This is a genomic window from Mesorhizobium sp. M0621, from assembly GCF_040320745.1.
Lineage (GTDB): Bacteria > Pseudomonadota > Alphaproteobacteria > Rhizobiales > Rhizobiaceae > Mesorhizobium.
This window is the reverse complement of the sequence record NZ_JAMYQF010000013.1, coordinates 1-115,343: the sequence shown is the minus strand read 5'-3', so window position 1 is coordinate 115,343 and position 115,343 is coordinate 1. Positions and strand designations below refer to the sequence as shown.

Here is a 115,343-nt window from a genome sequence, read left to right as displayed (position 1 = left end):
CATGGCCCGACTCCCGGCTACACGGTCGAGCAATATCGCGAGCGGTTGAATTTCGAGCTCGGCATCATCACCAAGATGAAGTTTCCCGGCTATTTCCTGATCGTTGCCGACTTCATCAAATGGGCCAAGGCACAGGGCATCCCGGTCGGGCCGGGCCGTGGTTCGGGCGCAGGTTCCCTGGTCGCTTATTCGACGACCATCACCGACATCGATCCGCTGCGCTTCTCGCTGCTGTTCGAGCGCTTCCTCAATCCCGACCGCGTGTCGATGCCCGACTTCGACATCGACTTCTGCCAGGATCGCCGCGAGGAGGTCATCCGCTACGTCCAGCAGAAATACGGCCGCGACCAGGTCGGACAGATCATCACTTTCGGTACGCTGCAGGCTCGCGCCGTGCTGCGCGACGTCGGCCGCGTGCTGCAGATGCCTTATGGCCAGGTCGACAAGCTCTCCAAGATGGTGCCGCAGAACCCAGCCAATCCGGTCAAGCTCGCGGACGCCATCGCCAACGAGCCGCGCTTTGCCGAAGAGGCCGAAAGGGAGCCGATCGTCCAGACGCTGCTCGACATGGCGCAGAAGCTGGAAGGCCTCTATCGGCACGCTTCGACACACGCCGCCGGCATCGTCATCGGCGACCGGCCGCTGTCGGAGCTGGTGCCGATGTACCGCGATCCGCGCTCGGACATGCCGGTCACCCAGTTCAACATGAAATATGTCGAGCAGGCCGGGCTGGTGAAGTTCGACTTCCTCGGCCTGAAGACCCTGACGGTGCTCGAAACGGCGGTGAAATTGATCCGCCGGCGCGGCATCGAGATCGACCTGGCGACGATCCCGCTCGATGATCCCGAGACCTACGCCATGCTGTCGCGCGGCGAAGTGGTCGGCGTGTTCCAGGTGGAAAGTGCGGGCATGCGCAAGGCGCTGATCGGCATGCGGCCCGACTGCATCGAGGACATTATCGCGCTGGTCGCGCTCTACCGGCCGGGGCCGATGGAGAACATCCCGACCTACAATGCCAGAAAGCATGGCGAGGAGGAGATGGCGTCGATCCATCCCAAGATCGACCATCTGGTGAAGGAGACGCAAGGCGTCATCGTCTACCAGGAACAGGTGATGCAGATCGCGCAGGAGCTTGCCGGCTACTCGCTCGGCGAAGCCGATCTGCTGCGCCGTGCCATGGGCAAGAAGATCCGCGCCGAGATGGACAAGCAGCGCGAGCGCTTCGTCACCGGCGCGGTGGAGCGCGGTGTCGGCAAGCCGCAAGCCGACTTCATTTTCGACCTGCTGGCCAAGTTCGCCGACTATGGTTTCAACAAGTCGCACGCCGCGGCTTACGCGGTCGTCTCGTACCAGACCGCCTATCTCAAGGCGCATTATCCGGTCGAGTTCCTGGCGGCGTCGATGACGCTCGACATGGGCAACACCGACAAGCTCGCCGACTTCCGCCAGGATGCGCTGCGCCTGGGCATCGAGGTGCTGGCGCCGTCGGTGATATCGAGCTTTCGTCCCTTCGAGGTCGGTGAGAACCGCATCTACTATTCGCTGGCCGCGCTCAAGGGCGTCGGCGACGCGGCGGTCGAGCACATCGTTGCCCAGCGTGGCGAAAAACCGTTCAAGAACCTCGCCGATTTTTGCGAGCGGGTCGATCCGAAGATCGTTGGCAAGCGCGTTTTCGAAAGCCTGATCATGGCCGGCGCGCTCGACTGCTTCGGCCATGATCGTGCGTCGATGCTGGCGGGCGTGGAACGCATGATGGGGCTGGCGTCGCTGGCGCAGCAGAACGCGGTCTCCGGCCAGCACGACATCTTCGGCACCTCGCTCGGCGCCCAGTCGCAGGCGCTCAATCTGCCGGCGACGGAACCGTGGCTCGCCGCCGACCGGCTGCACCGCGAATTCCAGGTGGTCGGCTTCTACCTCTCGGCGCATCCACTCGACGAGTACAAGGCAGCGCTGCAGAAGATGCGGGTGCAGACGTGGGCCGAGTTTTCGGCGGCCGTCAAGCGCGGTGCCGCCGCCGGGCGTCTGGCCGGCACGGTGACATCCAAGCAGGAGCGCAAGACGCGCACCGGCAACAAGATGGGCGTCATTGCCTTTTCCGATACATCCGGACAGTACGAAGCCGTGCTGTTTTCGGAAGGGCTGGCGCAGTATCGCGACCTGCTCGAAGCCGGCCGCTCCGTCGTCATCACGGTCGCGGCCGAGGACAGGCCCGAAGGCGTCAATCTGCGCATCAACTCGGTACAGTCGCTGGAGGACGAGGCAAGCCGCATCCAGAAGGCACTGCGCATTTTCGTGCGCAACGCCGCGCCGATCAGCACACTGGCTGGGCAGCTTGCCGTCAGGGGCGAGGGCCAGGTGAGCTTCGTGCTGATCAAGGAAGAAGGCGAGGGGGAAATCGAGATCGAGCTGCCGAACCGCTACCGGATCTCCCCACAGATCGCCTCGGCGATGCGAGCGGTGCCGGGCGTGGTCGAAGTGGAATTGGTGTGACCACCGCTCTTCCGGGCTGGCTGCATTCCGCCGGGCGGTTCCTGCAGCGAACGCCACCGCAATCGTCATGAAAGCGGCAGGCACGGGCGGATCACAGGCGGTTTCAACCCTGGCGCGGCTGCACGACCGGCTGCGCAAGCTCTATCACGGGCGCACACCCGCCGCTTTCCGGTTCCAGCTGGTGGCTGTCATCATCGACTTCGCCATCATCGCTTTCTTCATCGCGACGCCGGTTCTCCAGGATAAGCCGTCATTCCTCTGGCTCGACTATTCGGCGGCCGCTCTGGTCGCTGCGGACCTGGTTGCCCGGCTGCTGGCTTCCAACGACATGCTGCGGCTGATGAAGCAGCCGACATCGTGGGTCGATGTCTTCATCCTGCTGACACTGCTGATGCCGACGGCGTTGGCCAATCTCGCTTTCCTGCGCATCCTGCGGCTGTGGTCGCTGTCGCGCAGCGGTTCGCTCTGGCGGCATCTGGAGATGCGCGGCTTGCGGCCCTGGCGCGAGGCGAGCCAGGCGGTCATCAACCTTTTGACGTTTCTGTTCGTCGTCACCGGCTTCGTCTACACCTTCTTCTTCCGCACTGGCGCCGGCCTCGAAAACTATATCGACGCGCTTTACTTCACCGTCGCCACGGTAACGACGACCGGCTTCGGCGACATCGTGCTGCCCGGCATAGCCGGCAAGCTGACGGCAATCGTCACCATGATCATCGGCATATCGCTGTTCGTCAGGCTGGCGCAGGCGATTTTCCGGCCGGCCAAGGTGGTCTTTCCCTGTCCGCAATGCGGCTTGCAACGGCATGAGCCGGATGCCGTGCATTGCAAGGCTTGCGGCCATCTTCTGAACATTCCCGATGAGGGAAACTGACCAGCTGGGTGTTACGACGCCGCCGCGTCGGCCGGCCTTATCGTCCTTCGCTGAAGATTGAGCAGATTGCCCATCAGGATCAGCAGCGCGCCGCCGGCGGTAAAGGCGTCGATCTGCTCGCTATAGAGCAGCCAGCCGATCAGCGCCGACAGCGGCACACGCAGGAAATCCATCGGCGAAATGACGGTCGCGTCGGCATAGCCAAGCGCACGGGCCATGCAGAAATGCGACGACATGCCGGTGAAGGCAATCAGCACGATCCATGGCCACAGTTCCAGGGGCGGGTTGCGCCACGTATAGAGCGCCGGAACGAGGCCGACCACCGACTGGATGATCAGCATCCAGAAGATGATGCGCACGACGCTGTCCGTTCGCGTCAGCGATTTGACCGTGACCACCGAGATGCCGAAGCAGACGGCGGCACCGAGCACGACGAGATGTCCGGGATCGACCGAGCCGACACCGGGGCGCACGATGATCACCACGCCGATCAGCCCCAGGACGATCGCCGCAAGCTTTGGCCGGGAGAGCCTTTCGCCGAGAAAAATCACCGCCAGGATAGCCGTCCAGATCGGTGTGGTGAATTCGATCGAGATCAGCACGGCCAGTGGGATCAGCGTCAGCGCGTAGAGCCAGGCTGCCTGGCCGGTATAGTGGATGACGTTGCGGGCGATATGGGCGACGGGGCGCTGCGTGCGCATTGCCGCAAAGCCGCCGCTCATCATCACCAGCGGCAGAAGGATGAAAAAGCCGATCACCGAGCGCAGTTCCAGCACCTGGAAGACGTTGAGTTCGGCTGTCGTGGCGCGGCCGGCGACCGACATCGCCAGGAACGAGGCGATCGACAACGCCATCCAGAACGCTGCCTTTGGAATCGAAGGGGTAGGTGTCATGCCGGCTGTGTCGCAGGACGGAGCTTTTGCCGCAATCGCTAGCCGCTGCATTCTTCTGGGCCAGTCGCCAAGGCTGGATGTTGCAAAACAGTCATGCCGTGGGCGGAACCTGAAACGGCAAGGGGCGTTGAGCCCGCGTAGCCAGCCGTGCCTGCGTTGTGAACTGTCCCACCTTTTTCGAGATCGACAAGGAGAGTTTCGATGAGATTATTCGCACAATTCGGCCTTGCTGGATGTCTGTTGGTTGCGGCAGGCACCGCGCATGCCGACGAGGCCAAATTTCTCCAGTCGTTCAGGGGCGATTTCGCCGGCAAGGGTATCGTCAAGGTGACCACAGACGCGCCAACGGTGAACGTGTCTTGTAACTTCAAGTCGAACGCGACGTCGAGCTCATTGTCGCTCGACGGCAATTGCCGCGGACTGATTGTGGTGACGCGCGTCATCAGCGCGGATCTGAAAGCCAGCGGTGCCAAATATAGCGGCACCTATGTCGGTTCTCGTACCGGGCCGGCGCAACTCAACGGCAGTCGCTCCGGCAACGCGATCAATCTCGGCATCCGCTGGGCCAAGGAGGTCAATGGCGACCGAAGGGCACAGATGAGGGTCGAGAAACGCGGCGAGAACGGCATGCGGCTGACTGTCGTCGACACCGATCCGAAAACCGGCAAGAGCGTGGTGACGAGCAGGATAGACCTGCAGCGCAGTTGAATCTCAACGCAGCGATATGCGGCGTCACTCCTCGAGTGGTTCCGGCGGGTGAGCGTCGCGGCCCTTGCCGAAGGTATAGCCGGTTTCAACCGCCTTGCGGCCGAACTTGTCGCGCAGGGCATCGATGGCGCCTTCGGCCATGGCGCGCTTGCGCGACTGGACGTCGACCAGATCGGGCGGGTCGGCCTTGTCGTCGTCCGAGAGGTCGCTGACGCCGATGCCGAGCAGTCGGTATTTCGTGCCATCGGTTTCCTTGCGCAGAAGCTCCACCCCGGTCTGAAAGATGCGGTCGGCGAGCCGGGTCGGGTCGCCGAGTTGGCGGTTGCGCGTGCGCAGCTTGAAATCCTGGGTCTTCAGCTTCAGCACCACGGTGCGCCCGGCAATGCCCGATTTCTTCAGTCGTGCCGAGACCTTTTCCGAAAGGCCCCTCAGCACCGCAACCAGCTCATCCAGCGAAGCGATGTCGGTGTCGAAGGTGGTTTCGGCCGATACGCTCTTGGCGTCCTGGTCGGGGTCGACGCGGCGGACGTCCTCGCCGCGCGAAAGGCGGTAGAGCCGGTCGCCCATGGTGCCGTAACGCCGCATCAGGTCGCCACGGTCCATCTGCTGCAATTGGCCGATGGTGCGGATGCCGTCCCGCTCCAGCGTGGCGTTGAACGCCTTGCCAACGCCCCAGATCATGGTCACCGGCTGCTCCGCCAGGAAGCCGACCGCCTCGGCTTCGCCGATGACCGAGAAGCCGCGCGGCTTGCGGAAGTCCGACGCTATCTTGGCGAGGAACTTGCAATAGGACAGGCCGGCCGAAACGGTGATGCCGATCTCCTTCTCGACCGCCAGCGCGAAGCGCGCCAGAACCACCGCCGGTGGCAGGCCGTGCAGCCGTTCGGTGCCAGCGAGGTCGAGAAACGCCTCGTCGATCGACAGCGGCTCGACCAGCGGCGTCAGCGCCTGCATCATGGCGCGCACCTCGCGGCCGACGCGCACGTATTTTTCCATGTTGGGGCTGATGACGACTGCCTCGGGGCAGGCTTCGAGCGCCTTGAACATCGGCATTGCCGAGCGCACGCCCTGGATGCGGGCGATGTAGCAGGCGGTGGAGACAACACCGCGCTTGCCGCCGCCGATGATCAGCGGCTTGTCCTTGAGCGCCGGATTGTCGCGCTTTTCGATCGCCGCATAGAAGGCATCGCAATCGATATGGGCCAGATGCAGCCGGTAAAGCTCGGGATGACGCGCAAGCCTTGGACTGCCGCAGCGCTCGCAACGGCGCGTTTCGCTGCGCTGAAATGTCAGGCAGTCGCGGCAAAAACCGTGGTGGGGATGGTTGACAGGAGCCGCCATTTGTGGGAACATAAAGAGAACAAACGCAATAGTACGACAGCGCAAGACCAGCGACAAGGGTGGTCTGGGGAGAACGCATGAGCACGACCATAGCGCCATTGACGCCCGCGCTATGGGCGGATTTCGAGGATCTCTTCGGCAAGCAGGGTGCCTGTTACGGTTGCTGGTGCACGCATTTCCGTATGGCGCCGGCGGTGCGCCGCGAAAGCAGCCGGGAGCGCAACAAGGACCACATCAAGGCGCGCATCGAAGCCGGCCCGCCGCCGGGTCTGCTGGCTTTCGAGGATGGCCAGGCGGTCGGCTGGATGCAGATCGGACCGCGCTCCGACGTGCCCGAATGGAACAATCAGGGCAGGGGGTCGGCACCGATCGATCCCGCCGACGCCGCGGATCCGGCCGTCTGGGCAATCTCCTGCTTCTTCATCCGCAGCAAGGCGCGCGGTAGGGGCATCACGCATCGCCTGGTCGACGGCGGCATCGATTTCGCCCGCAAGAATGGCGCACGGCTGGTCGAGGCCTGCCCGATAGACCTGTCTCGCGATTCGCGCTCGATCGGCCTGTTCGTGGGCTCGTCGCGGGTCTTCGAGAAGGCCGGCTTCGAAAGGCTCGTGGAACGCAAGGCGGGCCGGCCGCTGATGCGGCTCGTGCTTTGATCGAGGCGTTCCGCCCTGATAGCGTTGTTGATGCCGCCTTGCGGTTGCGGCGGTAATTTCATACCAGACGAACGAAGCGTTCCTTCTAAAGCGCATGCGCTTCAGGTTTTTTTGTTTATGCATGTCGTTCTCCCAAAACCGGGACCCACTTTTGGGCGACATGCATTAGGTCAAACGGAGAATTCGCGTGAACCGTACCCTGCCATTCGTTTTCCTCCTTGCGTTGAGTGCACCTGCTTTCGGTCAGACTGTCGACAGTCAGGGTGCGAAGCAATTGTCCGACGACTTGTCCCGCTATGTCGGCAAGCAGGCGATCGACAAAGGCATCCTGAAGGTTTCGCTCGAGGGCAACGCCTACAAGATCTTGTTTGATTTCAAGGCACTTGCCGCATCATTCCCGGAGCAGAAGCTGCTGAAGTTCGACTTCGCTCCCTATGCGCTGATGGTCAAGCCGCGCAGCGATGGATCCTGGGATGTCTCGATGGATTTCTCGCAAAGCGCTTCCTTCGAGTTCAACGGACCCGAGGGGCTGCAAAGCACGCAGTTTTCGATCAAGGACGGCAAGGGCTCGGGCGTCTACGACCCCAGTCTGGCGGCCTTCACCAGCGGTACCAGTTCGATGGCCGGCATGACGATGGCATCGAAAGATGCCAAGCAGCGCATGGAAGCCAGCACTGGCGCCGGCACCGCGACCATTGCCGCGACCAAGTCCGCGTCCGGCGGCGTCGATTTCACGACCTCGCAAAAGGTGTCGAGTTTTGTCGAAGCGATTAATTTCGACGATCCAGAGAGCGGGCTGAAATTCCCGGTCACCGTCAGGTCGCCGAAGCTGTCGGTCGAAGCCAGCGGCAAGGGCGTGCGGACAAAGCCGTTGCTCGATCTCCTGGCATTTGCGGTGGCCAATGAGGATGAGGCGACGCTGAAGGCCAACCAGGCGCAGCTCAAATCGCTTCTGCTCGCCGCCTTGCCACTTTGGGAGCGTGTCGAGGGAACCTACGGCTTCAAGGATTTCGCCGTGGAAAGCCCGGTGGGCAATTTCGGCGCCACCCAGCTCAGCACTGCATTCGGAAGCGACGGCGTCGCCCAGAACGGCACGGTCACCTATGGCATCAAGGCATCGGGGCTGACGGTGCCGCAGCAGCTTCTGCCGAGCTGGAGCGTGGGGCTGCTGCCCACCGATATCGACCTGAACTTCGGCGGCGCCAACATCGATCTCGACAGCATGGCGAAGAAGGCGATCGAGGCCTTTGATCTCAATCAGGATCCGCCGCTGTCGGCTGATTTCGGCGAGCAGCTCAAAGCCGACTTCATGGCCAAGACGCCGAAGGTCGTGCTCGGCCACAGCACGGTGAAGAACAAGGACACGGAGATCGCGCTGCAAGGCGAGATGACGTTCCCCGGCGAAAAGCCCGAAGGTAGCGTGACCGTCGATGTCGCCGGCTTCGACAAGATGGTCGAAGGCCTGCAAGAGGCGGCAAAGTCGGAGCCAGAAGTGGCGCAATACGTGCCCGTCGCCCTCATGGCGAAAGGGTTCGGCAAGACGCTGCCCGATGGCCGGCTGGAATGGGTCGTCAACGCGAAAGCGGACGGCTCGGTCAGCGTCAACGGCGTCATGCTGAAACCCGCCGATCCGGCCGTGGACGACAGTGTCGATGATGATGACAGCGGGGACGATAGCGGTGACGACAGCGGCGGGGCAGGAGCGAACTGAACCCTTGAGAGCGGGGCTTTAGAGCCCCAGCGCGCTCGCGATCTTCGGCGCGGCCTCATGCCAGTCCTGGACGACGACGACGTTGTCCGGCACCGGCGGCAGGAATGCGCGCAGCGAATTGTCGGCCATCAAGTGGAACAGCTCTGCATCGGCGACCGCATCCTGCACAGACGCCAGATTGCGCGGCTGGTCGTCGACGAAGACGACCGGCCGGCCGGCCTTGCCGCGAAGCTTGGCCACCGCCGGCCCCTTGGCCATTTCAGTGGTCAGAAGCGGGTAGCTCACGCCGAGGGCATCGAGATGGGCGCGGCGCACGGCCCGGTGTCGATGCGGCATAGCCGTAAGCAAGATGATTTCAGCGCGGTCGCCGAGCCCTGCCAAGGCTTCCGCAGCACCTTCCGTGATATTCTGCCAGTCGGCCTGCGCGTCGAAGAAATCGCCCAGAAGTGCGGTGACTTCGGGCTGTTCGATCAGGCGGCCGCTCGCCGTCTCGGCGATGTTTCCGGTCAGCTGAAAGGAGGCCAGCGTAAGATCATAGCCGCGCGCCCTGAGAAAATTCGGAAACGGGCGGATGAATTCGAGCAGGACGTCGTCGACGTCGAGCACCAGCAGCGGGCGGTCGTCAGCGATCAGTTCCTCGATTTGGCGCGCGGTTTCGGGATCGTCGCTCATATGGAATGCTCGTGGTTGTCGTCGCCCAGCGGCAGTGCCCGCAAGGCCTTGCCGACAGCAGCCGGCGGCGTGCCGGTTTCCTCGGCAAAGCGCATCAGCGTCGGCTCGTGGGCGAGAATGAACTGCAGGACACCGGCCAGGAATCCCGGCTCGCTGGCAGCCTGACGGATCGAATGCGCCTCGATGCCGGTGATCGCCAGAAAGCGCGGCAGCAGCTCCGGATCGGAGGCGACGAAGCCCAGGGCCTTCACTGCAATCGATTCCGCCTCTTCGCGCATTGACGCTGCGTTTGCCATCACTACCTTCGGTGTGGAATGAGTCTCTCCCGCAGTAATGGCAAGAGTTGCTTGCGGCAAGCCATTAGAGCGTGGCGCGCCCTTTGGACGCGCAAGGACGGGGTGGAATTTGCGCAGTTTTCCAGCCGCGGATTTCCGTTTCGTCAATGATATTGCCGTAAAGTGAAGCAGGGTTTGGTGCGTCTAGACATGGGCGCATGACGGTCGCCTTCGGGCGGAAGGACGACCGGGACGGGATATCGATGCCGAAGAAGGTCATGATCGTCGAGGACAATGAGCTCAACATGAAGCTCTTTCGGGACCTCATCGAGGCAAGCGGTTACGAGACCGTGCGCACCCGCAATGGTCTGGAAGCGCTGGATCTGGCGCGCCAGCACCGGCCGGATCTCATCTTGATGGATATCCAGCTGCCTGAAGTATCGGGGCTGGAGGTGACCAAATGGCTGAAGGAGGATGACGAGCTGCATGTCATCCCGGTCATCGCGGTGACCGCCTTCGCGATGAAGGGCGACGAGGAGCGTATCCGCCAGGGTGGCTGCGAGGCCTATATTTCGAAACCGATCTCGGTGCCGCGTTTTATCGAAACCATCAAATCCTATTTGGGCGATGCGTAATGTATCCTTCCAGCCGAGCCGGAGCCTTGTGACATGACTGCGCGGATCCTCGTCGTCGACGACATCCCTGCCAATGTGCGGCTGCTGGAAGTCCGCCTGCTGGCCGAATATTTCGAGGTGCTGACCGCTACAAACGGGCCGGACGCGATCGAGACCTGCGAGAACGGCAAGGTCGATGTCGTGCTGCTCGACGTGATGATGCCCGACATGGACGGGTTCGAGGTCTGTCGGCGGCTGAAGAGTGATCCGGCGACATCGCACATTCCGGTGGTGATGATCACCGCGCTCGACCAGGTTTCCGACCGCGTGCGCGGGCTCGAGGCCGGCGCCGACGATTTCCTGACCAAGCCGGTCAACGATCTGCAGCTGATGACGCGCGTCAAAAGCCTGGTCCGCTTGAAGTCGCTGACCGACGAGTTGCGGCTGCGCGCCTCGACGACGCGCAACATCGGCATCGAAGAGTTGCTCAGCCGCAATTTCGCGTCCGAGGACACAATGCCGAAAGTGCTTTTGATCGACGAGCGCAAATCATCCGTCGAGCGCATCCAGAAGATGCTGCGCGACCGCGCCGATCTCGATATCTCCAGCGATCCGCATGCCGGCTTCTTCCAGGCTGCCGAGACGTCCTATGAATGCGTGATGATCTCGACGGCCTTCGCCGATTTCGATCCGCTCAGGCTCTGTTCGCAGTTGCGCTCACTGGATCGCACCCGCTTCGTGCCGATCATTCTTTTGGCGGAGGAGGGCGAGGAGGAACGCATCATCCGCGGCCTCGAACTCGGCATCAACGACTATCTGATGCGGCCGATCGACCAGCAGGAACTGACGGCACGGCTGCGTACCCAGGTGCGCCGCAAGCGCTACAACGACCAGTTGCGCGCCAGCGTCACCCAGACCATCGAAATGGCGGTGACCGACGGCCTGACCGGGCTGCACAACCGCCGCTATCTCGACAGCCACTTGCAGACGCTGTTCGATCGCGCCGTGGCACGGCGCCGGCCGCTGTCGGTGATGATCACCGACCTCGACCGTTTCAAGGCGATCAACGACGCGCACGGCCATGATGGCGGCGACGAGGTGTTGCGGGAATTTGCGCGACGGCTGCGCAAGAATGTCAGGGGCATCGATCTTGCCTGCCGTTTTGGCGGCGAGGAGTTCGTCGTGGTGATGCCGGATACCGAGGGCGCGGTGGCCGAGAAGGTGGCCGAACGCATTCGCGCCGAAATTGCCCAGGCGCCCTTTGCCATCGGCCAGGACGGCAAGACGATCGAAGTCACGGTCAGCGTCGGTGTGTCGTCGGTGCTGAAGGGCGTGGATACGGTGGCGGCGCTGATGAAGCGTGCCGACCTCGCGCTCTACGAAGCCAAGAGCGGCGGCCGCAACCGCGTCGTTGCCAAGGCGGCTTAATCGGTTCAGCCCCAATTTTCCAGTCAACCCCGACAGGGTTACCCGTTTACCTTAATCCAAGCGATTCGCGAGCCTTGGTTAAGAAACTGTTGATTTTCATAAGCTCTTGCGCAAGTGTGAAGGCCAAGACGAAGCCGGCACGAGGATAGACAGCCGGCTCCGATCTCCAGGAATACCCCATGATGCTCAGGTCCGCCGCATCTCCTGGGTCCGTGGGGTCGGCCGGCCGGCGCTGGCACTTAGTGGCCTCCTCGTACCGCTGCCAAACGCCGACCGGCCCCCTTCTTTCCAAAAGAACATCAGAGTTCCGTGCCAAGGCACGGAACTCTGCGTTTTTGCGGTGAAAATCCGGATATCGTCCTCAGGAACCGCCACAGCATATCGTCTTGTGCGACAAGCTTGTTGCGTGGCAACCGACAGCGGGAAGAATACCGATCCTTTCCATTTCATACATATGGCGCACAAGGGGCTTGCGGCAAGACCCAGCTCCTCCCGTAAGACAGCGGCCCAAACCAAGGTACGCAAACGGGAGTGACGATCATGATTTCAGATCATGCGGTGGTGATAGCTGGGGGCGGTCCGACGGGATTGATGCTGGCAGGCGAACTGGCGTTGGCGGGCGTCGACGTCGCTATTGTCGAACGACGGCCGGATCAGAAACTCGCGGGCCTGCGCGCCGGCGGCCTGCATGCCCGAACCATCGAGGTGCTCGATCAGCGCGGGATTGCCGATCGGTTCCTCGCGCAGGGCCAGATAGGCCAGGCCGTGGGCTTTCACATGATCCGCCTGGACATCAGCGACTTCCCAACCCGGCACAATTATCTGTTGGCGCTGCGGCAAAACCACATCGAGCGGATCCTGGCCGATTGGGTCAGCGAGCTGAAGGTGCCGATCTATCATGGACACGAGGTGGCGGGGTTTGCCCAGGACGCCAGCGGCGTCGATGTCAAACTGTCCAACGGCCACCGGCTGAAGACGACATATCTGGTTGGTTGCGACGGAGGCCGCAGCACCGTTCGCAAATCAGCCGGTATTGAGTTCGCCGGATGGGAGCCGACGATGAGCTGGATGATTGCCGAAGTCGAGATGTCGGAAGAGCCGGAATGGGGTTTTCGCAGCAACGCCTTCGGAATTCATGCCCTGGGTAAGATCGAGGACGGCAAAAAAGTTGGCGTCGTGCTGACGGAACCGGACCTGGAGGCCCGCGGCGAACCGTCCCTGTGCGAGCTCAGCGAGGCGCTGATTGCCATCTACGGCACCGATTACGGGGTCCACAGTCCGACCTGGCTCTCGCGGTTCACCGACATGACGCGGCAGGCCGCGAAATACCGCGACAGACGCGTCCTGCTGGCCGGCGACGCAGCGCACGTCCACCCGCCGATGGGCGGACAGGGCCTCAACATCGGCGTGCAGGACGCGGTGAACCTGGGATGGAAGCTCGCCCAGGTGGTCAAGCGGATATCACCGGAAAGCCTGCTCGACAGCTATCACACCGAACGTCATCCGGTCGCTGCCCGCGTGTTGCGCAACACGATGGCACAGGTCGCTCTTCGTCGTACGGATGACCGTACCAGGGCATTGAACGACATCTTTGCCGAGTTGCTCGGCATGGATGAGCCCCGCAAACGGATCGCCGCTGAGATGTCCGGCCTGGGCGTTCATTACGACCTCGGCGAGGGGCATCCGCTGCTTGGGCGGCGAATGCCCGACCTTGATCTGGCCACCGCTGACGGACCGTTGCGGGTCTTCACCTTGCTGCACGAGGCGCGGCCCGTGCTGCTTAACCTCGGTGAGACCGGCAGGCCAGACATCGCACTCTGGGCTGATCGGGTCCGGCTGATCGACGCAAAATATGCCGGTGCTTGGGAGCTTCCGGTCTTTGGTGAGGTTGCGGCGCCAACCGCAGTTTTGGTCCGGCCCGATGGCTATGTGGCTTGGGTTGGAGTGGGAACCCAACAGGGACTGCCGGACGCGCTGACGACCTGGTTCGGACCGTCTGCTGCGGATTAGCAGATGCGGTCGAAGCTGGCCGGCACGATTTCCTGATACGCGTTGTCGCCATCATCAACAGCATGAAAAAGGATCGGTCTCCTGACAAGCAATTGACAGCATCTTTCATCTGTGCAGAAATTGGTTGGACCATTGGACCACTTGGAGCAGATGTGGACCAGAACAGCCTGCCACCCATTCAGACGACGGCGCGAGATGACGCCGTGCTGAAGGCGTTGGTAGGGTTTGTTCGCGCCGAGGCGTTGCAGCCCGGCGAGAGGCTTCCAACCGAGCGTATTCTGGCCGAGCGGCTGAAGGTGAGCCGCAACACGGTGCGCGAGGCACTGACACGCTGGGAAGGGCTTGGCCTTGTCGAGCGCCGGCAAGGCAGCGGCACCTATCTCAAGGCGGCTGTTTCACCCGACATGCTGCACATGCCGCTGACGCTGGCAGGCGGCAATGATTTCACCTCACTCATGCAGACGCTGGAAATCCGCCGTGCGCTGGAGGCGGAGGCTGCGGCGCTTTGCGCCGAGCGCGCCAGCCAGGCCGACATCGCCGAGATCGCGCGCAAGCTCGACGTCATGGAGCAGGCGTTCCGCACGCGCGACGGCATGTCGTCGGAAGAGGACTGGGAGTTCCACCAGGCGGTCTACCGGGTCTCGGGCAATCCGCTGTTCGAGCAGATCATCGCCGCCATGCATGAGCTATTCCATCGCTTCTGGGAGCATCCGCTCGGCGTGCGCGACTTCGGCCATGCCAGCTTTCCCTACCACCGCACCATCTACGAACGCATAGCCGCCCGCGACCCGCAGGGCGCCCGCGCCGAAGCGCTCAAGCTGATCGCCACCGTAGAGGACGATCTGAAGCGCGGTGCCGCCAAACTCAAACTTTCGAGCCAGACATGAACGAGCATCCATCGGGTTTCGATCACGATTATCTTGCCGAGGCGGCAACACTGCTGGCGCATGACGAACCTTTCCCCGGCGGTGCGGTGGTGCCGCCGATCTACCAGACCTCGCTGTTCACCTTTGCCACCTATGCCGAGATGGCCGATACCTTTGCCGGCAAACGAAAGCAGCCGATCTATTCGCGCGGCGACAATCCGACAGTGATGGAATTCGAGGCGCGTGTGGCCGCGCTCGAGGGTGCCGAGGCAGCGCGCGGCTTTTCCAGCGGCATGGCGGCGATCAGCGCCACCGTGCTTGCCTTTGTCGGCGCCGGCGAGCGCATCGTCGCCGTGCGCAATTGTTATGGCGATGCCTACCGGCTGTTCGAGCGGCTTTTGCCCCGGCTCAACATCAAGGTCGACTACGTCGACGGTTCCGACCCCGATGCGGTCGCGGCGGCGCTTCCCGGTGCCAAGCTGCTCTACCTGGAAAGCCCGACCTCGATGATGTTCGAGCTGCAGGACATCGCGCATCTGACGCGGCTGGCCAAGGAGCAGGGCATCGTCACCACCATCGACAATTCCTGGGCGACGCCGGTGTTCCAGAAGCCGATCACGCATGGCGTCGATCTGGTGCTGCACTCGGCCTCGAAATACCTTGGCGGCCACAGCGATACCGTAGCTGGTGTGGTGGCGGGTTCCGCCGCCCATATCAAGCACATCAATGAACAGACCTATTCCTATCTCGGCGGCAAGCTGTCGCCGTTCGAGGCCTGGCTGCTGCTGCGCGGCCTGCGCACACTGCCGCTGCGCTTGCCGCACCACATGAAGAGCGGCCTGACCATCGCCGAACGGCTGAAAGCGCATGGCAACGTTGAGCGGGTCAACCACCCCGTCTATTCGAACCATCCGGGCAAGGCGACGCTGGCCGGCTATGCCGGATTGTTCTCCTTCGAGGTGACGGACGATATCGACATCCCGGTCTTCGTCGACGCGCTGAAATATTTCCGCATCGGCGTCAGCTGGGGCGGGCATGAAAGCCTGGTCGTGCCGGCCAAGGCGTCGCTGGAGCAGACGCCGGGCCTGAATTCGATGGCGCGCTTCGGCGTCAGCCCTCGAACCATCCGCTTCAATGTCGGATTGGAGAGTGTCGAAGACCTGTGGGCGGATGTCGCCCAGGCCTTCGAAAAAGCCAGAAAATAACAAGCGGGTTCAAAATGGGAGTCTTGAACATGAAAAAACTGACCGTCATGCTTGCCACCGTTGCGGGGCTGGCGATTTCCGCCGGAGGCGCGCTGGCCGATTCGACCCTGAAAATGGTCGAAGTCATCACCAGCCCGCCGCGCACCGAATTCCTGAAGAAACAGATCGCCGAGTTCGAAACAGCAAATCCGGGCATCAAGGTCGAGCTGATCTCGCTGCCCTGGGGCCAGGCCTTCGAGAAATTTCTGACCATGGTGCAGGCCGGCGATACGCCCGATATCGTCGAGATGCCGGAACGTTGGATGGGCCTCTATGCCAACAATGCCCAGCTTGAGGATCTCGGCCCCTACATGGCCAAGTGGGACGACGCCAAGACGCTCGGCGACCGTGCCAAGCAGTTCGGCTCGACCGTCAACAGCACCCAGTTCATGATCCCCTACGGCTACTATGTGAACGCGCTGTTCTGGAACAAGAAATTGTTCAAGCAGGCCGGCCTCGATGGCCCGCCGGCGACGCTTGACGAGTTCATTGCTGATGCCAAGAAGATTTCCGCGATCCCCGGCAAGTACGGTTACTGCCTGCGCGGCGGGCCGGGCGCCTTCAACGGCATGCACATGTTCATGAACATCGCCGCCGGCAAGGGCGGCTACTTCAACGAGGACGGCACTTCGACGATCAACGAAGAAGGCTCGGTCAAGGGCTTGCAGATGCTGGCCGACATGTACAAGGACGGCCTGGCGCCGAAGGATGCGGTGAGCTGGGGCTTCAACGAGACGGTCACGGGCTTCTATTCCGGCACCTGCGCCATGCTCAACCAGGATCCGGACGCGCTGCTTGGCATCGCCGACAAGATGAGCGCCGACGACTTCGCCGTGGCGCCATTGCCGGTCGGACCGAGCGGCAAGTCCTATCCGACCCTTGGCTATGCCGGCTGGGCGATGTTCGCCAACTCGCAGCACAAGGACGACGCGTGGAAGCTGATGGCGACGCTGCTGTCGCCGAAGGACAATCTGGAATGGGCCAAGGAAGTCGGCGTCGTCCCGATCCACAACGGCGCCGACCAGGATCCCCATTTCAAGACCGAGCAGTTCAAGGGCTGGTTCACGGAGCTGAGCGACAGCTCCAAATATGAAATGGTGACCCCGCCGACGCATCTGGAGAACCTCGGCAACTTCGTCGATCAGGTGGCGATCAAGAACTTCCAGGAAGTGCTGCTCGGCCAGAAGACGGCCAAGGAAGTCGCCGACCAATGGGCTGCCTTCCTGACCAAGGAACAGCAGGACTGGCTGGCGAAGAACAAGAAGTAAGCGCCTTTTCTTCCTTCTCCCCGTTCACGGGGAGAAGGTGTCACGAAGTGACGGATGAGGGGCGGCGCCACGCCTCGATAGGTTTGCGCTGCCCCTCATCTGCCTGCCGGCATCTTCTCCCCGTATAGTGACGGGGAGAAGGACGCTGTCCCCGACGCCGCTCCAGGGAGCCAGATCCTCAGCCCATGACCTACGCCGTGTCCGAAATACGATCCGCCGGCAAGCCGCGTCGCAAGCAGCTATCCCACGCCGCAATCGAGCCATGGCTCTATCTCAGCCCGGCGATCCTCCTTCTGGTCGTGGTGCTTCTGGTGCCGCTGGTCATCGGCATCAGCTACTCCTTCCGCAAATTCTCGGCGTTCAAGTCCGAATATGTCGGGCTCGGGCAGTATCAGGCTATGCTGTCGGATCAGGTTCTGGGGCAGGCGCTGGTCAACACGTTGTGGTGGACCGTCGCCAGCCTGTTCTTCCAGTTCTTCCTCGGCCTCGGCCTGGCGCTGCTGCTCGACAAGCCATTCCGGGGCCGCAAGGTGGTGCAAGCCCTGGTGTTCCTGCCCTGGGCGGTGCCGTCCTTCCTGTCGGGCCTGACCTGGGCCTGGCTGTTCAACCCGATCATCGGCCCGTTGCCGCACTGGCTGTTTGCACTGGGGTTGAAGGCGGAGCCGACCAATGTTCTGTCCGATCCTTCAACCGCCATGTGGGGGCCGATCGTCGCCAATGTCTGGTTCGGCATCCCGTTCTTCGCCATCACCCTTTTGGCGGCGCTGAAATCCATTCCATCGGAACTGCATGAGGCGGCGGCCATCGACGGTGCTTCGCCCTGGCAGCGCTTCACCAAGGTGACGCTGCCGTTCCTGGCGCCGACCATCGCCATCACTGTCATGCTACGCACCATCTGGATCGCCACCTTCGCCGACCTGATCTTCGTCATGACCGAGGGCGGACCCGCCGGCTCGACCAACACGGTGCCTGTCTACATCTATGTCAGCGCCTTCAAATCGCTGGACAAGGGCTATGCCTCGGCGGTGGCCGTGCTGCTGCTGGTCCTGCTTATTGCTTATGCGATCGCGCTGATCGGCATCCGTCGCACGCTGGTGAGGCACGTCTGATGATCGCAGGGCGTTCAACCTCGCAGCGCTTCTTCGGCGGCATCGGTCTCTACGCCGCAATCGCGGCATACGTGCTCTTTGCCCTGTTTCCGATCTACTGGACGCTGAAGATCTCGGTCACGCCGGAGCGGCTTCTGTATTCCGAAGGCATCACCTTCTGGCCGTCGCAAATGACGCTGCAGAATTTCGTCACCGTGCTCGAGGCCACAGATTTCCCGCGCTATTTCCTCAACAGCGTCATCGTCTCGGTGTCGACGGCGGCGCTGGTGACGGTCATTGCGACGCTCGCCGGTTATGCCATGTCGCGCTTCACCTTTCGCGGCAAGGCAGCACTTGCGCTGATGTTGCTGCTGACCCAGACCTTTCCGCTGGTGATGGTCATTCCGCCGATCTACCGCGTGATGGGTCAGATCGGGCTGATCAACAGCCTGACCGGGCTGATCATCATCTACACCGCCTTCAATACGGCGTTTGCCACCTTCCTGATGCAGTCCTTCTTCGACGGCATTCCGAAGGACCTGGAAGAGGCGGCGATGATCGACGGCTGCACCCGCGCGCAAGCGATGCGCAAGGTGATCGTGCCGCTGACGCTGCCCGGTATGGGCGCGACGCTCGGCTTCGTCTTCACGGCCGCGTGGAGCGAGCTTTTGTTCGCGCTGATGCTGATTTCCAGCGACGACCAGAAGACCTTCGCGGTCGGCCTGCTTACCTTCATCGGCAAGTTCGCCGTCGACTGGGGACAGATGATGGCGGCGTCCATCCTGGCGCTGATCCCGGTCTGCATCTTTTTCGCCTTCCTGCAACGCTATCTCGTCACCGGCCTGACCGCCGGCGCCGTCAAAGGATAGATCGATGGCCTCTGTTACGCTCGAAAAGGTCCGCAAGGATTATGGCGCCGTCCGTGTCCTGCACGCCGTCGACCTTGAAATCGCCGATGGCGAATTCGTCGTCCTGGTCGGGCCATCAGGCTGCGGCAAGTCCACGCTTTTGCGCATGATCGCCGGGCTGGAGGAGGCTTCCGGCGGCGAGATCCGGATCGGCGAGCGGTTGGTCAACGACGTCGCGCCGAAGGACCGCGACATCGCCATGGTGTTCCAGTCCTATGCGCTCTATCCGCATATGGACGTGTCGAAGAACATGGGCTTCAGCCTGCTCTTGAAGAAAGCGGAGAAGACGACGATCGACGCGAGGGTGGACGGCGCGGCCAAACGGCTCGGGCTCGACACTTTCCTGCAACGCCTGCCACGGCAATTGTCCGGCGGCCAGCGCCAGCGCGTCGCCATGGGCCGTGCCATCGTGCGCGATCCCAAGGTCTTCCTGTTCGACGAGCCGCTGTCGAACCTCGACGCAAAACTGCGCGTCCATATGCGCGCCGAGATCAAGGCGCTGCACCAGCAGTTGAAAACCACCTCCGTCTACGTCACCCACGACCAGATCGAGGCGATGACCATGGCCGACCGGATCGTCGTCATGCATGACGGGCTGATCCAGCAGGTCGGCGCGCCGCTCGATCTCTACGACCGGCCGGCCAACATGTTCGTCGCCGGTTTCATCGGTTCACCCGGCATGAATTTCCTGCCGGCGACAGTCCGCAAGGGCGGTGCCTCGGAGGCCGTGCTGGCCGATGGCCAGGCGCTGCGCCTGCCGGATGGCCTGCCGCTGAAGGACGGTGACGCCATCACCGTCGGCCTGCGGCCCGAGCATATCCGGCTGGCGGATGACGGTGCGTTGAAGGGCGAGGTGGTGGTGGTGGAGCCGCTCGGGCTTTCGACGCAGTTCTACGTCAAGCTGGCCAGCCAGCAGCTTTGCGTCTTTGCCATGGGCCGTGCCGGCGTGAAGCCCGGCGACGTGGTACGGTTGGCGGCCGATCCGGCGTCGCTGCACCTGTTCGACCCGAAAAGCGGTGATCGCATCGGCTGAGGAAACTCAGCCCGGGCATTTGGGACGCGATCGACCGGTTGCACGGCGATCTGCACAGGCGCTGAACCTGCTGAACGACGGGCCTGCGGATTACGAACGGTCGCATCAGGCGCCGAATGTCGGGCAGGAAATATAAGGGGATACTACATCTCAATTAACTAAAGTAACGGAACGTCCAACAGACATTTCCGGAACCTAACAGGACCCCTCAGACCTTTGCGTGTAGAGTACAAGACTTTAGTCCTGCCGTCTTTTAAGAAGAACGGAAGCCATTTCGTCACGAATTAGAGCCGCCGTGCGAGAGGTCAATACCGCCGGCTGCATCTGCAAGTATGGGCTAGTCGATGATGTGTGGTTATGGTGCGATCGCGGAAGGCGGCTGTAGCGTCTAACCGCGAGGGCTTCTTTTGGGCAGCGGCGAACTGTCCATTGGGTTCTCAGCCGACTTGGCTGATCGCCGCTCTTTTAGCCACAGGGACTTCTTTCTTCTTGCCAGAATCTCGTCTCGAACGCTGTCTTCGGCGGTCACTCCGCCATGCGTCGCGGCAATCGCGTAGTCGGCTCTGTTGGTTCGATAGTCACCTTTTTGAATGGACATCGTTTTCTCCCAGGTCGAGGCATTTCCCCCTTTAGCCTGACGCAGAAACTAACTGCCTATCCATCGTGCGAGTCTACCAATTGGCGATTGTATTAAAACGATACACTCCGCAGGCGTGGTGATGACGCGAGGGCGTGCGGTGCGTGGAAACGTGCGCGGTGCGCGACCTCATGATTTTAGGCGAAGCGTTCCTGCGGGCCTGACCACTTCATCGCACACACGAGAAGCCCGCTCGTGCAGGCGGCTTTTTTATTGACCCTGTTGGGACCCTTGCTGCGGTTCCGCGGCAGGCGGGCTCGGAGCCTGCGGCGCAGGTTCCGTGGAAGGCGCAGAGGGGCTATCAGGCGCAGGCTGAGGCGCAGGCGAGGCTGCCTCCTCGGTCAAAACCTGGTCAGTTCTGGCTTTGATCTCGTCGGCCGTCTGCTGGCTAATCAGCCCGTTGCTAACGGCGATGCCGGCAACCAGGGCAACAAGGGCTGCAATGATTGCAGCTTTCAACTTCTTCGACATCCGTAGGGGCCTTGTTCAGCGCCCCCTGCCAGCCCACGACCCAAGGGTGCCGCAACCCTGGCGAACGGTCAATCCTTTTGGCTGATGCCTTTGCGCGGATGCAATGAAATCAAGTGGTTACAAACGAAAACGCCGCCCATTGGGCGGCGTTTCGGCATTGCAGAGGAAGAACCCAGATTACTTGATCTTGGTTTCCTTGAACTCGACGTGCTTCTTGGCGACCGGGTCGTACTTGCGAAACGACAGCTTGTCCGTCTTGGTGCGGCTGTTCTTGCTGGTCACGTAGAAGAAACCGGTGTCGGCGGTCGACAGAAGCTTGATCTTGATGTTTGCGGCTTTGGCCATGATATCAGTCCGTTTGTTCGTGGAGTTTTGGCCGCTGGAGCACGGGGAGAACACCCGGACGCGGGAAACTTGGCGCGACACATAAAGAACGCGCCCGGAAAGTCAAGCCCGCCAGGCCTGTACAACCCGTCGGAGGCGGCTGGTGAGCGGAAATCATGCGGTTTGCGTAGCAGGTGCCGAAACCTTCTTCCAGTCCCCGGTCGTGTTCCACCAGCGATTCGGATTGGCGCGGTCGTCCAGTCCCTTGGAGCGGCTGGCCAGGATCGGCTGAATGCGGATCACCGGTTCCTGGTAGGAGTGCGCCTGGAAAATCGCCTCGACGACGCGGGCCGCCAACGCCTGATCGTCCGGCAATTCGAAGGAAACCTCGACGGTGCCGGGGCGCCGCCGCAATTCGGTTTCGGCGCCGGCGGCCGCACCGTCAAGCGGCCTGTAGCGCTCGATGCCATGCGCCGACTGATAGGCGTTGCGGTCATATTTGCCCATGGCCAGCGGCGCTATCGCCACCACTGCGTCCATGATGCGGTCGACGTCGGCGGCCGGAGCCTGGAAGGTTACAAGCAGAAGCAGTGTCATTCGCAACGATGTGGTTTCAAAGCCGCTATCGATCATGGAAGTGTCCTCATGTGTTTTAGGACACCCTTTTAGCCCTGGGCTCCTGACACGGTTCTGTCAGCAGCTTGTCGCCATGCCACGCCAATTCAGAGTTGGCGGCAGTTGGCGCTACAGGAGAATCTTGCGGATAAGCCTGACGCAAACCAGGCCGATATAGGCGGCGAAGAACAGGCCGAGCGACCAACCGAAGCCGGACGGACCGAATGCATCCATGCCGATGCCGATCGCTTGCGGGCCGAGCACCATGCCGACGCCGTAGCACAGCACAAAGGCGGCGTTGGCCGACGCCAATTCGTGGCCGGAAAGCTGCGAGCCGAGATGGGCAAGGCCGATCGTGTACATGGCCGCGACAACGCCGCCCCAGACGAATAGAAGGGCCGCCATCAAATGCCAATTCTGCGCGAAGAAGGGCATGAAGACCGTGCCAGCAAGGCCGACGGCGGCGCAGGCAATCAGCAGATAGCGGCGGTCGCTGACGCGGTCGCTGATCATGCCGATCGGGATCTGCAACAGCACGTTGCCGAGGCCGATCATGGTCAGGAGCAGGGCTGCGTCGGCTTCGGAATAGCCGATGCGGCTGCCGTAGATCGGGAACAGTGCAAAGCCGCCGGTTTCCACCGCGCCGAACACCAGCACGGCGGCGGTCGCCGACGGCACCAGCCAGATGTAGCGCAGGAAATTGCTGGTCTCGCCGTCGGAGACGATGGTCGGGCTCTCGTTGCGCGCCGCCAGCACCGGTATGGCTGCCAGCGCCACCAATCCGATGATGACGCCGAACGGCCTGAAGCCGGAGCTGCCGAGATGGGCGAACAGCCACGGCCCGGCGGCAAAGCCGAGCGACAGAACCGTGGCGTAGATGCCGAGGACAAGGCCGCGCCGGTGCGGCGGCGCCGAGGTGCTGATCCAGAATTCAGACAGGATGAACAGCACCGTCAGCGCGATGTGCAACACGATGCGCAATGGGAACCACATCCAGAAATCCGGCGCGAAATGGAAGCCGACAAAGGCCAGCGCGCCGGTGGCGATCATGGCAATCATGGTCCAGGCGACACCGAAGCGCATGGCGAGCGGTGTGGCGAGCGGCGCTCCGGCGATCGAGGCAAGACCGGCGACGGCGGTGTTGAGGCCGATCATCGAGGCCGAATGGCCGCGTGTTTCGAGGATGACGCTGAGCAATGGCATGCCAAGGCCGATGGCGATGCCGACGACGCTGATCGACGAGATCGCCGCCACCATAGGCAGCCAGTGTACGCGTTCGTCGCCCTGTTGTTGGGTATCGACCGTCATGGGGATGCTGAATACTCTGTCTTTTTGATCTTACGCAATTCCGGACGGAAAACCGCGTCACACTTTTCCTGGAATTGCTCTAGAGAAGTTCGCGGATGAAGCGGTTGCGGACAAGCCGGTAGAAGGGCACGGGGCCGCCTGGACGCAGCAGTGGATCATGGGCGAGGCGCTTTTGTAGCTCGTCCAGGATCATTCGGGTGATGTCGGGTATGTCGGCTTCCCGGGCCTTGGCAAGTGGCAGCCAGATCAGCTCTTCGAGTTCGTTGGTCGGGCCGCCACCCGGCAGTTCGACTGCGACATCGTCGCGCCAGGCGCTGAAGAAGCGTGTGTCGAAGCGGCGCACCCGGTTGGGCGGCGTGATCGCGCGCGCAACGAAGCGCAGCATGTCCAGGGAGGGCCGCACGCCATGTTCGGCGAAGCCTTGCCAATCGGCCCTGGCGGTTGCGAAAGCGCCTTTGCGGCCGATCAGCAATCCGGCTTCCTCATAGGTCTCGCGGATGGCCGACAAGGCGATGGCGCGGGCTCGTGCGGGGCTTGTGCGCCCCGGCCCGGCGATCAGCCTGGCTTCCTGCTCAGGGTGCAATGCGGCGGCGACCGGGATGCGGCTGTCGGCCGGGTCGGTGCGGCCGCCGGGAAAGACGAACTTGCCTGGCATGAAGGCGTGACCGGCATGGCGGCGGCCCATCAGAACCAGCACGTCATCGCCCTTGCGGTCGAGCAGGATCAGGGTCGCCGCGTCGCGCGGGCGAATTGGCTGGTCGCTATGGGCGATCATGCTCCGCTCGATCTTGTCGACTTCCGCCTTGGTCATACCGTCCATGCGCAGGACCTAGCGGAAACTTCTGGCAAGCGAAAGTGGCCTTTCACGGTCGGGATGTTGCGCCAGGCCGCAATCTTGGCTGCGGCTCAGGCTCCAGGATGCGGCTCGATCACGTCGTGTTCGCCGCCGAAGCCGTGCATATAGAAGGCCCATTGCAGTCCGATGACGGCACCCTTGACCGGCTGCAGCAGCGCGACCGACAGAAGGATGGTCAGCGGCACCCAGATGGCAATGTGCTGCCACGTGGACAGGGTGGACGTCGCCTCCACACCCATGAAAGCGCCGAGCACGATGTGGCCGACGATGACGATGACGAGATAGGCGGGCAGGTCGTCGGCGCGGTGGTGATGCAGTTCCTCGCCGCAGACACTGCATGTGTCGACGGTCTTGGTGAAAGCGCGAAACAGCTTGCCTTCGCCGCAATGCGGGCAGCGGCCGAGCAGGCCGCGCTTCATCGCCGTCCATAGCGGGCGGGCAGCCCGGCCCGAGTGATGTTCTCCGCCGAAAACCTGTTCTTCCGTGGCTGTTGTCATCAACGTCTCCTGCCGCGCGAACCCGGTCGCGATTGCGACGCGCGGGCGCGGCCCTTGGCCTTGTGAAACGACCGCTTGGAGCCCGGCAAAGGCTTCGGGTCGGTCAACATCTCGAAGCGCATCGCGCCGGCCATCGGCGCCACCTCGACGAGCCGGACCTCGACGCGGTCCGCGAGCTGGTAGCCTTTGCCCGAGCGTTCTCCGAACAGGGAGCGGGCCGTTTCGTCGTATATGTAGTAATCGCCGTTCAATGTTGACACCGGGATGAAACCATCCGCGCCGTACTGCGGCAATTGGACAAATAGTCCTGATTTGGTGACGCCGGAGATGCGGGCGTCGAAACGGTCGTCGATGCGCTCGGCGAGATAGGCGGCGACCAGACGGTCGACCGTGTCCCGCTCTGCCGCCATTGCACGGCGTTCCGTGCCTGAGATCAGCACCGCAACATCTTCGAGCCGTGCCGCTTCGTCCTGTGTCAGCCCGCCCGGACCAAGGCCGAGTGCGGCAATAAGTCCGCGATGCACGATCAAATCGGCATAGCGGCGGATCGGCGAGGTGAAATGGGCGTAGCGCCTGAGGTTGAGACCGAAATGGCCGATGTTCTTGGGCGAGTATTCGGCCTGGCTCTGCGAGCGCAGCACCACTTCGTTGACCAGGCCTTCATTGTCGGCGCCGCGCACACGCTCGAGGATGCCGTTGAACTGGCTCGGCTGCATCTGCGCGCCGCGCGCCAGCGACAGGCCAAGCGTCTGCAGGAACTCGCGCAGCGATTCCTGTTTGGCGAGCGATGGCGCGTCATGCACGCGGTAGACCAGTTCCTGCTTCTTCGCCTCCAGCGTCTCGGCTGCCGCGACATTGGCCTGGATCATGAATTCTTCGATGAGCTTATGGGCATCGAGCCGCTCCGGCACGATGACGCGATCGACGGTGCCGTCCGGCTTGAGCAGGATCTTGCGCTCCGGCAGGTCGAGTTCGAGCGGCTGTCGGCCATCGCGACCACGCTTGAGGGTCGCATAGGCGTCCCACAGCGGCTTCAGCACCGTATCGAGGATCGGGGCGGTCTTCTCGTCCGGCACGCCGTCGATCGCCGCCTGAGCCTGGCTGTAGGCGAGTTTTGCTGCCGACTTCATCATGACGCGGTGGAAGGAGTGCCTGAGCTTGCGGCCCTGCGCCGAAAAAACCATGCGCACCGCCAGCGCCGGACGGTCCTGGCCCTCGCGCAGCGAGCAGAGATCGTTGGAGATGCGCTCGGGCAGCATCGGCACCACGCGATCCGGGAAATAGACCGAATTGCCGCGCTTCAGCGCCTCGCGGTCGAGCGCGGTGCCATGGCGCACATAGGCCGCGACATCGGCGATCGCCACCGTGGCGACTACGCCGCCGGGGTTCTTCTCGTCGAGATCCGGCGTGGCGAAAACGGCATCGTCATGGTCCTTGGCGTCAGCCGGATCGATGGTGACCAGCGGCAGGTCGCGCCAGTCCTCGCGGTGAGCAAGCGTCGCCGGCTTGACGGCTTCGGATTCGGCGATGACGTCGGCCGGAAAGATATGCGGAATGTCGTGCGCGTGGATGGCGATCATCGAGACCGCCTTTTCGCTGGTCAGCGAACCCAGCACGTTGAGCACTTTGGCTCTCGGCAGGCCATAGCGGGAGGCGCGCGCGGGCTCGACCTCGACCAGGTCGCCGTTTTTGGCGCCGTTCTGGAATTCCTTGTCGACGATCAGTTCGGGCTGGCGCCGTTCCACCGGTTCGATGCGGAAGGTGCCATCCTGCAGAATGCGAAAGACACCGAGCACGGCATCGGTGCGTTTTTCGAAAATCTTCACGACCCGTCCGGTGTATGCCGGGCCACCCAAGGCGACATTCGTCTCGTCGGCGGGAAAGGTCTTGGCCAGCACGCGGTCGCCAATGCCGGGTGCCGGTCCACCACCACTGCGCGAAAGGCGGATGGAAACGATGGGTGGCGGTCCATTGACTGTGTGTTCGGTGGGACGCGCCAACAGCACGCCATCGGCGTCACGGTCAAAAATATCGAGGACTGTGACGTGGGGCAGGGCACCGACGCGAGCCAACCCCTTGCGCTCCTTGGTCAGGAAACCTTCGTCCTGCAGGTCGCGCAGCAGATCCTTCAGCCAGATGCGGTCGTCGCCGCGCAGCGCGAACGCCTTGGCGATGTCGCGTTTTCCGGCGCGATCGGGATTTTCGGCGATGTAGCGCAGGATTTCGTCGCGCGATGGCCGATAGTCGTCCTTGACCTTGGCCCTGGTATCGGCGGTGCGCGGATCGCCGTGGGTTCTACCGGTGATCTTGCGCGCCACGCCGTCCTATCCTTTTTTCTTCGCGGCCGGCTTTTTAGCCGCCGTTTTCTTGGTTGTGGTTTTCTTGGTTGTCGGGGCCTTGGCCGCCGCCGCCCTGCGGAACGGCTTCTTGCCGCCGCCACCCTTGGCTTCCTTCTCGGCAATCAGCGCCAGCGCGTCCTCGATGGTCACCGATTGCGGATCCCTGCCCTTGGGCAGGGTGGCGTTGACCTTGCCGAAATTCACGTAGGGTCCGTATTTGCCGTCGCGTACGACGATCTTGCCGCCGCCATCGGGATGCTCGCCAAGCTCCTTGAGCGCAGCGGCAGTGCCGCCATTGCGGCCGCCTTTGCCCTTCAACTGCTTCTCGGCGATCACCGACACGGCGCGGTTCAGCCCGATCGAGAACACGTCCTCGATGCTGTCGAGATTGGCGTAGGTGCCGTCATGCAGGACGAACGGGCCGTAGCGGCCGAGCCCGGCCGAGATCATCTTGGCCGTTTCCGGATGCTGGCCGACATCGCGCGGTAGCGACAGCAGCGCCAGCGCCTTCTCGTGATCGATCGATTCTGCCGTCCAGCCCTTGGGCAGGCTGGAGCGCTTGGCTTCCTTGCCGTCGCCGCGCTGCAGATAGGGGCCGAAGCGGCCGCTCCGCAGCGTGATTTCCTCGGACGTGTACGGATCCTTGCCGATGACCTTGGTGCCGTCTTCGCCGCCGCCATTCTCGCCGTTCGGATTGGCGGCGTCGCCGAGCTGGCGGGTGAAGGAGCATTCGGGATAGTTCGAGCAGCCGACGAAGGCGCCGAACTTGCCGAGTTTCAGCGACAGATTGCCGGTGCCGCATTTCGGGCAGATGCGCGGATTGGAGCCATCCTCGCGCGCGGGAAACACCAGCGGCGCCAGTTCCTCGTTGAGCGCGTCGAGCACGTCGGTGACGCGCAGCTCCTTGATGTCGCCGACGGCGCCCGAAAAATCCTTCCAGAAATCGCGCAGCACATCCTTCCAGGCGAGCTTGCCGTCGGAAATCTCGTCGAGCTTTTCCTCAAGGGACGCGGTGAAGTCGTACTCGACGTAGCGCTTGAAGAAGCTTTCGAGAAAGGCAGACAGCAGCCGGCCCTTGGCCTGCGGCACGAGCCGGCGCTTGTCGATGGTGACGTAGTCGCGATCCTCGAGCGTCTTCAGGATCGCCGTGTAGGTAGAAGGCCGGCCGATGCCGAGCTCTTCCAGCTTCTTGATCAGCGAAGCCTCCGAATAACGCGGCGGCGGCTCGGTGGTGTGCTGGGTCGCGTTGATCGCCTGGCGGGCAAGCTGCTCGCCGGCGCGGATTTCGGGCAGACGACGGTTTTCCTCGTCCTCCGAATCGTCGTCCTTCTGGTCGGTGTAGGCGGCGATGAAGCCGTCGAAGCGAACGACCGAACCGACGGCGCGAAGCTCGGCTGTGCGCGCACCGTTGACCGCCTCGATTTCGGCGGTGGTGCGCTCGATCTCAGCCGGCTGCATCTGGCTGGCGATGGCGCGCTTCCAGATCAACTCATAGAGGCGCATCTGGTCGGAATCGAGATATTGCCTGACCGATGCCGGAGTGCGCATGAAATCCGTCGGGCGGATCGCTTCGTGCGCTTCCTGGGCATTCTTGGCCTTGGTCGTGTAAAGGCGTGGCTTTTCCGGCAGGTATTTCGGGCCGAATTCCTTGGCGATTGCATCGCGTGCGGCGTCGATCGCCTCGGGAGCCATCTGCACGCCGTCGGTTCGCATATAGGTGATCAGGCCGGTGGTCTCGCCGCCGATCTCCATGCCTTCATAGAGCCGCTGCGCCACCTGCATGGTGCGGCTGGCCGAGAAGCCAAGGCCGGATGAGGCGGCCTGCTGCAGCGTCGAGGTGGTAAAGGGCGGGCCGGGATTGCGCTTGGTCGGCTTGGCTTCGACCGACACCGCCTTGAAGGTCGCGCCTTCGAGCATCGACTTGATATCGTCGGCCTGCGCCTTGTTGGAAATATCGAGCTTTTGCAGCTTCTTGCGATCGAAGGCGGTCAGCCGCGCTTCGAAATTCTCGTTGCGCGGCGTGCCGAGCAAAGCTGATACCTGCCAGTATTCCTCTCGGATGAAGCGCTCGATCTCGGATTCGCGATCGCAGACCAGACGCAGTGCAACCGACTGGACGCGTCCGGCCGAACGGGCGCCCGGCAGCTTGCGCCACAGCACCGGAGACAGCGTGAAGCCAACGAGATAATCCAGCGCCCGACGGGCGAGATAGGCATCGACCAGCGGCGCATCGATCTGGCGCGGATTGGCCATCGCTTCCAGCACTGACGATTTGGTGATGGCGTTGAAGACGACGCGGCTGACCGGCTTGTCCTTCAGCGCACGCTTCTGCTTCAGCACCTCCAGCACATGCCAGGAGATGGCTTCACCCTCGCGATCCGGATCAGTGGCGAGGATCAGGCCGTCGGCATCCTTGACCGCCTTGGCGATATCGGCAAGCCGCTTGCCCGAAGCGGTGTCGACCGCCCAGGACATGGCGAAATCCTCGTCCGGACGCACCGAGCCATCCTTGGCCGGCAAATCGCGGACATGGCCGAACGAGGCCAGAACCTTGTAGTTCTTGCCGAGGTATTTGTTGATGGTCTTTGCTTTGGCCGGCGATTCGACGACGACGACGTCCATGAGGTCTCATATCAGCTGTGGTGCGGCAGAAGAATTCCGCTGCGCGCGACGAAATCTCGTTCTATTTGTCGCTCACATGGCCGCGCTTTTGCATCCGGTCAAGGGGAAGCGCCCAAATTGCAGGGCTCTCCGCAGCAATACACTCTTAGAGTGTATGGAGAAAATCACAGAATTTGGATTGGGGCGATGGCGGGCCCGAGTCGTCGGAAAACGATGCGATTCATTTTTCCGCCGAGTCGCAGAAACGCCGGCTGGGATATCGCACGAGGGGCGGCGCGGCGCTATGACAGGTCGTTTTGGTGCTGGCCGCCGGGTTTGGAGGGACACCCGGCAGCCGACCGAAGTTCCGCCAGCGGCAGAACCCGGATTGAGAAGCTAGTCGGCCTTGACGATATGCCAGACCTCGCCGACACCATCTCCGGTCACATCGCCAGGCTTCTTGTCCTTGATGAAGGTGTAGACCGGCTTGCCGTCATAGGCCCACATCTTGGTGCCGTCGGTGCGGTCGACAACGCTCCATTCGTCGTCCGCCTTGGCGCCGGCTTCGGCCTTCAGCGGCGGCCAGTTGGTGGCGCATTTGTCGTAGCAGTTGCTCTTGCCCTTCTCGTCCTTGTCATAGGTATAAAGCGTCATGCCGTTGGCGTCGGTGTAGATCTTGGTGCCATTGACCTCGGCTTCCTTCCACGCATCGGCGGCGAAGGAGGCAGCGGTGCTGAGCAGAAGCGCTGCCAGCCCTACGGTTATGGTTTTCATGAAAATCTCCCTGACTGACATCTGGAGACGCGCGGGAAATCGCGGCCTCACTGTATCAACGCCCGCGGGCCGTCGTTTCTTCCCCGGCAGAGCGTCGGCCAGGGATGATCAAGGGATGATCTTGCCAACACAATGGTGATTGGTGGACAAGGCTGCGCGTCGCTATATCAGCCACGGCACTGGAGTTCTTGGAAATGGCATTGGACATCGGCTATGTCAGCGCGGTCGGGGCGGGAGCGATCTCGTTCCTGTCGCCTTGCGTGCTGCCGCTGGTGCCGCCCTATCTCTGCTATATGGCAGGCGTCTCGGTCGACGATTTTCGCGGCAATGCGGGTGCGGCGGCGCGCGAAGGCGCGCGCGGCGCGCTGCTCTACTCCTCGATCGCCTTCGTGCTTGGCTTCTCGACCGTCTTTGTCGCGCTGGGCGCCGGCGCCTCGACCATCGGCCGGCTGCTGCGTGTCTGGCAGGAACAGCTGGCGATGGGCGCCGGCGTGCTGATCATCCTGATGGGCCTGAACTTCCTCGGCATCCTGCGCATCCCGCTTTTGTCGCGCGAGGCGCGCTTCCAGTCGCAAGGCAAGCCGGCGAGTGCGATCGCCGCCTATGTGATGGGGCTGGCTTTCGCCTTCGGCTGGACGCCATGCATCGGCCCGGTGCTGGGACCGATCCTGACGCTGGCCGGCGGCCGTGAGACGGTGGGCGAGGGCGCGCTGCTGCTTGCGGCCTATTCGCTCGGCCTGGGCATTCCGTTCCTGATCGCGGCGCTGTTTTCCGGCGCCTTCATGCGCTTCCTCGGCAAATTCCGCGTCCATCTCGGCCGCGTCGAAAAGGCGATCGGCGCGCTGCTGGTTGTCGCCGGCGTGTTTTTCCTCACCGGGGGCGTGCAGACGGTGTCCTATTGGTTGCTGGAGAATTTTCCGGTGTTGGGGCGGCTGGGGTAGGCACACCGGCATGAGAGCTGCACTCTGGACCCGCTGATTAAGAGTCAGCTGCTCTATCACCTCACCGGAATTTAACCGCATTGGTGCAGCATGGCGCCACTGTTAGCATGATTTGATTCCCAATCCTTCTCATATGGTTGTCCTTCCATGAGCCAGAGATCCTGCCTGTCCGTCATCCTCGCCGCTGGCGAAGGCACGCGCATGAAAAGCACGCTGCCGAAGGTGCTGCACCAGATTGCAGGGCTGCCGATGGTCGCCCATGTGGTGAAGGCTGCCGAGGCCGCAGGCGCCGGCAGCCAGGCGCTGGTGATTGGCCATGGCGCGGAAGAGATGCGCAAGGCGGCGGCAAAATTCGCTCCGAAAGCCGAGACCTTTGTGCAGGAAAAGCGCCTCGGCACCGCGCATGCCGTTCTTGCTGCTCGCGAAGCGATATCAAAGGGTTATGACGATATCCTTGTGATGTTTGGTGACACGCCGCTGATCGACGCGGATGCGCTCACCGTGGCGCGGCTGAAACTGGCGGAAGGTGCTGCCGTCGTCGTCATCGGTTTCCGTCCGCCCAATCCGATCGGCTATGGCAGGCTGATCGAAAAAGACGGCAAGCTGATTGCCATCCGCGAGGAGAAGGATTGCTCGGAGGAGGAGAAGAAAATCACCTTCTGCAATGCCGGGATGATGGCAGTGGCCGGTGCCCACGCGCTGAAGCTGCTCGACGCGGTTGGCAACAAGAATGCCAAGGGTGAGTATTACCTGACCGACATTGTCGAGATCGCCGGCGCGCGGGGGCTGGACGTCGTCGCCACCGAAGCCAGTTTCGAAAGCGCGCTCGGCATCAACAACCGCGCCGAACTGGCGCAAGCCGAGGGCATCTGGCAGGCGCGCCGCCGCCATGAGGCAATGCTGTCGGGCGTGACGCTGATTGCGCCCGAGACCGTGTACTTTTCGCACGATACCGAAATCGGCGCTGACACGATCATCGAGCCCAATGTCTGGTTTGGTCGAGGCGTGAAAATTGCGACGGGTGCTAAAATCCATGCCTTCAGCCATATCGAAGGCGCCACCATCGCTTCGAATTGCGATGTCGGGCCGTTCGCGCGGCTGCGGCCGGGTGCCGATCTAAGGCAAAAGGCCAAGGTCGGCAATTTCTGCGAGGTCAAGCAGGCTGTCATCGAGGAGGGCGCCAAGGTCAATCACCTGACCTATATCGGCGATGCGCGGGTCGGCGCGGGAGCCAATATCGGCGCCGGCACCATCACCTGCAACTATGACGGCTATTCGAAGTTCTTCACCGACATCGGCGAGGGCGCCTTTGTCGGCTCGAATTCCTCATTGGTGGCGCCTGTCACCATAGGCAAGGGCGGCTATATCGCCTCGGGCAGCGTGATCACAGAAAGCGTGCCCGACGATGCGCTGGCCTTCGGCCGCGCCCGCCAGAAGACGATCCCCGGCAAGGGCAAGGAGCTGCGCGAGCGGTTTGCTTCGGCCGCTGCTGCGAAGAAAAAGTAAGCCCGGCCTCGCAAAAACGCGAACGAATGCAGTAACCGGATTGCAAGAGCGGTCTGTCATAGTGCATCGACAGGAATAAGCGTTCCGTTACACGGGACGAAATGCAATGTGACTTTCACGGTAGGCCGGCCATCCCTAAATAGCGCTGGTTTTCCATGGGGAATCGGGGACTGTCCGGATGTGCGGTATCGTTGGAATCGTCGGCCACTCGCAGGTTGCGCCGCTCATCGTCGATGCGCTGAAGCGGCTCGAATATCGCGGCTATGACTCGGCCGGCGTCGCCACCATCGAGCACGGCCAGCTTGGCCGCCGCCGCGCCGAAGGCAAGCTGATCAATCTCGAGCGCTTGCTGAAAAACGAGCCGCTCGACGGCACGATCGGCATCGGCCATACCCGCTGGGCGACGCACGGCGTGCCCAACGAGACCAATGCGCACCCGCATTTTTCCGAAGGCGTCGCCATCGTCCACAATGGCATCATCGAGAATTTCGCCGAACTACGCGAGGAGCTGATCCGCGACGGCTATTCTTTCTCGTCGCAGACCGACACCGAGGTCGTGGCGCATCTGGTAGCGTGCGAACTCGCCAAGGGGCTGAAGCCGGTTGATGCCGCGCACCAGGCGCTGAAGCGGCTGGAAGGCGCTTTCGCGCTGGCGATCATGTTCAAGGGCGATGAAGACCTGATCGTCGGCGCCCGCAACGGTCCGCCGCTGGCTGTCGGCCATGGCGATGGCGAGATGTTTTTAGGGTCCGACGCCATAGCGCTCGCCCCGTTCACCAATTCGATCACCTATCTGGAAGACGGCGATTGGGCGGTGGTGCGCCGCGACGGCGTCACCATCTTCGACATCGACGGCACAAAGGTCGACCGCAAGCGCCAGCAGTCGCTCTCGACCAGTTTCATGGTCGACAAGGGCAATAGGCGCCATTTCATGGAGAAGGAAATCCATGAACAGCCGGAGGTGATCTCGCACACGCTGGCGAATTATCTCGATTTTGTCGGTGGCGTCTCCAAGCCGCTCGACCTGCCTTTCGATTTCGCCAAAATCGACCGACTGGCTATTTCGGCCTGCGGCACCGCCTATCTGGCCGGCCTGATTGGCAAATACTGGTTCGAGCGCTACGCGCGGCTACCGGTCGACATCGATGTCGCCTCCGAATTCCGCTACCGCGAAATGCCGCTGTCGAAGAACGATGCCGCTTTCTTCATCTCGCAGTCGGGCGAGACCGCCGACACGCTGGCCTCGCTGCGCTACTGCCGCAAGGCGGGGATGAAGATCGGCGCCGTCGTCAATGTGCGCGAATCGACCATGGCGCGCGAATCCGACGTCGTGCTGCCGACGCTGGCCGGGCCGGAGATCGGCGTCGCCTCGACCAAGGCGTTCACCTGCCAGCTTTCGGTACTGGCATCGCTGGCCGTGCGCGCCGGCGTGGCGCGCGGAACGATTTCGAAGGAGCAGGAAAAGATCTTCGTGCGCGAACTGTCGGAAGCGCCGCGCTTTGCCAACCAGGTGCTGAAACTCGATCATCAGATCGAAAAGATCGCGCGCGAGCTCGCGCACTACAAGAACGTGCTCTATCTCGGCCGCGACACCAACTTCCCGCTGGCCATGGAAGGCGCGCTGAAGCTCAAGGAAATCTCCTACATCCATGCCGAGGGCTATGCCGCGGGCGAACTGAAGCATGGCCCGATCGCGCTGATCGACGAGAACATGCCGGTCATCGTCATCGCGCCGCATGACCGCATTTTCGAGAAAACCGTGTCGAACATGCAGGAGGTGGCGGCGCGGGGCGGCAAGATCATCCTGATCACCGACAGCAAGGGTGCGGCACTGACGAGCGTGAAGACGATGGAGACGATCGTGCTGCCCGACGTGCCGGAAATCATCTCGCCGATCATCTACGCATTGCCGATCCAGATGCTGGCCTATTTCACCGCCGTGTTCATGGGCACCGATGTCGACCAGCCGCGCAATCTGGCGAAGTCGGTGACGGTGGAGTAAGCGCTTTTAAACAGGCGCCTTTAAAAACTTCGCAGTTCCAATACGCCCTCTGGTTCACTATGTTGCGCTGCAACCCGCGTCCCCGGTGAACCATGTCCGACGCTCCCAAGACCTCCGGCATGACCCGGCTGAGGAACTATTTCCTCACAGGCTTCGTCGTCTGTGCGCCACTGGCGATCACCGCCTATATCGCCTGGTCGTTCATCGGCTGGGTCGATTCCTGGGTGAAGCCCTACATTCCGGCTCGTTACAGCCCCGATACCTACCTGTCGTTTCCGGTGCCGGGGTTCGGGCTGATCGTCGCGTTGATCCTGATCACGCTGATAGGCTTCCTGACGGCCAACATAGTCGGCCGCGCCATCGTCAATTTCGGCGAGCGGCTGCTCGGACGCATGCCGCTGGTGCGCGGCATCTACGGTTCGCTGAAGCAAATTTTCGAGACCGTGCTGTCGAACAAGGGCGATATGTTCCGGCAGGTCGGGCTGGTCGAATATCCGCGCAAGGGGGTTTGGTCGCTGGTGTTCGTCGCCAGCGAGAAGGAGACCGAGATCAACCAGAAGCTCGACCAGGCAGGCGATCCGCTGATTGCCGTGTTTATGCCCTGCACACCGAACCCGACCACTGGGTTCCTGATGTATGTGCCGAAGTCGGACATCGTGCTGCTCGACATGACGATCGAGGACGGCGCCAAGCTGATCGTCTCGGCCGGGCTGGTGGCGCCCGAGGTCAAGCAGATGGTTGTCGTGAACGGCGAGCCGATCGAGGGAATGCTTGCCAATCCGTCGATTGCCGCATTGGCTCAGCCGGCGCGCAAGAGCCGCACAGCCTCGTCACGGCCAAACAAATAGAGCAACAGGCGCAACGCCTCGCCTCGGTCTGATTGCAGTTCCGGGTCGCGGGACAGGATCAGCCTGGCGTCGTCACGGGCGGCCTCAAGAAGGTCGGCATGGGCCTCGATGCGCGCCACCTGAAAGCCTGGTGTGCCGGACTGGCGGGTGCCCAGCAATTCGCCTTCGCCGCGCAACTTCAGGTCTTCCTCGGCGATCAGGAAGCCGTCCTCGGTTTCGCGCATCACCGACAGCCGGCGCTTCGCGGTTTCGCCGAGCGGGTCCTTGTAGAGCAGTACGCAGGAAGATGGTTTGTCACCACGCCCGACCCGGCCGCGCAACTGGTGCAGTTGCGCCAAGCCAAAGCGCTCGGCATGTTCGATGACCATGACGGTGGCGTCGGGCACATCGACGCCAACCTCGATCACCGTGGTGGCAATCAGGATGCGTGTCTCGCCCTGCTTGAAGGCGCGCATCGCCTCGTCCTTCTCGGTGCCCTTCATGCGGCCATGGACAAGGCCGATGCGGTCGCCGAACAGCGGCTTCAGCGAGGCAAAACGGTCCTCGGCCGACATCAGCTTGATCTCTTCGGATTCCTCGACCAGCGGACAGATCCAGTAGATCTTCTGGCCGCCGGCGACGGCGTCGACCATGCGGCCGACCAGTTCGTCCAGCCTTTCCAGCGGCAAGGTGACGGTGCGGATCGGCTGGCGGCCGGCCGGCTTTTCCGTCAGCTTCGACACGTCCATGTCGCCGAAGGCGGTCAGCACCAGCGTGCGCGGGATTGGTGTCGCCGTCATCACCAGCATGTCTGGTGCATCGCCCTTGGCGGTGATGGCAAGGCGCTGATGGACGCCGAAGCGGTGCTGCTCGTCAATGACGGCGAAGACCAGGTCGTGGAAGGTCACGGTCTCCTGGAACAGCGCGTGGGTACCGACGACGATGTCGATCTCGCCGCCGGCCAGACCGGCCAGCGTGTCGGTGCGCTCGCGGCCCTTTTCGCGGCCGGTGAGAATGGCGATGCGCAGTCCGACCTTGGCGGCAAGCGGCGCGATCGTCGCCAGATGCTGGCGCGCCAGGATCTCGGTCGGCGCCATCAGGGCGGCCTGGCCGCCGGCCTCGACGGCACGCGCCATGGCGAGCAGCGCGACGACCGTCTTGCCGGAGCCAACGTCGCCCTGCAAAAGCCGCAGCATGCGTTCGGGATCGGCGAGGTCGGCATTGATTTCGGCCAGCGCAAACTCCTGGCTTGATGTCAGCGAATAGGGCAGTGCGGCGCGCAGTTTCTCGGCGATGCGACCATCGCCGACCAGGGGACGCCCGGACAGGCGGCGGACTTTTGCCCGCACCAGCGCCAGCGATACCTGGCCCGCCAGCAACTCGTCATAGGCGAGCCGCCGCCATGCGGCGCCGTCGATGGAGACGTCGATCGGATCTGCCGGATTGTGGATGCGTGCGAGCGCATCGCCAAAGGCCGCAAATGTGTGCCGGCGCATGAAGGCGCCGTCCTGCCATTCGGGAAATTCAGGCACGCGCGCAAGCGCCTGGCCGATTGCCCGGCGCAGCACCTTGCCTGAGAGCCCCGCGGTGAGCGGATAGACCGGTTCGACCAGCGGCAGGTTTTCCGCTTCGCTGGCCAGCGCAATATGGTCGGGGTGGACCATGCTCGGGCGGCCGTTAAACCATTCCATGCGGCCGGAGACCACGACATGCTCGCCCTCGGGCATTGCCTTTTCGAGATAGGAAGCGTGGGCATGGAAGAAGGTCAGCGCGATCTCGCCGGTGTCGTCATGGGCGTAGACCCGGTAGGGCACCGACCTGTTGCCGCGCGGCGGCGGCTGGTGGCGGTCGATGCGCACGTCGAGAGTGACGATCTGGCCTTCGGCCGAACCGGCAATACCCGGACGGCTGCGGCGGTCGATGACGGTGTGCGGCAGCACGAACAGAAGGTCGCCGGCGCGCGCGGCGCGATCACCGAGATCGGCGGCGACGACCTTCTCGATCAGGGCGCCAACCTTCGGCCCGACGCCGGCAAGCGAGGTGATCGGAACAAACAGCGGATCGAGGATGGTGGGGCGCATGATGTCAGCTTATGTCGCGGCGGTTACAGCGCAAGGCTGACAGCACCTTCTATCCACGCTATATGCGCCGCAGCAAGTGAGGATGCGGCACAATGACTGGAACGACGAGATCAAGCGAGGGGCTGGACGCCTGCCGCCGCAAGCTTCTGTTTCGCTCCTGGCATCGCGGCATGCGCGAGATGGATCTGATCCTCGGCACTTTCGCCGACGCTGAGATCGGCGCCTTGACCGGCGAGGAAATCGACCAATATGAGAAGCTTCTCGACATTCCCGACACCGAATTCCTGCCCATGGTCACTGGCGAACGCCCGGTCCCGGCGGATATCGATTGTGCCGTCCTGCAAAAGATCCTGGCTTTCCGCCACCCAATGACATTCTGAACACAAGCAATTCCAGGAAAAGTGCGAAGCGGTTTTCCGTTTGGAATTGCGATAAAACAAGACCGTGATTTCATGAGCCTCATTCCCACAATCGGTCTGCCGAAAGGCCGCGCCGGCCAATTCATCGTCGACGGCGTCGCCGATGGCTACGAAGCTTTCGCGCTGGTACAGGCGGCACTCGAGATCGCGCCGGACAAGCCGGTGCTGTTCGTGGCGCGCGACGGCCAGCGGCTGCCGGCGATCATCGAGGCGCTGTCCTTCGCGGCCCCCGGCCTTCCCGTGCTGGAACTGCCGGCCTGGGATTGTTTGCCCTACGACCGCGTCTCGCCCGGTTCGGACGCCGCCGCCAAGCGCCTGGATGCGCTGACCGCCATGATCGCGCTGGCGAAAAAACCGCATCGCGCCGTCATCCTCACCACCGCCAATGCGCTGCTGCAGCGTATTCCGCCGGCCGAACTGGTCGAGGCACAGACTTTTCATGCCAAGCCGGGCAACCAGATCGACATGAACGCGCTGGTATCGCGGCTGGAAACGTCCGGCTTCGAGCGCGTACCAACGGTACGCGGCATCGGCGAGTTCGCAGTGCGCGGCGGCATTCTCGACCTGTTCGCACCAGGCTGGACCGAGGCGCTCAGGCTCGACTTCTTCGGCGACACGCTGGAATCGATCCGCGTCTTCGATGCCGCCACCCAGCGCACCACCGGCCAGCGCAAGTCGATGGCGCTGCAGGCGATGAGCGAAGTGGCGCTGACGCCGGAAACCATTAGCCGCTTCCGCCGCTCCTATATCGAAGCCTTTGGCGCGCCACAACGCGACGACGGGCTTTATGCAGCGGTCAGCGAAGGACGACGCTTCGCCGGCATGGAGCACTGGCTGCCGTTCTTCTACGAGCGGTTGGAGACGGTGTTCGACTATCTGCCTGATACACCTGTCGTCTTCGACCATCTGGCGCACGAGGCACTGGCCGAACGCCACACGCTGATCCTCGATCACTACGAAGCGCGCAGGAAGCAGGCCGATGGTGCCTTGAAGGACGCCGTGCCCTACAAGCCGGTGCCGCCGGACATGCTCTATCTCTCGCCGGAAAACCTGATCGCCGCGCTCGGGCCGCGTGAAGCGATCGATTTCACGCCCTTCGATGCTCCCGATGCCGGCGCGAAGAAAGTCTACCACGCCGGTTCGCGCCACAGCCGCAGCTTCGTCGAGGAACGCGCCGACCCGAGCATCAATGTGTTCGACGTCGTCGTCAAACACATCGCCGATGAGCGAGCGGCGCGCCGCCGCGTCGTCATTGCGGGCTGGACCGAAGGCTCGCTCGACCGGCTTGGCCAGATCCTTGGCGAGCACCACCTCGGCAACCTCAAGCAGGTCGCAACTCTGGCGGAAGCCGAAAAGCTTGAGCCGGGGCAGGCGGCGCTCGCCGTGCTGCCGCTCGAATCCGGATTCGAGACCGAAAAACTGGTCGTCGTCGCCGAACAGGATATTCTCGGCGACCGGCTGATCCGGCGCTCGAAGCGGAAGAAGCGTCCCTCGGATTTCATTGCCGAAGCCTCGGCGCTGTCGGCGGGCGACGTCGTCGTCCATGCCGACCACGGCATCGGCCGTTTCATCGGCTTGCGCACCATCGAAGCGGTCGGTGCGCCGCATGATTGCCTGGAAATCCATTATGCTGGCGACGACCGGCTGTTCCTGCCGGTCGAAAACATCGAGCTTCTGTCACGCTACGGTTCTGACACAGCCGAGGCGACGTTGGACAAGCTCGGCGGCGGCGCCTGGCAGTCGCGCAAGGCGCGGCTGAAGAAACGCCTGCTCGACATGGCCGGGCAATTGATCCGCATCGCCGCCGAACGGCAGATGCGCGCCGCACCGGCGCTGGTGCCGGCCGAAGGTCTCTATGGCGAGTTCTCCGCCCGCTTCCCCTATGAGGAGACCGACGACCAGCAGACGGCGATCGACTCCGTGCGCGACGACCTTGGCGCCGGCAAGCCGATGGACCGGCTGATCTGCGGCGATGTCGGCTTCGGCAAGACGGAAGTGGCACTTCGCGCGGCCTTCATCGCGGCGATGGAAGGCTTTCAAGTGGCGGTGGTGGTGCCGACGACACTGTTGTCGCGGCAGCATTTCAAGACATTTTCACAGCGCTTTTCCGGCCTGCCGATCCGCGTCGCCCAGGCTTCGCGACTGGTCGGCGCCAAGGAACTGGCTGAAACCAAGAAAGGCATCGCCGAGGGCCAGGTTGACATCGTCATCGGCACCCATGCGCTGCTTGGGTCCGCGATCTCGTTCAAGAATCTTGGCCTGCTGATCATCGACGAGGAGCAGCACTTTGGCGTCAAGCACAAGGAACGGCTGAAGGACCTGAAGACCGATGTGCATGTGCTGACGCTGTCGGCGACGCCGATCCCGCGCACGCTGCAACTCGCGTTGACCGGGGTGCGCGAACTGTCGCTCATCGCCACGCCGCCGGTCGACCGCCTGGCGGTGCGCACCTTCATCTCGCCCTTCGATCCGCTGGTGATCCGCGAAACGCTGCTGCGCGAACGCTATCGCGGCGGGCACTCCTTCTACGTGGTGCCGCGCATCAGCGATCTCTCAGAAATCCATGATTTTCTGAAGGAATCCGTGCCCGAGCTGAAAGTGGCGGTGGCCCATGGCCAGATGCCGCCGGGCGAACTCGACGACATCATGAATGCCTTCTATGACGGCCAGTACGATGTGCTGTTGTCGACGACCATCGTCGAATCCGGCCTCGACATTCCGACCGCTAACACGCTGATCATCCACCGCGCCGACATGTTCGGCCTTTCGCAGCTCTACCAGCTGCGCGGCCGCGTCGGCCGCTCGAAGGTGCGCGCCTATGCACTGTTCACGCTGCCAGCCAACCGCAAGCTGACCGACACCGCCGAGCGCCGGCTGAAGGTGCTGCAATCGCTGGATACGCTGGGCGCCGGCTTTCAGCTCGCCAGCCACGACCTTGATATCAGAGGCGCCGGCAATCTTCTGGGCGAAGAGCAGTCCGGCCACATCAAGGAGGTCGGCTTCGAACTCTACCAGCAGATGCTGGAAGAGGCGGTCGCCGAGGTGAAGGATTCCGGCGAGGTACAGGATGGCGGCTGGTCGCCGCAGATTGCCGTCGGCACGGCGGTGATGATCCCGGAAGGCTATGTGCCGGACCTGCAGCTCAGGCTGGCGCTCTATCGCCGCCTCGGCGATCTCGAAAACACCGAGGAAATTGACGCTTTCGGCGCCGAGCTGATCGACCGCTTCGGCGCGCTGCCGGAGGAGGTCAAGCACCTCCTCAAGATCGTCTTCATCAAGGCGCTGTGCCGCAAGGCCAATGTCGAAAAGCTCGATGCCGGGCCGAAGGGCGTCGTCATCCATTTCCGCAAGCGTGAATTCTCAAACCCGGTCGGGCTGGTCCGGTTCATCGGCGAGCAGGGGTCGCTGGCCAAGATCCGGCCGGATCACAGCGTCGTCTTCGTGCGCGACTGGCCAACGCCCGAGAAGCGGCTGGCGGGCTCCGCGGTCGTCATGACACAACTGGCGCGGCTGGTGGAGAAGGCGGCGGCGTAGGGCAGGGATAGGACACCGCCTCGCCAGGCGGGCATTCGCCACGCAGCCAAATCCGGTCTAGAATAGGAAATCGGCTTCGTGTATGGAGCCGCGATCCCTTTATGGGGCGGGTTGGCGGGCGATGGCGCCCATTTGTTTGTTAGACGCAATTCCGGGCGGAAAACCGCTTCACACTTTTCCTGGAATTGCTCGGAAAGAGCGTTGGGTGCAGCGATGACGAAATGGTCGCCGAATTCTTGGAGAGCAAAACCGATCAAGCAGGTTCCTGCTTATCCGGACCTTGCCGCGCTGAAGACCACGGAAGCCCAGCTCGCGACCTTTCCGCCGCTGGTCTTTGCAGGTGAGGCACGCAAGCTGAAGAAGCAGCTTGCGGCCGTCGCTGCCGGTGACGCATTCCTTCTCCAGGGTGGCGATTGCGCCGAGAGCTTCGCCGAGCATGGCGCGGATAACATCCGCGACTTCTTCCGCGTATTCCTGCAGATGTCGGTAGTGCTGACCTTCGCCGGCGCACAGCCGGTGGTGAAGGTCGGCCGCGTAGCCGGCCAGTTCGCCAAGCCGCGTTCGTCCGACAACGAGACCAAGGGCGGGGTGACGCTGCCCAGCTATCGCGGCGATATCATCAACGGCATCGAATTCGACGCCAAGTCGCGCATTCCCGATCCTGCCCGCCAGGAGATGGCCTACCGCCAGTCGGCGGCGACGCTCAACCTTCTGCGCGCCTTCGCGCAGGGCGGTTATGCCAGCCTGGAGAATGTGCATAGCTGGATGCTCGGCTTCGTGTCCGACAGCCCGCAGGGCGAAAAGTATGAGTCGCTCGCCAACCGCATCACCGAGACGATGGACTTCATGAAGGCCGTCGGCATCACCTCGGAAACTAACTACGCCCTGCGCGAAACCGATTTCTACACCAGCCACGAGGCGTTGCTGCTCGGTTATGAGGAGGCGCTGACCCGCGTCGATTCGACCTCCGGCGACTGGTATGCCACCTCGGGCCATATGATCTGGATCGGCGACCGTACCCGCCAGCCCGACCATGCGCATGTCGAATATTGCCGGGGCATCAAGAACCCGCTCGGGCTGAAATGCGGCCCGTCGCTGACGCCGGACGGCTTGCTGGAGCTGATCGACCTGCTCAATCCCGAGAACGAGCCCGGCCGGCTGACACTGATCGCGCGCTTCGGTTCCGACAAGGTCGCCGACCATCTGCCGAAGCTGGTGCGCGCGGTGCAGAAGGAAGGCCGCAGCGTGGTGTGGTCTTCGGACCCGATGCACGGCAACACGATCGAGGCCGCCGGCTACAAGACGCGGCCGTTCGACCGCATCCTGAAGGAGGTGCAGACCTTCTTCGAGGTGCACCGCGCCGAAGGCACGCATCCGGGCGGTATCCATGTCGAGATGACCGGCAAGAACGTCACCGAATGTACCGGTGGCGCGCGCGCCATCACCGCCGAGGAGTTGCAGGACCGCTACCACACCCATTGCGACCCGCGCCTCAACGCCGACCAGGCGATCGAACTTGCCTTCCTGGTCTCGGATCTCTTGAAGAAGAGCCACCCGGTGCAGCACAAGCAGGCCGTCAACGGCTGAGCTTGATTTCGGCATGAATGGTTGACGGAAGAAGCGCTGGAGAAATCCGGCGCTTTTCTTTTGGTTGGTTCAGTGCCCGCGTTCCCACCGCAAGTTGGCGAGACGGTGGTCGGCAAAGGCGGTTCTGGAAAACTCGATCCGCTTTTCCGGAAATTCGCAGATCGCCTGAACGCCGAACGCGCCGAGGCGAATGCGCCATGTCCGCGGCTCCATCGGCTTGGCCTTGGCAAAGCCGCGGCAGGTCAGTAGCGCAATGTTGGCACCTTTGGGGTCGCGCGCCGAGCGGTAGCGGATCGCTTCCAGCCCGGCCTCGCGGGCGACATCGGCAATGGCTTGGCAGGCCGCGTAGTCGGTCGGATGTATCCATGTAGCCGCGTCGCGATCAAGCGGCTTCCGGGTGAGATCGATTGCCCCAGCGCATTTAATCGCGGCGGCAAAGGCCGTGTATTCGGCGGCATCGCTCGGCCAGGGTGTTTCGGGCGACTCGGCAAAGAACAGCAGCCGGTAGAAGGCCATTTCGGCCACCGCGGTCATCATGGTCTCGGCCGCATAGTAGACGCCCTTGGTCCTGCCGGCGCGGCGGAAGCGTGAGCCATGCGGATAGACCGAGCCGTAGCGGAAGGGCGTCGTCAGGAGATAGTGGAGATGGCGGCATTCGACGGGAATCTGTGGTTTGGTTTCCTCGATCAGGTCTTCCAGCATCTCCTGCTCGTCGAGTGTGTCGACGATTTTCAGCGTCGAGACATGGTGCTGAGCCTCGACCATGCGCCAGTATTTGCCGTCGATGCCGACGGCCTCAGACGAGAGCGCGTCGGGAGTCCAGATAGGCGATGACATCGACAAGTCCGGTGATGGTGAGGATTTTTTCAAGCGGAGCGGCGTCGAACGCCGTGTTGGCGTTCTTCAGCCATGCCCGGGCGACAGCCGCGTCGCCGCCGACAATGGCGTCGAGCGAGCGGAATAGCCTGACGAACAACACGGCGAGCTCGAATGGCTTGGTGCCGCGCTCGAGCAGGAATTCGTCCCTGCGCATGCGCGAAACCGTGGCCTCCGAAACGCCGATCACGGAAGCCAGCATCCTGGCAGTGATGTCCAGCAGATCGGCCGCGCGCAGCGTTGCCTTGGTCAGGACTGCATTCTCGGCTGTCTTGGCAGCGGTTTGAGGTTGCATCGCGTCGTTTTCCTATTTCTATAGAAAATATAGCCCACAGAAATTCACATGGAAAGGGGTGCGCGCAAAACAATCCGCAGAGGCGATCGACGGGAGGCTCAGTCCTTCTTGTAGAGCAGCCAGCTTTTGCCGGCCCGGCCGGCCATCGTCGAGTGCTTGGTGACGCGGTTGCGGCCGCTGACCTTCGAGCGATAGAGCGCCCGATCGGCCTTGGTGTAGAGATCTTCCGGCCCCTCGGCCTCGGATGCCATGCAGATGCCCATCGAGACGGTGACGGTGCCGTAGTTGGTGCCGGTCTGGCTGCTGGTGAACGCCGTCTGCTCGATGAGGGCGCGAATGCGCTCGGCGATCTCGTAGGTGGCGTCCTCGCTGGCGCCCTCGATGATCAGCGCGAACTCCTCGCCGCCGGTGCGGGCAACGAACATGTCGCCGCGAATGCTGGTCTGGAAAATGTCGGCGATGATCTGAATGATCTTGTCGCCGACCGGGTGGCCGTAGCGATCGTTGATGTCCTTGAAGCGGTCGATGTCGGCAAGGACCAGGGCGTTGAACAAGATACCCTTGTTGCTGTTGTAGATCCTGGTGATTTCCTTGTCGAAGGCGCGGCGATTCCAGATATGGGTCAAGGGATCGGTATCGGCCAGCCGCTTGTACTCTTCGAGCTTCGACTTGACGCTCTCGAGTTCGGCCGTCTTGTCGCTGAGCATCGATGCCACCTGCCGGCCGTGATCGATCGTCGAATTGGTGGCAGTCGCCATGGCGCTGGCGATCTTTTGCAAAAGATCCTGGGACAGGAGGCTGCGGCCGCTGAGCCCGCTCGATGTCTCATCGAGGATCCTGCCGTATTTCTCGATGTGGCTGCGCTCGCTCCGCAACAGCGAAGCGACCGCCTCAAGCTCCCTTGCAATGACGTCTCTGGCATGCTCGACGATGCCGGGACCATGGTTATGGGCAAAGAAAGTGCGCCCGATCTGGTCCAGTTCATCCTGTGTAGGCCGGTTGCTCAGCGAAACGACGGCGAGGCTGAGTTCGCGATTGGTGCCGCTCAGTGCCTCGTAGAAGATCTCGTAGTTGCGCGGCAGGCCGAGCACGCCCAATTGGCGCATTGTGGCGACAACCGTGGCTGCGATGTCGGTGCTTCGTTCCGTCGGGGCTGCTGCCGGCTGCATGTTTTGATCACTCTTCCCCTCGGATCCCGCCGCAGAATTTGCAGGTTCCGTGTGTCGCCGACCTGGGGAATGCTACCCGATAGTCCAGAGCAATTTGCGAAGAGACGCGTCCCCACCTACGGCCTTCGCTTGCCGTGACTATAAATGCGCCCGCGCTAAAGTTTCCTTAATTTAAAAAACCGGAGAGGTGACAACGCCAGTTTGATGGCGCTGAATCCGGAATTCGCGCTTTGCGCTCTCAAAAATGAAACTGAATTTCGGATTCGCCGCGCCAGTACATGTCGCATTTTCTTGCGCGTGACCGCCGCAAAGCTGGAATCCTGATGGCGATGCTCGGGCCAGGCAGAGTTTTCTTCAAGAAGGGGTCGACATGAGTGACAGTCATCGAGGATCGTGTCTGTGCGGAGCGATCCGCTTCAGAACGCACGGACCGTTGCGTGGCGTCGTCTATTGTCATTGCTCGCAATGCCGCAAGCAGAGCGGACATTTCTACGCCGCGACCAATGTCGCCAACGCCGACATCGTGATCGAAGGCACGGAAAGCATCACCTGGTACGAGGCGTCCGCCTTCGCCAGGCGCGGTTTTTGCAAGGCGTGCGGGTCGGTGCTGTTCTGGAAGCCGCGAGACCAGGACTACATTTCAGTCATGGCGGGATCGTTCGACAGGCCGACAGGCCTTGAGGGCGAATGTCATATCTTCGTCGGCGACAAGGGCGACTATTATTCGATCGACGACGGGCTGCAGCAGTTTGAAAAATCGACACCGTCCATACCGGTCGCTGAATGAATCTTGGACAAGTCGCCTTATTCCATTGATCTGGCCAGCCATTGCATTATCCCGTGCCGGTGATTCGGAAAGGGGTTTGGCATGCAGCGGCTGATCGACGCTTTTTTCAATTCGGTGCGGGCGTTTCGCAAACTGGCCGTCAGCGAGAAGGCTTTCCAGCTGGAGCTGATGCTGCTTGCGCTTGCCTTGCCGCTCGGCTGGTTCGTTTCGATCTCATGGCGCGGCTATGCCTTGTTGATCGGCGCGGTGCTGCTGCTGATAATGGTCGAAGTGCTGAACACCGGCATCGAGGCGGCATGCGACGCCTTCAGCCGCGAGTTCAATGTCGACATCCAGCTGGCCAAGGACTGCGGTTCGCTGGCGGTGCTGATTTCTGTGCTCATCGTCGCCGGCGTCTGGGGCATCGCCATCATCGAGCGGATGACGGGTCTACCGATCTAACACTTCGGCTCCTATATGACGGTTACCCCGACCTGATCCGCCCCAGATTCATTCCGAAAAGTGGTGTCGACTTTTCGGGATCATGGTCTGAGGAAATGTCATGTATGAGGCCACAAAAACTCTGCTTCTCGAACGATCTGGACTGCCAGACGATCTGCGCTGGCTGGCGCAAAAATACCCGCGTGAAAACTGGCAAGGCCATGCCAACATCCACGGCATCGCCAATATGTGGCTGCAGCGGCACGACATGTTCCGCGAACTCGGCGGCATGCTGACCAACGGCATTGGCGACTACCGCGAGGGCAGGCTGACCGCCCCCGACTTCGCGCGCTGGTTCGCGCCGCGCCTCAATCATTTTCTCGGCAATCTCGACGGTCACCACAACGTTGAGGATTACCAATATTTCCCGGTCTTCGCCAAGGCCGAGCCCCGGCTGAAGCGCGGCTTCGAGATACTCGATGCCGACCATCACACGATCCACGAAGGGCTGGAGCGCAATGCCGAGGCGGCCAACGCCTTCATCAAGACGCTTCAGGAAAGGGAGGACAGACAGCGCTTCGCCGCCGACGCCTATGCTGATGAAAACAGCCGGCTGATCGCCATGCTGAGCCGGCATCTAGCCGACGAGGAAGACCTCATCATTCCGCTGATCCTCGATCGGGGCGATGTGGCGCTCGGCGTTGATTGACGTCAGCTCTCCTTGGCACGCTCCCTCTTGGCGACGTGACGGGCGACGAACCAAGCAAGGATCGCCACTCCCAGGCCGATGCCAAGCCCGACCAGCAACCGTTCGTGACGCATGAACGCCTGGCCGATGAAGTGCTCGGCCCCCAGTCCAAAGACATAACCGATCGTGCCGAACAGCACCGCCCAGATCGCCGATGAAATGGCGTTGAGGATGACGAAGCGCGGCGCCGCGATGGTGGAAAGGCCGGCCGCGATGCCGCCGACCAGGCGCATGCCGTAGACATAACGGTTCGACAGCACGAAGATGTTGGGGTGCGTGTTAAGCAGGCGATAGGCGCGGCGGAAACCGGGCCGCTTGCGCAATCTGACGACATAGGGATGGTCGGCAAAGCTTCGTCCAAGGATGAAGAAGAACGTGTCGCCGGCAAAGGCGCCAAGGGCTGCCGCGACAAAGGCGTGCCACAGCACGAAGACGTGCTGGTGGGCGAAGAAGCCGCCGAGGATGGCGGCACTTTCACCTTCGGCGACGCAGCCCAGAAAGACCGCGAGCAGCCCGTATTGTTCGATGAAATGATGGATCGCGTCGGTCATGAAGTCGACTGCGAAGACAGCCTTTCGTCGATCCGCTTGACGAGATCGGCCAGTCGCACGATCTCGTCGCGCATGCCGAGGATCTGGCCGTGGCGGAGTTCATCCAGTTTTTCATGCAGCGCCATGATCTCGATCTCGGCCTTGAGGTTGACCTCGTAGTCGTGGGCGGCGTCGATGCGGTCGCGCGCCGCCTGACGGTTCTGCGACATCATGATCACCGGTGCCTGCAAGGCGGCGATCATCGAGAGGACGAGGTTGAGGAAGATGAAAGGGTAGGGGTCGAACGACTCTCGCCCCAGCAGCCACCAATTGGCGCCGATCCAGAGGATCAGGAAGGCGATGAAGGAGAGGATGAACGTCCACGAGCCGCCGACGCGCGCTATGGCGTCGGCGATACGGTCGCCCGCACCCTGAAGACCGGCAAGATTGTCGTTGATGTCCTGCGCTACGGGCTTGCGGTCGACGGTGCTTTGCAGCACCCGCCTCTCAAGCTCGCTCAAATTCTCCGGGTTTCGCCTCAGCCAGCGATTGGCCAGTTCGGGCACGGTCTTGTTCATGGATGTCTCCATACAAAGCATCGGCTTGGCAGCCTGGTTTCCATATAGGAAGATGCCGGTTCGTCAAAAGCAGGACGTGAGGATGCAAGCAGAATGCCCAATTTCGCAAAAATCCGCGCACGCGCTGCAAAACGCAAAGGTGGCGAAGCGGAGCTTGCGTCGCTGCTGGGCCCGGCGCCTGACAATGCCGCGGTGGCAGAGATCGCTGACGATCGCATTCTGTCTGTTATGGCCGAGCGCGTGTTTGCCGCCGGTTTCGTCTGGCGCGTCATCGAACAGAAATGGCCGGGCTTCGAAGAGGCGTTTCTCCACTTCGAGCCGAAACGGCTGTTGTTTCAGCCCGATGATTTCTGGCACGATCTGGCTTCCGACCAGCGCATCGTGCGCAATCCGCAGAAGATCAAATCCGTTCGCGACAACGCTGCCTTCGTCGAGCGCGTGTCGAAGGAGCATGGTGGCTTCGGCGAATTCCTCGCCAACTGGCCGGCCGACGACCAAGTCGGGCTGATGGCCGATCTCAGCAAACATGGCAGCCGGCTCGGCGGCAACACCGGTCAGTATTTCCTGCGCTGGCTAGGCTGGGATGCCTTCGTCATTTCGGGCGATATGGCGGCGGCATTGCGCGACTCGGGGCTCGAAATCGCCGAAAGCCCGACCTCGAAGAGAGATCTCGACAAGATCCAGGCCCAGATCAACCAGTGGGCGGCGCAGACACGTCTGCCGCGCCGCCACATATCGCGCATCCTGGCGATGTCGATCGGCGAGAACCATTCTCCGCAAGCGTTGCGCGAATATATGGGCGACGACTGATCGTCCTCCGTCCAGCCAAGATCGGCATTCGTCAAACGGCCGGAGTGGTCCAAACGAACGCCATTGCCCGGTGAAATTTGCCGCGCTAAGTCAGCAGGCATGACCAAGCCCCTCGACATCCTGCGCATCGCGATCGCCCAGCTTAATCCGACAGTCGGCGACATTGCCGGCAATCTCGCCAAGGCCCGCGAGGCGAGGGCGGATGCCGCCCGCCAGGGCGCCGATCTCGTTCTCTATACCGAGCTTTTCCTCGCCGGCTATCCGCCGGAAGATCTGGTGCTGAAGCCGGCCTTTCTGAAAGCCTGCGAAAAGGCGGCTGAAGACTTCGCTGGGGATACCGCCGATGGCGGCCCGGGCGTCATCATCGGTACGCCGCTGAAGCGCAAGAGCGGCACGCACAACTCCATCATCTTCGCCGATGGCGGCAAGATCATCGCTGAGCGCTACAAGCTCGATCTGCCGAACTACGGCGAATTCGACGAGAAGCGCGTTTTCCAGGCCGGGCCTGAGATCCAGGGACCGGTCAATTTCCGCGGCGTGCGCATCGGAATTCCGATCTGTGAGGACATCTGGGGCGATGTTGACATCTGCGAGACGCTGGCTGAGAGCGGGGCGGAAATCCTGCTGGTGCCCAACGGCTCGCCCTATTATCGCGCCAAGATCGATGTCCGGCACCAGGTCGTCATCCGCCAAGTCATCGAGTGCGGACTGCCGATGATCTACGCCAACCAGCTTGGCGGCCAGGACGAGCTGATCTTTGATGGCGCGTCGTTTGCCATTGGCGCCGACAAGACACTGGCCTTCCAGATGAGCCAGTTCGAGGAAGCGGTCGACGTCACCACCTGGAAGCGTCAAGGCGATCACTGGGTTTGCTCGGAAGGGCCGATGTCGAAGATCCCGGACCGCGAGGAGGCGGATTATCGCGCCTGCATGCTGGGCCTGCGCGACTACGTCAACAAGAACGGCTTCAAGAACGTCGTGCTCGGTCTCTCGGGCGGCATCGATTCGGCGATCTGCGCCGCCCTTGCCGTCGATGCGCTCGGCGAAGAACGCCTGCGCGCGGTGATGATGCCTTACCGCTATACCTCGAAGGACTCGCTGAAGGACGCCGAGGATTGCGCCCGTGCGCTCGGCTGCCGCTATGACATCGTGCCGATCTTCGAGCCGGTCGAGGGCTTTCTGCATACGTTGACGCAGATGTTCGAAGGCACCAAGGAAGGCATCACCGAGGAGAATTTGCAGAGCCGCGCGCGCGGCACCATCCTGATGGCGATCTCCAACAAATTTGGCTCGATGGTCGTCACCACCGGCAACAAGAGCGAGATGTCGGTCGGCTACGCCACGCTCTACGGTGACATGAACGGTGGCTTCAATCCGATCAAGGACCTCTACAAGATGCAGGTCTACGCGCTGTCGCGCTGGCGCAACAGCCATGTGCCGCCGGGCGCGCTCGGACCTTCGGGCGAGGTGATCCCGAAGAACATCATCGACAAGGCGCCATCGGCGGAATTGCGCGAGAACCAGACCGACCAGGACTCTCTGCCGCCCTATCCTGTACTGGACGACATTCTCGAATGCCTGGTCGAAAACGAGATGGGCGTCGACGACATCGTTGCGCGCGGCCATGACCGGGCAACGGTGACGCGCATCGAGCACTTGCTCTACATAGCTGAATACAAGCGCCGGCAGGCGGCTCCGGGCGTGAAGATCACCAAAAAGAACTTCGGCCGTGACCGCCGCTATCCCATCACCAACCGTTTCAGGGATCGCGCCTAGACACTGAAAGCGCGCGGCGGCCGCGGCCGGAGATAGCCATGCCCGACTGTGAAATCAGCTTCGACCTGTCCCGGATCGATTTCCGGGCGACATCCGACCTGTTGGTGGCAAGCTATTGGGGTACCGGGCGCAGTGACGAAGTCCATCGCCGCGCCTTTGCCAATTCGCTTTGCGTCGGCGCTTACATCGATGGCAAGCAAGTCGGCTTCGGCCGCGCAATCACCGATCGCACGGTGTTCGCGTATCTCGCCGACATCATCATCTGGCCGGAGAACCGCGGGCAGGGCATAGGTGGACGCCTCGTCCAGGCCCTGATCGATCATCCTGAAGTCAGGACTGTTTTCCATTGGAGCCTGTCGACCAGCGACGCCCATGGTTTGTATGAAAAGCTTGGGTTCAAGCCATCGACCGATGGCCGCTACATGCGCCTGGATCGCATTCCTGGGTGAGACACGCGGCGCCGCCATTGTTGCAAAATAATCGCAGTGGTTGGACCAGATACGCTTTTGGCGTGTGCTGATCTTGGCGATGCATCTGCGCGTCTCTATAAGGACCTCTCCGCGATTCATTGCGGGAGGTCCGAATGGCAGTATTTCAAATGGTAATGCGAGGCCGCGAAGCCTAGGTCTCATCCGGCGTTCCGCGAGGGTTTCCCTTCGCTCTGATGCCGGATCGAGCACAGGCTTATGCCGATGCCGGTCGCCGCCCGATTACGGGCGAGACGCCAAATATGCCACTCCGCTTTCCGGGCGCTCATTGGCCCCTTGCGCGGCTTCTTCAATTTTCGACTTTACTGGGATCGGGCTCGTTAGCGCCCGAATGACATCATGGCTCGTTTTCGAATCGATTTGCGGGCGAGCGCCTTTCGCAGCGTTCTTGGCTTCACGCTCACCCATTGGCGGCGCCAGCTGTGGCGGCTTTCGCTCATCATGGGCGGCTTCCTGCTGTCGACGCTGGCCGACGTCCTGACGCCGCTCTATTCCGGCCGGTTGGTCGATGCTGTCGCCAGCAGCGCCGGCGCGGACGCCATTGCCTGGAATGCCGCGATGACGGCGTTTTCGATGCTGATGGCCCTGGCATTGACGGGCGTCGTGCTACGCAACCTAGCCTTCATGGCGATCGTCGAGCTGACGCTGAAGATGATGGCGGATATCGCCGCCGACGCCTTCCATCGCGTCCAGCGCTTTTCCACCGACTGGCATGCCAACAGCTTTGCCGGCTCGACCGTGCGCAAGGTGACACGCGGCATGTGGGCGCTCGACTTGCTCAACGACACGATCCTCATCGCGCTGCTGCCGTCCGTCGTCATGCTGATCGGCTCGACGCTGCTGCTCGGCTGGTTCTGGCCGCTGATGGGCGCGGTCGTCGCCGCCGGCTCGGTGCTGTTCATCATGGTCACGACGATGCTGTCGCTTGGCTATGTCGCCCCGGCGGCAAGGCTCGCCAACACCTGGGACACGCGCCTTGGCGGCTCGCTGGCCGACGCGGTGAGCTGCAACGCCGTGGTCAAGGGCTTTGGCGCCGAGGAGCGTCGCCTCGCCAGGGTCGTCGCCAAATGGCGTGCGCGGACGCGGCGCACCTGGGTGCGCGGCACCATCAATGGCACCACGCAAGGGGCGCTACTGCTGGTCATGCGGGCCGCGGTGATCGGCCTGGCGCTGATGCTGTGGTCCTGGGGGCAGGCGAGCGCCGGCGATGTCGCCTTCGTGCTGACCTCGCTCTTCGTGCTGCAGGGCTATCTCAGGGATATCGGCACGCATATCCGCAATCTGCAGCGCTCGATCAACGATATGGAGGAGCTGGTCGATTTCCAGTCCGAACCGCTCGGCATCGAGGACCGGCGCGGCGCCAAGCCGATCCGGATCACTGAAGGGGCTATCCGCTTCGACGACGTCACTTTTCACTATGGCAGTCACCGATCGGCGCTCTACCGTGACTTTTCGGTCGACATCGCGCCGGGTGAACGTGTCGGGCTCGTCGGCCATTCGGGATCGGGCAAGACGACCTTCGTCAAGCTCATCCAGCGGCTCTATGACGTGAATGCGGGAAAGATCCTGGTCGACGGTCAGGACATCTCGCAGGTAGCGCAAGCGTCGCTGCGCGGGCAGATCGCCATCGTCCAGCAGGAACCGAGCCTGTTCCATCGGTCGCTGGCCGAGAACATCGCCTATAGCAGGCCGAGCGCTACGCAGGATGAGATCGAGCACGCGGCGCGGCTGGCGAGCGCGCACGATTTCATCACCAGCCTGCCGAAAGGCTACGGCACGCTGGTCGGCGAACGCGGCGTGAAACTGTCGGGCGGCGAGCGTCAACGGGTGGCGATCGCGCGCGCCTTCCTTGCCGATGCGCGCATCCTGATCCTCGACGAGGCGACATCGAGCCTCGATTCGGAATCGGAGGTGCTGATCCAGCAGGCGATGGAACGGCTGATGGTCGGCCGCACCACATTGGTCATCGCGCACCGGCTTTCGACGGTGCGGGCGCTCGACAGACTGCTGGTCTTCGATCGCGGCAAGATCGTCGAGGAAGGCTCGCATGACGAGCTGATCCGGCTGAAAGGCGGCATCTACCGTCGCCTGTTCGAGCGCCAGGCGCTGGAACTGACCAAGGGTCTGGTGGTCTGATCTGAGGAGGCCTCCGGCTTTGGCCGGGGGCCACCTCTAGTTGTGTCACTCAGCGTGTGCCGGTCGAGCAAACGCGACTGTGAAGTCCTTTCCAGATGCTGAGTTTAGGACGTCTGTTTACGCTACCGATGGAGATGCGTTGTTTCTATCGGTGGTTGATATATGCATATCAAAGCAACCTAAAGCGGTCTTCACGATGCATCTTGTTTCCGCAAATGCCGGTCCGGGAAAGGTGGCTGCGCCGTCGGTGCTGGACTCTCAGCACGGCTCGGTCCGGCCGCTCGCTGCCGAAGATCTCGAGCGCGTCGCCGAACTCTTCCTGACGAACTTTCGCCGGCGGCGGCGTCATCTCCTCGATCGCGCGATCGCGGAGACGGCCGAGTATATGAGAGAAATTTATCTTGACCCTGCCGGCCAGTCCGGCGTGAGCAGTGCTCTTGTCCAGATCAACCGGCATGGTCGTTTGGGTGGGTTCCTCGGCGTCCTGAAAGCCCGTTACGAGCTTAACGGAGCGGCATTGAATGCGGCGGTCATAGGTCCGCTCATGGCCGACCCCGGCACCGACGATGGCTCGGCGGGACCGCAATTGCTGCGTGCCTTGCACCAAGGCGAATTCGATCTGCAACTGACCGATTCGGCCAACCGGACATCTCTGGCCTTCGCGCGCCCGATGAAGTATCAGCTCCTGCCTGTGCATTGTCTGGGATGGACCTGTATTTTCCGGCCGGCCGCGATGGCCGCCTCCGCACTGCACCGTAGATGGCCCGGCCTGCCTCGCTTGGCACTCGATCCCTGCGCGAGAGCACTCGATGCTCTTGCGAAAAGAAGGTTCGAGCCCCCCGTCCAGCTTTCATCGTCGCAACGCGTCCACCGTGAGACGATCGATGCCGCGCAATTTGCCGAGCGGCTGCCGACCTTGCTGTCCGATTACGCTCTTCGGCCGAGTTGGAAGGATGGCGAGTTGCCACGGCTGCTCGCGCTGGCCGCCGAGAAGCGGGCCGACGGCCCGCTTCATTTCGGTGCGACTTACGACGAAACGGGCAAAATGCTCGGTTGTTATGCCTTCTACGGTCAAGCCGGCGACATCGCGAGCCTGTTGCAAATCCAATCGTCCGGATCTCACTGGCGCGCGACGCTGGATGGGCTTATCGCGGCCGCGTGGGATATGGGCTGCGTGGGCATCACCGGGCAGACGCAGAGCAGATTCATGCCTCAACTCTTTGGCTACAAGAATCTCTTCTTCCGCTATGCCGGGGGGACGATGGTCCGCTCGCGAATCGCCGAGGTCACGGAAGCGGTCCGCTCCGGCGACATCTTTATCGGTGGGGTGATGGGCGACCGCTGGACCCGTCTTAGTTCCGACGACTTCGGCCACTGATTGCCTTCGACGACTTGTTCGTCGGCGCCATCGGCTGGCTGCACTCGGTCAAGGCGGGCGCCGCCAGGCTGGCCGCCGCCTATGCGCCGCCTGAGAGGCGCCACCCCGGCCTTTTCATCGCGTTCGCCATGTTCTATGTCTGCCGGGCAGCGCGGGGGCGCGTCTTGTCAATCGCAAAAGCATCCGGTACGCCCCACTCATGACAGTTACCGTTCGTTTCGCCCCGTCGCCAACCGGCCGCATCCATATCGGCAATGCGCGCACGGCTCTGTTCAACTGGCTGTTTGCCATGAACAACAAGGGCCGCTTCATCCAGCGCTTCGACGACACCGACATTGCCCGCTCGAAGCAGGAATTTTCAGACGCGATACTCTACGATCTGCATTGGCTGGGCATTTTCCCGGACGCCACCGAGTACCAGTCGCGACGCTTCGAGATCTATGACGCAGCGGTCGAGAGGCTGAAGGCATCAGGCGTTCTCTATGCCTGCTACGAAACGCCGGAGGAACTGGATCTCAGGCGCAAGGTGCGCCGCACGCGCGGCCTGCCGCCGGTCTATGGTCGTGAGGCGCTGACGCTGACCCAAGAGCAGATCGCCGAATACCAGGCCGATGGCCGCCGGCCGCACTGGCGTTTTCTCCTCCCCAATTTCTCGGGCGATCCGCAACAGCCGGAACGCACCGAAATCCACTGGAACGATCTGGTGCGCGGCGAGGAAACCGTCGACCTCGCCTCGCTTTCCGATCCGGTGCTGGTTCGCGAGGACGGCACCTATCTCTATACGCTGCCCTCGGTGGTCGACGACATCGAGATGGGCGTCAGCCATGTCATCCGTGGCGACGACCACGTCACCAACACCGGCGTGCAGATCGCCCTGTTCCATGCGCTGGATGCCGTGCCGCCGGTGTTCGGCCACCACAACCTGTTGACCACCGCATCGGGCGAGGGACTATCGAAACGCACCGGCGCGCTCTCCATCGAAAGCCTGCGCGAGGACGGCATCGAGCCGATGGCCGTCGCCTCGCTGGCTGTGCTGGTCGGCACCTCGGAGAATGTCGCGGCGGTGCCGACTATGGGCGAACTCGCGGAGCGCTTTGATCCTGCGGCGACATCGAAATCCGCGACCAAGTTCGACCCTGACGAGCTGTTCGTGCTCAACCGGACACTGCTGCATCATATGCCGTTCGCCGAGGCGCAAGACCGGCTGATCGTGCTAGGTGTTTCGGGCGAGCAGGCCGAACCGTTCTGGCTGGCGGTGCGAGGCAATCTCGATCGGCTGGCCGATGCGGTCAACTGGTGGCGTATCGTGCGCGAAGGACCTCAGGAGAAGCCGGAATTTTCCGATGACGACCGCGATTTTCTTGGTCAGGCCTTCGATCTGTTGCCGGAGGAACCCTGGAACGGGACGATCTGGAAAGACTGGACGGGCAAGATCAGGGAAGCGACCGGCCGCAAAGGCAAAGCCCTGTTCATGCCGCTCAGAACAGCCCTTACCGGACTGCCTTCGGGGCCGGAGCTTGCAGATCTATTGCCGCTGATGGGTCGGGAAGGAACGTTGGCCCGACGACCCTGATTTTGCGCTGTTCCGGCGGCAGCGCGGACACCGGCGAGGTCACCGGCTTGGCGGAAAGCCGTTTTATGGCGTCGCGGTCGAGTCCGCCTTCGAGATTTGCAAGGGTTTCCGGATCAACGCCCGGGTCTGGCTTGGAAACGGGGATTGGGATGAACGGTGCAGCGTCCGTTTCGGGCTGCGATTGCTCCGGGCTTGGCGGGTTGCCGGCGATGATCTGGAAGCCCTGCGCGGCGGCGTTGCAGCCGCAAGCCGGCGGCCGCGACATGTCGGGCTGCTTGTAGAGATAGGCGGTCGGCAATTCGCTGTAGGGCCGGCCGGTGACCGACGACGTCATCGAGGCCGAATCGTCGTCCATGCCGCGCGAGTAGAAAACCTGCATCTCGGTGCCGGGGCAGCTCGATTCGCAATTCTTCTGGTCGCGTTCGAAATCGCCTGCCGAGGCCGAGTTCGACATCGGAAAGAAGTAGCCGTCGCAGGTGCGCACACAGGAAGTGTGGAATTCACCGCCGACGCTCGGAAAGTCCGGTACGCCGGGCCGGTTGAGCACCCGGCGAATGTCGCGCTCCTCGCCGGGATCGTCAGGCTGGTCAAGTGTATTATCGAGCGTATCGAGCTGCTGGCTGTTGCCGCCGAAAAGCTGGTCGAACAGGTTTGTGCTGCCGCCGTCGCGGTTGGCTTCCTGGAGGGGAGCACGGCGTGGCGCAACAGTGTCGTTACGGCAGCCATTGGCATCAAGTGCCGCCAGGATGCGTCCGCGGTCACGGCGCGAGCCACCGCCGGCCATCCGCTCGCGCTTGTTTTGCAAGGCGTCGAGATTGGCATTCATGCGGTCGATTGTAGCGTTGAGCCCGGCGCATTGATTGAGGTTGCGGCCAAACAGCGAGAAGCCGCACCCGGCCCGGCTCGCCTGGCTGCGGGCTTTTGAGATCTGCTCATGCTGCCTGGCAATTGCGGAATCGTATTTCCTGATTAGTGCCGGACCACCACCGCCACTGCGTGAGGCCGCGGCAAGATCGGCCTCCAACTGGCGGCAGACCCGCGACGCGGCCTGCGGTTCGGCCACCCAGGCGCTGGACAGCAGGAGGCCGAGCAGCACGGCAGTATGCGCCTGCTTCCACTCTCCGCTTGCCATCCGCCCAAACTCCGCCAGCCCAAATCCCGCCCGTTGGCCCGCAAGGCTACCGTGTTCGCGGTTAACTGCAGTTTACCGCGAAATCCGCGTTCAGCCCAGATTGACGACCGCCTGCGCCTTATGGGCGGCTTCGACCACGGCAAGCGCCGTCATGTTGACCACGCCGCGCGAGGTGACCGACGGCGTCAATATGTGCGCCGGCATGTCCGTGCCGAGCAGGATCGGCCCGACATGCAGCGCATCCATCATGGTTCTGAGCGCGGTCAGCGTGATGTTGGCCGAATCGAGGTTGGGAAACACCAGCAGATTGGCCTCGCCTTTCAGCCTGGAGTGGGGATAGACGCGCTGGCGCAGATGCTCCGACAAAGCAGAATCGGCATGCATTTCGCCGTCGCACTCCAGCTCGGGCGCGATACGCGCCAGGATCGCCGCCGCTTGCCGCATCTTGAGCGCGCTGGGTGAATCGCGCGAGCCGAAATCCGAATGCGACAGGAGTGCTGCCTTCGGCTCGATGCCGAAGCGCTGGATTTCTTCCGCCGCCAGCACCGTCATCTCGGCGATCTCCTCGGCCGTCGGATCGACGGAGACGTGCGTGTCGGTCAGGAAAATGATGCCGCGCTGCGAGATCAGCATGGACAGCGTCGAGAGATCACGATCCCTAACGCCGGTGCGCGGGCCGATGATCAGGGTGACGTTGCGCAGATGCCGCTCGAAGCGGCCTTCGAGGCCGCAGACCATGGCGTCGGCATCGCCGCGCTTCAGTGCAAGCGCTGCGATCACCGTGTTGTCGGTGCGCACCATTGTGCGCGCGGCCTCCGTCGTCACGCCGCGCCTGCCGGCGAGTTCGATCAGCAGGTCGACATAGTGGCGATAGCGCGGATCGTCTTCCGGATTGATCAGGCCGAAATCGACACCGGGCTTGATGCGCAAGCCATAGCGTTTCAGGCGCACTTCGATGACATGCGGGCGGCCGATCAGGATCGGCTCGGCGATGCCTTCCTCGAGTACCACCTGGGCGGCGCGCAGCACGCGTTCGTCCTCGCCGTCGGCATAGATGACGCGCTTGGCGCTCGACGCCTTGGCGGACGAGAAAACCGGCTTCATCACCAGGCCGGAGCGGAAGACGAAGCGGTTGAGCTTGTCGATATAGGCGGCGAAGTCGGTGATCGGCCTGGTCGCGACACCGGTGTCGCAGGCAGCCTTGGCGACCGCCGGGGCGATGCGCAGGATCAGGCGCGGATCGAACGGCGAGGGGATCAGGAACTCGGGGCCGAAGATCGGCGTCTCGCCGGAATAGGCGCGGGCGGCGACATCGGACGGTTCCTCACGGGCAAGGGCTGCGATCGCCCGCACCGCCGCCATCTTCATCTCCTCGTTGATGGCGCTGGCGCCGCAGTCAAGCGCACCGCGGAATATGTAAGGAAAACACAGTACGTTATTGACCTGGTTGGGAAAATCGGAACGGCCGGTGCAGATCATCGCGTCGGGACGCGCCGCACGCGCCACCTCCGGCATGATCTCCGGATTGGGGTTGGCCAGCGCCAGGATCAGCGGCTTCGGCGCCATGTGCTCAAGCAGTTCCGGCTTCAGCACGCCTGCCGCCGACAGGCCGAGGAAGACGTCGGCGCCCGATATGACATCGGCCAGCGTGCGCGCCTCGGTGTCCTTCACATAAGGGTCTTTCCAGCGATCCATCTCGTCGGTGCGGCCCTTGTAGGCGACACCGAAACGGTCGGTGACCCAGATGTTTTCGACACGCGCGCCGAGCGAGACCAGCAGGTTCAGGCAGGCAAGGGCGGCGGCGCCGGCACCGGAGGTGACGATCTTGATGTCCGATATGGTCTTGCCGGCGAATTCCAGTCCGTTGAGCACGGCGGCGGCGACGATGATGGCGGTGCCGTGCTGGTCATCGTGGAACACCGGAATTCCCATGCGGGCCTTCAACTGCTCCTCGACCTCGAAGCACTCCGGCGCCTTGATGTCCTCGAGGTTGATGCCGCCGAAGGTCGGCTCCAAAGCCGAGATCGTCTCGACCATGCGCTCGATGCCGGGCGCATCGATTTCGATGTCGAAGACGTCGATACCTGCGAACTTCTTGAACAGGACAGCCTTGCCCTCCATGACCGGCTTGGAGGCCAGCGGGCCGATATTGCCGAGGCCGAGCACGGCCGAACCGTTGGAGACGACACCAACCAGATTGGCGCGCGCGGTATAGTCGGCGGCGGTCGCCGGGTCGTCGCGGATTTCCAGGCAAGGGGCGGCGACACCAGGCGAATAGGCGAGCGCGAGATCGCGCTGGTTGCCGAGCGGCTTGGTCGCCTGGATCTCGAGCTTTCCCGGCCTAGGGTGCTTGTGGAAGTAGAGGGCGGCTTCGTCGAGGTCCGAACGTGCCGTCTTTTTGCTCTCGCCTTCCATGCGGCCGCTCCCTCGAAATCTGCCTGGAGATTCCCTTTTAGCATGCAGCCGAGGTTTTTCGCGACGCTAATTGACGCGCCGCCAGCTTTACCCTGCGGCGCATAGAAAACCATTATCTATCAAGTGCTTATGCCGATTTTATAGCAAATGCTTGCTGCTGGTTGGCAGGCGCGTCGATCAAAAGGCGCTGACGTAGAGACCGCCATCGACCGGTATGTTCTGCCCGGTCAGATAGCCCGCATGGACCGAGCACAGGAAGGCGCAGATCTGGCCGAATTCCTCCGGCGTGCCGAGCCGCTTGGCCGGAACATCGGCGCTGATGCGTGTCTTGCGGGCTGCTGCGGCGGCAGGATCCTCTGATGTGCCGGCCTCGTGCGGCCCGCGCAGCCGGTTGGTGTCGAGCTTGCCTGGCAAAAGACTGTTGATGGTCACGTTGCGATCCGCCACCGTCCGCGCCACGCCGGCCAGGAACGAGGTCAGGCCGGCGCGCGCACCGGACGACAGGTCGAGGCCGGGAATGGGCACGTAGACCGACAGCGACGTGATGTTGACGATGCGGCCGAAGCCGCGCGCCGCCATGCCGTCGAGGACAGCCTGGACCAGCTCGATCGGCGTCACCATGTTCTGGGTGACGCCTTCGAGGATCTTTTCGCGGTCGAGCGTGCGGAAGTCGCGAAGCGGCGGTCCGCCATTGTTGTTGACAAGGATATCCGGTTCCGGGCAGGCCGCGAGCAGCGCCTTCTGCACCTCGGGCTTGGAGACGTCGCCAACGACTTCCGTCACCGTGACGCCATAGCGCTGGCGCAACTCCGCGGCGGTTTTCGCCACCAGCTCTGCATTGCGCCCGTTGACGACGATGTCGCAGCCGGCCTCGGCCAGCGCCATGGCGCAACCGCGCCCAAGTCCCTTGCTCGAAGCGCAAACAATGGCCTTCTTCCCGCTGATACCGAGATCCATGATGATTTCTCCTTGTGGCCCGGCGGCAAGCTAGTCCTTCGGCTGGACCAATCGCAACCGTCATACGGTTGTTGCATGAATCGGGGCATAGGCTCTCGCGAAAGCAAGGGTGAAATCGCGATGTCCGGCCAAGAGCCCCGCACTTTTCGCAGCATGTTCATTTCCGACGTCCATCTGGGCTCGAAGGCGGCGAAGGCCGAATTCCTGATCGATTTCCTTAGACATCACGACGCCGACATCATCTACCTGGTCGGTGACATCGTCGACGGCTGGCGGCTGCGGCGGAGCTGGCACTGGCCGCAAAGCCATAACGACGTCGTGCAAAAATTGCTGCGCAAGGCGCGCAAGGGCGCCAATATCACCTACATCGCCGGCAACCATGACGAATTCGCCCGCCAGTTCCAGGGCGTGCATTTCGGCGGCATCGTTGTCGCCGACCGCGCCATCCACGAGACCGCCGACGGCAAGCGCCTGCTCGTCATCCATGGCGACCAGTTCGACACCGTCGTCCACAATGCGCGCTGGCTGGCCTACCTCGGCGACCACGCCTATGACGCGGCCATGCTGGTTAACCGCGTGGTGACGCGGCTGCGCCAGCTGCTCGGACTGCCGTACTGGTCGTTCTCCTCCTGGGCCAAGGTCAACGTCAAGAAAGCGGTGAACTTCATCGGCTCGTTCCAGACCATGCTTGCGGACGAGGCGCGCCGCTCGCATGTCGACGGCGTCATCTGCGGCCACATCCATCATGCCGTCATCGAGAATTTTGGCGATGTCCAGTACATCAACACCGGTGACTGGGTGGAAAGCTGCACGGCTGTGGTCGAGCATTTTGATGGCCGGATGGAAATCCTGACCTGGGCACAGGTGCTGCCCGAGGCGCCGGACGAGCCCTTTATCCCGTTGCTCATCGAAGACCGGGTTGGGCAGGCGGCATAGCGCCGGCGTTCGTCCTTACTCCGGGATCAATCGATTAGTCCAACCGGTTTCGCCCGGTTTTCGCCCATGTTAAGGGATCGATACGCGCTGCCATCCGGCCGAGTGCAGCGTTATTGGATCGATTCATGTCCCTGCCGCCGCTTTCGCCCGAACAACTCGTCAAGCCGCGCCATTTCGAACTGCGCATGAGCCTGATTTTCGCGACGCTGTTCGTGCCGCTCGGAACGCATCTGCCATATTTCCCGCTGTGGCTACAGGCCAAGGGTTTTCATGCCGAGCAGATCGCCGTCATTCTGGCGGCCCCCATGTTTCTGCGCGTGGTGACGACGCCGTTGCTGACCGCGTTGGCTGATAGTGCCAAGGATCGCGCCGATGTCTACGTCGCGCTGGTAGCTGCGTCGCTGCTTTTGTCGGCCGGTTATTTCCTGACGCCGACCTACGCCATGGTGCTGGCCGTTTCGCTGGCGCTGACCATCGTCTGGACGCCGCATTCGCCGATCGCCGATTCGCTGGCGCTTTCGGGTGTGCGCCGCTTCGGCTCGAACTATACGAGCATGCGCAAATGGGGCTCGATCTCCTATCTGCTCGCCAATGTCGCCGGTGGCTTCATCCTGTCGGCAACCGGCTCGCGGGCGGTTCCGGTGATCATTATGGTGGCGTTTGTCGCGGCCCTTGCCGCCGGACTGCTGGCGCCACGTCTTGGCCGTCCGCGGCGCGCTTCACCGCTGTCAGCCACAGACATCCAGCACGCCGCGCCGAAGCTTCTCAATCCATATTTCCTGTATTTTTCGATCGGCGTCGGCGTCATCACCGCCAGCCACGCATTCCTCTACGGTTTCGTCTCCATCTACTGGAAATCGATCGGCCTCAGCGATTCGGTTGTCGGCCTTTTGTGGGCTTGGGGCGTGGTGTCGGAAGTCTGCATGTTCATGATGTTCACCCGCTTTTTCGACCGGTTCTCCGTCGTGTCGATCATGGTGATGGCAGGGATCGGCTCGATCGTGCGCTGGATCGCCTTTCCGCTGGTCTGGCCGCTCGGGCTCGGCGTTGCCGGATTTTTCGGCGTCCAGTCGCTGCACTCGGTTTCGGTGGCGTTGGTGCTGATCGGCCTGCAGAAGATGATCGGCGAAACGGTCTCCGAGGAGCGAACCGGTGCCGCGCAAGGCATTGCCTATTTCTCCAACGGCTTCTTCATGGCGGTGGTAACGCTGGCGTCCGGCCCGCTTTACGAGCGTTTCGGCGTCGACGGCTTTTTTGCCATGATCCCGATCGCTTTGATCGGACTGGTGCTGATCGGGTTTGCGGCGCGCTCAGCCCCACAGCGCCGTATCAGGCGGTGACACCAGCGATCCCTGATAGACAAGGCTTGGCACACGGTCGCGGGCAAGCAGCAGCGGACCGTCGAGGTCGACGAAATCTGCATCCTGAGCGAGCAACACCGCCGGGGCCATCGCCAGCGACGTGCCGACCATGCAGCCGACCATGACGCCGAAACCGAGTTCGCGGGCGCGATCGCGCAGCACAAGGGCGGCTGTCAGGCCGCCCGACTTGTCGAGCTTGATGTTGACGGCGTCGTAGAGGCCAACAAGAGCTCCGAGGTTCTTCACCTCATGCACGCTCTCATCGGCGCAGATCGGCATGGGATGCGCGATATGGCCCAGGATCTCGTCATGGCCAGCCGGAAGCGGCTGTTCGATCAGCGCGATGCCTTGCTCGGCGGCGAATGCAAGGTTCGCAACGATGTTGTCGTCGTTCCAGCCCTCATTGGCGTCGAGGATGATTCGGCTGTCGGGTGCCGCTTGCCTGACGGCGCGGATGCGGGCGATGTCGTTGTCGCCACCGATTTTGACCTTGAGCAGGGGCCGCGCCGCATTGGCGCGGGCCTGCGCTGCCATCGCTTCCGGTTCGCCGAGCGATAGCGTGTAGGCGGTTTCGAGCGCCCGCAATGGAGCGGCACCGATGCTGGATGCCACCGGTTTGCCGCTCTGCTTGGCTTCGAGGTCCCACAGGGCGCAGTCAATAGCGTTGCGGGCAGCTCCGGCCGGCATGGCATCGAGCAAAGCGGCCCGGCTGATGCCGCCGGCGATCCGGTCGCGCATGGCCTCGATCGCCTCGCGCACGCCGTCCATGGTCTCGCCATAGCGCTTGTAGGGAACGCATTCGCCACGGCCGGCGTGGCCGCCCTCGCTGATCGTGCAGGAGATCACTTCGGCTTCGGTCTTGGAACCGCGCGAGATGGTGAAGGTTCCGGCGATTGGAAAACGCTCGGCCTCGACCGAAATGACACGCGCCATATTTTTCTGCTCCTGCTATGCGACAAGCGTTGTCGGCAAATCGACAGGTCAGACCCGTCAGGCTAAACAGGATGCCATGTTGACCATCGGCAAGCGCGACGCAAGCGGCACGACCGCAGGGGAGGCTGACCACGAACCGCGCGTGGCAATCGGCGAGGAGGACGGCGTTCTCGGCTGCGCCTTCTCCGGAATCTGGACGACACGGACCGTCGCGCTGATCGACGCCGACATGCGCAAGATCGAAAAACGAAGCGGCTTCAAAACCTTGGCGCTCGATGTTTCCAAGATCGAGAAGATGGACACCGCCGGCGCCTGGCTGATCGACCGGCTGGTCAGCGCCTTCGAGAAGAAGGGCGTCGAGATCCAGATGCAAGGCCAGAGCGAGATCGCTTCGATCCTGCTCGACGCGGTGGGCGAGGCCGTGCGGCGCGAACCCGAATCCGGCGCTGCCGGTCCGCCCAATATCGTCATCCGCGCGCTGGAGGCGGTCGGCCGCCGCGTCTACGAGATGCGCGACGACTTCCTTTCCTCGATGAACATCCTCGGCGCCACCATCCGGGGCGCGCAGATGAAGCTCGGCCGTGGTCATGCCGTCAACCCGGCGGCGATCTTCAACCAGATCGACCGCATGGGTGTCGGCGCCATTCCGGTGGTGGTGCTGATGTCGGCGATCGTCGGTGCCATCGTTGCCCAGCAAGGCGCCTATCAGCTCAGCTATTTCGGTGCCGATATATTCGTCGTCGACCTGGTCGGCGTGCTGATCCTGCGCGAACTCGGCGTGCTGATGACGGCAATCATGATCGCCGGCCGCTCCGGCAGCGCGATCACCGCCGAGATCGGCTCGATGAAGATGCGCGAGGAGGTCGACGCGCTGAAGGTCATCGGGCTCAACCCGATCGGCGTCCTGGTCTTTCCGCGGCTGGTGGCGCTAGTCATCGCCTTGCCGTGCCTGACCATCATCGCCAATTTCGCCGCACTCGGCGGCGGCATACTGGCTGCCTGGCTCTATTCCGACATCGCGCCGGCCGCCTTCCTCGACCGGCTGCGTGTCGCCATCGATCTCAGCACGATTTTCGCCGGCCTGATCAAGGCGCCGTTCATGGCCATGATCATTGGCACGATTGCCTCGGTCGAAGGCATGAAGGTCGGCGGCAGCGCGGAATCGCTCGGCCAGCACGTGACAGCCTCGGTGGTGAAGTCGATTTTCGTGGTCATCATCCTCGACGGGCTTTTCGCCATGTTCTACGCAGCGATCGAGTTCTGAAATGAAGCTGCGGCGCAGGACAAAGACGATTGCGGTGGCGGACGATGCGGGCGAGGGCGATATCGTGCTTTCCGCGCACAACATCAGCGTCTCCTTCGCCGACAAGCTCATCCTCGACAAATTGTCGCTCGATATCAGGCGTGGCGAGATCCTCGGCTTTGTCGGCGCCTCGGGTGCCGGCAAATCCGTTCTGTTGCGAACCATCCTTGGCCTGACGCGCAAGCAGTCGGGGACGATCAAGCTGTTCGGCGTCGATGTCGAGAAGGCCAGCGAAGTGGAGCGTCTGCGCATCGATATGCGGCTTGGCGTGCTGTTCCAGCACGGTGCTCTGTTTTCGGCACTGACGGTGCAGGAAAACGTCCAGGTGCCGATGCGCGAATATCTCGACCTGCCGAAGAAGCTGATGGATGAGCTGGCGCTGCTCAAGATCGAACTGGTCGGATTGCCGCCGGACGCGGCGCAGAAATTTCCGTCCGAACTTTCCGGCGGCATGATCAAGCGAGCGGCGCTGGCGCGGGCGCTGGCACTCGACCCCGATATCGTCTTCCTCGACGAGCCGACATCGGGCCTCGATCCGATCAGCGCGGCGGAGTTCGACGAGCTGGTGGTCAAGCTGCGCGATACGATGGATCTGACCGTCTACATGGTGACGCACGATCTTGACACGCTTTTCACCGCTTGCGACCGCGTGGCCGTGCTCGGCAAGAAGAAAGTGCTGGTCGAAGGCACCATCGACGACATGCTGAAGAGCGAGGAGCCGTGGGTAAAGTCCTATTTCCGCGGAAAACGCGCTCGGCAACTTGATCTTGCCGCGCGCGCATAGCCATAAGTGGGACAATGGAAACCAGAGCCAATTACGTCATTGTCGGCATTTTCACGCTGGCCGCGATCCTGGCGGCGTTCGCCTTCGTCTACTGGACGGCGGCGATCGGCGAAAAGGGCGAGACGACGGTGCTGCGCGTGCGCATTCCGGGTTCGGCGTCCGGGCTTGGCCGCGGCAGTTTCGTGCTGTTCAACGGCGTCAAGGTCGGCGATGTCAGGCGCGTCTATATCGACGTCGACAATCCGACAGTCGCCATCGCCGACACCGAGATCGATCGCCTGACGCCGATCACCAAGTCGACGCAGGCCGATATCGGTCTTGCCGGCCTCACCGGACAGGCCAACATCGAACTCAAGGGCGCCGACCCCAAGGAAGTAAAACTCCTCGACCAGGCGGAAAAGGAAGGCAAGGTCGCCGAGATCGTCGCCAACCCGTCGGCGGTAACCAACCTCTTGCAGACAGCGCAGAACATTTTTACCCGCGCCGACAAGGTGCTCACGGAACTCGAAGGCTTCACCAAGGACGTTCGCGGGCCGCTGACGCAGACCGTGCAGAACGTGCAGACCTTCTCCGATGCGCTGGCCAAGAATTCCGACGGTATCGACAAGTTCCTATCCGCCGCCAGTGCGTTGTCCGACGAGCTGAAAGGCGTTTCCGGCAAGCTCGACGGCACGCTCAAGGCAGCCGAAGGCCTGCTCAACGCCGTCGACAAGGACAAGATCAAGAGCATTGTCGCCAACGTCGATACGGTGACGGGCAACCTCAAGGAGACTTCGAAACAGCTCGACGGCGTGATCAAGAACGTCGATACGGCCGTCGGGTCGGTCAACGATTTCGCCAAGCAGACGCAAGGCACGCTGACGAAGGTCGACGGCGTGCTCGACGGCATCGATCCGGCGCAGGTGCGTTCCGCACTCGCCAACATCCAGAAGGCCAGCGAAAACGCCGACAAGGCGGCCGCCGACATCGCAGAAGTGACCGACAAATTCGCCAACCGGGCCGACGACATCGACCAGACGATCAAGGATGCCAAGCAACTCGCCCAGCGCCTCAACGATGCCTCGGTGCGCGTCGACGGCATCCTCGCCAGGGTCGACACCTTGCTCGGCTCGGGTCAGGCCGATGGCGTGATGGCCGACGCCAGAGCCACGCTGAAATCATTCAAGCAGGTAGCCGACACGCTGAATGCGCGCCTTGGCGTCATCACCGACAATCTGACGCGCTTCTCGGGTCAGGGGCTTTCGAATGTCGAGGCGCTGGTGCAGGACAGCCGCCGTTCGATCAGCCGCATCGAGGAGGCGGTGACCGATCTCAGCCGCAATCCGCAGCGCATCCTTTCGGGTGGCGAAGGCGAGGTAAGGCAGTTCGATGGCAGGGCGCGACGTTGACTTCGGCGTCGACGCACCCCAGAAACATGAGCCGCGAAAGCGGCATGATCTTACGATCCGGGGACAACGGGGATCGCGCGTGAAGTCTGTGTGGTTGAGAACGGGCGGGTTGACATCGGCTGCGGCACTGCTTGCCCTGACGCTGGCCGGCTGCGCGGTGTTTGGAGGCAAGCCTGCGCCACTCGACACCTTTGAGCTGTCGGCGCCTTCGGTTGATGCGCGCGGCCACAGCCGTCGCCAGATCCTGATCGCGCAGCCGTCGGCGCTCAAAGCACTGGACAGCCAGAACATCGTCATCAAGCCATCGGATCGCTCGATCCAGTATCTCAAGGGCGCGCAATGGGCCGACCGGCTGCCGCTGATCGTGCAGGCGCGGCTGGCCGAGACGTTCCAGCGTTCGGGCAGTTTTGCCGGCGTCGGCAAGCCGGGCGAGGGCCTTGCGATCGATTATCAGGTGATCGTCGAGGTCCGTTCGTTCGAAGTGAGCGTCGACGGCGGCGAACATGCCGAGGTCGACCTGTTCGTGCGCATCCTCAACGATCGCAATGGCGAGGTGCGTGCGTCGAAGAGCTTCACCGCCTCCGCGCCCGTTTTGGGCAGCGGCAATCCGGCCTATGTCAGTGCGCTCGACAACGCGTTCGGCGATGCCGCCAAGCAGATCGTGCGCTGGACGGATTCGGTGATCTGATTTCGGTAAAGGTTTGATCGCACAGCACTTCTGCCAACTCCGATGTCAGAGGCACTGCAACGGACGCGGCGCCGTTGATGTGCCACAATACAAGTCGGTCGACATGAAAAAGGCGGGAAATTTCCCGCCTTTTTTGTTGGTTACCCTATCGGTCGATCAATGCAGGCGGCCGCTGGCGTGGGCCAGCATGGTGTAGACTTTGCCGGTGTCCGACGTCAGGTAGGTCTGCGCCATGATGTTGTCGCGGTCGTTGCGCGAGACATCCTTGAGCAGCTTCTCGAAATCGTCGCAGTAGCGGTCGACGGCGGCGCGGAACTCGGCCTCCGCCTGATACTTGCGACGGATCTCGTCGAACGTCTGCTGGCCCTTCAGCGTGTAGAGCCGCCGCGTGAACACGTCACGTTCGCCACGCCGGTAGCGGTTCCACAACTCGATCGAAGCTTCGTGATCGATGGCTCGCGCGATATCGACGGAGAGCGAGTTCAGCGATTCCACGACATGCAGGGGCGAGCGCTGGGCAGGGGCCGCGCGCGGTGCTTCCGCGGGCGCCGAGGGTGCTGCGGACCTTAGGTCCTCGTCGTTCGACGCCGCGGTCAGGAGATCGCGCACCCAACCGCCCTGAGGCGTACGTGCATCACCACGCTGGCGTGGTGCCGCCTCGGCGGGGCGCTCAAGGTCGAGCGTGCCGCGCAATGCAGGGCCGCCCAACGGCGCCTGAGGGGTGCGCAGCTCCGGCTGCGGTGCCGGCGGTGCGCGCCGCGGCGGCTCGGCGGTGCGTGCGGCCGGCGCTTGCGGCGCCGGACGCAGATTGCGGGGCTCGGAGCCATCACTGCTGCGACCGGACTTCGCAACGATGTCCGAAAGCTCCTTCAGGGCGTTGATCTGCTCGGAGACGGCGCGGCGGATGGCCGAGGTCGATTCCTTTGCCTCTTCCGGCATCTCGATGACGCCCTTCTTGAGTTCGGCGCGGGTGAGGTCGAGTTCGCTCTTGATCGAGCCCGCGGTGCGCCGCATCTCCTCGGTCGCATCGGCGAAGCGCTTGGTAGCCGAATCGACGACGTCGGTGATGGCGTTGCGGATCTTGTCGGCCGACTCCATCGTCTTGCCTTCGGCGTTCTGCAGCGTCTGGCCGACGAGATTTTCGAACGAGCGCATGACCCTTTCGAGATCTTCCGATTTCTTGACCAGGCCGACGGCGAGATCCTCGAGCGACGACTGCCGTTCGAGCGTGTGCTCGAGGTTGCTCTGGGCCGAACTCAACAGGTCCGAAGCGCTGGACAGCAGACGGCTGTGTTCGTCGAACTTGGTGGCGATCGACGCGACCTCGCGCAAGGTGGACGACGACAAGTCCGTCAGCCTTGTGGTGTTCGAATCGACCAGTCGCGCCGAACTGGCGAAGGTCTGCGCGGCTTTCTCGGTGGTGGCGGCGAAGCTTTGCGTGCTGCCGCTGAGGCGTTCATCGACCTCGCCGAGATTGACTGCAGCCTGCTCGATCAGCTGACCGAGCTGCGAGCTGGACTTGGTCATGCGGCCGATGAGGTCGGCGACGCTGTCGGACAGTGACGAGCGGGCGCCTTCGACCGCCGACAAGGTCTCGGCAGTACGACTGGCGAGCGCGTCGACAAGTGCGGCATTCTCGCTGCGCAGCTTCTCGGCGGCGCGTTCGGTGACCTCTTCCATGCTCTTTTGCAGTTCCGAACCGCCCTGGGCGAAGCGCTCGACCAAAGGCCGTGCGGTTTCGTCGAGGATCTTCGACATTTCGGCCGAACGCGCTGCAAGCATGGTGTTGAGTTCGCGGGTGTTGGCGCCGATCGTCTTGGCGGCATCGTTGGTGCTCTGGCCGATATGCTGGCCAACCGCGGTGAAGGTCTCGGCGATTACATTGGCGCGCGAAACGAGTTGCGCCTCGGCATTCGACACCTGCTCGTTGAGCTTCTGGCCCATCGTCTCGGCCGTATGGGCGAGGCGGTTCTCGACGCCTGAGACCTGCTCTTCGACACGGGCGGCCGCGGCCGCCGCGCTCGATGCAAGCCGCTCGTCGGCGCCGGCAAGCGCCTGCTCGATTTCGCGGGCATGCACGGCCATTTCCTGACCGGTCCGCCTTGCACGTTCGGCGACCCTTTGCTCGGTATCGGTAAAGGCGCCGACGATGGTCTGGGCATGCTCGCCGATCGTGGTGGTGCTGCTGGCGATGCGCGTCACCAGGCGCTGATCCGCGTCGTCGAAGATGCGGCCGATTTCCGAGGCGCGGCTGGACAGTGCTTCCGAACCTTCGGCGATGCGCGAGACCAATTGCTGGTCGGCTGCATCGAAGATGCGGCCAAGGTCCGAGGCACGGGCGGCAAGCGCTTCGGCCGATTCGCCGATGCGCATGCCGAGCCGTTGGTCGGCGCCTTCGAAGTTGCGCAGGATATCGCCGGCGCGCGCGGCCAGCGACTGGGCCGTTTCGATGGCGCGGGCGACCAGCTTCTGATCGGCTGCATCGAACGTGCCGGCGATCTCGCTTGCACGGGCGGTCAGATGATCGGCGGTGTCCTGAGCCCGGGCGGTCAGCTGGTCAGTGGTTTCCTGGGCGCGGGCGGCGAGCTTCTGGTCCGCCACGTCGAAGGCGCCGGCGATCTGGCTTGCACGAGCAGCCAGCTGATCGGCGGTTTCATGGGCGCGGGCCAGCAGCGAACTGGACGTATCGTCCGCGCGGGCAAGCAAGGCGTTCGACGTATCTTCCGCACGGGCGTGCAGGCGACGGTCGGCGTCCTCGAAGGTGCGGGCGATATCTTCGGCCCGTGCCAGCAGGGCGGCAGAGGTCTGCTCGGCGCGCTCGGCGATCTTGCGGTCGGCGTCACTGAACGCGGCACCGGCCTGCTCGTGCAGCGTGCTGGTGACTTCCAGAACCTTTTCGCGCAGGGCGCCGGCGACAAACACGGCACTCTTCTCGAGCACGGCGCGAACGTTGTCGACGCCTGTCGAGAGCGCACGTTCCATGGTGCCGGCGCGCTCTTCGATTATGCCGGTCTGACGGCTGAACGCCTGCTCGATCTTCTCGACATCGGCAGCGATCGCGTCGGAAATGCCGGTGCTCCTGGCGGCTATCTGGTCGATATGGCCCGACAGCGAGCGGTCAACGTCCTTGCGGGTCTCGGCGAGCTTGCCGAGATCGTCTTCCAGCGCGCGGGTCAGCATATTGCGACCCTCGGACAGCTTGCCGACATGTCCGGCAATGACATCGTCGATATCGCCGCGGCTTTCGGTCAGCTTCTGCAAGTCAGCTTCGAGGGCGCGTTTGAGAATGTCGCGGCCTTCGGCCAGTTTCTCCACCTGACCAGCGACCAAACCGTCGATGCTGGAGCGGCTTTCGGCCAGCTTGGCCAGATCGGCTTCCAGCGCGCGCTTGAGAATATCGCGGCCTTCGGCGAGTTTCTCGACCTGGCCGGCGACCAGGCCATCGATGCTGGAGCGGCTCTCGGCGAGCTTGGCCAGGTCGTCTTCAAGCGCCTTCGACAGGGTCGAGCGTTCCTGGACAAGCCTTTCCGCGTGGCTGTTGACGAGGCCGCCGACGTTTTCGAGGTCGGCCTCAAGTGACCTCGACAAGGTCGAACGGTCCTGGGCGAGCCGTTCGGAATGGCTGTTGACCAGGCTGTTGACGCTTTCGAGATCAGCCTCGAGCGCCCGGGCGAATTGTGCCCGGTCATCGACCAGTTTCTGCGACTGGTCTGCAATGGTTCCCTTGATCGCATTGAGGTCGGATTCCAGGGCGCGCCGCAGGATATCTCTACCCTCAGACAACTTTTCGACCTGACCGGCGACCAGCCCGTCGATGCTGGAGCGGCTGTCGGCCAGCTTGGCGAGATCGTTCTCGAGCGCCTTGGACAGGGTCGAACGGTCCTGAACCAGCTTGTTCATGTGGTCGGCGATGACGCTGTTCACATTCTGCAGGTCGGCTTCCAGGACCCGCGAAAGCTGCCCGCGATCCTCGGCCAGCTTTTCCGACTGGCTCGATATGACGCCCTTGATCGTGTTCAGATCGGATTCCAGAGCCCGTTTGAGAATGTCACGGCCTTCCGCCAGCTTCTCGACCTGACCAGCGACGAGACCGTCGATGCTCGAGCGGCTCTCGGCAAGCTTGGCAAGGTCGGCTTCGAGCGTCTGCGACAGCAGGCTGCGGTCTTCGGCCAGCCGTCCCGAATGGCCCTCGATCAGGCCGCGTATGCCGGACAGATCGCTGTCGAGCGAGTGGGAAAGCTGCGTGCGGTCTTCCGCCAGCTTGGCGGAATGGGTTTCGATGAGGTTTTTGATGCCTATAATGTCGTTTTCCAACGCCTTGGCGAGCACGGCGCGGCCCTCCGCGATCTTCTCGACCTGACCGGCGACAAGACCGTCGATGTCGGCGCGGCTGTCGGATAGTTTGCCGAGATCGGCTTCCAGTGCGCGCGACAGGATGTTGCGGCCCTCGGCGAGTTTTCCGACGTGTCCGGCAACCATTTCATCAATGATCGTACGGGCTTGCACAAGTTTCCCGGAGTCTTCGTTCAGGGCCGTGGAGAGCCTGTTGCGGCCTTCTTCCAGCCTTTCGAGGTGGCTGCCGAGCGACGCATCGATGGCCGCCCGCGATTCGTTGACCTTGCGCAGATCCTCTTCGAGAGCGCGCGAGATCAGGCTGCGGCCTTCGGCCAGCTTCTGCACCTGGTTGGTCACCGCCGCATCGATGCCGGCGCGGCCCTCGGCGAACTTCGCCAGATCGGCCTGCATGGCTTCGGCCATGCGCTCGCGGCTTTCGGACAGCTTTCTGCTGTGGTTCTCTACGGCTTCCTCGATGCCGACACGGGCATCGGCGAGCCGCTGGATGTCGCTGTCGAACGAACGCGAGACGACGTGACGGGCGGCTTCCATGCGCCCGGCGAAGTCGCTGGCGCGGGCTTCGAGCATGGAGGAGGTCGAGGTGACGATGTCGGCCATGTCGGCGCCGATCTGGGTCTTGCCCTGATCGATCATCGCCGACAGCGTGTCCTTGCTCTCGGCAAAGGTGTGGGCGATTTCACGGGCGCGCTCGACCAGCGTCTCGTTGATCTGGCGGGCGCGGGCCTCGAGGGCCGCATTGAGCTTCTGCGTTCCGGTATCCAGCGCCTCGGCGCGGGTCTGGAACTCGCTGATCAGCGCCTGGCCGCGTTCGGCGAGCGTCCGCTCGATGCCGTTGAGGCTGGCCTCGAACTCGGAATTGAGGGTGCGTGCGGCACCGCCAAGCAGTGACACCATGCCGGTGGTGCGATCGTCGAGCAGATCGGTCAACGACCGTGTCAGGCCGTCCGTGGTGTCCGTCAGCTTGGCGATGCGGGTGTCGAGAAGGCTGGCGAAGGCCTCGCCGGAGGTCGACAGACGGTCGGTGATCGAATCGAGCCGACCTTCCACCGAATCGAAGATCGACATCGAGCTTTCGTTGATGCGGTCGATGAGCGTGTCGCCGGAATTGGTGATGGTCATCGACAATTTGGTCGACGCATTGAGGATCGAATCACGGATGATGTCGGAGGCGGCGCCGATCTCGTCCTTCAGCGTCTCATGCGCGCCGGTGATCGAGGCGCGGACGCGCTCTGCGTGCGTGACGACGGCTTCGCGCTCGCTGCCGAGCCCGTCGACCAGCGAGCGGATGCGGGATTCATTTTCGGAATAGGAGCGTTCGATCTGGTTGACTTCGCTGTGAACCAGCGTTTCCAGCTCGACGGCGCGGGCAAGCGTGCGTTCGATGCCTTCGCCCATGGCCGCGACCTCGCGACGAACGGCCTGGCCGATCATCATGACTCGATCCTGGGCAAGGTTTTCCGGTTCGGTCAGACGGAAGGCCACTTCGGTCATCGACTGGGCGGCAATGCGCATTTCCTGGGCGCGGCGAATCATGGCCGCGAAAGCCCAGAACAGGATGACGGGCACGATCGCCGCGACGGCGAGGCCGATCAACTCCGGACGGGCAAGGAACTGGTCAAGCGTGCGGATTCTCCAGATGCTCGGTCCGAAAAGGAGATTGGCCAATCCGCCGGCGCCGGCGAACCAGGCGAGCGAAACGAAGGCGACAACCCAGTAAATGGTGTTCGAGGCACGCCTGTTGAGGCTGTGCAGGAGCGTCTTGTAGTCCTTCTGGCGATCGTCATTGGCCGGCGCGAAACCCGCAGGCTGGGCGCCATTGCGTGTTTCCACGGGACGCAACTCGGCAGGCTTGGCCTTTGGCGCGGGTTTTGCGGCCTGGCTCTGATTGACCACGGGCTCCGGTTTCTGATCGCGTCCCTCGCGTGCCAGCTCGTCGGCGGCCTGAGATATCTGCGCTTCCAGATCCTCCATCGAAGCCGCGATGTCGAGGTCGCCGCTGCCGACATCATTGCTGAGGTCGAAATCAAGCGCCTTTTCCAGTTCCCTGGCCACTTCGTTGTCGAGAGTTCTCGTCGTTGGTTTCTTTGCCATGCCTTCGCTACCCTGTACTAGCTGCCGCGGGCTTATAATTCTGTTTGTCTTACCACGCGCAGGAGGCTGAAAATGGACCCCTCGTATCGTAATGACACAGGGGGGTAAAGAAAACATGCATTCCGCGGGATACGTAAAACTTTAAATATAAGGTTAACGCAACCGTGATTTCGGCGCCGTTTTCGCACCATTTTTCCGGGCCAACCATTAACCCGTTGTCCACTGGATTCGCTTAGGTTTTTGGGCGATCGAAGAAACGGAGTTCGAGTTCATGCGTGGCGAAAGCGGCATCGCCTTCTCAATGCCCGGGGGCGACGTATCCGGACCAAGACGGTCACGGCCGGTCGATTTGGCACACCTTGCCCGCCAGACGATGGGCGACCGCAGCCTCGAGCAGGAGGTGCTGGCGCTGTTTGTACAACAGGCGCTGTCGGTGCGCGACAGAATAGTCGACGCAGACATCAAGGACCGGCTTCTGCTCGCCCATGGACTCAAGGGCTCGGCACGGGGCGTGGGTGCCTTTGCCATTGCCGATTGCGTCACCGAGATCGAGCACCGGCCGGAAGACAACCAGACGCTCAAGCGGCTCGGCACGCTGATCGACGAAGTGCGCGATTTCATCGCCGCCATCAGTCGCTGAATCCGGCGCTAAACCCGGTTTGCGGAAAAACGTCACGAAGCGGCGCTTTCGCGCGGCAGTTGACTTGCTCGCCGGAGTGATTATCTCGGCTGAGACTCCCTTCAGGTGACAAATGACCAAGCTGACTTTCATCGCCCATGACGGCACACATTTCGACATGGACGCCGAGAACGGCTCGACGGTCATGGAGAACGCGATCCGCAACGCTGTGCCCGGGATCGAGGCGGAATGCGGCGGCGCCTGCGCCTGCGCGACCTGTCACGTCTATGTCGACGAAGCCTGGACGACTGAGGTCGGCGAGCCGGAAGCGATGGAAGAGGACATGCTGGACTTCGCCTACGAGGTCCAGCCGAACTCACGCCTGTCGTGCCAGATCAAGGTGCGCGACGCACTTGACGGCCTGGTTGTCCGCGTGCCCGCCCGCCAGGGATAAGCGCGGTATCTTTGCCAACTGATTTTTCCCGCTGCGGCTTGGCAGCGGAGCATTGGTCATGCAGTGTCCTGCTCTCTTCGCAGCGAGGCACATCGCATGACCGAAACCACCAAGACAGACGTGCTTATTGTCGGGGCAGGGCCGGTCGGCCTGTTTGCCGTGTTCGAACTCGGCCTGTTCGACATGAAGTGCCACCTGATCGACATCCTCGACCGGCCCGGTGGCCAATGCGCGGAACTCTATCCGGAAAAGCCGATTTACGACATTCCCGGCTGGCCCTCGATCTCGGCGCAGGGGCTGGTCGACAAATTGCTCGAGCAGATCGCGCCGTTCAAGCCTGATTTCACCTACAACCGCATGGTCTCCAGCCTCGAAAAGCTGGAGGACGGCAGTTTTCGCGTCACCACAGACGAGAACGAGGTGTTCGAGGCCAAGGTGGTGGTGATTGCCGCCGGCGGCGGCTCCTTTCAGCCCAAGCGTCCGCCGATCCCGGGCATCGAGCCCTATGAGGGCAAGAGTGTCTTCTATTCGGTACGCCGGATGGAGGATTTTCGCGGCCACGACCTCGTCATTGTCGGCGGCGGCGACTCGGCGCTCGACTGGACGCTCAACCTGCAGCCCGTGGCAAAGAGCGTGACTCTGGTGCACCGGCGGCCCGAGTTCCGTGCCGCGCCCGACAGCGTCAACAAGATGTATGCCATGCAGGAGATGAAACAGCTGGAGTTCCAGGTCGGGCAAGTGACCGGACTGACCGGCACTGAGGGCCAGCTGTCATCGGCCACCATCAAGGGACCGGACGGCGACGTCGAGGTGCCTTGCACGCGCATGCTGCCGTTCTTCGGCCTGACCATGAAACTCGGACCGATCGCGGAGTGGGGCCTCAATCTTCACGAGAACCTCATTCCGGTCGATACAGAGAAGTTCCAGACATCGGTGCCGGGCATCTTCGCGGTCGGCGACATCAACTGGTATCCCGGCAAGCTGAAGCTGATCCTGTCGGGCTTCCACGAGGTGGCGCTGATGGCGCAGGCCGCCAAGCGCATCATCAGCCCCGGCGAGCGCATCGTGTTCCAGTACACGACCTCGTCGACCAGCCTGCAGAAGAAGCTCGGCGTCTCCGGCTAACTTTTACTCCGCGAGGATCGGAGCTGCGTCGTTGGCATGACCGCGAAGCTCCTTTTCCGGCATCAGCATCAGCGTGACCAGCCCCAGCAGCAATGTGGCTGCGGCGACGACAAAGATCATCACGAACGGCTCGACCGATGCGCTATGACCAGCGATCCGCACGCCTTCACCGGCAAGCGGCAGGCCATAGCCCAGAGCGACCGCGCCGAGCATCGCGACCCCAAGCGCACTGCCCAGCGAGCGCAGGAATGTCAGCACACCGGTCGCGACGCCAAGATGCATGCGGTCGACGGCGTTCTGGACCGACACGGTGGTGACCGGAAACGTCGTTCCGGTCCCCAACCCTATGCAAATCGTCAAAACCTCTACTTCCAGCAGCGATGCATGCCCTGCGACAAAGGCCAGCAGGCAGAGGCACAGCATGCTGAAGACGACGCCCACCATTGCAATGCGCTTGTAGTGGGTGAAGCGCGGTATCATACGCCCGCTGAATGTCGCGCCGCCGACGGTCCCCAGCAGAAGCCCAAGCATCGCGGTGCCCGACTCTGCTGCCGACAGGCCGAGCACCGACTGGAGATAGACGGGCAGGTACACCGCCATACCGACGCTTGCGGCCTGAAGCAGGAACATCGAAAGCGTGCCTGCCAGAACGATTGGATTGCCAAGCACTTCGAGCGAGATGAGCGGTTCGGCGGCTCGCATCAGCCTCAAGGCAAAAGCGCCCCAGAAAATCGCCGAGCCGCAAAGAACGCCGATGACTTCAAGCGAAATCCAGGGATAGGCGCTGCCGCCCCAATTCAATGCGAGCAGCAACAGCGCCGTTGCGATGATCAGAAGCAGCGCGCCCAGGCCGTCGATACGATGGTGCTTGGCGGCAATGGGCAGTTTCTTGAGCGGCTTGTTGATGATCGCCATCGCAAGAAAACCCAGCGGGATATTGATCCAGAAGATCAGCGACCAGTGCAGGTGCTCGGCGAAAGTGCCGCCGAGCAACGGTCCGGCAATGCTGGCAACAGCCCATGTGCCGGAGAACCAGGCGGCGTAACGTGCCCGCTCGCGTGGCGGAACGAGATCGCCGACGACGGTCTGTGTCAAAGCGAACAAGCCGCCGCCACCGGCGCCCTGGATCGCCCGCCCGACAACCAGCACAAACATGTTGGGGGCCATCGCACTGACCAGTGAACCCGCCAAAAAGATCAGGATCGCGGCATAAACGGTCGGCCGGCGGCCATAAACATCGGAAATCTTGCCGTAGAGCGGGGCCACGGCGGTTGCGGTCAGGAGGTAGCCGGTGACGATCCATGGCAGATATTGTGCGTTTCCGAGCGCATGCCCGATGGTCGGCATGGCTGGCGCGACGATGGTCTGGTCGAGTGCCGCCAACAGCATCGACAGGAGCACGCCGCCGATGATGGCGTTCTTTTCGCTCTCGGTCAGCGGCGCGCCAGTTTCCACCATCGTTTGATTGTCGACAGCCTGGTCCATGATCGTTCATCCGTAAGCTTGCGATGACCGGCGCTGTTCAGCCGCTCCGGCCTTTTGACCGTCTCGATCGCATTGGCGTTTTGAACTCGCGCCTGGCGAGCCTGCTATATGTCGTCCATATAGGCCGATTTCGACAGGGGCTCGAAAGTTTTTCAAAGCTGGCACTATGCTTCGGCGAATTTGGCTTTCGTCAGTTCGAGCGCTCAGGCCGGCGGCAATTGACCGTTCCCGATGCGCTCCATCCGGTAGCGCAGCAGCCTCAGGATGCGGCTTTCGAAATTGACGCTTTCGACACGGTCGAACTGGAGCTGGGCCCGGTCGTGCCTGGCAAGAACAGCCGCGGTGATCGCGGCGGCCTTGGCCTTGGCGGCGCTGCAGCTCCTTTGCGGGTAGGTGGCTTTCAGCGCCTCTTCGAGCTCGCGGCCATGGTTCTTGGCAATCTCGACGTGGCGCTCCTCGTGGCGCTTGATGTCGGCGGCCAGCGTGTCCCAGAACAGCCTGACATCGGCATCGGACTTGCGTGGGCGTCGCCACTCGGGGAGGATCACCTTCACCTTGACGGTCACCACAGCGTCGGCGATCCGGCAGGAGTTCGATGTCTGCGCATAGCTGACGCGGGTGGTGAAGGCCATCTGGGTGGCGCCCGGGTGGCGCGTGCCCGTGCTTTTCACCTCCGGCCCGCGTTTGAAGAGCTGCGCCTCGATGTCGTCGAGCGTGCTGCCGCCAACGGCGAAGTAGCTGTAGGTCTTGACGAGATTGGCCGCACCCGCCGGGATCGGGGTCACGGCGAGCAGCAGCGCGCCAGCCAAGGATTGTTTGATGCCAAGCATGGATCGTTTCATCATGTTGCCTCTTCGACCACCTTGCTTTACGGCCGTTGCCGGCGCAACGGAATTGATCCGCTAGGGATCACACATGGTTGATGAGCCCTAGGTTGATGAACCCCATGGTTGATGAACAATGACGGCTAGGCGATGGCAGTTGGCGCATGGACGCCATCTCGACCTTGGCGGCAAGGCCGTGGTCGTCGGCATCCTCAACGTCACGCCCGACAGCTTTTCCGACGGCGGTCTGTTCGACGCCCCTGAAAAGGCGCTGGCCCAGGCACGGCGCATCATGGCGGAAGGGGCACTGGTCGTCGATGTCGGTGGAGAATCGACCCGCCCCGGTGCCGCCGTGGTATCGGCAAGCGAGGAACAGGCCCGCATCCTGCCGGTGATCGAAGCGCTGGCGAGCACTAGTGAGGTGCTGATTTCGGTCGACACCTATCGCGCCGACACCGCCAGGCTCGCGGTGGCCGCCGGCGCCCATATCGTCAACGATGTCTGGGGTTTGCAGCGTGAGCCTGACATTGCGCGTGTCGCCGCCGATACCGGTGCCGGGCTCGTCATCATGCATACCGGGCGGGATCGCCAGAAGCTGCCGGACGTGATTGCCGATCAGTTGGAATTCCTGCGAAAATCGCTCGAAATCGCCGACCAGAACGGCGTTGCCGACGACCATATCGTGCTCGATCCGGGATTCGGCTTCGCCAAGGAGACGGCGGAGGAAAATCTCGACCTGATGGCGCGCTTTTCGGAATTGCATACACTCGGCTTGCCGCTGATGGCCGGCACGTCGCGAAAACGCTTCATCGGCACAGTCACCGGCCGCGATGCGGCTGACAGAGGTGTTGGAACGGCGGCGACCAGCGTCATCCTGCGGCTCAAGGGCGCCAATCTGTTTCGCGTCCACGATGTCGCATTCAACGTGGACGCGCTGGCGCTCGCAGATGCTATGCTGGCGCGTCAAACCGACCGGGCGAGAGACTGAGCGATGTATGTCATCCGCATGAAGAACTGCGCTTTCTTTGCCCGGCACGGCGTGCTGGACGAGGAGGAGAGGCTCGGCCAGCGCTTCTATGTCGATGCCGCTCTCACCGTCGATCCCGGCAGGGCGCTTGTCGAGGATTCCATCGAGGATACCGTCAACTACGGCATTGCGTTCACGGTGATCGAAGAGATCATCACCGGGCATCGCCGTTTTCTGATCGAGTCCCTGGCGCTCGAAGTGGCCCGTGCGCTGACGGCGCGTTTTCCACAGATCAAGAAAGCCGAAATCACCGTGCGCAAGCCGAACGCCCCGGTGCCCGGCGTGCTCGATTACGTCGAGGTGACCGTTGTCTGGCCCGAATAGTACGGTCTATCTCAGCCTTGGCGGCAATCTTGGCGACCCGGCGAAATCAATGGGCGCGGCGTTGCGCATGCTCGATGCCGATGCGGACACGCGTGTCACCGGCGTCTCCTCGCTCTATCGCACGCCGCCCTGGGGCAAGCTCGATCAGCCGGATTTTCTCAATGCGGCTGCCGCAATTTCCACCGGGCTATCGCCGCGGGCGCTGCTCGACCTCTGTCTCGATGCCGAACGCAAGCTGAAGCGGGTGCGCGAGGAACGCTGGGGGCCGCGGCTGATCGACATCGACATTCTGGTGTTCGGCGACCGCGTCATTCACGAAACCGGGCTGGAGGTGCCGCATCCGCGCATGCTGGAGCGGGCCTTCGTGCTGGCGCCGCTGGCCGAGATCGCGCCCGGCCTGGTCGTCAGTGGTCGCAGCATCACGGACCGGCTGGTCGCCGTCGACACATCCGGCATCGAGCGACTGTCATCCGGCCGGGATTGGTGGCTGGCCTGACGCTTGGGCGAGGCGGCAGCCGGGCTTTTAGCCCGAGAATCCGCCGCCATCCAGGAATGTCTGCTCCTGCGGGGTGGTTTTGCGGCCAAGCATCCTGTTTCGGTGCGGAAAACGGCCGAAACTCTGAATGATATCGCGGTGTTCGACGGCATACTTCAGATAGGGTTCGGCCCTGGCCAGGGTCAGATCGACCGATATGTGCTGGTCGGCAAGCAGTTCCGAATGCTCATACGGCAGATAGAGGAAGACGCGGATTTCTTCCTCGAGCGCCAGATCATGGCCGGCCGCGATCGCCTTTGCGGCAAAATATCTGGCGAGCGGGTCGGTCGCGTACATATGGCCGGTGCCGCGAAAGCAGTTTCGCGGAAACTGATCGAGCAGGATCATCAGCGCCAGCGAGCCTTCGGCATGCTCCAGCCAGGCGTCGCATTCACGCCGCGCGGCGGCGTAGTGGAGATCGAGAAAGCGGTCGCGGAAGTCGGCATCGAATGCCTCGTTCTTCTCGAACCAGGCATCCTCGCCGGCATCGCGCCAGAATTTGGTGACCGACAGGGCTCTGCTGTCCAATTCCATGCACAATTCCTTGCTCAATCGGCGGGTTCGGATTTGTGCAGCACGCCGGCCGTCTCTTCGTTGAGCGCCTGGCCAGGGCGGCGCGGCGTGGACAGCGGTGTCGGTATCGGCGTGCCGATATTGCCCCTCAGGAAGCGCTGCCCGGCGCGAATGCCTTCGGCGAGCTGGGTTTCGAAGCGGTCGGTGTCGCGGCGCCTGACATCTTCGATTGTTTCAGCCACGTCTTCCGGATCGACACCCAGCGATTCCAGTGCCGAGCCACCGAAAACAAGTGCGGATTCGAAGGTTTCGCGCAGTTGGAAATCAACACCGGCGCGAATGAGTTGCAGCGCCGTTCCGCGGTCGAAAGCGCGGGCCAGCACGGTGAGCAGTGGGAACTCAGCCTTGATCAGCTGGGCGATGCGAACGGCCACATCAGCCTTGTCGACGCAGATCAGCACGGCGCGCGCCCGGCCGGCGCCGGCGGCATGCAGGATGTCCAGCCGCGTACCATCGCCATAGTAGACCTTGAAGCCGAAATCGGCCGCCGCCTGGATCATTTCGACATCATTGTCGATGATTGAGACGTCGATGCCGCGCAGCAGCAGCGGTTGGCTGGCGATCTGCCCGAAGCGGCCGAAACCGATGACCAGCACGCTGCCGGTCAGGCCATCGGCGACATCGACGCCGTCGAGTGACTGCTCGTCGCGCGGTGTCAGATACCGCAAGGCGATGATCGCCAGCGGCGTCAGCACCATGGAGATGATGACGATCGCCGTCAGCGTCGCGTTGGCGTTGCCGTCGATGATGCCGACGGCCGCGGCCGCCGAGTAAAGGACAAAGGCGAATTCGCCGCCTTGCGCCATGAAGACCGCGCGCTCCAGCGCTTCGCGATGACCTGATTTCAGGACGCGGGCGACGATGTAGATGCCGAACGCCTTCATCACCATGTAGGCGACGACATAGATGGCGATCAGCCGCCAGTTCGCGGCGACCACATGCAGGTCGAGCGACATACCGACCGCGAGAAAGAACAGGCCGAGCAGGATGCCGCGGAAGGGTTCGATGTCGGCTTCGAGCTGATGGCGGAAGGTCGATTCGGACAGCAGCACGCCGGCCAGGAAGGCGCCCATCGCCATCGACAGGCCGCTAAGCTGCATGGCGAGCGCGGATCCGAGAACGACCAGAAGTGCTGCTGCCGTCATCACCTCGCGAGCACGGGCTTCCGCCAGGATGCGGAAGAACGGATTGAGCAGATATCGGCCGGCCACCACCAGGCCGACGATCGCGGCGAGGCCGATGCCGACCTCCGTCAGCCGCTCCGACAGGCTGGTGTCGGCCCCACCGGGCGCCAGGAATGCGATCAGGGCCAGCAGCGGCACAATGGCCAGATCCTCGAGCAGCAGGACCGATACGATGCGCTGGCCTTTCGGGGAGGCGATTTCGCCGCGTTCCTCGAGAAGCTGCATGACGATCGCCGTCGAGGTCAGCACGAAGCCGGCGCCGGCGACGAAGGATTGCGCGATCGGAAACCCCCCCGCCATGCCAACGCCGGTCAGCAGAAGCGCGCAGACGCCGACCTGCAGGGCGCCGAGGCCGAAGATCTCGCGGCGCAGGCCCCACAGCCGCGACGGCTGCATTTCCAGCCCGATGATGAACAGGAACATGACGACGCCAAGCTCAGCGACATGCAGGATGGCTTCCGATTCGGAAAAGACGCCGAGACCGAACGGACCGATCACCACACCGGCGGCGAGATAGCCGAGGATCGAGCCCAGCCCCATGCGTTTAAAGATCGGAACCGCGACGACACCCGCGGCGAGCAGCGCCACCACCTGAATAAGCTCGCTGCCCGATGCTTCCGCCGCCATGCCTCTTTTCCCTGTGTCTGACAGCACTCCTTGCATGCACTGGGAGCGGGAGGCAAGGGCACAAAGCTTGACAGGAAGGGCACAAAGCTTGACAGGAAGGGTAGGGTGCCGTTGACGCGATTTCCTTGGTGGAACAACGGTCTCCGCTTGCCTGCCGGACGTTCGGCATATATATCAGCCATATGTCTGACTATTCGTCCCGCCCGTCGTTGCCGCACATCCCGATGGATGCGCTTAGCGAAGTTCTGCAAGACTTTCGCTTGAGTGGTGTCAACTATGGCCGCTGCGAGCTCCGGCATCCATGGAGCATAGACTTTCCGCAACAAAATCTGCTTCGTTTCCATTTTGTCGGCCAGGGTCCATGCTGGATTCATACCGAAGCGCAAGGCTGGCAGGAGTTGCGCAATGGCGATCTGGTGCTGCTGCCGCAAGGCATCGCCCATCGGTTGGCGAGTGCGCCGGATGTTGCAGGCGACTCGTTCCAGGGTTGTCAGGTGATCAAGTTGGGGGGCAACGTCTGCGAGGTGGTGCGGGAAGGAACGGGCGCGACGAGCACCCTTTTCTGCGGCTCCATGACCTTGGACTCCTGTGCGCTTAACCCATTGATCTCGTTGATGCCGCCTATCATCAAGGGTTGCGACGTGGCCGGCAATGACCCGGTCGTTGGTCCTTTGCTGGCGGCCATGACGGCGGAGGCCGCACATCCGCAGATGGGCAGCGCCACCATCTTGTCGCGTATGGCGGACTTGCTGACAGCCCGGCTCATCCGCTGCTGGGTCAATTGCTCGGGAGCCTCGACCACGGGTTGGCTCGCAGCCATCCGCGATCCCCATATTGGCCGCGCGCTGGCAGCAATGCACCGAGACCCCGGCCGTAACTGGACGCTGGAAAGTCTCGCCGGCGTGGCAGGTCAATCGCGCTCGATTTTCGCCGAGCGCTTCAGCGCTGTATTGGGGGAGGGTGCTGCACGCTATCTCGCTCGCCTGCGTATGCAGCTTGCCCGCGAGTTGCTGGGGCAAAACGGCTTGTCGGTTGCCGAAGTCGCTACCCGTTTGGGCTATGATTCCGAGGCGTCCTTCGCGCGCGCGTTCAAGCGCATCACCAATGTCTCGCCCGGTGTTGTGCGTCGCACAATTCCCGGACGAATAGACATGAATTTCGGATTTTAAGATACATATCATCCGGACGGACCCGTCTATGAAGATCTCTAAACTTTGGAGATCCTTCAGTGACTGACACAACATTACAGCTTGAAGACGCCGCGATTGGCCTTGATGCCGACGCGCCGGTCGCGTGGAGCGCGGCCACCTGGTTCGCGGTCCTTTCATTGGCGGCCACCAGCTTTGCCCTTGTATCAGCCGAATTCCTGCCGGCAGGTCTGTTGACGCCAATGGCGAGTGATCTCGGCATCAGCGAGGGGACGGCTGGACAGGTCGTCACCGCCACCGCCTCCGTCGGCGCCGTGACGGCCATGTTGAGCAATGTTCTCATCGGCCGATTGAACCGCAAGACGGTGCTGGTTGGCCTCATGGCCTTGGCGGTCGGTTCTAATATTCTTGCAGCGTTGGCGCCTAATTTCTGGCTGTTGTTGCTAGGCAGGGCCGGACTGGGGATTGCTCTCAGCGCTTTCTGGGCACTTTCGGTTGCTGTCGTTGCAAGGCTGGTCGGCGCCAATGCGACAGGTCGAGGCATGGCTATCGTCACCCTCGGGGTCTCGCTCGCCACCATTGCCGCGCCCTCGATGGGTGCGTTGATCAGCGACTGGCTGGGATGGCGCAGCGCCATGGCCATGACGGCGGGGCTGGCCGTGATTGCCATGCTTTTGCAGTTGCTTAGCCTGCCGACCTTGCCTGCAGCAGCAAGCAACAGTCTTGCAGACGTATTTCGGCTAACACGGCGGCGTGGTATTCAACTCGGCATGCTTGCCATTGTCTTGCTGATGACAGGGCATTTTGCTGGCTCTGTCTATGTGCGTCCCTTCCTCGAACACGTGACGCTCCTTGCAACCGGGCCAATTGCCCTGGCTCTGCTCGGATTTGGCATCGCCGCCGTGATTGGCAATATTGCCGGCGGCCGCATGGCCGACGCCAATATCCGCATTGCTCTCGTGGTAACCGCCGCATTGATGGCGTTTGCGGCGCTGGCATTGGTGCTTTGGGGCGTGCACATCGGCGTTGCCTTCGGGTTCGTTACACTTTGGGGCCTCGCCTTCGGCATGGGGCCGGTGGTGCTGCCGACCAATCTGTCGCGTGCGGCGCCTGATGCGCTGGAAGCGGCGGGTAGCCTGATGGTCGTCTCTTTCCAGGTTGCCATCACGATCGGCGCGGTTGTCGGTGGTTATGTCGTGGACACCTATGGTGCCACGGCGCCCTTGACTCTGACCGCCGTCCTTGCAGCGGCGACGGCCCTGCTGGCGCTGCTACAGCCTCGCGGCTGAACCTTGCTCCAGCTGCGCTAAAGCGCGTCGCGCCTGAACGGCCTCATGCGACGCGCTTTAGGTTGTTGTACTATGCATGTCGTTGTCCCAAAACCGCTGCGCACTTTTGGGCGACACGCATTAGGCGGCCTCGAATCCGGATCGCCGGCGATGTTGCAAGCGCGAAACACAAGTTGACGCCGGGAATACGTTGCATCTTGCCACAATCGATGGCTAGGGACGCTCGGCTTCGGCCATTGGAGGGCGATCGACGATCAAGTCGCGCCCTTTTTGAGGAGATGACTGACACATGAAGAAGTTTTTGTTTGTTGCCGTCGGCCTGGCGGTGCTAGCCGGTTCGGCTTGCTCGAAGGCGCCCGAGTGCACGGCGGAGATCGCGACCAAGAAAGCGCAGGACATGGCTGCCGCGCTGCAGGAAGCGGTCACCAAGGACCCGTCCAAGGCGGCTGACCTGACGGCCAAGGTCCAGGCGGTGACAACCAAGTATCAGGGCACCACGACGTTGGCCGACGCCTGCAAGGCATATGACGAGGTAACCGCGGCAATCAAGGGCTAAGCGCCTGATTCGATGGGTTCAAACGAGGCGGCGACCATTGGGTCGCCGCCTGTTTCTTTGGATTGTTCAGTTCGGGGCGATGGAGCCGACTTCGACGGCGTCGACGCGCTTCAGGCTCATGCCGATCACCGGCACCAACTGGTCGTCGACGCGCACGGCAATGGTCACTGTCATCGAATTGTCGTCGGGGATGCGGGCCTGCATGACGCCGCGCAACTGGTTGCGGTTGATGGTGAAGACCACCTTGCGGGCATCGACCACATTGCCGCCGATGATGTCGAGGCCGGAGCCGGTCGCACCACCCATGAAGCTGCCCTTGTAGCCCTCGCGGCCCTTGCGCTCGATCTTGGCCGACATCGGCTGGGTGAACATGCCGACCCGGCAGCCGCCGTCGAGTGACATGCCGACCTTGCCGTCGGGTGTCGAGCCGGTGAAGCTGCAGTTGAATTTGGTGCCCTTGTACTTGCCGGCGACGATTTCGCCGGGGCCGATCCATTTGCCTTCGGCCGACTGGAAGAACTGCTTGTCCGGCTCCGCCGCGGAGCCCGCTCCGGCAATACCGACGACTGCTGTGATCACGGTTGCCAGGGGCAGGAGGCTGGACAGAAATACGCTTTTCATCGACGACACCCGGCAACAAAGAGGCTGTTTGGAACCCGTCTGACCATGAACAAGATTGGTTAATGCTTCGTCACTACGGTGCCGCCACAAAGCAGTTCGGTAACAATTCCGAAGGTCCAAACGCTCCGGCCCGGCTCACTTGCCAGGCGGGGCGGTTTCACCGTCTTTCTTGGTGGCAAACGATGTCAGCGCAGAGAGGAAATCGCCCAGTCCGGGACGCTTCGCGGCGCTGAAGGGTAGGGGACGCGCCGTTTCCATCGCCGCGATGCCGATGCGCGCCGTCATCATGCCGTTGACGACGCCCTCGCCGAGCTTGGCCGAAAGGCGTGCCGCCAGGCCGTGGCCGACGATCTGTTGGACGAAACTGTCGCCGATGGCGATCGAGCCGGTAACCGCCAAATGCGCCAGCACGCTGCGCGCCAGGCGGAAGAAACCCAGCGTTCCTGGCCGTCCGCCATAAAGTTCCGACAGGCGGCGGATGAGCCGCCCGGCCTCGAACACGACATAGGCGACATCGACGAGTGCGCGCGGGCTGACCGCCGTCACCAGCGAGACGCGTTTGGCTGCCTCGAGAATCATCACCTTTGCCCTGGCATCGAGGGGACCGAGAATTTCGGCTTCGGCCAGGCGCACCAGATTGCCGCCGTCGATGATTTCGCCGCGCAATTCGGCCAGCGCGCGCCGGCCGGCCGCGGTCTCGGGTTTGGCCGCGACAAAGGCCGACAATTCGTCGACGACCGATCGTGCTGCCTTGGGATCGTCACGCGCGATCGCGTCGAGCGCCCGCTTCTGCAGCTTTTCGACCTCGGCGAGGCGGGCAATCGCCAGGAATTCGCGAATCAGGATGATCACCAACGCCAGCACGGCGACGGCAGCCATGCCCGCGGCCAGCCAGCCCAGCCATTCGGCGCGCGCGAAGAGGTCGCGTATGAGCTGGTCGGTCCACAGGCCGACAGCCAGCGAAACCAGGACGCCAAAGGCGCCGAAGAAGATGCTGCCGAGCAGCGAGCGTTTCCTGGGGGCGATCGCTGGCGGCGGCTCCGCGGCAATGATGTCGGGCTCGTCGAAGACGTCGACTTCCGCCGGGATGACCATCGCCACATCGGTTTTCATCGCGCGGGGCTTTCGCCCCGTGTCGGTCTGTGCACGATCGGCCTGGGCACGGTGCGCCTGCGGCGCTTCCTGCCTGGATACGGGCTCCGGCTCGATGCGGAATGCTGCCGGCTTGCGGGGCGCGATCATGCCAGACGATCTCCGATCAGGAACTGCAAGGCGCGGTCGAGCCTGATATGCGGCAGCGACAGCGTGACACCTTCGGCCGTGCGTTCGAGCTTTGGTGGACGGAAACGGACGAAGCGGATTGCCGGATCCGCGGAGTCCTGCTTGTGATCGGGGCCCGAAACATCGAACACCGCATCAATTTTCTCCGGTAAGTCACCGGGAAATATGGCTGTTTCTGTCTTTCCATCAAAGGTTTCGCCGTTGATCTTCTCGCCGGCGATCGGCGTGCCGATGATGACGGGAAGCGTCTCTCGACCTTGCTTGACGGTGCCTTCGCGTGTCGCGCGCATCGCCGCCATGGCGACAACATCGACATCGGCGCCGGTGAAATTCGCGCGCGCCACGGCGCGGTCGGCAAGCCGCCGCACGATCGCCTGCAGGCGATCATGGCTTTCGTGGTGCAGATGGTCGGCCTTGGTCGCGGCAACCAGTATGCGGTCGATGCGCCGCGAGAACAGGTCGGTGAGGAAGCTGCCGCGGCCGGGACGGAAACAGCTGAGGATCTCGGTCACCGCGCGCTCCAGGTCGGCCATGGCACCAGGGCCGGCGTTCAGCGCCTGCATGGCATCGATCAGCACGATCTGGCGATCGAGGCGTGTGATGTGTTCGCGGAAGAACGGTTTGACGACATGCGTCTTGTAGGCTTCGTAACGCCTGTCCATCATGGCGTGCAGCGACCCCGGGCGCGGACGCCTGTCGCCGATCCCGGCCAGGGGCGCGAAGGTCAGTGCCGGCGAGCCTTCGAGATCACCAGGCATCAGGAAGCGGCCGGGCGGCAAGGTCGAAAGTGCCCGTTCGTCGAGCTTGCACGCCTTCAGATAGGCGGCGAAGCTCTCGGCCAGGCGGCGCGCCGTCATCTCGTCGGCATCGGCGTTCGGGTCGATCTCCGCCGAGAGCGCCCGCCACGCCTGCGACAGGTCCTCGCGCACCGGCAGAACGGCCATTTCGAAGGCTTCGTGCGAAAAATCGGCGAAGGATTTGCCGAGCAGCGGCAGGTCGAGCAGCCATTCGCCGGGATAATCGACGATATCTACCGACAGTCTGCCTGAGGAAAACATGCGGCTCCAGCCGGAGGCCGATTCATATTCGATGGTCAGCCGCAGTTCCGAAATGGCGCGCGTCGAATCGGGCCAGGCGCGATCGTCGACCAGGGCTGCGATGTGATCCTCGTACTGGAAGCGCGGCACGGCGTCGTCCGGCTGCTGCTCGAGGAAGGCGCGGGCGATGCGCCCCGATTTTTGCGCCTCGAACAGCGGCAGGCGCCCGCCATGGATCAAATTGTGGACAAGGGCCGATATGAACACCGTCTTGCCGGCGCGGGACAATCCGGTCACGCCGAGGCGCAGCGATGGGGAAAAAAGCCCGGTGGCGCGCCCCGACAACGTGTCGAGGGCAATCCTCGCCTCGTCGGTTAAGGTGGTCAGCGATGATGCCAAAATGTGATCTCTCAGGGCTTCGGTCCGTCCGATATAGGCTCTGCAACCAGGCTTTGAAATGGCTTCAAAGATCGGCCGGCGTCAGGAACGCTTCGAGATAGCCGGTGCCCTGGGCGGCCTTGGCAAGAGCGCCGTCGAAGCGCACGACCGCCAGGCCCGCGGTCGGGAATCCATGGTTGAGCGTAGCCCGCGCCGTCTCGTCGCCGTCGCCCGAAACCGCCATGGTGAGGTCTTCCGTCATCGGATTGTGGCCGATCACCAGCAATGAGCCCGCCCCGCCATTTTCGCGGATGAGATGGAGGTAACCGGCCGCGTCCGCGCTATAGAGCGTATCGAAGAACAGCACCCGGCCGGTGTCGGTCTGGCCGGCCAGGCCCTCCAGCGTCTCCTTGGCGCGCTTGGCATTGGAGCACAGCGTCAGGTCCGGAACATAGGAGCGGGAGCGCATGGCGGCGCCCATCATTTCGGCGTCGGCGCGGCCGGATGCATCGAGCGGGCGATCGAAATCGCGCATGCCGGGCAGTGCCCAGCCAGCCTTGGCATGTCGCAACAGATAAAGCCTGCTCACCCAACCTCCGATGCCGAAGCCTTCCAGGATTAGCCACGAGAACGCGTTGCGCACAATGGCTTGTGTGCTTCGAATACCCGAATCACCCATGCTGCAGTGCCGCAAAAGGCGGTTGTGCACCGGCCGAAAATCACAGCCGATGTTCCGAAAGCATGTCGCGCCGGATCCAAAGCGTCACAGCGCAGTTTGGTATCAGAACGACCGTACGCCGCTGCAAAGGCGCGCGCCGGGGCACATTAACAATTGCGTGAGACAGCGGCTGATTGCGCTTGTGCAGGCGTCGGACGGCGAATATATAGGCGCCAAATTTGGGGCAGTTTGGGTGAGTCGAATGAACGACATCGTTACCGCCGATTACGTACCCTCCGAAGACGAGCCGTTCATGAACGAGCGGCAGAAATCTTACTTCCGCTCAAAGCTCGTCACCTGGAAGAATGACATATTGCGCGAAGCGCGCGAAACACTGGAAATCCTGCAACAAGAAAACGCCAACCATCCCGATCTGGCCGATCGCGCCTCTTCGGAAACCGACCGCGCCATCGAACTCAGGGCGCGCGACCGTCAGCGCAAGCTCATTGCAAAGATCGATTCCGCGCTGCAGCGCATCGACGAAGGCACTTATGGCTACTGCGAAGAGACCGGCGAGCCGATCGCGCTGAAGCGGCTCGATGCACGTCCGATCGCGACGCTATCGATCGAAGCGCAGGAGCGGCATGAGCGCCGCGAAAAAGTCTACCGCGACGACTGAGGGCCAAGGCCGGCGGCGCGACAAGCCGTCATGGGCGACGATAATTTTGAAATGGCCGGGTTTTCCGGCCATTTTTATTGGCGCGGCAGACACCTTCCAAGGCGTACGAAATCCACAAACCCTTGACACATGGGCTCTGAAGTATGGGCCCTTGAAGCATGGGCCTTCCAAAAGTGTGGTTCGGCAGCCCAACCGGTTACGATTTTCGCGTGGGATAGCTACTCAGCGGCCGCTCATCGCTTCTGGCTGGAGAGTTCGCCGAGAAGCTTTGTCATTTCATCGTCGAGCGACTGTGGCGCCTTGGCCGGCGGTTTGCCCACCGGGCTGCCGGAGCGGGGCTGGTCAAGCGACACTTCGAGTTCCCTCATCAGCGTGTCGTCGATGCTGTCCTGCATTGCTGACGGCGGCGGCGTATGCCTGACCGTGTTGGCATTGGCGGAGCCATAGGCGGGCAGCGGCGTGACATTGGTCGGCTGGTAGCTTTGCGTTGCCGGTCTTGGCGCCGGTGCCGGTGCCGGCGCTGTTTGGCGTGGGCGGGCGGGCGGTGCGGTGTTCACCGGCTGCGGGGCGGGTGCTTGTCTCGCCGGCGGTGGAGCGGGTTGCGGCGGACGCGGCCTTGCCGCCGGGGCCGCAGCGGCCGGGACCGGCTGCAAGCCGCCGTCTCCGGTCAATGCCGGACGGCGTAGCGCCGAAAGACGGATATCGCGCTCGACGACGACGTCGGTCGGGCCGCCGATCAAAAGCAGGTGCTCGATGTCGTCGCGGCGCACCAGCACCAGCCGGCGATGGCTGTCGACGGCGGTCGCATCCATGACAGCCAGCCGCGTCTTGCGGTTCCGGCCACCGGCAACGAAGGTTCCGAACGTCAGATTGCGCACCAGCTTGATGATGACGAGAACGATGACCAGCAAGACAAGTGCTGCAAACGTCCACAACAGTGCTGCGGCATAACCAGGGCCCGCCACGCTATCCAGCCATTGCATTGGTTTCCCCTGATTGCCCTTGGAAGAAACGTGACACTAGACCGTTGCGGCGGGCCACCGCAAGTTACGTTTCACGCTGGTGAACAGCTTGAAAACTCCAAAGGCCGGAAGACATCATTTTTATCGGACATTTGCCGCCCAGGCCTTTTCCGGACTAGGAGAATGTGATTCAACCCGCTAGGGGCGGGTGTCGGAACACCGGAATTCACGAGCAGGGGGCACATGGCCAAGGAAGCGCGCGGCGATTTCTATCCGGTACCGATCGTCGACCAGAATACGCGACCGGGCGCGGTCACCCGGCTCATCATTTTCATCGTCGTCCTGACGGGGGCGGCGATCGTCTTCGGCCTTTTCCGCGAGCGCCTCGGCGATCCTTTCCTGCTCGGCATGCTCGGTGTGCTGGCGATGATCGGCGTCGGCTTCCTGTTTGCCACAGCGATCGGCTTCGTGCAGGTCACGCCGCGCTCGACAGGCGACGAACTGTCGAAATCCTTCGTCGATTCGATGTCGCAGGGGCTTCTCGTCACGGACACCAAGGGCCGTGTCGTCTACGCCAATCGCGCCTATGCCGACATGACCGGAGCGTCGTCCGCGGCCGACTTGAAGACGGTCGAGGGGTTGCTCTCGGATGTCCCCGAAGCTTCGGTGACGATCTATCGCCTGGCGTCCGGCCTGCGCGACGGCCAGCCGGGCGACGGCGAGTTTCGGCTCGCGCAATCCATTCGGCCCGGTGCCGAGCCCGGCGCCCGCTGGTACCGGGCGCGCGCCCGCACCTTCAGCGTTCCAGGCCAGCGGCTGCCGATGCTGGCCTGGCAGCTTGCCGACATTTCGCAGGAGCGGGCCGAGCAGGAGCGGTTTTTCCTCGATTTGCAGCAAGCGATCGATCATCTCGACCACGCGCCGGCCGGCTTCTTTTCGGCCGACCAGGAGGGCCGCGTCACCTACATCAACGCCACGCTCGCCGAATGGCTGGGCATCGACCTCACCAGCTTTACGCCCGGTGCCGTCTCCTTGGCCGAGATCGTGGCCGGCGACGGCATGGCACTGGTCCGTTCGGTCAAGGCCGACCCCGGCACGACGCGCAACGCGGTCATCGATCTCGACTTGACGACAATGACGGGCGAGGCGCTGCCGGTGCGCTTCATGCATCGCGTTTCGGCCAGCCGCGAAGGCCTCAACGGGCCGACGCGCACGATCGTGCTCAACCGCACGCAAGGCGAGGACTCCTCCGCCGATTTGCGGGCCTCGGAGGTGCGCTTCACCCGCTTCTTCAACTCGACACCGATGGCGATAGCCGGCGTCGATCACAACGGGCGCATCCTGCGCACCAATGCGCCGTTCCTGTCGCTGTTTTCATCCGTCGTCGATCGCGATGCGGTCGATCGCCGTGTGCGGCTCGATACGGTGATCCATGAACGGGACCGGCCAGCCTTCGCGGCTGCTTTCGAAAAGGCGCAGCAGCGGCAGGCCGACATCGAGCCGATCGATACGCTTTTGCCCGGCAATGACGAGCGGCACATCCGTTTCTACGTCAACGCCGTCGCCGACGGCACCGGCGGCGAGGGCGCCGAGGAGTCGGCCATCGTCTACGCCGTCGAGACGACGGAGCAGAAAGCGCTCGAAGGGCAGATGGCGCAAAGCCAGAAGATGCAGGCGGTCGGCCAGCTTGCCGGTGGCATCGCGCACGATTTCAACAATGTGCTGACCGCCATCATCATGGCGTCCGACCTTTTGTTGACCAACCACCGTCCGTCGGATCCGTCCTTCCCCGACATCATGAACATCAAGCAGAATGCCAACCGGGCGGCTTCGCTGGTGCGGCAGCTGCTGGCCTTCTCGCGCAAGCAGACATTGCGGCCGGAAGTGCTCAACCTGACCGACGTACTCGCCGATCTCCGAATGCTGCTTGCCCGCCTGGTCGGCAACGACATCAAGCTGAAGGTCGACCATGGCCGCGACCTGTGGCCGGTCAAGGTCGACATCGGGCAGTTCGAGCAGGTGGTGGTCAACCTTGCGGTCAACGCGCGCGACGCAATGCCGGCGGGTGGCGATCTTACCGTGCGCACCCGCAATGTGACTGCCGAGGAGTGCAAGGCCTTTTCCTACCGCGAACTCACCCCGGCCGACTATGTCGTGGTCGAAGTCGAGGACACCGGCAGCGGTATCGCACCCGACGTGCTGAAGAAGATTTTCGAGCCCTTCTTCACCACGAAGGAAGTCGGCAAGGGCACGGGCCTTGGCCTGTCGATGGTGTACGGCATCATCAAGCAGACCGGTGGCTTCATCTACTGCGATTCCGAGGTCGGCAAAGGCTCGACTTTCCGCATTTTCCTGCCGCGTCATATCGCGGAAGCGAAAAAAGCAGGCGAGCCCGGCGATGTGCCGGCAGCGCCGGCGAAGGTCGCCGATGCAGCCAAGGATCTGTCGGGCTCGGCCACGGTGCTGCTCGTCGAGGACGAGGATGCCGTGCGCATGGGCGGCATGCGGGCGCTGACCTCACGCGGCTACACCGTGCATGAGGCGTCTTCGGGCGTCGAGGCGCTCGAAGTGTTCGAGGCGCTGGGCGGCAAGGTCGACATCGTCGTTTCCGACGTGGTGATGCCGGAAATGGATGGACCGACGCTGCTTGGCGAGTTGCGCAAGCGCCAGCCGGACATCAAGTTTGTCTTCGTGTCCGGCTATGCGGAGGACGCATTCGCCAGAAACCTGCCGGCCGACGCGCATTTCGGCTTCCTGCCAAAGCCGTTTTCGCTCAAGCAACTGGCAACGATCGTCAAGGACATGCTGGAGTCTTAGAGCCTCCATATGTTCCCCCCTTGCACTGCGTTGTGACAACGCCATGATTGCGGATGAAACGGCGGGAGGACTTGGGGGCAGCGAGTGACGCCACACAACGAAGCAGACAAGGACAACTACGCCGACACGGTGTTGTTGCCGGGTGACCCGCAGCGCGCCGAGTGGATGGCGCAAACTTTCCTGGAAGCACCGCGTTGCATCAATCGCCGACGCGGCGCGCTTGGCTTTACCGGGCTGTTTCGTGGCAAACCCATCAGCATCCAGTCGACCGGCATCGGCGTCTCGTCGTTTCTGATCTATGCCCATGAATTGCTTGAGCATTATGGCGCCCGGACGTTGATCCGCACCGGCACCTGCGGCAGCCTGACCGCCAAGGCAAAGCTGCGCAGCCTTGTCATCTCGCAATCGGCACAGGCGGAGAGCGCCCAGAGCGGTCAGGTTTTCGGCGTCTATGGACCCGCCGGCCCGGATCCGGCGCTTCTCGCCTGTGCGCTGGCCAAGGCGGCCGAACTTGGCATCGACCATCGTGCCGGCCTGACGGTTTGCAGCGACATCTTCTATCACCCGGAAGGCCGCGGCCGTTTTGCAGATGCGCAGGCTGCCGGAGCCCTGGCCGTCGATATGGAAACCAGCGCGCTTTATCGCATCGCCGCGCATTTCGGGGCTCGCGCGCTGTCGATGTGCGTCGTGGTCGACAACATCGAGACCGGCGAACAGACCGACTATTCCGAACGCCAGATGCTGTTCACCGACATGAGCCGGCTGGCGTTCGCTGTCGCTGTGGAAGCGCTTTAGGCGGCTTCCCGCTTCGGCACCATCTGCTCGTCCATATCAGGCCGATGGCCGCGCAAATAGAGTGCGCAGGTGGTGCGCAGCATCGAGGCAAAATTTGGAATGGCGCCGTTGATCTCGATGGCTTCGTCATAAAGCTTCGAGATGAATTTTGGCGTCGTCAAACCCTGGTTTTCAGCGATTTCGTCCAGCAAAGCCCAGAATGTCGCTTCAAGCTGGATGCTGGTCGAGTAGCCGTCGATGCGAATCGACCGGTTGATCTGGCGATAGCCTTCGGGATCCTGGCCCGCAAACACCCTGCACATCCGACAAACCTCCCATGATTGTTGGTCTTGGGCGGACGGGCCCGCAGTTTGATACTGCTTAACCTGTCCCCGGATGCATTCTCAGGCAAAACTGCCGGTCCGGCAATCGGACTTTCGTCCCGCTCACGGTTCCGGGCGTGGTAACCGGCTGCCACCACCTTTTGTCCGTGCCGCGCATAATCGCCTCCACACCACCGCGGAGACTGATTTGGCCAAGGCGATCCACAGCATGATCCGGGTTCTCGATGAGGCCCGATCCGTCGATTTCTACAGAAATGCCTTCGGGCTCGATGTCGCCGACAGGCTGGACTTCGAGACTTTCACGCTCGTTTACCTCAGCAATGCCGAGACAGGGTTCGAGCTCGAACTGACCGTGAACAAGGATCGGCAGGAGCCTTACGCACTCGGCGACGGCTACGGTCACCTGGCGATCTCGGTCGCCGATCTCGACAGCGAACATGACCGTCTCGGCGCGCTCGGCCTCAACCCGAGGAAGATCGTCGAATTTAACCGTGACGGGTCGCTGATCGCCCGCTTCTTCTTCATCGAGGATCCGGACGGCTACAAGATCGAGGTTCTGCAGCGTGGAGGTCGCTTCCAATAGGAGACATAGCAACCGCACCGGCGGGTGCGGCGCCAGCAACGGCACTCTCAAGCATGTCGCCCAAAAGTGCGCAGCCGTTTTGGGACAATGACATGCACAAAACAAGGTGTTGAAGCCCGTCAATTGTGACGTGCTTCAAGGAGTGCAAATAGCAAGCAGGGAGGAACAAAATGGTCACGATCTATGACGCGAAGCCTGGGCTTTCACGTCGCGAGCTTCTCAAACGCGGTGGCATCGGCGCGCTGCTGGTCATCTCCGGCAGTGCGGTCGTCAGCCCCGAACATGCCTGGGGGCTGGAAACGTCGGCGCTCAAGCCCGAAACCATGGCGACGCTGATCCAGATGGCGCGCGACATCTATCCGCACGATCAGGTCCCCGACAAATATTACGCCATTGCCGTGAAGGGCCATGACGAGCAGGCCGGCAAGGACGCCGCCTACAAGGCGATGATCGAAGACGGCATCGCCGACCTCGACAAGAAGTCCGGTGACGGAGGCTATCGGGGCCTCGGCTGGGAGGACCAGCGCGTCGGCGTGCTGAAGCAGATCGAGGCGACACCGTTCTTCCAAGCCATCCGTGGCGGCCTCGTCGTCAGCCTCTACAACCAGAAAGAGGTGTGGCCGATCTTCGGCTACGAGGGCGAGTCCTATTCCAAGGGCGGCTACATCGCGCGCGGTTTCGACGACATCGAGTGGCTCTGAGCCCCGTCGTTCCTGAACCCGCAAACAGAAATCATGGGAGGAAACCATGGCAGCTTCATTTGACCTGAACAACGACGGCGTCGTCGTCATCATCGGCTCGGGCGCCGGTGGCGGCACGCTCGGCAACGAACTCGCCCAGAAAGGTGTCGACGTCGTCATCCTGGAAGCCGGCGCGCGCCACGAATACGAGGATTTCATCAACGACGAATGGGGTTCGTTCAGCCAGCTCGCCTGGACGGACAAGCGCACGACATCCGGTGACTGGCGTGTGGCCAAGGATTTTCCGAACCTGCCGGCCTGGATCGTCAAGTCGGTCGGCGGTTCGACGACGCATTGGGCCGGAGCCTCGCTGCGCATCCAGGAGCATGAGTTCAAGACGCTGTCGACCTACGGCAAACTGGAAGGCGCCAACCTGCTCGACTGGCCGATCACGCTGGCCGAGATGGAGCCCTACTATGCCAAGGCCGAAGCCAAGATGGGCGTCACCGGCACCAATGACTGGCCGAGGCTGCCGGGCAACAACAATTTCAAGGTGTTGAAGGCCGGCGCCGACAAACTCGGCTACAAGGAATGCCACACCGGCAACATGGCGATCAACTCGGTCGATCGCGACGACCGCATGTCCTGCCAGCAGACCGGCTTCTGCTTCCAGGGCTGCAAATGGGGCGCCAAATGGTCGACGCTCTACACCGAAATCCCCAAGGGCGAGGCGACAGGCCATCTCGAGGTCAGGCCGAACGCCATGGCGATCAAGATCAACCACGACGCTAGCGGAAAGGTGACGGGCGTCGTCTATGCCGACAAGGACGGCAAGCTGCAGGAACAGAAAGCCCGCGTCGTCGCGGTCGCCGGCAACTCGATCGAGAGCCCGCGGCTGCTACTCAATTCGGCGTCGGGCAAATTCCCCGATGGCCTCGCCAACTCGTCGGGGCAAGTGGGCAAGAACTACATGCGTCACACCACCGGCTCGGTCTACGCCATCTTCGACAGACCGGTGCACATGTATCGCGGCACCACCATGGCCGGCATTATCCGCGACGAGGCACGCCACGACCCGTCGCGTGGTTTCGTCGGCGGCTACGAATTCGAGACGCTGTCGCTCGGCCTGCCGTTCATGGCCGCCTTCCTCGATCCGGGCGCCTGGGGCCGCTCGTTCACCACCGCCCTCGACCACTACGACCACATGGCCGGCCTGTGGATCGTCGGCGAGGACATGCCGCGCGCGGAGAACCGCATCACGCTGCATGCCGACGAGAAGGACGCGCACGGCATGCCGATCGCCGACGTGCATTTCGACGACCACCCGAACGACACCGCGATGCGCAACCACGCCTACAAGCAGGCCACTGCGCTCTATGCGGCGGTCGGCGCCACGCGCACCTTCCCGACGCCACCCTATCCGTCGACCCACAATCTCGGCACCAACCGGATGAGCGAAAAAGCGGAAGACGGCGTCGTCAACAAGCACGGCCAGGCGCACGACATCAAGAACCTGTTCGTGTCGGATGGCAGCCAGTTCACGACCGGTGCGGCGGAAAACCCGACCCTGACGATCGTGTCGCTGGCAATCCGCCAGGCAGATTACATCGCCGCGCAGATGTCAGCCAAGACGATCTAGTCACATCCTCCCAACGGCCTGCTGGCGCGGATCCCACAAGGTTCCGCGCCTTTTTCTTGCCGTCTCATTGTTTGGTGCAGGTCGACGCGGTGAAAGCGCCGTCGGGCTGCTTCATGATGATGTCGAAGGAGGGTGGGGCCTGGCCGTCCAGCGTTGCCTGGGTCAGCGACAGCGAGTTGCCACCGGCGGTATAGCCGCCCAAAGGCCCCAGCCAGGAGATCACGCCGTTTGCATCCATTTGATAGTTGTACCCCTGCTGCGCGGTCCCGAAGATGCCGAGGCCGGTGTAGAAAGGGCCGGTGTAGACGTTCCCCTTGATGGTGATGTCGCCTAGGTTGAGGAACATGCCGAGGAGGTACACTTCGCAGTGATAGATACCGTCGGGCATCTTGCCGTCGCTGAAGTCGGCTCGCGCGGTTCCGGTTTCTGCCGCCAGAAGCAATATGCCGAAAAAAATGCGTGAAATGCCTGAAACCATGACGTCGCTCGTTTGAGAAGCGAGATTGCCCTATTTTTGCCTCGCGCCGCAACATTGGTCGTCGGTGATTCGCCCGCGAAGACCAAAATCTAGGCACTTGGGAAAATTGGGCGAAAATTAGGCAATTACCCCGCGCGCTGCGCAAATTTCTCTCAATCGATTTTAAGCGGCTCTCCTTGTTTTTATAAGCCTAATATATCAACACACTGATAAAGCTGGATTATTCGTCTCCCCTTGGCGTCGCCAAAGCGATTGGCATGGGGGTTGCATTGTAGTGTCGCGGTGCAATCAACCAGCTTGGGAGTCTGTCATATGAGGGGTAATTTCTCGACAATAACAAAGATGTTTTCGGCGAGCGTGGTTGCCGCCGGCCTGTTGATCTCCGCGCCCGCCAGGGCGGCCGACGACACCATCAAGGTCGGCATTCTCCATTCGCTGTCGGGGACCATGGCGATTTCGGAGACGACGCTGAAGGACGCCATGCTGATGCTCATCGACGAGCAGAACGCCAAGGGCGGCCTGCTCGGCAAGAAACTCGAGGCGGTCGTCGTCGATCCTGCTTCCAACTGGCCGCTGTTCGCCGAAAAGGCACGTGAGCTGATTTCGAAGGACAAGGTCGCGGCGGTGTTCGGCTGCTGGACCTCGGTGTCGCGCAAATCGGTGCTGCCGGTGTTCTCCGAACTCGACAACATCCTGTTCTATCCGGTTCAGTATGAGGGCGAGGAGAGCGAGCGCAACGTGTTCTACACCGGTGCGGCGCCGAACCAGCAGGCCATCCCGGCCGTCGACTACCTGATGAGCGAGGACGGCGGTTCGGTGAAGCGCTGGGTGTTGGAAGGCACCGACTACGTCTATCCGCGCACCACCAACAAGATTCTCGAAGCCTATCTGAAGGCCAAGGGTGTCGCGGCGGAAGACATCCTGGTCAACTACACGCCGTTCGGCTTCTCCGATTGGCAGACCGAAGTGTCGGCCATCAAGAAGTTCGGTTCGGCTGGCAAGAAGACCGCCGTCGTCTCGACCGTCAATGGTGACGCCAACGTGCCGTTCTACAAGGAACTCGGCAACCAGGGCATCAAGGCCGAGGACATCCCGGTCATGGCCTTCTCGGTCGGCGAAGAAGAGCTTGCCGGTCTCGACACCGCGCCGCTGGTCGGCCATCTCGCCGCCTGGAACTACTTCGAAAGCATCGACACGCCTGAGAACAAGAAGTTCATCGCCGACTGGCACAAGTTCATCAAGAACGACAAGCGCACCACCAACGACCCGATGGAAGCCCATTACATCGGCTTCAACATGTGGGTGAAGGCGGTCGAGAAGGCTGGCACCACCGATCCGGACAAGGTCATCGACGCCATGATCGGCGTGTCGGTGCCGAACCTGACCGGCGGCTATTCGACGATGATGCCGAACCATCACATCACCAAGCCTGTGCTGATCGGTGAAATCCAGGCCGATGGCCAGTTCGAGACGGTGTCGCGCACGCCGGGCCTCGTGATGGGCGACGAATGGTCCGACTACTTGCCTGACTCCAAGGACCTGATCTCCGATTGGCGCGCGCCTCTGTCCTGCGGCAACTTCAATGTCGCCACCGGCAAATGCGGCGGCAAGGGCACGAACTGATCCTCCCAGGTCTGACCCGGCCTGGACCACCAGGTCCATGACGACCGCGCGCGTCCGGACGGTTTCCTCCTCCGTCCGGACGCCCAATTCAACCTTTAAGGATCGCCTCAAGCCGATGAACCCATTCCCTGCGATTGGCCTGACATTGCTGTTTCTGCTGGCGACGCTGTCGTCTTCGGGCGCCGGCGAAGCCGATCTGCGTGGCATCATCGCCAAATTCGCGACGGCCAAGGGTTTTTCGGAGACCGGAGCCGTCGTCCACGAACTGGCGGGCACCGGCGACCCGGCAGTCGAACGGCCACTTGCGGCGCTCGCCGACGGCAACCTCTATATCCGCAAGGCCGATTCCCTGGTGTTTGCCGGCAAGGAAGCGGGCGACAGCGTCCAGCTTTTCGACCCGTTGAGCGGCGAGGCATCGGGCGAGGCGGCCAAGGACGACATCACCAAGATCAAGGTCAACAACACGCTGCGCCGCGCCATCCGCGATGCGCTGGGCACGCTGACGCTTGGCGCCAAGGACCCGACTGTCCGCATTGCCGCCGCCGACACCATGTTCAAGACACCCGATGCCGCAAACATCGAGCCGCTCGATACCGCGATCGCCAGTGAGACCGTGGCCAGCGTCAAGGCTCTTCTCGAACAGGCTCGTGCCGCCTCCGTGCTGGTCTCCGATCGGCCAGACGCGGACAAGCTCGCCGCAATTGCACTCATCGGTGCACGGGGCGACCGTGATGCGGTTTCATTGCTGACTTCGGTCGAGGCGAATTCCCCGGATGCGGTCAAGCAAGCTGCCACGGACGCTATCGCCACCATCAATTCGACCCTGGCGTTCTGGGATGCCGGCCAGAACATCTGGTACGGCATTTCGCTGGGCTCGGTGCTGCTGCTGGCGGCGATCGGGCTTGCCATCACCTTCGGCGTCATGGGCGTCATCAACATGGCGCATGGCGAGATGGTCATGCTCGGCGCCTACACGACCTTCGTCGTCCAGCAGTTGATCCGTACGTCTTTTCCGGACCTGTTCGACTGGTCGCTGGTCATCGCGCTGCCGCTCGCCTTCCTCGTCTCGGCTCTGGTTGGTCTGATCATCGAGCGCGGCGTCATCCGCTTCCTCTACGGGCGGCCGCTGGAAACGCTGCTGGCGACATGGGGCGTTTCGCTGATCCTGCAACAGGCCGTGCGCTCGATTTTCGGGCCGACCAACCAGGAGGTCGGCAATCCCTCCTGGATGTCGGGCTCGTTCAATGTCGGCCAGCTTGCGATCACCTGGAACCGGCTGTGGATCCTGGTTTTCGCGCTCACCGTCTTCGCCGTGCTGCTTTACGTGATGAAGCGCACGCCCTGGGGCTTGCAGATGCGCGCCGTCACCGCCAACCGGCGCATGGCCGCCTCGATGGGCATCAGGACGCCTTGGGTCGACGCGCTGACTTTCGCCTTGGGGTCAGGCATTGCCGGCATCGCCGGTGTGGCGCTCAGCCAGATCGACAACGTCTCGCCCAATCTCGGCCGCGGCTACATTATCGACAGCTTCATGGTCGTCGTCTTCGGCGGCGTCGGCAATCTGTGGGGCACGCTGGTCGGTGCCTTCTCGCTCGGCATCGTCAACAAGTTCCTCGAGCCCTATGCCGGCGCCGTGCTCGGCAAGATCGTCGTGCTGGTCCTCATCATCCTGTTCATCCAGAAGCGCCCGCGCGGCCTGTTCGCGCTCAAGGGCAGGGCGGTGGAAGCATGATCACTGGTCGCTTCTTCGCCGCCGGCGCGGACCGCCGAATCGCCATCACGGTTCTCATCCTGCTGGCGGTGGCTATCATCGTGCCGCTGCTTAATCTGGCGGTCACGCCGACGAGCGCGTTCTACATCCCGTCCTATATCGTGGCGCTGACCGGCAAATATCTCTGCTACGCGCTGCTCGCCTTGGCGCTCGACCTTGTCTGGGGCTATTGCGGCATTCTTTCGCTCGGCCACGGCGCTTTCTTCGCTCTCGGCGGCTATGCGATGGGCATGTATCTGATGCGCCAGATCGGCTCGCGCGGCGTCTACGGCAATCCCATCCTGCCTGATTTCATGGTGTTCCTGAACTACAAGGAATTGCCGTGGTTCTGGTACGGCTTCGACCATTTCTGGTTTGCCGGCCTCATGGTGCTCGCGGTGCCTGGCCTGCTCGCCTTCGTCTTCGGCTGGTTCGCCTTCCGCAGCCGCGTCACCGGCGTCTATCTCTCGATCATCACCCAGGCGATGACATACGCGCTGCTGCTTGCGTTTTTCCGCAACGACATGGGTTTCGGCGGCAACAACGGCTTGACCGATTTCAAGGATATTCTCGGCTTCAACGTGCAGGCCGACGCGACGCGTTCGGCGCTGTTCGCGGCCAGCGCGGTGATGCTCGCACTCGCCGTTTTCGTCACCTGGGCAATCGTCGGTTCCAAATACGGCAAGTTGCTGATGGCGGTGCGCGACGCCGAGAGCCGCACGCGCTTCCTCGGCTGGCGGGCGGAGAACGTAAAGCTGTTCGCCTTCACCATCTCGGCTGTCATGGCCGGCATCGCCGGCGCGCTCTACGTGCCGCAGGTCGGCATCATCAATCCGGGTGAGTTCGAGCCGGCCAATTCGATCGAAGTCGTCGTGTGGGCCGCCGTCGGCGGTCGCGGCACCATTGTCGGACCGATCATCGGTGCGCTGCTGGTCAATGCCGGCAAATCCTGGTTCACCGGCGTGCTGCCGGAATTCTGGCTGTTTGCATTGGGTGGGCTGTTCGTCGCCGTCACGCTTTTGCTGCCCAAGGGCATCATCGGCATGTGGGATTCCTGGCGTGGCAACGCCAAGGCGCTGCGGGCAGCCTCGATTGCCGAGAAAGCGGGCACCGATGTCGACGTTCCGCCGCCGGCGAAGATCGTTCGCAGCGAGGCGAGAACGCCCGGCGACTGGTCCGCGACCAGCCCCGAACCGCAGCCGGCGGAGTGAGCGACCATGTCGAAGTCGAACACGATCCTCTATCTCGACGGCGTCTCGGTCTCCTTCGATGGCTTTCGTGCCATCAACAACCTGTCGCTGGTGCTCGACAAGGGCGAGATGCGCGCCATCATCGGTCCCAACGGCGCCGGCAAGACGACGATGATGGACATCGTCACCGGCAAGACGCGGCCCGACGAGGGCGAGGTTTTCTTCGACGGCCAGGTGGATCTCACCAAGCATGACGAAGCCGAGATCGCCATGATGGGCATCGGCCGCAAATTCCAGAAGCCGACCGTCTTCGAAAGCCACACGATCGAGGAAAACCTGATGCTGGCGCTGAAGGGGCCGCGCTCGATCTTCCCGGCACTGTTTCATCGCCGCTCGGCCGCCGAGACGCGGCAGATCGACGACATTCTCGGCATCATCCGGCTTGGCGACAAGCGTAACGAACTGGCGGCAAATCTGAGCCATGGACAAAAGCAGTGGCTCGAGATCGGCATGCTGCTTGCGCAGGATCCGAAGCTGCTTCTGGTCGACGAGCCGGTCGCCGGCATGACCGATGCCGAGACCGAGGAAACCGCGCGGCTGCTGAAGGATATTGCGCGCGACCATTCGGTCATCGTCGTCGAGCACGACATGCATTTCGTGCGCGAACTCGGCGTCAAGGTAACCTGCCTGCACGAGGGCTCGGTGCTGTCGGAAGGCACACTCGATTTCGTTTCGGCCGACGAGCGCGTCGTCGAAGTTTATCTGGGGAGATGAGCATGGTGTGGCGGGTTCAATTCCATCATTTCGATCTGTCCCTCCTCAGGTTCTGGAGAAGGCGCTGACATGCTCGAAATTTCCAATGCCACGCTGCACTACGGCGCCGCCCAGGCGCTGCGCGGCGTGTCGATGAAGGCCGGCGCCGGCAAGATTACTTGCGTGCTCGGCCGCAACGGCGTCGGCAAGACCAGTTTGATGAGATCGATCGTCGGCCACCACCGGCTGACGAGCGGAAGCGTTGCCTTCGAGGGGAAGGCGCTCGACCGGAGCGCGGCGTATGACCGCGCCCGGTCGGGCATCGCATTCGTACCGCAGGGCAGGGAAATCTTTCCGCTGCTCACCGTACGGGAAAATCTCGAATCGGGCTTCGCGCCGCTGAAGCGGGCCGACCGCAACATTCCGCCGCATGTCTTCGAATTGTTCCCGGTGCTCAAACAGATGCTCGGCCGCCGTGGCGGAGACCTTTCCGGAGGCCAGCAGCAGCAGCTCGCCATTGGCAGGGCCCTGGTGATGCGGCCGAAGCTGCTGGTGCTCGACGAACCGACCGAGGGCATACAGCCGTCGATCATCAAGGATATCGGCCGTGCCATCCGCTATTTGCGCGACCAAGCCGGCATCGCCGTGCTTTTGGTCGAACAATATCTCGATTTCTGCCGCGAGCTTGCCGACGAGGTCAACATCATGGACCGGGGCCTGATCGTCCATACCGGCCCGGCGGAAGATTTAGACCGTGCTGATGTACGCAAGTTCCTGACGGTGTAGAATCGTCGCTGGACTTCAGTTGTCGATCCGAAGTCCTTGGCAAGTCCAATATTTCTTCGATCAGCCATCTGCGTCACTGGTGCACCATAGACTGCGTGCTAGTCTTTCACAGGGCTTTTGTGAGTCGGCCACTTCCGTATCAGTCTGGTTCATCGCAGATCGAGGGCGCGGCTAGCACCGGGCAAGTTTCACGCAAGCAAGGCTTCCTAGCTTCCCTCCTGCGATCTTTGTCGTTCAACGCGTTTGGGCACACAGGCCAAGGGACAGTCATGGAACGTTACGTCGAGGACTACCAGAAGCGGCGGCTTACCGAGCGCGTCGATATCATCACCGCCATCAACATCTTGAAGTCCCAAGGCTACGGCCACGACGACCTGATCGAGGAAATCACCAAGGTCTTCTATGTCGACCTGGATGCCTTCAATGAAATCGTCATGGCGGCATAAGAGCCGCATTCGCTCGTCCCGGTCGTAGCTGTGGTCGATGCGTGTGGTCTAACCCGCGCGCCGGAATGCCGAGGCGGTGACGCGGTTGCGGCCGCCGCGCTTGGCGGCGTAGAGTGCCTTGTCGGCGGCGCTGAGCACCTTGTCGAAGCTGAGGCCCTCTTTGGTGCCGAAGGCAAAACCGGCACTGACCGTGCATATCAGCGAGCCGGTCTCGGTTTCGATGCGACGCGCGGCGAAAGCTGCCCGTATGGTTTCTGCGGTGGCTTCCACCGTTTCGGGCAAGGTCCGCTTCAGCACCAGCGCGAATTCCTCGCCGCCCATGCGCGCGGCGACGTCGGCCGGGCGAAGGTTGCCGGCGAGGTCCCTGGCGAACACCCTCAGCACTTCATCGCCGGCGGCATGGCCGAATTCGTCGTTGATGGCCTTGAAGCCGTCGAGGTCGAACACCACCACGGCCGTGAAGGCGCCGACCGGCGCATCGCCATGCAGGTCGAACAGGGCACGGCGATTGAGAAGGCCGGTCAGCGGATCGGTCAGCGCGTTGCGGCGGTGATGCCTGGCCAGACGCCCCTGATTGAGAGCCAGGGAAAGCGCTCCGATGCCGGTCATGCTGGCGATGACGATGATGAGGCTCAGCTCCTCGGCCCAGTTGCTGGGCGCATGCCCAAGGATCAGCTTTCCATCCCACGCAAGAACCATGGCGCACAGAACGAAGGACGTGGCCGTGGCCGAATAGAGTGTGGTGATGCCGATCGTCAGGGCAGGGGCTTCGTCGCGGCCTTTCCAGTATTCGAACGCCGTTGCGAACAGAAGCAATGCGGCCAAGGCGTTTTCGAGCATGAAGCCCAACCCGTCATAGCCAAGAGCCATGGAAGGCAACGTCACGACCAGCGAAATGGCGCCGCCAAGCACCGTTCGCGGCATTGGCGACCCGCCGGTTCTGAACTGATAGGCGGCGCCTAGCATGGTCGAGAAGCCAAGCAGGAGCAGGGCAAGGGTCGTGATGCCGAGCAGGCGCCCAGGCATGTCGATATAGGCGTCATAGGCAAAAATGTCGCCGACCACGAACACCAGGCTGATCGCCCATGTCAGCAGGAATTTCTCCGTGCGAGCGGTCAGCCACATGCCGAACAATGTCAGGCTCAGGCAGGCGGCGGAAAACCCGACAGCCAGCAGAAGTGAAGTGTAGTCGAGCGACATGCCCCTCGTCCTTGCCCGCAGCGGCCCAGATCGGTGACTTGGCCAGTCTGGATTCATGCAGCAAGGAGGTATCGATAAGGTTACGACGGTGGCGAAGATGCCATGATTCCGCTGCGTCAGAAGAGCGCCGACAACAACAGCAGGGCTAGGCCGACCCCCATCATCAACAGGCCTGGCCAATTCTGCGACAAGCCGAGGAAACCGAGCCCCCGCCGGCGTGGCTCGAGCGTCGGGCCTGGTGTTGCGAGGTTTGGTATCGGGCGATCCGGAACTACAGGCGCAGGATCGCTAAGCCGCCCGCGCCAGAGAACGGCGCCTGCCATGTACACAACGCCGGCGACAGTAAGCAATGCACCGAAGAGGATGACAGCCATTTGTCCTTGCCCTTCTTCAAGTCCCTGCATCCGATGCAGGGACTTGCGGGATCGGTGGCTAAGCGTTCGCGATGTCGCACGCGTCGCCGCCTGCGAGGATAGAACGATCAAGGCGTCGGGGAAGTTCCAACAACAAGGTAAGGCGCCGGGCAGAGGCCGCTTTAATTCACGCGCTTCATCAGCGCCATGGCGCCGAACGGCGCGCGCACCTTGCCCTCGGTGATGAAGTAGACGAACACGTCGCGCGGCTGGACCGGTGCATCGGTAGCGGGATCGGCACGCCGCAGGTCGGCCGGCTGCTTGCCCTCCGCCCAGGTCTTTGCTCGCGCCGCCCATTCATCAAGGCCCTTTGGTGTGTAGCAATCGGGATTGTCGTCGCTGCCTGTCTGCAGCCGTGCATAGACGAAATCACCGGTAACGTCGGCGATGTCGGGGTATTTGGCATGGTCGGCATAGACGATCGCGACCTTGTATTTGCGCACCAGCGCTACGAATTCCGGCACGACAAAACTGTCGTTGCGCACCTCGACCGCGTGGCGCAGCGCGACGCCGTCCTGCTTTTCCGGGAGCAGTTTCAAAAAAGCTTCGAAATCGTCCGGATCGAACTTTTTCGTCGGCGCGAACTGCCACAGGATCGGCCCGAGCTTTTCGCCGAGCGCGGCAACGCCCGAGCCGAGGAAGCGCATCATCGATTCGCCGGCCTCGCCGAGCACGCGCCGGTTGGTGACGAAGCGGTTGCCTTTCAGCGCATAGACGAAACCGTCCGGCGCCTCGCGGGCCCATTTGACGAAGGTCGGCTCCTTGAAGCTGGAATAATAGGTGCCGTTGACCTCGATGCTCGGCACCTGCCGAGTGGCGTAGTTCAGCTGCTTGGCCTTGGAAAGCTTGTCGGGATAGAAGGACGTATCCCAAGGCTCGAAGGTCCAGCCGCCCATGCCGGCGCGGATTGTTCCCGATGTGCTCATTGTCATCCTCCCAATTCAAAAGCCTGGCTGAATTCAGAAAAGTCAGGTCGTCGTGGTTTCGTCGACCGGTTTTGCCATGTCGACGAGCACCCAGCCTGGCCGATAGGGATTGGGCCGGCGACCCGTTTCATGGAAACCATAGGCCAGATAGAGCGCGATGTTCCGCTCCATCCTGGCATTGGTGTAGAGCCGCACCTCGGGCAGGCGCCACAAGCGCGTCTGCTCATCCGCGTGTTTGAGCAGGGCGATGCCGAACCCTTTGCCTTGAAGTCCTGGTGCGACGGCGACGGAGAAGATCATCGCGTGATCGTCATGCCGCTCCAGCGTGATCGCTCCGGCCAGTTCGTCGTCGCTCTCCAGAAGCCAGACCTCGCCACGCGCGATGCGCGGCGCATAATCCTCGGTGACCGGGATCGGCTGTGCGCCGAACAGGGCAGTGTAGGGGGCATAGGCTGCTTCAGTCAGCGAGATGACTGTCTGGAGATCACCAGCCCGCGCCCTTCTGATTGTCATTCAAAAGCTCTCCTAGGCGCTAACCGGTCCGATCATCACTCCGCCGCTTCGCGCTTGCCTCCGGGGCGCCGCTCCAGCAGCTCCTTGAGGAATTGGCCGGTGTAGCTGCGCTTCTCGCGCACGATCGCTTCCGGCGTGCCGGAGGCGACCAGTTCGCCGCCGCCGTCGCCGCCTTCGGGGCCGAGGTCGAGCACCCAGTCGGCGGTCTTGACCACCTCGAGATTGTGCTCGATGACGACCACCGTGTTGCCCTGGTCGACCAACTCATGCAGCACTTCCAACAGCTTGGCGACGTCGTGGAAATGCAGGCCGGTGGTCGGCTCGTCGAGAATGTAGAGCGTCTTGCCGGTCGCCTTGCGCGACAGTTCCTTGGCGAGCTTGATGCGCTGCGCTTCGCCGCCCGACAGCGTCGTCGCCTGCTGGCCAATATGGATATAGCCGAGGCCGACCTGCTTCAGCGTGTCGAGCTTGTCGCGCACGCCGGGCACGGCGGCGAAGAAATCGACGCCTTCCTCGACGGTCATGTCGAGCACGTCGGCGATCGACTTCCCCTTGAACAGAACGTCGAGCGTCTCTCTGTTGTAGCGCTTGCCGTGGCAGACGTCGCAGGTGACGTAGACGTCGGGGAGGAAATGCATCTCGATCTTGATGACGCCGTCGCCCTGGCAGGCTTCGCAGCGGCCGCCCTTGACGTTGAACGAGAAGCGGCCGGGCTGATAGCCACGCGCCTTGGCTTCGGGCAGGCCGGCGAACCAGTCGCGGATCGGCGTGAAGGCGCCGGTATAGGTGGCGGGATTGCTGCGCGGGGTTCGTCCGATGGGTGACTGGTCGATATCGATGACCTTGTCGAGGAATTCGAGACCCTCGATGCGGTCATGATCGGCCGGGTGCTCGCGCGAGCCCATGATGCGGCGCGAGGCGGCCTTGAACAGGGTCTCGATCAGGAAGGTCGACTTGCCGCCGCCCGACACGCCGGTAACAGCGGTGAAGGTGCCGAGCGGGATTTCGGCGGTGACGTTCTTCAAATTGTTGCCGCGCGCGCCGACGATTTTCAGGCGGCGGTTTTTCTTCGCCTCGCGGCGCGCGCCGGGCGTCGCCACTTCGAGCGCGCCCGACAAATATTTGCCGGTGATCGAATTGGGATTGGCCATGACTTGCTGCGGCGTGCCCTGGGCGATGATCTCGCCGCCATGGATGCCGGCGGCCGGACCCATGTCGACGACATAGTCGGCATGCAGGATGGCGTCCTCGTCATGCTCGACGACGATCACCGTGTTGCCGATGTCGCGCAGGTGCTTGAGCGTATCGAGCAGGCGCGCATTGTCGCGCTGATGCAGGCCGATCGACGGCTCGTCCAGCACATAGAGCACGCCGGTGAGACCGGAGCCGATCTGCGACGCCAGCCGGATGCGCTGGCTTTCGCCGCCCGACAGCGTGCCGGAATTGCGCGACAAAGTGAGATAGTCGAGCCCGACATCGTTGAGGAAGCGCAGCCGCTCGCGAATCTCCTTCAAGACCCGAACCGCGATCTCGTTCTGCTTGTCGTTGAGCGATGCAGGCAGGTCGGTGAACCACTGGTCGGCCTTGCGGATGGAAAGCTCGGTGACTTCGCCGATGTGCTTGCCGGCGATTTTCACGGCCAGCGACTCGGGCTTCAGGCGGTAGCCCTTGCAAACCGGGCAGGGCGTGGCCGACATGAAGCGCTCGATTTCTTCGCGCATCCAGGCGGATTCGGTCTCTTTCCAGCGCCGCTCGAGATTGGGAATGACGCCTTCAAAGGTCTTGGTGGTCTTGTAGGAGCGCAGGCCGTCATCATACTGGAAGGTGATTTCGCGCTCGCCGGTGCCGCGCAGGATGGCTTCCTTTGCCTCCTCGGTCAGATCCCTGAACTTGTCGCCGAGCTTGAAGCCATAAGCCTTGCCGAGCGCTTCCAGCGTCTGCGCGTAATAGGGCGAGGTCGATTTGGCCCAGGGGCTGACGGCGCCGTCGCGCAGCGAGATGTTTTCGTCCGGCACGATCAGATTGCCGTCGATGGCGCGCTGGCTGCCGAGACCGTCGCAGGTCGGGCAGGCGCCGAACGGATTGTTGAACGAGAACAAGCGCGGTTCGATTTCCGGAATGGTGAAGCCGGAGACCGGGCAAGCAAATTTTTCCGAGAACAGGATGCGCTCATGCGTCTCGTTCTTCGACTTATTGACCGAATCCTCGCCGGTCTGGCTGGAGTCGAGCGGCTTGTCGGCGAATTCGGCGACCGCCAACCCATCGGCCAGCTTCAGTGCGGTTTCGATGGAGTCGGCAAGCCGTGTCGCCAGATCGCCGCGCACGACGATGCGGTCGACGACGACGTCGAGGTCATGCTTGTACTTCTTGTCCAGCGCCGGCACGTCGGCGATTTCATAGAAGACGCCATCGACCTTGACGCGCTGAAAGCCCTTTTTCTGCAGCTCCAGCAGTTCCTTGCGGTACTCGCCTTTGCGGCCGCGCACCATCGGCGCCAGGATGAACAGGCGGGTGCCTTCCTCGACCGCCAGCACGCGGTCGACCATCTGCGAAACTGTCTGGCTCTCGATCGGCAGGCCGGTGGCCGGCGAATAGGGAATGCCAACGCGCGCAAACAGCAGGCGCATGTAGTCGTAGATCTCGGTGACGGTGCCGACCGTCGAACGCGGGTTCTTCGAGGTGGTCTTCTGCTCGATCGAGATGGCAGGCGACAGGCCGTCGATCTGGTCGACATCCGGCTTCTGCATCATTTCGAGGAATTGCCGTGCGTAGGCCGAAAGGCTTTCGACATAGCGGCGCTGGCCTTCGGCATAGATGGTGTCGAAGGCAAGCGACGACTTGCCGGAACCCGACAAGCCGGTCATGACAATCAGGCTGTCACGCGGCAGGTCGAGATCGACATTCTTCAGATTGTGTTCGCGCGCCCCGCGAATGGAAAGATATTTATGGTCGGCCATCGCCGGTCGCCGCCTCAGAATCTGGAATTTCCTGGAATGGCGGGTTTTCCCAACCATCCCCTATGTAGGTAGTTTTGCCGCCACGTCGAGAGACGCCACAATTCCCGACAAAAGCGTTTAAGCGTCTTTCGCGTGAACGGGCAAGTAGAAAGAACAAAGACCGAACACGCTCCTGACAAAGCTGTGCAAAAACTGACTTGCACGTAACCTCCCGGCGATCACATTTTTCGGTAACCGGCTATTGAAGCTTGACGCGCGCCCGTTCCTGGAGGCAAGCTTCGGCAGTCAACGAAGCCGGCCGTCTTTCGATGGTCTCGCCGCCCGGAGGCGGCCTGCGAGACGCCGCAGGCATTAGCGATTTGTGCTTCGGACGACAACGTCGCAATGGACAAAAAGGAGCGGAGCTATGACGCCACCGGATCGTCCCACAGGGTTCCAGTTGTTACTGGAGCGGCGGCAGGCATAAGTGCCAGGGTTTAGCGTCTGCGCCACCCGACAAACCGTGACCTGCCATACCCCGTAAAAATCAGAGACTGCAGTCGGATCGTCGGCTGACGCCGCGTTGCATCCGAAATCAAATGCCGGCAGTACGCCCCCGGTAGAAGTTGGATTTGAGATCCAAAAAGGCCCCGTCCGTTTGCGCAAAGCACGGCGGGGCCGCTTTATGTGCGGATTGTCTTGTTGGCGATATGCCAGCGCAGCACGCCGGCACCACTATCAGTGGCGCGGCTGCCCGATTGAGCCGGCGCCGACATCGACGGTGATGCTGCCGGAAATCCTGACATCCGTATCGCCGATCTTGAACTGGCCATTGCCGTTGCCGGGAAATGCGTCATCGGGTTCGGGCCGAGGAGCCGGCTGGGCGATGCGATAATCGCCGGTCACGCCGGGCAGGGCGCCTTTATGCGCCTGCGCCAAGCTGTCGTCGGCGAAGGCCGTGCCGCTCAAGAGACACGCGAGCGCTACAATTGCGATGACACGGTGCAATGTTCTGGGCGGATGAGTGTAAGTCATCCCAGGACTATAGTGGCGTGCCGGCGATGGGACCAGACCGGCATCGTCAAATCGTCCAAAGCGCGTCGCGTTTGAACGGATTCAAACCGGGGCCACTTTTGGGCGACATGCATGAGAGCCGGCAAGAAACCGGCCCTGGTTTTATGCCGCCTTTTTGCGCGTGTCGAAAACGTGGTCGACGATGCCCCAGGCCTGGGCCTCGCGGGCGGTCATGAAGTGGTCGCGGTCCAGCGTGCGTTCGACTTCTTCATAGGTGCGGCCGCAATGCTGCGCATAGAGTTCGGCCATGTGCCGTTTCGTCTGGATGATGCGCTCGGCATGGCGCTGGATGTCGGAGGCCTGGCCCTGGAACCCGCCCAGCGGCTGATGCAGCAGGATGGTGGCATTCGGCAGTGAGATACGACGCCCGGCTGTGCCTGCCATCAGCAGGAACGAGGCCATCGAGGCGGCAAAGCCCATGCACACGGTGGACACCGGGCAGCTGATGTATTGCATCGTGTCGTAGATGGCGAAGCCGCTTGTCACCACGCCGCCCGGCGAGTTGATGTAGAGCGAGATCTCCTTGTCGGGATTGTCCGATTCCAGCGACAGCAACTGCGCGCAGACCAACGCCGAGATGTCGTCGTTGATCTCGCCATTGATGAAGACAATGCGTTCGCGCAACAGTCGCGAAAAGATATCGAAGGCGCGTTCGCCGCGGCTCGATTGCTCGATTACCATCGGCACCAGGCTGGCAGCACCGCTCATGATCTTCTCTCCATCGTCCTTGTTCAGGCTGCACGCAGCAAGCGGCGAGGCGTGTTCGCGGCGATTGGCTTGCATGAACCGTTTGCGTCGAGCGAAAGCCGGCAGCTGGCGCCCGCCATGGCGATCGCGGGCATTGCCTTGCGGGCGAAGCCGTCATGAACGATGCGCAGATGAGTGCCGCCGGAAACGGTTCGGGCAAGTGTGAAGGTGACAATGCTGTCCAATGGGCTGTCCAATGGGCTGTCGAGCGGATCCTGCCGCGCGGCGTCGCCTGGCTGCTCCCGCCAGGAATAGCGCAGCAGCTTCTCCGGCTCGGCGTCGAGGATTTCGCATTCGATCGGTGCATCCGGCCCGGCGAAGGCAAAACGATTGCCGGTCTCCGGCCTGATGTCGTTCGGCATCATCCAGGCGGCGAGCAGCTCCGGCACGGTCAGGGCCCGCCATACCTTCTCCGGCGGCTCGGCAAGGTCGTACTCGAACTCGATCGCATCGGGAGAGATTTCGCGATGGTTTTGGTCGGCCTTCATCGATCGAACGTTCGTCATTGGTCCATGTCCTTCAAAACCGCCTTCAGTCTTTCGATGCGTTCCGGCCAGAAGGTCCGGTAGCGCTCGATCCAGGAGAGCAAGGGTGCGAGCCCCTGCGGGTCGGCGCGGTAAAAGGCGTTGCGGCCGGCACGCCGTTCGACCACCAGGCCGGCGCCGCGCAGCACCGCCAGGTGCTGCGACACCGCCGGTTGCGACACCGTCATGCCGGTGCGCAATTCCGATACCGTCATTTCACCAGCGGCGAGCCGCTCAAAGACGGCGCGGCGCGTCGGGTCGGCCAGGGCGCGGAAAATCTCTGCTTCGATCATGACAAAAGCATAAGTGGATACTTATCGATTTGGCAAGCGTTCTTTTCAAACCCATATGTGGGCTTCCGACAATGCCAGGGGAATCGCTTCAGGTTAACGTTGATTTTTGACGGATGAGATTTTCGAGATAATCGGCGTTGAGATTGGCGAGTTTTCGTCGAACCTTGA

General features: G+C 62.6%; 100 protein-coding genes (1 of these 100 running past the window's edge). 57 read left to right on the top strand and 43 right to left on the bottom strand.

Translation table 11 applies throughout. The features are described 5' to 3' along the window. Together dnaE and NKI38_RS12210 are read left to right on the top strand one after the other, a co-directional pair. Positions 1–2,490, top strand: the 3' portion of a protein-coding gene (gene dnaE, locus NKI38_RS12215) for a DNA polymerase III subunit alpha (protein WP_352657803.1). Its footprint begins 1,038 nt before the window's first position; only the last 2,490 of its 3,528 coding nucleotides appear in the window; its start codon lies off the left edge, out of view; the stop codon is at positions 2,488–2,490. Positions 2,491–2,557: 67 nt separating this feature from the next. Further along, a complete protein-coding gene (locus tag NKI38_RS12210; protein WP_352657801.1) occupies positions 2,558–3,361 on the top strand; it encodes a potassium channel family protein in 804 nt (267 codons plus the stop codon). A gap of 11 nt (positions 3,362–3,372) precedes the next feature. Here the strand turns inward: NKI38_RS12210 and NKI38_RS12205 are convergent, their stop codons facing one another. Next, positions 3,373–4,254, bottom strand: a complete 882-nt coding sequence (locus tag NKI38_RS12205) for a DMT family transporter (RefSeq protein ID WP_352657798.1) — start codon at positions 4,252–4,254, stop codon at positions 3,373–3,375. A 201-nt stretch (positions 4,255–4,455) separates the two neighbouring features. Here NKI38_RS12205 and NKI38_RS12200 point away from each other — a divergent pair, with 201 nt between their 5' ends. Beyond that, positions 4,456–4,962, top strand: coding sequence for a hypothetical protein (locus NKI38_RS12200; protein WP_352657796.1), 507 nt, complete (start codon positions 4,456–4,458; stop codon positions 4,960–4,962). Positions 4,963–4,986: 24 nt separating this feature from the next. Here the strand turns inward: NKI38_RS12200 and NKI38_RS12195 are convergent, their stop codons facing one another. After that, positions 4,987–6,315 carry a DNA polymerase IV gene (locus NKI38_RS12195; RefSeq protein ID WP_352657793.1) on the bottom strand — a complete coding sequence of 443 codons (1,329 nt, stop codon included), beginning with the start codon at positions 6,313–6,315 and terminating at the stop codon, positions 4,987–4,989. 65 nt (positions 6,316–6,380) lie between these two features. Between NKI38_RS12195 and NKI38_RS12190 the strand changes: the two genes are divergently transcribed. Together NKI38_RS12190 and NKI38_RS12185 are read left to right on the top strand one after the other, a co-directional pair. Then, positions 6,381–6,956, top strand: a complete 576-nt coding sequence (locus NKI38_RS12190) for a GNAT family N-acetyltransferase (RefSeq protein ID WP_352657791.1) — start codon at positions 6,381–6,383, stop codon at positions 6,954–6,956. A 187-nt stretch (positions 6,957–7,143) separates the two neighbouring features. Then, on the top strand, positions 7,144–8,667 hold the full coding sequence (locus tag NKI38_RS12185) for a hypothetical protein (RefSeq protein ID WP_352657789.1): 1,524 nt from the start codon (positions 7,144–7,146) through the stop codon (positions 8,665–8,667). A gap of 18 nt (positions 8,668–8,685) precedes the next feature. Here NKI38_RS12185 and NKI38_RS12180 read toward each other — a convergent pair whose 3' ends face one another. Together NKI38_RS12180 and NKI38_RS12175 are read right to left on the bottom strand one after the other, a co-directional pair. Then, the gene (locus NKI38_RS12180; protein ID WP_352657787.1) at positions 8,686–9,339 is read right to left on the bottom strand and encodes a hypothetical protein; all 654 of its coding nucleotides are present in this window, start codon (positions 9,337–9,339) and stop codon (positions 8,686–8,688) included. After that, on the bottom strand, positions 9,336–9,635 hold the full coding sequence (locus NKI38_RS12175) for a DUF3572 domain-containing protein (RefSeq protein ID WP_352628127.1): 300 nt from the start codon (positions 9,633–9,635) through the stop codon (positions 9,336–9,338). The genes NKI38_RS12180 and NKI38_RS12175 overlap by 4 nt, the downstream gene beginning before the upstream one ends. 242 nt (positions 9,636–9,877) lie before the next feature. Here NKI38_RS12175 and NKI38_RS12170 point away from each other — a divergent pair, with 242 nt between their 5' ends. The 9 genes from NKI38_RS12170 (at position 9,878) to NKI38_RS12130 (ending at position 20,073) form a co-directional block, all read left to right on the top strand. Next, positions 9,878–10,249, top strand: coding sequence for a response regulator (locus NKI38_RS12170; RefSeq protein WP_013531932.1), 372 nt, complete (start codon positions 9,878–9,880; stop codon positions 10,247–10,249). A 33-nt stretch (positions 10,250–10,282) separates the two neighbouring features. Continuing rightward, positions 10,283–11,656 (top strand): PleD family two-component system response regulator, encoded by a 1,374-nt coding sequence (locus NKI38_RS12165; RefSeq protein ID WP_352657783.1) that lies wholly within the window; start codon positions 10,283–10,285, stop codon positions 11,654–11,656. A 540-nt stretch (positions 11,657–12,196) separates the two neighbouring features. Next, positions 12,197–13,666 carry an FAD-dependent monooxygenase gene (locus NKI38_RS12160; protein ID WP_352657780.1) on the top strand — a complete coding sequence of 490 codons (1,470 nt, stop codon included), beginning with the start codon at positions 12,197–12,199 and terminating at the stop codon, positions 13,664–13,666. A 152-nt stretch (positions 13,667–13,818) separates the two neighbouring features. Beyond that, entirely contained in the window at positions 13,819–14,553 is a 735-nt protein-coding gene (locus NKI38_RS12155) for a FadR/GntR family transcriptional regulator (protein ID WP_352657777.1), read from the top strand. Then, positions 14,550–15,737, top strand: a complete 1,188-nt coding sequence (locus NKI38_RS12150; protein ID WP_352657775.1) for a PLP-dependent transferase — start codon at positions 14,550–14,552, stop codon at positions 15,735–15,737. The genes NKI38_RS12155 and NKI38_RS12150 overlap by 4 nt, the downstream gene beginning before the upstream one ends. Positions 15,738–15,766: 29 nt before the next feature. Next, a complete protein-coding gene (locus tag NKI38_RS12145) occupies positions 15,767–17,044 on the top strand; it encodes an ABC transporter substrate-binding protein (RefSeq protein ID WP_352657772.1) in 1,278 nt (425 codons plus the stop codon). A 185-nt stretch (positions 17,045–17,229) separates the two neighbouring features. Beyond that, positions 17,230–18,153 (top strand): carbohydrate ABC transporter permease, encoded by a 924-nt coding sequence (locus NKI38_RS12140; protein ID WP_352657770.1) that lies wholly within the window; start codon positions 17,230–17,232, stop codon positions 18,151–18,153. Next, the gene (locus NKI38_RS12135; protein WP_352628134.1) at positions 18,153–19,001 is read left to right on the top strand and encodes a carbohydrate ABC transporter permease; all 849 of its coding nucleotides are present in this window, start codon (positions 18,153–18,155) and stop codon (positions 18,999–19,001) included. The genes NKI38_RS12140 and NKI38_RS12135 overlap by 1 nt, the downstream gene beginning before the upstream one ends. Positions 19,002–19,005: 4 nt before the next feature. Then, positions 19,006–20,073 (top strand): ABC transporter ATP-binding protein, encoded by a 1,068-nt coding sequence (locus NKI38_RS12130; RefSeq protein WP_352657768.1) that lies wholly within the window; start codon positions 19,006–19,008, stop codon positions 20,071–20,073. 388 nt (positions 20,074–20,461) lie between these two features. Here the strand turns inward: NKI38_RS12130 and NKI38_RS12125 are convergent, their stop codons facing one another. The 9 genes from NKI38_RS12125 to NKI38_RS12085 form a co-directional block, all read right to left on the bottom strand. Next, positions 20,462–20,671: a hypothetical protein gene (locus tag NKI38_RS12125; RefSeq protein ID WP_352657766.1), complete on the bottom strand. Its 210-nt coding sequence runs from the start codon at positions 20,669–20,671 to the stop codon at positions 20,462–20,464. A 687-nt stretch (positions 20,672–21,358) separates the two neighbouring features. Next, positions 21,359–21,526, bottom strand: coding sequence for a 50S ribosomal protein L33 (gene rpmG, locus NKI38_RS12120; protein WP_006201775.1), 168 nt, complete (start codon positions 21,524–21,526; stop codon positions 21,359–21,361). A gap of 153 nt (positions 21,527–21,679) precedes the next feature. Further along, positions 21,680–22,138 (bottom strand): YqfO family protein, encoded by a 459-nt coding sequence (locus NKI38_RS12115; RefSeq protein ID WP_352657764.1) that lies wholly within the window; start codon positions 22,136–22,138, stop codon positions 21,680–21,682. Between the two features lie 111 nt (positions 22,139–22,249). Next, positions 22,250–23,428: an MFS transporter gene (locus NKI38_RS12110; protein ID WP_352657761.1), complete on the bottom strand. Its 1,179-nt coding sequence runs from the start codon at positions 23,426–23,428 to the stop codon at positions 22,250–22,252. 79 nt (positions 23,429–23,507) lie between these two features. Beyond that, a complete protein-coding gene (locus NKI38_RS12105) occupies positions 23,508–24,248 on the bottom strand; it encodes an NUDIX hydrolase (protein ID WP_352657759.1) in 741 nt (246 codons plus the stop codon). 86 nt (positions 24,249–24,334) lie between these two features. Continuing rightward, positions 24,335–24,781, bottom strand: coding sequence for a DUF983 domain-containing protein (locus NKI38_RS12100; RefSeq protein ID WP_352657756.1), 447 nt, complete (start codon positions 24,779–24,781; stop codon positions 24,335–24,337). After that, positions 24,781–27,099 (bottom strand): ribonuclease R, encoded by a 2,319-nt coding sequence (gene rnr / locus NKI38_RS12095; RefSeq protein WP_352657753.1) that lies wholly within the window; start codon positions 27,097–27,099, stop codon positions 24,781–24,783. Before rnr ends, NKI38_RS12100 begins: the two co-directional genes overlap by 1 nt. A gap of 6 nt (positions 27,100–27,105) precedes the next feature. Then, the gene (gene topA / locus NKI38_RS12090) at positions 27,106–29,742 is read right to left on the bottom strand and encodes a type I DNA topoisomerase (RefSeq protein ID WP_352657751.1); all 2,637 of its coding nucleotides are present in this window, start codon (positions 29,740–29,742) and stop codon (positions 27,106–27,108) included. A gap of 375 nt (positions 29,743–30,117) precedes the next feature. Then, positions 30,118–30,495: a COG4315 family predicted lipoprotein gene (locus NKI38_RS12085; protein ID WP_352627924.1), complete on the bottom strand. Its 378-nt coding sequence runs from the start codon at positions 30,493–30,495 to the stop codon at positions 30,118–30,120. 194 nt (positions 30,496–30,689) lie between these two features. Here NKI38_RS12085 and NKI38_RS12080 point away from each other — a divergent pair, with 194 nt between their 5' ends. The 4 genes from NKI38_RS12080 (at position 30,690) to NKI38_RS12065 (ending at position 35,792) form a co-directional block, all read left to right on the top strand. Next, complete coding sequence (locus NKI38_RS12080; protein ID WP_352657748.1) at positions 30,690–31,436, top strand: cytochrome c biogenesis CcdA family protein; 747 nt, start codon at positions 30,690–30,692, stop codon at positions 31,434–31,436. Between the two features lie 147 nt (positions 31,437–31,583). Beyond that, positions 31,584–32,942, top strand: coding sequence for a bifunctional UDP-N-acetylglucosamine diphosphorylase/glucosamine-1-phosphate N-acetyltransferase GlmU (glmU, locus tag NKI38_RS12075; RefSeq protein ID WP_352657746.1), 1,359 nt, complete (start codon positions 31,584–31,586; stop codon positions 32,940–32,942). A 178-nt stretch (positions 32,943–33,120) separates the two neighbouring features. Next, positions 33,121–34,944, top strand: coding sequence for a glutamine--fructose-6-phosphate transaminase (isomerizing) (gene glmS, locus NKI38_RS12070; protein WP_352657743.1), 1,824 nt, complete (start codon positions 33,121–33,123; stop codon positions 34,942–34,944). Positions 34,945–35,036: 92 nt separating this feature from the next. Further along, entirely contained in the window at positions 35,037–35,792 is a 756-nt protein-coding gene (locus NKI38_RS12065) for a DUF502 domain-containing protein (protein WP_352657740.1), read from the top strand. On the opposite strand, the gene recG is transcribed toward NKI38_RS12065, so the two are convergent. Next, positions 35,744–37,852: an ATP-dependent DNA helicase RecG gene (gene recG / locus NKI38_RS12060; protein ID WP_352657738.1), complete on the bottom strand. Its 2,109-nt coding sequence runs from the start codon at positions 37,850–37,852 to the stop codon at positions 35,744–35,746. The genes NKI38_RS12065 and recG overlap by 49 nt on opposite strands. 92 nt (positions 37,853–37,944) lie before the next feature. Between recG and NKI38_RS12055 the strand changes: the two genes are divergently transcribed. From NKI38_RS12055 to NKI38_RS12045, 3 genes are all read left to right on the top strand, one after another. Then, positions 37,945–38,232: a succinate dehydrogenase assembly factor 2 gene (locus NKI38_RS12055; RefSeq protein ID WP_352627916.1), complete on the top strand. Its 288-nt coding sequence runs from the start codon at positions 37,945–37,947 to the stop codon at positions 38,230–38,232. Positions 38,233–38,304: 72 nt separating this feature from the next. Next, complete coding sequence (mfd, locus tag NKI38_RS12050; RefSeq protein ID WP_352657736.1) at positions 38,305–41,805, top strand: transcription-repair coupling factor; 3,501 nt, start codon at positions 38,305–38,307, stop codon at positions 41,803–41,805. Positions 41,806–42,018: 213 nt separating this feature from the next. Further along, positions 42,019–43,392, top strand: coding sequence for a class II 3-deoxy-7-phosphoheptulonate synthase (locus NKI38_RS12045; protein ID WP_352605358.1), 1,374 nt, complete (start codon positions 42,019–42,021; stop codon positions 43,390–43,392). A 69-nt stretch (positions 43,393–43,461) separates the two neighbouring features. On the opposite strand, the gene NKI38_RS12040 is transcribed toward NKI38_RS12045, so the two are convergent. The 3 genes from NKI38_RS12040 to NKI38_RS12030 form a co-directional block, all read right to left on the bottom strand. Beyond that, complete coding sequence (locus NKI38_RS12040; RefSeq protein ID WP_352657733.1) at positions 43,462–44,229, bottom strand: RES family NAD+ phosphorylase; 768 nt, start codon at positions 44,227–44,229, stop codon at positions 43,462–43,464. After that, positions 44,189–44,563, bottom strand: coding sequence for an MbcA/ParS/Xre antitoxin family protein (locus tag NKI38_RS12035; protein WP_183451823.1), 375 nt, complete (start codon positions 44,561–44,563; stop codon positions 44,189–44,191). Before NKI38_RS12035 ends, NKI38_RS12040 begins: the two co-directional genes overlap by 41 nt. Positions 44,564–44,661: 98 nt before the next feature. Next, a complete protein-coding gene (locus NKI38_RS12030) occupies positions 44,662–45,732 on the bottom strand; it encodes a GGDEF domain-containing protein (protein ID WP_352657731.1) in 1,071 nt (356 codons plus the stop codon). Between the two features lie 370 nt (positions 45,733–46,102). On the opposite strand from NKI38_RS12030, the gene NKI38_RS12025 reads away from it, so the two are divergent. The 3 genes from NKI38_RS12025 to NKI38_RS12015 all read left to right on the top strand — a co-directional run bounded on the left by NKI38_RS12025 (position 46,103) and on the right by NKI38_RS12015 (position 47,648). Continuing rightward, the gene (locus tag NKI38_RS12025) at positions 46,103–46,519 is read left to right on the top strand and encodes a GFA family protein (RefSeq protein ID WP_352657729.1); all 417 of its coding nucleotides are present in this window, start codon (positions 46,103–46,105) and stop codon (positions 46,517–46,519) included. An 81-nt stretch (positions 46,520–46,600) separates the two neighbouring features. Then, positions 46,601–46,960, top strand: coding sequence for a diacylglycerol kinase (locus NKI38_RS12020; protein WP_352657727.1), 360 nt, complete (start codon positions 46,601–46,603; stop codon positions 46,958–46,960). Positions 46,961–47,060: 100 nt separating this feature from the next. Beyond that, positions 47,061–47,648 (top strand): hemerythrin domain-containing protein, encoded by a 588-nt coding sequence (locus NKI38_RS12015; RefSeq protein WP_352657724.1) that lies wholly within the window; start codon positions 47,061–47,063, stop codon positions 47,646–47,648. A 2-nt stretch (positions 47,649–47,650) separates the two neighbouring features. On the opposite strand, the gene NKI38_RS12010 is transcribed toward NKI38_RS12015, so the two are convergent. Then, positions 47,651–48,238, bottom strand: coding sequence for a DedA family protein (locus NKI38_RS12010; protein ID WP_352657722.1), 588 nt, complete (start codon positions 48,236–48,238; stop codon positions 47,651–47,653). Further along, a complete protein-coding gene (locus tag NKI38_RS12005) occupies positions 48,235–48,795 on the bottom strand; it encodes a DUF1003 domain-containing protein (RefSeq protein ID WP_352657720.1) in 561 nt (186 codons plus the stop codon). Before NKI38_RS12005 ends, NKI38_RS12010 begins: the two co-directional genes overlap by 4 nt. 93 nt (positions 48,796–48,888) lie before the next feature. Between NKI38_RS12005 and NKI38_RS12000 the strand changes: the two genes are divergently transcribed. From NKI38_RS12000 to gltX, 6 genes are all read left to right on the top strand, one after another. Continuing rightward, on the top strand, positions 48,889–49,605 hold the full coding sequence (locus tag NKI38_RS12000) for a DNA-3-methyladenine glycosylase I (protein ID WP_352657718.1): 717 nt from the start codon (positions 48,889–48,891) through the stop codon (positions 49,603–49,605). Positions 49,606–49,704: 99 nt separating this feature from the next. After that, positions 49,705–51,381 (top strand): NAD+ synthase, encoded by a 1,677-nt coding sequence (locus tag NKI38_RS11995; protein WP_352657715.1) that lies wholly within the window; start codon positions 49,705–49,707, stop codon positions 51,379–51,381. Between the two features lie 38 nt (positions 51,382–51,419). Beyond that, positions 51,420–51,830: a GNAT family N-acetyltransferase gene (locus NKI38_RS11990; protein WP_352657713.1), complete on the top strand. Its 411-nt coding sequence runs from the start codon at positions 51,420–51,422 to the stop codon at positions 51,828–51,830. A 378-nt stretch (positions 51,831–52,208) separates the two neighbouring features. Next, entirely contained in the window at positions 52,209–54,005 is a 1,797-nt protein-coding gene (locus NKI38_RS11985) for an ABC transporter ATP-binding protein (RefSeq protein ID WP_352657711.1), read from the top strand. A gap of 139 nt (positions 54,006–54,144) precedes the next feature. After that, complete coding sequence (locus NKI38_RS11980) at positions 54,145–55,383, top strand: hypothetical protein (RefSeq protein WP_352657708.1); 1,239 nt, start codon at positions 54,145–54,147, stop codon at positions 55,381–55,383. Between the two features lie 199 nt (positions 55,384–55,582). Further along, positions 55,583–56,956 carry a glutamate--tRNA ligase gene (gltX, locus tag NKI38_RS11975; RefSeq protein ID WP_352657705.1) on the top strand — a complete coding sequence of 458 codons (1,374 nt, stop codon included), beginning with the start codon at positions 55,583–55,585 and terminating at the stop codon, positions 56,954–56,956. On the opposite strand, the gene NKI38_RS11970 is transcribed toward gltX, so the two are convergent. The 3 genes from NKI38_RS11970 to NKI38_RS11960 form a co-directional block, all read right to left on the bottom strand. Then, entirely contained in the window at positions 56,874–58,088 is a 1,215-nt protein-coding gene (locus tag NKI38_RS11970; protein ID WP_352657702.1) for a DUF2865 domain-containing protein, read from the bottom strand. The genes gltX and NKI38_RS11970 overlap by 83 nt on opposite strands. Before the next feature lie 90 nt (positions 58,089–58,178). Next, entirely contained in the window at positions 58,179–60,503 is a 2,325-nt protein-coding gene (locus NKI38_RS11965) for an NADP-dependent malic enzyme (protein WP_352657700.1), read from the bottom strand. Positions 60,504–60,680: 177 nt separating this feature from the next. Beyond that, the gene (locus NKI38_RS11960) at positions 60,681–61,460 is read right to left on the bottom strand and encodes an SDR family oxidoreductase (RefSeq protein ID WP_352657697.1); all 780 of its coding nucleotides are present in this window, start codon (positions 61,458–61,460) and stop codon (positions 60,681–60,683) included. 120 nt (positions 61,461–61,580) lie between these two features. Here NKI38_RS11960 and NKI38_RS11955 point away from each other — a divergent pair, with 120 nt between their 5' ends. Together NKI38_RS11955 and NKI38_RS11950 are read left to right on the top strand one after the other, a co-directional pair. Beyond that, positions 61,581–62,396 carry a UDP-2,3-diacylglucosamine diphosphatase gene (locus tag NKI38_RS11955; protein ID WP_126068979.1) on the top strand — a complete coding sequence of 272 codons (816 nt, stop codon included), beginning with the start codon at positions 61,581–61,583 and terminating at the stop codon, positions 62,394–62,396. 125 nt (positions 62,397–62,521) lie between these two features. Continuing rightward, positions 62,522–63,736 (top strand): MFS transporter, encoded by a 1,215-nt coding sequence (locus NKI38_RS11950; protein WP_352657694.1) that lies wholly within the window; start codon positions 62,522–62,524, stop codon positions 63,734–63,736. On the opposite strand, the gene dgcA is transcribed toward NKI38_RS11950, so the two are convergent. Beyond that, positions 63,707–64,690, bottom strand: a complete 984-nt coding sequence (dgcA, locus tag NKI38_RS11945) for an N-acetyl-D-Glu racemase DgcA (RefSeq protein ID WP_352657691.1) — start codon at positions 64,688–64,690, stop codon at positions 63,707–63,709. The genes NKI38_RS11950 and dgcA overlap by 30 nt on opposite strands. 76 nt (positions 64,691–64,766) lie before the next feature. On the opposite strand from dgcA, the gene NKI38_RS11940 reads away from it, so the two are divergent. The 4 genes from NKI38_RS11940 (at position 64,767) to NKI38_RS11925 (ending at position 68,853) form a co-directional block, all read left to right on the top strand. Beyond that, positions 64,767–65,954 (top strand): MlaE family ABC transporter permease, encoded by a 1,188-nt coding sequence (locus tag NKI38_RS11940; protein WP_352627894.1) that lies wholly within the window; start codon positions 64,767–64,769, stop codon positions 65,952–65,954. Position 65,955: 1 nt separating this feature from the next. Next, complete coding sequence (locus tag NKI38_RS11935; protein WP_352657689.1) at positions 65,956–66,777, top strand: ABC transporter ATP-binding protein; 822 nt, start codon at positions 65,956–65,958, stop codon at positions 66,775–66,777. Positions 66,778–66,791: 14 nt separating this feature from the next. Beyond that, the gene (locus tag NKI38_RS11930) at positions 66,792–68,165 is read left to right on the top strand and encodes an MlaD family protein (protein WP_352657686.1); all 1,374 of its coding nucleotides are present in this window, start codon (positions 66,792–66,794) and stop codon (positions 68,163–68,165) included. Between the two features lie 94 nt (positions 68,166–68,259). After that, entirely contained in the window at positions 68,260–68,853 is a 594-nt protein-coding gene (locus tag NKI38_RS11925; RefSeq protein WP_502899296.1) for an ABC-type transport auxiliary lipoprotein family protein, read from the top strand. A 156-nt stretch (positions 68,854–69,009) separates the two neighbouring features. On the opposite strand, the gene NKI38_RS11920 is transcribed toward NKI38_RS11925, so the two are convergent. After that, on the bottom strand, positions 69,010–75,300 hold the full coding sequence (locus NKI38_RS11920; RefSeq protein WP_352657681.1) for an apolipoprotein A-IV repeat region-like domain-containing protein: 6,291 nt from the start codon (positions 75,298–75,300) through the stop codon (positions 69,010–69,012). A 271-nt stretch (positions 75,301–75,571) separates the two neighbouring features. On the opposite strand from NKI38_RS11920, the gene NKI38_RS11915 reads away from it, so the two are divergent. The 3 genes from NKI38_RS11915 to NKI38_RS11905 all read left to right on the top strand — a co-directional run bounded on the left by NKI38_RS11915 (position 75,572) and on the right by NKI38_RS11905 (position 77,498). Continuing rightward, positions 75,572–75,940 (top strand): Hpt domain-containing protein, encoded by a 369-nt coding sequence (locus NKI38_RS11915; RefSeq protein ID WP_352627889.1) that lies wholly within the window; start codon positions 75,572–75,574, stop codon positions 75,938–75,940. A 112-nt stretch (positions 75,941–76,052) separates the two neighbouring features. Further along, complete coding sequence (locus NKI38_RS11910; RefSeq protein ID WP_352657678.1) at positions 76,053–76,373, top strand: 2Fe-2S iron-sulfur cluster-binding protein; 321 nt, start codon at positions 76,053–76,055, stop codon at positions 76,371–76,373. Between the two features lie 96 nt (positions 76,374–76,469). Then, positions 76,470–77,498, top strand: coding sequence for an NAD(P)/FAD-dependent oxidoreductase (locus NKI38_RS11905; RefSeq protein ID WP_352657676.1), 1,029 nt, complete (start codon positions 76,470–76,472; stop codon positions 77,496–77,498). Positions 77,499–77,501: 3 nt separating this feature from the next. On the opposite strand, the gene NKI38_RS11900 is transcribed toward NKI38_RS11905, so the two are convergent. After that, positions 77,502–78,983, bottom strand: a complete 1,482-nt coding sequence (locus NKI38_RS11900) for an MDR family MFS transporter (RefSeq protein WP_352657673.1) — start codon at positions 78,981–78,983, stop codon at positions 77,502–77,504. Positions 78,984–79,186: 203 nt separating this feature from the next. Continuing rightward, complete coding sequence (locus NKI38_RS11895; protein ID WP_352657670.1) at positions 79,187–79,828, bottom strand: DUF922 domain-containing Zn-dependent protease; 642 nt, start codon at positions 79,826–79,828, stop codon at positions 79,187–79,189. A 115-nt stretch (positions 79,829–79,943) separates the two neighbouring features. Here NKI38_RS11895 and folP point away from each other — a divergent pair, with 115 nt between their 5' ends. From folP to folK, 3 genes are read left to right on the top strand one after another with little or no spacing between them, the layout of a single operon-like run. Next, entirely contained in the window at positions 79,944–80,795 is an 852-nt protein-coding gene (gene folP, locus NKI38_RS11890) for a dihydropteroate synthase (protein WP_352657667.1), read from the top strand. Positions 80,796–80,798: 3 nt separating this feature from the next. Continuing rightward, the gene (gene folB, locus NKI38_RS11885) at positions 80,799–81,158 is read left to right on the top strand and encodes a dihydroneopterin aldolase (RefSeq protein WP_352627883.1); all 360 of its coding nucleotides are present in this window, start codon (positions 80,799–80,801) and stop codon (positions 81,156–81,158) included. Continuing rightward, positions 81,142–81,654 (top strand): 2-amino-4-hydroxy-6-hydroxymethyldihydropteridine diphosphokinase, encoded by a 513-nt coding sequence (folK, locus tag NKI38_RS11880; RefSeq protein WP_352657664.1) that lies wholly within the window; start codon positions 81,142–81,144, stop codon positions 81,652–81,654. The genes folB and folK overlap by 17 nt, the downstream gene beginning before the upstream one ends. A gap of 27 nt (positions 81,655–81,681) precedes the next feature. Here folK and NKI38_RS11875 read toward each other — a convergent pair whose 3' ends face one another. Both NKI38_RS11875 and NKI38_RS11870 read right to left on the bottom strand, forming a co-directional pair. Next, a complete protein-coding gene (locus NKI38_RS11875) occupies positions 81,682–82,227 on the bottom strand; it encodes a DUF924 family protein (RefSeq protein WP_352657663.1) in 546 nt (181 codons plus the stop codon). A gap of 14 nt (positions 82,228–82,241) precedes the next feature. Then, positions 82,242–84,077: a monovalent cation:proton antiporter-2 (CPA2) family protein gene (locus NKI38_RS11870; protein ID WP_352657660.1), complete on the bottom strand. Its 1,836-nt coding sequence runs from the start codon at positions 84,075–84,077 to the stop codon at positions 82,242–82,244. A gap of 182 nt (positions 84,078–84,259) precedes the next feature. On the opposite strand from NKI38_RS11870, the gene NKI38_RS11865 reads away from it, so the two are divergent. The 3 genes from NKI38_RS11865 to NKI38_RS11855 all read left to right on the top strand — a co-directional run bounded on the left by NKI38_RS11865 (position 84,260) and on the right by NKI38_RS11855 (position 87,070). Further along, on the top strand, positions 84,260–85,246 hold the full coding sequence (locus tag NKI38_RS11865) for an AraC family transcriptional regulator (protein WP_352657657.1): 987 nt from the start codon (positions 84,260–84,262) through the stop codon (positions 85,244–85,246). A 59-nt stretch (positions 85,247–85,305) separates the two neighbouring features. Continuing rightward, on the top strand, positions 85,306–86,514 hold the full coding sequence (locus NKI38_RS11860; protein WP_352657654.1) for an MFS transporter: 1,209 nt from the start codon (positions 85,306–85,308) through the stop codon (positions 86,512–86,514). A 289-nt stretch (positions 86,515–86,803) separates the two neighbouring features. Further along, positions 86,804–87,070, top strand: a complete 267-nt coding sequence (locus tag NKI38_RS11855; RefSeq protein ID WP_352657652.1) for a hypothetical protein — start codon at positions 86,804–86,806, stop codon at positions 87,068–87,070. A gap of 66 nt (positions 87,071–87,136) precedes the next feature. Here the strand turns inward: NKI38_RS11855 and NKI38_RS11850 are convergent, their stop codons facing one another. The 4 genes from NKI38_RS11850 to NKI38_RS11835 all read right to left on the bottom strand — a co-directional run bounded on the left by NKI38_RS11850 (position 87,137) and on the right by NKI38_RS11835 (position 90,976). Further along, positions 87,137–87,691, bottom strand: a complete 555-nt coding sequence (locus NKI38_RS11850) for a hypothetical protein (protein ID WP_352657650.1) — start codon at positions 87,689–87,691, stop codon at positions 87,137–87,139. 135 nt (positions 87,692–87,826) lie between these two features. Beyond that, positions 87,827–88,933 carry a YcjF family protein gene (locus tag NKI38_RS11845; protein ID WP_352657648.1) on the bottom strand — a complete coding sequence of 369 codons (1,107 nt, stop codon included), beginning with the start codon at positions 88,931–88,933 and terminating at the stop codon, positions 87,827–87,829. Then, positions 88,930–90,408, bottom strand: coding sequence for a YcjX family GTP-binding protein (locus NKI38_RS11840; RefSeq protein ID WP_352657647.1), 1,479 nt, complete (start codon positions 90,406–90,408; stop codon positions 88,930–88,932). The genes NKI38_RS11845 and NKI38_RS11840 overlap by 4 nt, the downstream gene beginning before the upstream one ends. Before the next feature lie 64 nt (positions 90,409–90,472). After that, on the bottom strand, positions 90,473–90,976 hold the full coding sequence (locus tag NKI38_RS11835) for a SixA phosphatase family protein (protein ID WP_352657646.1): 504 nt from the start codon (positions 90,974–90,976) through the stop codon (positions 90,473–90,475). A gap of 331 nt (positions 90,977–91,307) precedes the next feature. Between NKI38_RS11835 and dksA the strand changes: the two genes are divergently transcribed. Beyond that, complete coding sequence (gene dksA, locus NKI38_RS11830) at positions 91,308–91,724, top strand: RNA polymerase-binding protein DksA (RefSeq protein ID WP_013531862.1); 417 nt, start codon at positions 91,308–91,310, stop codon at positions 91,722–91,724. Positions 91,725–91,957: 233 nt separating this feature from the next. Here the strand turns inward: dksA and NKI38_RS11825 are convergent, their stop codons facing one another. Beyond that, positions 91,958–92,707 carry a hypothetical protein gene (locus tag NKI38_RS11825; protein ID WP_352657644.1) on the bottom strand — a complete coding sequence of 250 codons (750 nt, stop codon included), beginning with the start codon at positions 92,705–92,707 and terminating at the stop codon, positions 91,958–91,960. A 222-nt stretch (positions 92,708–92,929) separates the two neighbouring features. Between NKI38_RS11825 and cckA the strand changes: the two genes are divergently transcribed. Together cckA and NKI38_RS11815 are read left to right on the top strand one after the other, a co-directional pair. Continuing rightward, positions 92,930–95,503, top strand: a complete 2,574-nt coding sequence (cckA, locus tag NKI38_RS11820) for a cell cycle histidine kinase CckA (RefSeq protein WP_352627874.1) — start codon at positions 92,930–92,932, stop codon at positions 95,501–95,503. An 84-nt stretch (positions 95,504–95,587) separates the two neighbouring features. Further along, positions 95,588–96,298 (top strand): purine-nucleoside phosphorylase, encoded by a 711-nt coding sequence (locus tag NKI38_RS11815; protein ID WP_352657642.1) that lies wholly within the window; start codon positions 95,588–95,590, stop codon positions 96,296–96,298. Here NKI38_RS11815 and NKI38_RS11810 read toward each other — a convergent pair. Then, the gene (locus tag NKI38_RS11810; protein WP_352627872.1) at positions 96,295–96,600 is read right to left on the bottom strand and encodes a ribbon-helix-helix domain-containing protein; all 306 of its coding nucleotides are present in this window, start codon (positions 96,598–96,600) and stop codon (positions 96,295–96,297) included. The genes NKI38_RS11815 and NKI38_RS11810 overlap by 4 nt on opposite strands. A 208-nt stretch (positions 96,601–96,808) precedes the next feature. Here NKI38_RS11810 and NKI38_RS11805 point away from each other — a divergent pair, with 208 nt between their 5' ends. The 3 genes from NKI38_RS11805 (at position 96,809) to NKI38_RS11795 (ending at position 99,523) form a co-directional block, all read left to right on the top strand. Beyond that, the gene (locus NKI38_RS11805) at positions 96,809–97,204 is read left to right on the top strand and encodes a VOC family protein (protein ID WP_352657641.1); all 396 of its coding nucleotides are present in this window, start codon (positions 96,809–96,811) and stop codon (positions 97,202–97,204) included. A gap of 170 nt (positions 97,205–97,374) precedes the next feature. Beyond that, complete coding sequence (locus NKI38_RS11800; protein WP_352657639.1) at positions 97,375–97,905, top strand: gluconate 2-dehydrogenase subunit 3 family protein; 531 nt, start codon at positions 97,375–97,377, stop codon at positions 97,903–97,905. A gap of 46 nt (positions 97,906–97,951) precedes the next feature. After that, a complete protein-coding gene (locus NKI38_RS11795) occupies positions 97,952–99,523 on the top strand; it encodes a GMC family oxidoreductase (RefSeq protein WP_352657638.1) in 1,572 nt (523 codons plus the stop codon). A 64-nt stretch (positions 99,524–99,587) separates the two neighbouring features. Here the strand turns inward: NKI38_RS11795 and NKI38_RS11790 are convergent, their stop codons facing one another. Beyond that, on the bottom strand, positions 99,588–100,001 hold the full coding sequence (locus tag NKI38_RS11790; RefSeq protein WP_352657636.1) for a hypothetical protein: 414 nt from the start codon (positions 99,999–100,001) through the stop codon (positions 99,588–99,590). Positions 100,002–100,343: 342 nt separating this feature from the next. Between NKI38_RS11790 and urtA the strand changes: the two genes are divergently transcribed. The 6 genes from urtA (at position 100,344) to NKI38_RS11760 (ending at position 106,549) form a co-directional block, all read left to right on the top strand. Further along, the gene (urtA, locus tag NKI38_RS11785) at positions 100,344–101,624 is read left to right on the top strand and encodes an urea ABC transporter substrate-binding protein (RefSeq protein ID WP_352657836.1); all 1,281 of its coding nucleotides are present in this window, start codon (positions 100,344–100,346) and stop codon (positions 101,622–101,624) included. A 115-nt stretch (positions 101,625–101,739) separates the two neighbouring features. After that, a complete protein-coding gene (gene urtB / locus NKI38_RS11780; RefSeq protein WP_352657634.1) occupies positions 101,740–103,356 on the top strand; it encodes an urea ABC transporter permease subunit UrtB in 1,617 nt (538 codons plus the stop codon). Continuing rightward, positions 103,353–104,585: an urea ABC transporter permease subunit UrtC gene (urtC, locus tag NKI38_RS11775; protein ID WP_352657633.1), complete on the top strand. Its 1,233-nt coding sequence runs from the start codon at positions 103,353–103,355 to the stop codon at positions 104,583–104,585. Before urtB ends, urtC begins: the two co-directional genes overlap by 4 nt. Positions 104,586–104,591: 6 nt before the next feature. Beyond that, positions 104,592–105,338, top strand: coding sequence for an urea ABC transporter ATP-binding protein UrtD (gene urtD / locus NKI38_RS11770; protein WP_127263655.1), 747 nt, complete (start codon positions 104,592–104,594; stop codon positions 105,336–105,338). Positions 105,339–105,407: 69 nt separating this feature from the next. After that, complete coding sequence (gene urtE / locus NKI38_RS11765; protein WP_352657630.1) at positions 105,408–106,103, top strand: urea ABC transporter ATP-binding subunit UrtE; 696 nt, start codon at positions 105,408–105,410, stop codon at positions 106,101–106,103. 269 nt (positions 106,104–106,372) lie between these two features. After that, the gene (locus NKI38_RS11760) at positions 106,373–106,549 is read left to right on the top strand and encodes a hypothetical protein (protein ID WP_023759335.1); all 177 of its coding nucleotides are present in this window, start codon (positions 106,373–106,375) and stop codon (positions 106,547–106,549) included. Between the two features lie 48 nt (positions 106,550–106,597). On the opposite strand, the gene NKI38_RS11755 is transcribed toward NKI38_RS11760, so the two are convergent. From NKI38_RS11755 to NKI38_RS11720, 8 genes are all read right to left on the bottom strand, one after another. Then, positions 106,598–107,749 (bottom strand): sensor domain-containing diguanylate cyclase, encoded by a 1,152-nt coding sequence (locus NKI38_RS11755; RefSeq protein ID WP_352657628.1) that lies wholly within the window; start codon positions 107,747–107,749, stop codon positions 106,598–106,600. Between the two features lie 535 nt (positions 107,750–108,284). After that, positions 108,285–109,088, bottom strand: a complete 804-nt coding sequence (locus tag NKI38_RS11750) for a DUF72 domain-containing protein (RefSeq protein ID WP_352657626.1) — start codon at positions 109,086–109,088, stop codon at positions 108,285–108,287. Positions 109,089–109,130: 42 nt separating this feature from the next. Next, complete coding sequence (locus NKI38_RS11745) at positions 109,131–109,601, bottom strand: GNAT family N-acetyltransferase (protein WP_352657624.1); 471 nt, start codon at positions 109,599–109,601, stop codon at positions 109,131–109,133. A gap of 35 nt (positions 109,602–109,636) precedes the next feature. After that, positions 109,637–112,558 carry an excinuclease ABC subunit UvrA gene (uvrA, locus tag NKI38_RS11740; RefSeq protein WP_352657622.1) on the bottom strand — a complete coding sequence of 974 codons (2,922 nt, stop codon included), beginning with the start codon at positions 112,556–112,558 and terminating at the stop codon, positions 109,637–109,639. Between the two features lie 717 nt (positions 112,559–113,275). Further along, the gene (locus tag NKI38_RS11735) at positions 113,276–113,506 is read right to left on the bottom strand and encodes a hypothetical protein (protein ID WP_352657619.1); all 231 of its coding nucleotides are present in this window, start codon (positions 113,504–113,506) and stop codon (positions 113,276–113,278) included. A gap of 207 nt (positions 113,507–113,713) precedes the next feature. Continuing rightward, on the bottom strand, positions 113,714–114,319 hold the full coding sequence (locus NKI38_RS11730) for an ATP-dependent Clp protease proteolytic subunit (protein ID WP_352657617.1): 606 nt from the start codon (positions 114,317–114,319) through the stop codon (positions 113,714–113,716). Positions 114,320–114,342: 23 nt separating this feature from the next. Beyond that, entirely contained in the window at positions 114,343–114,864 is a 522-nt protein-coding gene (locus NKI38_RS11725) for an SRPBCC family protein (RefSeq protein WP_352657614.1), read from the bottom strand. After that, entirely contained in the window at positions 114,861–115,175 is a 315-nt protein-coding gene (locus tag NKI38_RS11720; RefSeq protein WP_352627857.1) for an ArsR/SmtB family transcription factor, read from the bottom strand. Before NKI38_RS11720 ends, NKI38_RS11725 begins: the two co-directional genes overlap by 4 nt. Between the last annotated feature and the right edge of the window lie 168 nt (positions 115,176–115,343).

Excerpts from the sequence above, each read along its gene's own strand:
- NKI38_RS12045 (WP_352605358.1), top strand. The coding sequence starts at position 42,019 with ATGACGAAATGGTCGCCGAATTCTTGGAGAGCAAAACCGATCAAGCAG.
- NKI38_RS11920 (WP_352657681.1), bottom strand. The coding sequence starts at position 75,300 with ATGGCAAAGAAACCAACGACGAGAACTCTCGACAACGAAGTGGCCAGG.
- NKI38_RS12130 (WP_352657768.1), top strand. The coding sequence starts at position 19,006 with ATGGCCTCTGTTACGCTCGAAAAGGTCCGCAAGGATTATGGCGCCGTC.
- NKI38_RS12015 (WP_352657724.1), top strand. The coding sequence starts at position 47,061 with ATGTATGAGGCCACAAAAACTCTGCTTCTCGAACGATCTGGACTGCCA.
- NKI38_RS12115 (WP_352657764.1), bottom strand. The coding sequence starts at position 22,138 with ATGATCGATAGCGGCTTTGAAACCACATCGTTGCGAATGACACTGCTT.
- NKI38_RS11720 (WP_352627857.1), bottom strand. The coding sequence starts at position 115,175 with ATGATCGAAGCAGAGATTTTCCGCGCCCTGGCCGACCCGACGCGCCGC.
- NKI38_RS12175 (WP_352628127.1), bottom strand. The coding sequence starts at position 9,635 with ATGGCAAACGCAGCGTCAATGCGCGAAGAGGCGGAATCGATTGCAGTG.
- NKI38_RS11745 (WP_352657624.1), bottom strand. The coding sequence starts at position 109,601 with ATGACAATCAGAAGGGCGCGGGCTGGTGATCTCCAGACAGTCATCTCG.
- NKI38_RS12170 (WP_013531932.1), top strand. The coding sequence starts at position 9,878 with ATGCCGAAGAAGGTCATGATCGTCGAGGACAATGAGCTCAACATGAAG.
- NKI38_RS11855 (WP_352657652.1), top strand. The coding sequence starts at position 86,804 with ATGAAGAAGTTTTTGTTTGTTGCCGTCGGCCTGGCGGTGCTAGCCGGT.
- NKI38_RS11910 (WP_352657678.1), top strand. The coding sequence starts at position 76,053 with ATGACCAAGCTGACTTTCATCGCCCATGACGGCACACATTTCGACATG.
- NKI38_RS11870 (WP_352657660.1), bottom strand. The coding sequence starts at position 84,077 with ATGGCGGCGGAAGCATCGGGCAGCGAGCTTATTCAGGTGGTGGCGCTG.
- NKI38_RS11800 (WP_352657639.1), top strand. The coding sequence starts at position 97,375 with ATGGTCACGATCTATGACGCGAAGCCTGGGCTTTCACGTCGCGAGCTT.
- NKI38_RS11970 (WP_352657702.1), bottom strand. The coding sequence starts at position 58,088 with ATGGCAAGCGGAGAGTGGAAGCAGGCGCATACTGCCGTGCTGCTCGGC.
- NKI38_RS12030 (WP_352657731.1), bottom strand. The coding sequence starts at position 45,732 with ATGCAGCCGGCAGCAGCCCCGACGGAACGAAGCACCGACATCGCAGCC.
- NKI38_RS12005 (WP_352657720.1), bottom strand. The coding sequence starts at position 48,795 with ATGAACAAGACCGTGCCCGAACTGGCCAATCGCTGGCTGAGGCGAAAC.
- NKI38_RS11895 (WP_352657670.1), bottom strand. The coding sequence starts at position 79,828 with ATGATGAAACGATCCATGCTTGGCATCAAACAATCCTTGGCTGGCGCG.
- NKI38_RS11935 (WP_352657689.1), top strand. The coding sequence starts at position 65,956 with ATGAAGCTGCGGCGCAGGACAAAGACGATTGCGGTGGCGGACGATGCG.
- NKI38_RS12040 (WP_352657733.1), bottom strand. The coding sequence starts at position 44,229 with ATGTCATCGCCTATCTGGACTCCCGACGCGCTCTCGTCTGAGGCCGTC.
- NKI38_RS12010 (WP_352657722.1), bottom strand. The coding sequence starts at position 48,238 with ATGACCGACGCGATCCATCATTTCATCGAACAATACGGGCTGCTCGCG.
- NKI38_RS12065 (WP_352657740.1), top strand. The coding sequence starts at position 35,037 with ATGTCCGACGCTCCCAAGACCTCCGGCATGACCCGGCTGAGGAACTAT.
- NKI38_RS11810 (WP_352627872.1), bottom strand. The coding sequence starts at position 96,600 with ATGTGCAGGGTGTTTGCGGGCCAGGATCCCGAAGGCTATCGCCAGATC.
- NKI38_RS11995 (WP_352657715.1), top strand. The coding sequence starts at position 49,705 with ATGACCAAGCCCCTCGACATCCTGCGCATCGCGATCGCCCAGCTTAAT.
- glmU (WP_352657746.1), top strand. The coding sequence starts at position 31,584 with ATGAGCCAGAGATCCTGCCTGTCCGTCATCCTCGCCGCTGGCGAAGGC.
- NKI38_RS12190 (WP_352657791.1), top strand. The coding sequence starts at position 6,381 with ATGAGCACGACCATAGCGCCATTGACGCCCGCGCTATGGGCGGATTTC.
- NKI38_RS12160 (WP_352657780.1), top strand. The coding sequence starts at position 12,197 with ATGATTTCAGATCATGCGGTGGTGATAGCTGGGGGCGGTCCGACGGGA.
- NKI38_RS12035 (WP_183451823.1), bottom strand. The coding sequence starts at position 44,563 with ATGCAACCTCAAACCGCTGCCAAGACAGCCGAGAATGCAGTCCTGACC.
- NKI38_RS12210 (WP_352657801.1), top strand. The coding sequence starts at position 2,558 with ATGAAAGCGGCAGGCACGGGCGGATCACAGGCGGTTTCAACCCTGGCG.
- NKI38_RS11760 (WP_023759335.1), top strand. The coding sequence starts at position 106,373 with ATGGAACGTTACGTCGAGGACTACCAGAAGCGGCGGCTTACCGAGCGC.
- NKI38_RS12085 (WP_352627924.1), bottom strand. The coding sequence starts at position 30,495 with ATGAAAACCATAACCGTAGGGCTGGCAGCGCTTCTGCTCAGCACCGCT.
- dgcA (WP_352657691.1), bottom strand. The coding sequence starts at position 64,690 with ATGGCGCGTGTCATTTCGGTCGAGGCCGAGCGTTTTCCAATCGCCGGA.
- NKI38_RS12125 (WP_352657766.1), bottom strand. The coding sequence starts at position 20,671 with ATGTCCATTCAAAAAGGTGACTATCGAACCAACAGAGCCGACTACGCG.
- NKI38_RS11990 (WP_352657713.1), top strand. The coding sequence starts at position 51,420 with ATGCCCGACTGTGAAATCAGCTTCGACCTGTCCCGGATCGATTTCCGG.
- NKI38_RS11875 (WP_352657663.1), bottom strand. The coding sequence starts at position 82,227 with ATGGAATTGGACAGCAGAGCCCTGTCGGTCACCAAATTCTGGCGCGAT.
- NKI38_RS11850 (WP_352657650.1), bottom strand. The coding sequence starts at position 87,691 with ATGAAAAGCGTATTTCTGTCCAGCCTCCTGCCCCTGGCAACCGTGATC.
- NKI38_RS12055 (WP_352627916.1), top strand. The coding sequence starts at position 37,945 with ATGACTGGAACGACGAGATCAAGCGAGGGGCTGGACGCCTGCCGCCGC.
- NKI38_RS12000 (WP_352657718.1), top strand. The coding sequence starts at position 48,889 with ATGCCCAATTTCGCAAAAATCCGCGCACGCGCTGCAAAACGCAAAGGT.
- NKI38_RS11950 (WP_352657694.1), top strand. The coding sequence starts at position 62,522 with ATGTCCCTGCCGCCGCTTTCGCCCGAACAACTCGTCAAGCCGCGCCAT.
- NKI38_RS12165 (WP_352657783.1), top strand. The coding sequence starts at position 10,283 with ATGACTGCGCGGATCCTCGTCGTCGACGACATCCCTGCCAATGTGCGG.
- mfd (WP_352657736.1), top strand. The coding sequence starts at position 38,305 with ATGAGCCTCATTCCCACAATCGGTCTGCCGAAAGGCCGCGCCGGCCAA.
- glmS (WP_352657743.1), top strand. The coding sequence starts at position 33,121 with ATGTGCGGTATCGTTGGAATCGTCGGCCACTCGCAGGTTGCGCCGCTC.
- recG (WP_352657738.1), bottom strand. The coding sequence starts at position 37,852 with ATGCGCCCCACCATCCTCGATCCGCTGTTTGTTCCGATCACCTCGCTT.
- NKI38_RS12195 (WP_352657793.1), bottom strand. The coding sequence starts at position 6,315 with ATGTTCCCACAAATGGCGGCTCCTGTCAACCATCCCCACCACGGTTTT.
- NKI38_RS12205 (WP_352657798.1), bottom strand. The coding sequence starts at position 4,254 with ATGACACCTACCCCTTCGATTCCAAAGGCAGCGTTCTGGATGGCGTTG.
- NKI38_RS11845 (WP_352657648.1), bottom strand. The coding sequence starts at position 88,933 with ATGATCGCGCCCCGCAAGCCGGCAGCATTCCGCATCGAGCCGGAGCCC.
- NKI38_RS11750 (WP_352657626.1), bottom strand. The coding sequence starts at position 109,088 with ATGAGCACATCGGGAACAATCCGCGCCGGCATGGGCGGCTGGACCTTC.
- NKI38_RS11915 (WP_352627889.1), top strand. The coding sequence starts at position 75,572 with ATGCGTGGCGAAAGCGGCATCGCCTTCTCAATGCCCGGGGGCGACGTA.
- folB (WP_352627883.1), top strand. The coding sequence starts at position 80,799 with ATGTATGTCATCCGCATGAAGAACTGCGCTTTCTTTGCCCGGCACGGC.
- NKI38_RS11790 (WP_352657636.1), bottom strand. The coding sequence starts at position 100,001 with ATGGTTTCAGGCATTTCACGCATTTTTTTCGGCATATTGCTTCTGGCG.
- uvrA (WP_352657622.1), bottom strand. The coding sequence starts at position 112,558 with ATGGCCGACCATAAATATCTTTCCATTCGCGGGGCGCGCGAACACAAT.
- NKI38_RS11930 (WP_352657686.1), top strand. The coding sequence starts at position 66,792 with ATGGAAACCAGAGCCAATTACGTCATTGTCGGCATTTTCACGCTGGCC.
- NKI38_RS11865 (WP_352657657.1), top strand. The coding sequence starts at position 84,260 with ATGTCTGACTATTCGTCCCGCCCGTCGTTGCCGCACATCCCGATGGAT.
- NKI38_RS12150 (WP_352657775.1), top strand. The coding sequence starts at position 14,550 with ATGAACGAGCATCCATCGGGTTTCGATCACGATTATCTTGCCGAGGCG.
- urtE (WP_352657630.1), top strand. The coding sequence starts at position 105,408 with ATGCTCGAAATTTCCAATGCCACGCTGCACTACGGCGCCGCCCAGGCG.
- NKI38_RS12100 (WP_352657756.1), bottom strand. The coding sequence starts at position 24,781 with ATGACAACAGCCACGGAAGAACAGGTTTTCGGCGGAGAACATCACTCG.
- NKI38_RS12145 (WP_352657772.1), top strand. The coding sequence starts at position 15,767 with ATGAAAAAACTGACCGTCATGCTTGCCACCGTTGCGGGGCTGGCGATT.
- NKI38_RS11900 (WP_352657673.1), bottom strand. The coding sequence starts at position 78,983 with ATGGACCAGGCTGTCGACAATCAAACGATGGTGGAAACTGGCGCGCCG.
- NKI38_RS11725 (WP_352657614.1), bottom strand. The coding sequence starts at position 114,864 with ATGACGAACGTTCGATCGATGAAGGCCGACCAAAACCATCGCGAAATC.
- NKI38_RS11825 (WP_352657644.1), bottom strand. The coding sequence starts at position 92,707 with ATGCAATGGCTGGATAGCGTGGCGGGCCCTGGTTATGCCGCAGCACTG.
- NKI38_RS11905 (WP_352657676.1), top strand. The coding sequence starts at position 76,470 with ATGACCGAAACCACCAAGACAGACGTGCTTATTGTCGGGGCAGGGCCG.
- NKI38_RS11955 (WP_126068979.1), top strand. The coding sequence starts at position 61,581 with ATGTCCGGCCAAGAGCCCCGCACTTTTCGCAGCATGTTCATTTCCGAC.
- gltX (WP_352657705.1), top strand. The coding sequence starts at position 55,583 with ATGACAGTTACCGTTCGTTTCGCCCCGTCGCCAACCGGCCGCATCCAT.
- dksA (WP_013531862.1), top strand. The coding sequence starts at position 91,308 with ATGAACGACATCGTTACCGCCGATTACGTACCCTCCGAAGACGAGCCG.
- NKI38_RS12140 (WP_352657770.1), top strand. The coding sequence starts at position 17,230 with ATGACCTACGCCGTGTCCGAAATACGATCCGCCGGCAAGCCGCGTCGC.
- NKI38_RS11940 (WP_352627894.1), top strand. The coding sequence starts at position 64,767 with ATGTTGACCATCGGCAAGCGCGACGCAAGCGGCACGACCGCAGGGGAG.
- urtD (WP_127263655.1), top strand. The coding sequence starts at position 104,592 with ATGTCGAAGTCGAACACGATCCTCTATCTCGACGGCGTCTCGGTCTCC.
- NKI38_RS12020 (WP_352657727.1), top strand. The coding sequence starts at position 46,601 with ATGCAGCGGCTGATCGACGCTTTTTTCAATTCGGTGCGGGCGTTTCGC.
- NKI38_RS12135 (WP_352628134.1), top strand. The coding sequence starts at position 18,153 with ATGATCGCAGGGCGTTCAACCTCGCAGCGCTTCTTCGGCGGCATCGGT.
- urtB (WP_352657634.1), top strand. The coding sequence starts at position 101,740 with ATGAACCCATTCCCTGCGATTGGCCTGACATTGCTGTTTCTGCTGGCG.
- NKI38_RS11985 (WP_352657711.1), top strand. The coding sequence starts at position 52,209 with ATGGCTCGTTTTCGAATCGATTTGCGGGCGAGCGCCTTTCGCAGCGTT.
- rpmG (WP_006201775.1), bottom strand. The coding sequence starts at position 21,526 with ATGGCCAAAGCCGCAAACATCAAGATCAAGCTTCTGTCGACCGCCGAC.
- NKI38_RS12105 (WP_352657759.1), bottom strand. The coding sequence starts at position 24,248 with ATGGACGGTATGACCAAGGCGGAAGTCGACAAGATCGAGCGGAGCATG.
- urtA (WP_352657836.1), top strand. The coding sequence starts at position 100,344 with ATGTTTTCGGCGAGCGTGGTTGCCGCCGGCCTGTTGATCTCCGCGCCC.
- NKI38_RS12025 (WP_352657729.1), top strand. The coding sequence starts at position 46,103 with ATGAGTGACAGTCATCGAGGATCGTGTCTGTGCGGAGCGATCCGCTTC.
- NKI38_RS12180 (WP_352657787.1), bottom strand. The coding sequence starts at position 9,339 with ATGAGCGACGATCCCGAAACCGCGCGCCAAATCGAGGAACTGATCGCT.
- NKI38_RS11960 (WP_352657697.1), bottom strand. The coding sequence starts at position 61,460 with ATGGATCTCGGTATCAGCGGGAAGAAGGCCATTGTTTGCGCTTCGAGC.
- NKI38_RS11795 (WP_352657638.1), top strand. The coding sequence starts at position 97,952 with ATGGCAGCTTCATTTGACCTGAACAACGACGGCGTCGTCGTCATCATC.
- folP (WP_352657667.1), top strand. The coding sequence starts at position 79,944 with ATGACGGCTAGGCGATGGCAGTTGGCGCATGGACGCCATCTCGACCTT.
- NKI38_RS11730 (WP_352657617.1), bottom strand. The coding sequence starts at position 114,319 with ATGAGCGGTGCTGCCAGCCTGGTGCCGATGGTAATCGAGCAATCGAGC.
- NKI38_RS12110 (WP_352657761.1), bottom strand. The coding sequence starts at position 23,428 with ATGACGGTCGATACCCAACAACAGGGCGACGAACGCGTACACTGGCTG.
- urtC (WP_352657633.1), top strand. The coding sequence starts at position 103,353 with ATGATCACTGGTCGCTTCTTCGCCGCCGGCGCGGACCGCCGAATCGCC.
- NKI38_RS12200 (WP_352657796.1), top strand. The coding sequence starts at position 4,456 with ATGAGATTATTCGCACAATTCGGCCTTGCTGGATGTCTGTTGGTTGCG.
- NKI38_RS11755 (WP_352657628.1), bottom strand. The coding sequence starts at position 107,749 with ATGTCGCTCGACTACACTTCACTTCTGCTGGCTGTCGGGTTTTCCGCC.
- NKI38_RS11965 (WP_352657700.1), bottom strand. The coding sequence starts at position 60,503 with ATGGAAGGCGAGAGCAAAAAGACGGCACGTTCGGACCTCGACGAAGCC.
- cckA (WP_352627874.1), top strand. The coding sequence starts at position 92,930 with ATGGCCAAGGAAGCGCGCGGCGATTTCTATCCGGTACCGATCGTCGAC.
- NKI38_RS12080 (WP_352657748.1), top strand. The coding sequence starts at position 30,690 with ATGGCATTGGACATCGGCTATGTCAGCGCGGTCGGGGCGGGAGCGATC.
- topA (WP_352657751.1), bottom strand. The coding sequence starts at position 29,742 with ATGGACGTCGTCGTCGTCGAATCGCCGGCCAAAGCAAAGACCATCAAC.